Origin of the sequence: Bordetella muralis (assembly GCF_965139205.1) — a bacterium.
Classification (GTDB): domain Bacteria; phylum Pseudomonadota; class Gammaproteobacteria; order Burkholderiales; family Burkholderiaceae_B; genus Bordetella_A; species Bordetella_A muralis.
This window is the reverse complement of the sequence record NZ_CBCSIU010000002.1, coordinates 383,630-478,414: the sequence shown is the minus strand read 5'-3', so window position 1 is coordinate 478,414 and position 94,785 is coordinate 383,630. Positions and strand designations below refer to the sequence as shown.

Below are 94,785 nucleotides of genomic sequence, written 5' to 3'. Positions count from 1 at the left end.
GGGCAAACTCGCTCCGCTACGCTGCGCTCAAACATGCCCAGCCGACTACCCCCCGCCTGACGCGATCTCCTCGGCGGCCTCAGCGGGCCGGCACGCCATTCGGGCACGCGGCAGGCACTTAGAGTAATGGCAATGCGGCAGGTCGCTTCTCTCGAACATGGCCAGGCGACTACCCTGTCTGACGCGATCTCCTCGGCGGCCTCAGCGGGCCGGCACGCCATTCGGGCNCGCGGCAGGCACTTACAGTAATGGCAATACGGCAGGTCGCTTCGCTCAAACTGCCCAGCGACGATCGCGTCTTCGTTTACAGACCTTCGGCTTTTAGCGCGGCTTGTACGCCTTTGTCGGCGTCCATGCGGCTCGAGAATTCTGTCAGGTTGTTCAGACCTGACAGGTCGATGTTTTTGGCTTTGGCCCAGCGCAGGACGACGTATAGGTAGGGGTCGGCGATGGTGGGGGCCTTGCCTGCCAGGTAGGGCTTGTCTGCGAGTTGGGTGTTCAGGATGGTGAACAGGTTACGCAGGATGGCAGCGGCGGAGGTGCTGAGCTCTTTTTGTGCGGCTTCGCTGGCGACGAAGCGCTGCGGGCCGAAGACCAGCGAGAAGGTGCGGTGCAGGTCGGAGTTGATGAATCCGAGCCAGCGGCGGGCTTCTGCGCGGGATTGGGCGGTGCCGTCGCCCAGCAGGTTGAGCTGCGGGGCTTGTTCGGCCAGGTATTCCAGGATGGAGGCATTCTGGGTCAGCGTGTAGCCGCCGTCGGTGAGGACGGGGACGGCGCCCATGGGGTTGATGCTCAGGAATTCGGGTTGTTTCAATGCGTCGCGCGCGATGGCTTGGGTCTCGTAGGGCTTGCCGATCCATTCGAGGACGATGTGGGCAGCCAGCGAGCAGGCGCCGGGCATGTAGTACAGTTTCATGGCGTGCTGTTCTCCTTTAGAACGATAGGGCATATTCAAATTGCCATTCGTGCTTGGTATGGTACGCCAGTCTGACATCCTCCCTCCAGTTGATTCATCGAGAGATCCTATGCCGGATTCGTACTCCCGTTTCGCCCCCAAAACTGCCATGCGTGCTGCTGGGTTGCGGCGCGCAAAGCCCGCTACGCTGGCTGCTGCCTGGTTGGCCGCAATGTCCTGGGCGAGTGTGCCCGCTGTGTCGCAGGCGCAAGCACAGACTCAGGTATCCATCGAAGCCCCAGCTTTTACCGAGAGCAAGGCTCAGGTGACGACTGTGGCCGAGGGCCTGGAGCATCCGTGGGGGCTGGCGTTTTTGCCTGACGGCGGCATGCTGGTGACTGAGCGCGCCGGCCGGTTGCGTGTTGTGACTGCGCAGGGGGAGTTGTCCGAGCCCTTGCAGGGAATTCCCAAGGTGTATGCGTCGGGGCAGGGTGGTCTGCTGGATGTGGTGCTGTCGCCCGATTTTGGCAATGATCGTTTGGTGTATTTGTCCTATGCCGAAGCGGGCGAGGATGGCAAGGCGGGTACGGCTGTCGGGCGTGGCCGTCTGGCCAAGGATGCGCGCGGCCTGGAGGATTTTCAGGTTATTTTCCGGCAACAGCCGAAGCTTTCTACAGGGCAGCATTTCGGCGGCCGCTTGGTGTTTGACCGCGACGGGCTTTTGTTTATCGCTCTGGGCGAGAACAATCAGCGTCCCACGGCGCAAGATCTCGACAAGCTGCAGGGCAAGATCGTGCGGATTGCGGCCGACGGCTCGATTCCCGAGGACAATCCGTTTGTGGGCCGCGCCAATGTGCGCCCCGAGATCTGGACGTATGGAATGCGCAATCCGCAGGGGATGGCGCTGAACCCCTGGACCGGCGAGTTGTGGGAACACGAGCATGGCCCGCGGGGCGGTGATGAGATCAATATCATCAAGCCCGGTCAAAACTACGGCTGGCCCTTGGCGACGTATGGGATTAATTATTCGGGATTCGCGATTCCCGAAGCCAAGGGCAAAACGCTAGACGGCGGACAGGGGCCGCTGTATTGGTGGAAGAAATCACCCGCGATCAGCGGCATGGCGTTCTATACGGCGGATCGTTTCCCCGCGTGGAAGAATTCGCTGTTCATCGGTGCATTGGGGGCGCAGGCACTGATCCGCCTGCAGTTCAAAGACGGAAAAATCGTCAGCGAGGAACGCCTGCTGCAGGATCTGAGCGCTCGCATTCGTGATGTGCGGCAGGGGCCGGATGGCTACCTGTATGTGTTGACGGATGCAGGCGATGGCAAGCTATTGCGGGTGGCGCCGGCGGCCGGTGTCCGGCCCTAGTTGCAGGGCTGACAGTTTCTGCACTAGTTGCGGGAGTGCTGTCTGCACCGTGTCCCACACTACATCGAGGTTGATGTCGAAGTCGCCGGCGGGGGCAATGCCGCCCATTGTTTCAACGGCTACGAACGCCACGCTGCCCACGCTACCAAGGCCCACGCGGCCAGGAAGGCTACGCCGCCTATGGGCGTAATGGGGCCCAGCCAGCGGGCACCGGTGAGCGCCAGCAGATATAGGCTGCCACTGAATAGGACGATGCCGGCGAACATGATGATGCCTGCTGTTGAAAACAGGCTGGAGCCATAATGGGCGCCTAGCAAGGCGACCACGAACAGGCCTAGTGCATGGATCAGGTGATACAGGACTCCGGTCTGCCAGACGGCCAGCAGGTCGGCACTGATCATTTGTTTGAGGCCATGTGCGCCAAATGCACCTGCGCCGACGGCGGCGATCATGTTCAGGGCGGCCAGGATGATGAGTTGGCGTTCGGTCATGGGTATGTCCTTTGGATCAAGCGAAGAAGCAATAGACCTGCATTATCCACGGGGATGCGCCGCTCAAGCTGGTAGTTGCGCCACCATCTTTGCATGGCGGCAGGCTGGCGTTATTTGCGGGGCGACGCGGAGGCATTATCCACGCGAATGTGCTGGGCGCCGGATCAGCGTGGATTTGCCAAACAGGCTCTGTACCAGCTCGGTTGCCAGCATCGCGGTTTTGTTGCGTATGTCCAGCGCGGGGTTGAGCTCGACAATGTCCAGCGATCCCAGGCACCCAGTGTCGGCAATCATCTCCATGCACAGTTGCGCTTCGCGATAGGTGGGTCCGCCGGGAATGCTGGTGGCGACAGCAGGCGCGATTTCGGGATCCAGAAAATCTACGTCGAAGCTGACATGCAAATGGGTGTGGGGCGTGAGGTCGGCCAAGGCGGCTTCCATGACTGACCGCATGCCGATTTCGTCGATGGTGCGCATGTCATAGACTTCGATGCCGGCCTCGGCGATCAGGTTTTTCTCTCCCTCGTCTACGCTGCGTATGCCGATTTGGCGGATCCATTCTGGGTGCAGCGCAGGAGTCTGGCCGGCGAGTGTCGTTAATGGCTCTGGACCTTGGCCGCACAGGCACGCCACGGGCATGCCATGTAGATTGCCCGAGGGAGTCAGCGCTTGGGTGTTGAAGTCGGTATGCGCGTCCAGCCACAACACGCGCAGCGGTTTGCCTGCGTGGTGGCAGTGCCGGGCGACCGCACTGATAGAGCCCATGCCGAGGCAGTGATCGCCGCCTAACGTGATGGGCAATCGACTGCGTTGCAGTTCGGCATATACCGCGTCATGCAGGGTTTGATTCCACGCGATGACTTCAGTCAGGTGGCGGTAGCCATTGTCCGGCGGCAGCATGGGATTTGCAGGGCCAATCAGATTGCCGGCGTCTTCCACGTCGTATCCCAATGCCTGTAAAGCAGGACCAAGCCCCGCGACACGCAGTGCCTCTGGCCCCATGGAGGCGCCGCGTGAGCCTGCGCCGACGTCGGTGGGCACGCCGATCAATGTCAGTGCACGGACGGCAGGGGGCGGATTGGATATCAGCACAGAGCGAGCCTCGTAGTGTGGGGGCAACGAACGACATGATGTTGCGATCTACACCCTATGCAGAATGACGGGATTCCCCTGCAGCATTCGCATAGCGCGTCAGCAGTTGCCACGATTGCGTTGACGTTTATTATCTGCTGAAGTCAAAGCAGGGGAAACCAATCGATCCTCATCACTGGCGCTACACGTCTATAACAAGTAACATCCGTAGCCCGAAGCCGCCTCTACGGCCGCACCACGTTGTTTTCACCGGATTCCATGCACTTCAAAGACCAGATCTTCCTCGCTAGCCAATACGCTGCGCCGCACCATTTGGTGTCGCGTCTGATGGGGTTGGCCTCCGATTGCCGCACGCCTGCGGTCAAAAACTGGATGATCTCGCGTTTCGTGCGTCGCTATGGGGTGGATATGACCGAGGCGCTGATCGAGGATCCGCTGGCCTACGACACGTTCAATCAGTTCTTTACGCGCGCGTTAAAGCCCGACGCCCGCCCGTTGGACGCCGAGCCGCACAGCATTCTGTGTCCGGCCGATGGGGCGATCAGTCAGTTGGGGCGTATTGAGCATGGCCGTATTTTTCAGGCCAAGGGACATTCCTATAGTCTGACCGCGTTACTGGGCGACGATTCGGCCCGCGCGGCGGAATTCATGGGTGGCGATTTCGCGACTGTGTATCTGTCGCCGCGCGATTATCATCGCGTGCATATGCCGTGCGATGGCACCTTGCGCGAGATGGTGCATGTGCCGGGGCGTTTGTTCTCGGTCAATCCATTGACTGCCGGCCATGTGCCGGAGTTGTTTGCTCGCAATGAGCGTGTGGTCTGTTTGTTCGACACGGAATATGGCCCGATGGCCCTGGTGCTGGTGGGCGCGATGATTGTCGCGTCGATCGAAACCGTCTGGGCCGGATTGGTGACGCCCCATAAACGCAAAGTGCGCACAGTGCGCTATGGCGAGTCGGCTCGTGCGCCGATTCAATTGGCGAAAGGGGCGGAGATGGGCCGTTTCCTGCTGGGTTCTACCGTGATCGTGCTGTTCGGCCCCAATCGCGTGCGTTGGACGGATACGCCGTCGGTACGCGGGCCGGTGCGTATGGGCGAACTGTTGGCGCTGCCTGCGTAGCCGGCTGCGCATGCGGCTGCATGGTCCCCTGAGGCCGAGCCCATTGAACTGATCGTTGACGCGACGAGGCGCGCAGAGCCGGGCTGACATGGCTCTGCACGCATCCGTGATTGGCTACCACGGAAAATCAATCAAATCGCCATACAACTGGCGCAGCTTGGCTTTTACCTCGGGCGATTGCTGATAGATCTTGATGAACTGCAGCAGTCGCGGATCTTGGGCATGCTCAGGCGTGGTCACCCAGCGAATGGCATAGCGGCGCACGTTGTCTGCATCAGTATTGTCGAATGCCAAGCCGTCTTTTTCGTCGATACCGGCATGCTTGGCAAACGTGGTGTAGGTGACCGAGGCGGTCACGTCATCAAACGTGCGTGCGGATTGCGAGCCCTCGACTTGAATCAAGTCCAATTGCTTGGGGTTCGCGACGATATCCTGCAACGAGGCTTGGTGATCCGTACCGGGACGCAAGCTGATCAGGCCCATCGATTGCAATAGCAGCAGCGCCCGGCCCGTGTTGACCGGGTCATTCGGGATGGCGATCTTTGCGCCTTGAGGAATAGGGTCGCCGCGCTTTAGTTTCTTTGAAAACAGGCCGATCGTGGTCGAATACCCATAGGCGATCGGCGTCAGTTTTGTGCCGCGGCTCTGGTTGAACAATTGCAGGAACGGCGCGTGCTGAAAGAAATTGGCGTCCAGCGCGCCCTCGGCAACGCCGGTATTCGGCATGACCCAATCGCTGAATTCGACCAATTTGACCTGCAGGCCTTGTCGCGCTGCCTCGGCAATCGCGATCTCTGTTGCCTGGTTTGCGACGCTGGGAATCACACCGATGCGCAGCGGCCTGTCTTGAGCCGCCTGCGCGGCGTTACCCAGCAGCAATACGCTAAAGAGGCTGGCCAACGATAATTTCACAAAGCGATTCATGGCGCTCGATCCATTGAGGACAACAATCGGAAGATCGCCATTGTGCCGCAGGCGAGCCTGTCGTTACCGGATGCCCCTGCCGGCAGTTGGGGTTCCGGCCGGCGCAAGCCGGGTTTTCGCTTGCCGCAACGACAGACCGCCTTGCGAGGCGATCAAGGACGCGGTGGGCAGGCTGCGGCTCTGGTTGATGACCATCTCGTCGTTCAGCCCTTTAAAGATGCCGTAACACACGAACATCATCACAATGGACTAGGGCAGGGCCGCGATGATGGCCGCGGATTGCAGATCGTTTTGCGGTTTACGGCTTATCCTCCGCAAGCAGCGCCACCAGATGAGGCAGCGTGGTCTGCGGCGGCGTGTTTTGTGCACCCTGTTTGAATAGCTGCTCGATCGCGTCGGCGGCGCCATGGGCAGCGCCGGCTTCGCCGGCCATGGTGGTGTAATAACCCAGGTCCTTGTGTGCGTTGGACAAGGAAAACCGCAGGCCCGAATCGTCGCCGGATTCGATAAACGGGCGCAGGCGTTCCAACGCTACGCCACCGCCGCCGCCTTTGGCGAGGATATCCACCAATACGGGGGCCTCGATGCCGGCGCGTTGGGCGCAGGCAGCCGCCTCGGCGATGACCGCGGCGCACCCGAGCGAGACATAGTTATGGATCAGTTTCATGCGGTGGCCGGATCCGGTCGGGCCGACATAGCTGATGTTCTCGGCATAGCAACGCAGCAGCGGCAGGCAGCGGTCGAACAGGGCTCTGTCACCCCCTACGAGCAGATTCAGGCGGCCCTCGGCTGCCTCTTTGGGCGTGCGCGTCATGGGGGCGTCCAGAAACAGGCCGCCGGCTTCGTTGACTGCCTGAGCAATGCGCACCGTCGAGGAGGGAATGGCCGTCGAGCAATCGATCACGATGGTGCCAGGCCGCAATCCCTGCAGCAGGCCATCGGGACTGAACAAGACGTCTTCGATCTGCGGCGTGCCAGTGACGCACAGGATGACGACATTGGACTGCCGGGCGACCTGCGCCGGGCTGGCGACTTTGGCCGCACCTGCGGCCAGGAGTCCGTCAACCGGCTGGTTGCCGGGGTGATCCAACAGGACCAAGGGGTAGCCATGTTTGACGATATTGCTGGCAATGCCGTGGCCCATGAGGCCGACGCCGATCATGCCTACAGTGTCTTTCCCGGTATTCATCAACGATTTCACTTAACAAAAAGCCCTGATGCTTTTGCCGAGGACGGCCAGACGGCAAAAATGGTGACAGAACGGTAGTGTGTTCCGAACAGGGTAAATGACGGAATACCGATCATACAAGTTACGAAAATTTAAGTTTTTTGTAAGAAATGCGGTCAGGTTATGTTCAGGTTGCTGTAAGAAATGCTAAAACAACGCTTTGACGATTCATACCAACACGGAGATTGCATGCTCGAGTTTTTGCAGACCCTTAGCTGGGCCGCAGTGTTTCAGATCATTCTTATCGACATCCTCCTGGGTGGCGACAATGCCGTGGTTATCGCACTGGCCTGCCGCAACCTGCCGCCGAAACAGCGCATGCAGGGTATTTTGTGGGGCACCGCCGGGGCTATCGGCCTGCGGGTAGTGCTGATCGCGTTTGCGTTGACCCTGTTGACGATTCCTTACCTGAAGATCATCGGCGCGCTGCTGCTGTTGTGGGTGGGTGTCAAACTGTTGATCCCCGAGGAAGACGCCCATGGCAATATCAAGGGTGGCGTCTCGGTGTGGGCCGCAGTCAAGACCATCATCGTGGCTGACTTCGTGATGAGCCTGGACAACGTGATCGCGATTGCAGGCGCGGCCCAAATGGCTGATCCGGCGCATCAGATCGGTCTGGTGATCTTTGGCCTGGTGGTGAGCGTACCCATCATCATCTGGGGCAGCACGCTGGTGCTGAAGCTGATCGACCGTTATCCGCTGGTCGTCACGTTCGGCGCGGCCTTGCTGGGCTGGATCGCGGGTGGCATGCTGGTGACGGACGTGGTTGTGGTCGAGCAGTTCGGCGAAGTCTCCGGCACGGTCAAGGTCGCGGCAGAAGTCATCGGTGCGTTGCTGGTGGTGGGCCTGGGCCGCATGTTCGCGGCTCGTAAAAAAGCCAATAGCGCGGCGCCGCAAGTCAGCAGCCAAGAGAGCTGATCACATCATCTAGTGTGTTAGCCACTGTGGGAGGCCAGCTGCAAAGCTGAGCCTCCCACAGTCATTTAGCGCAGCGCTGCCTCGAGGTCGAGCCGAGCGGCCTGTTCCAGCGACCACAGCTTGCGCAATAGCTCGCTGGCACGTTCCTGTCCGAGGACGGGCGCCACCAATTCATTGAACTTGCCGCTCAGATCCGCATCGCTCAGCGGCAGTTCCGGATCGCCTTTACGGTGAGGCTGCAGATAGGCGTCCTGCGTACCGTTGGTCAGGCGCATATCGACCCGCGCGGCACGCTGGCCCGGAAACAGGCCATCGAGCGTGGGCTCCACATGCAGGCGGATTCGCGACATCAGCTGGCGCAGGGCAGGGTCTTTCAGACGTGCATCGTCAAAGGCCGCCAGCCGCACGCTGCCATACAGCACGGCAGAGGCAACAACAAAGGGAATGCTGAAACGCGCCTCGGCCGCGGTTTGAGGGGCGGGGTTACCGGCTACGTCCAATGCCGGGGCATAGGTGTGCACGTCGATCTGCTCAATGTCATCCGGCGCGGCCCGAAGCCGGTCTTTCAAGACTAACGCGGCGTCGATGGGCGAGAACGTATGGCCGCAACACGCATGATTCTTAAAGGTCATGCGCGTGATATTGAAGGTCTCGCCCAGCGTTGCCAGGAAAGGCTGCCAGTCCGGGCCGTTGCTCATGGCGTGCCCCAGGCCTGCGGCCCCGTCGAGCACGTCCAGCGAGCCAGTGACCCCGGCACGCGCCATCTGAGCGGCAGCCAGGCCGCCTTCGGCAGCACGGCCTGAATGCAGCGGCTTGGACATGGAGTCCATTCGGAACGCCTGTTGCAGTCCGCTGGCAAAGGTGGCGGCGGTGGCCAGCGCGTGGGTGAACTGCCGGGATTCCAGGCCATACAGGCTGCTGGCCGCAGCCGCGGCGCCAAAGGTCCCGACTGTTCCCGTGTTGTGCCAGAACTTGTAGTGAGTCCGTCCCAGTGCTGCGCCAATGCGTGTGGAAACCTCGTAACCCACGACCACGGCACGGAGAAAATCGCGGCCGCTGGCGCCCATCTCCTGCGCCGCGGCCAGCGCGGCGGCAATGGTCGGTGCGCCAGGGTGGTAGATCGCGTCTTTGAAAATGTCGTCGACTTCGGCGGTATGCGCTGCGGTGCCGTTGATGAGCGCCGCGGCGCGAGAGGTGGCGGACTGGCCTAGCGCGAGGCGGGACGGTCCCCGTCCGATGTCTTCTGCGTACGCTTGTTCCAACAGGGTCGCGGGCGGGAGCACCGCACCGGGCAGCAGAGAGGCGTACCAATCCACGACCGCGCGTTTGGCGTGGTGCAAAACATCCTCGGTCAGGTTCTCGTTGCGCAGGCTGGCGCCAAAGGCGGCAAAGATTTCTAGTGCAGTCATTGCTTTCCTGAGTGTGCGGCAGTAGACGATATGGTCTATCCAGCGGCGCGATTTCACCACTGTTTATTTTGCGCGTTGTCATGCGCTTTGATCATATCAACGCCACCTTTGCAATGACTTTTTGTCATGGCAATGGGCGCAATACGAAGTTTTCTCGACGGGCCAGGCCGGCGATGATTCATCCATCGACACATCCACCGCAGGAGTAAGAGATGGATTTTGAATTAAACGAGGAACATCGGGCTTTTGCCGACTCGGTACGGCGTTTTGCCCAGGATCGCCTGGCCGCAGGCGCGCTGGAGCGCGCGCATTCGCCGGAATACCCGTGGGAAACCGCTCAGATGTTGGCAGAGCAGGGGTTGCTGGGCATCGCGTTCCCGGAGGAGGATGGTGGCCAGGGCGGCTCGCTGATGCATGCGGTATTGGCGATCCAGGAGGTCGCGCTGGTCTGCCCCAAGAGCGCCGACATCGTACAGGCCGGCAATTTCGGCCCCATCCGGACCTTTGTTGAATACGCCACCCCCGAGCAGAAAGAACGGTTTCTTCCCGACCTGTTAGGGGGGCGCAAACTGATTTCGCTGGGAATGACCGAGCCGGACGCGGGCTCGGCCGTGACGGAGTTGAAGACTTCCGCGCGTCAGGATGGCGACGATTACCTGATCAACGGCAGCAAGATTTTCTCTACGCACAGTCCGGAAGCCGAATTGTTCCTGGTCTATGTGCGCTTTGGCCCCGGCCTCGATGGCATTGGCTCGGTGCTGGTCGAACGTGGCACGCCGGGTTTTACGGTGGGTAAACCGGCCTCGTTCATGAACGGTGAACAGTGGTCGCAGCTGTACTTTGAGGACGCGCGTATCCCGGCCAGGAACGTGCTCCTGGGGCCTGGCGGGTTCAAGAAACAGATCTCGGGTTTCAACGTGGAACGCTTGGGTAACGCTTCTCGATCTCTGGCGCTAGGCCGTCACGCGTTCAATATCGCGCGCGAGCACGCGCTCACACGCAAACAGTTTGGCCGCGAACTGTGTGAATTCCAGGGATTGCAATGGAAATTCGCGGACATGTGGATGCGTTTGGAACAGGCGCAATTGCTCTTGTATCGCGCGGCCTTGGAGGGCGAGCACGGGTTGCCGTCTGCACAAAGCACTGCCATGGCCAAACTGGCCTGCAACGAAGCGGGCTGGTTCGCGGCCAACGAGGCATTGCAGGTCATGGGCGGGATGGGCTTTAGCCAGGAGGCCTTGGTCGAGTACTGCGTACGCCGCATTCGCGGCTGGATGATCGCAGGGGGCTCTATCGAGATGCTCAAAAACCGCATCGCGGAAGGCGTGTTCGGGAAATCGTTCTCCCAGCGTCCGCCCAAGCCCAAAGCCTGAACATCAAAAGAGTGGAAGGAGACAGTATGCGTAGTTTGATTTGCGCCACCTTGGCGACTGTAGGCATGATGAGCTGGGCTGGCACCGTACGTGCCGAAGACGATGTCTATCCCAATCGAGCGGTGAAAATCGTGGTTGGATTCCAACCTGGCGGCCCGACCGACGTGGTGGCTCGCTTGGTGGCAAAGGCCTTGCAGGATGAACTCAAGGGCGCTTTTGTCGTAGAGAACAGACCCGGCGCCACGAGCAATATTGCATCGGAGTCGGTAGCCTCGGCCAAGCCGGATGGTTATACATTACTGTTCGCGGCCTCACCCCTGGTCATGAACAAGTTCACCTACCCGATGCAAAAATTCGATCCCGTCGAGAGTTTCGAACCCATTTCAAAGATATCCTCCGCGCCGGGTGTGCTGGCCGCGACCAACAAGCTGTCGGTCAAGGACTACAAAGCGTTCGAAGCACTGGCAAAGCAAGAGCCAGGCAAGCTCAACTACGGTTCGACGGGCGCCGGTGGCACGCAGCACATGGCGATGCTGAAATTGCAGGCATTGACCGGGATCGAGATGGCCCATATTCCATACGGTGGCGGCGCTGGCGCCATGAACGACTTGATCGCGGGGAACATCGACGTCGCGTTCATGACGGCCACGGGCGCAATGCCGGCACTGGTGGCTGGCACTGTGCATCCGTTGGCAATCGCCGGCCCGAAGCGTCTGCCGGAATTGCCTGATGTGCCGACCTTCGCCGAACTCGGTATTCCTGAAATGAAATCTGATTCTTGGAATGCACTATTGGCGCCTGCCGGGACACCCAAACCCATCGTGAACAAGCTTGCCGCCGTCCTCGAAAAAGCGGTAAAGACCAAGGCGTTCTCTGACGTCTTGGGGCCGCAAGGTGCGATGCTGATTGGCAATAGCCCTGAGGAGTTCAAGGCCGAATTGATCGCCGAGGACGCATACTGGAACGAACAATTCAAAAACGTAAAGCTGGACAAGTAAAGGCTATGTCATCGATCAATACCCCTGCATCCTCCGTCTGTCAGGCATTGCTGTATCCCAAGAGCATTGCACTCGTTGGTGCTTCCGACGACGTCAAAAAGACGGGCGGGCGTCCGCTGCAGTTTCTGCGCCGATCCGGCTTTCAAGGCAATATCTATCCGATCAATCCAAAGCGTGCCGAGGTGCAGGGGGAAAAAGCGTGGCCTAGCCTGGCTGCGCTGCCAGAGGTGCCCGAGCATGTCTTTATTTTGTCTCCCACCGATACGGTAGTACCGGCCGTGCAGGAGTGCGCGGACCTGGGCGTCAAGCTCGTTACTATCCTGGCGGCTGGATTTTCAGAGTCGGGGCCCGACGGTGTCGAGCGTGAGGCCGCGCTGCGCGAGATCAGCCAAAAGAGCGGCTTGCGCATTCTGGGGCCCAGCAGCCTGGGTGTCGTCAATCCCGGTAACGGCCTGGTCCTGACGGCGAACGCAGCGTTTGCCGAACCCGACGTGCCGCGTGGCAATGTCTTTGTGGCATCGCATAGCGGCAGCATGATCGGCGCTCTGGTGTCTCGCGGAAAGGCGCGTGGCGTGGGCTTTGCGGGCTTGGTATCGGTAGGCAGCGAGGTCGATCTCAGCGTCGGTGAAATCTGCATGGCGACGTTGGACGATCCCGCCATCCAGGGGTATGTGCTGTTTCTGGAAAGCTTGCGTCATGGCCATGCCATCCAGGCGTTTACTCGCGAGGCGGCAAAACGCGGCAAGCCCGTGGTCGCGTACAAGCTCGGCCGGTCGAGCGCTGCGGCGGAAATGGCGGCGACGCATACCGGCGCTCTGGCCGGCGAAGACGATATCGCGGATGCCTTCCTGAAGGACCTGGGCGTGGTTCGCGTGGAAATGCTGGAGACGCTGTTCGAGGTGTTTCCCTTGGCCCGGAAATTACCTTTGGTGGGCAAGCAGGCCAAGCGCGTCGGGGTAGTGACGACAACCGGCGGCGGCGCCGCCATGGTGGTCGATCAGCTCGGTGTGCGCAACGTGATCGTAGAGCCTGCGTCCGCAGCGACGGTCGCGCAGCTGCAGGCTGCCGGCATGCCCGGCAGCGCGGGGCGAGTCGTGGATCTCACCTTGGCCGGGACCAAATACGAGGTCATGAAAAAGGCCTTGGACATCATGCTGGAGGCGCCGGAGTTTGACATGGTGGTCGCCGTCGTGGGGTCGTCGGCGCGTTTTCAGCCCGACCTGGCCGTCAAGCCTATCATCGATAGCGCGGACCATGAGAAACCTTTGCTCGCCATGCTGGTGCCCGATGCGCCCAACGCATTGGCGCAGCTCACGACGGCCCGGATTCCGTGTTTTCGCTCGCCCGAGGCCTGCGCCGATGCCATTGCTTCGGTGCTTGCACGCCGTTCGCCAGGACCGTTCGCGACGGTCAAACTCGATCACGAGCAGCCCGCCTCGGCGATCAGCGAGGCCGATGCCTATGAGTTGCTGGATAAACTGAATGTGCCGCATGCGCCGGCAGCGACTTATCCTTTGGGCAACCCGCCCGACCGTTTGCCATTTGATTATCCTGTCGTAGCCAAGGTCTGCTCCGCGCACATCCCGCATAAAACCGAAGTGGGCGGCGTGGTGCTGGGCATCAAGAATGCCGAGGAACTGGCGAGCGCCTTTGCCACCTTGCAGCAGAATCTGCGCGAGAAGGCTCCCGGCGTCGACTGCCGGGACGTGCTGGTGCAGCCGATGCGCAAGGGACTGACCGAAGTGCTCGTCGGTTATCGCGTGGACGTGGATGCCGGCCCCATCATCATGCTGGCCGCTGGCGGTATCTGGGCAGAGGTCATGCGCGATCGCAGCATTCGTCTGGCCCCGGTCTCCGTGCAAACGGCCAAGGAAATGATCGAAGAGGTCAAGATGTTGAAAACGGTCTCTGGCCTGCGCGGCAAGGAAAAGGGGGATTTGGACGCGTTGGCCGTCGCGATTTCGAACCTGTCCAAACTCGCGGTCACGCCCGATCTGCCTGTGCGCGAGGCGGAGGTCAATCCGCTGATGGTGATGCCCGAAGGCAAAGGCGTGATGGCCGTGGATGCGTTGATTATGCGCGCGTGATGGAGGCCGTTGCCCGGCGCGCAGCGTTACTGTGCGCGCCTTTTTCGATCCCGAAAGGGGCGAGTTGCCTAGACAAACGATGAACCGAGGTCAACAAGATCGGTAATGCAGGAATTTTCTTCAGCTGATATCGCAGCGGCCGACGCTGCGTTGGATCGTCTGGACGCCAGCGCCATCCGTCATGCGTTCGATGTGCAGGGGTGTCGAATGGTGTGGCGGGAATGGGGCAGGGGGCCTGCCTTGGTCCTGATTCATGGCGGACACGGCTCGTGGATGCATTGGGCCAAGAACATCGACGTCTTGGCGCGGCATTTCCGCGTGCTGATCCCGGACATGCCGGGCTTTGGCGATTCCGAGGATTTTGAGATGCCGCCGTACGACCCGGATAGGGTCGAACGCCTGTTGGACACCTTGAAGCAAGGCATGGCCCGATTGGTCGGGACGGCGCCCCTGTACCTGACGGGGTTTTCATTTGGAGGCGCCATCGCGGGCGCGTTGGCGCCTCGTCTGCCGGGCTTGCAGCGCCTGGCTCTATTGGGTAGCGCTGGCCACGGTGGGCCTCGTCGAGACAGGGGCCCCTTGGCAGACTGGAGGGCCGTTACGGGAAAGGAGCGGGAGGAGGCGTATGCGCAAAACCTGCAAGCGTTCATGCTGTCGTCCCGGCATGCCGTGAGCGCCCTGGCGCTGCAGATTCACGCACGCTCTTGCGAAAAGACCCGCTTTCGCAGCAAGTCCATTTCGCGCAGATCGTCGTTGCAGGATGTGCTGGCGGATTTCGACAAACCGATACTCATGGCCTGGGGTGAGGACGATGTCACCGCGGTACCCGCCGACGTCGGCCACATGCTGGCGCAGGGGCATCCATCGAGAGAGTGGCACGTCATCGCCGACTCGGGCCATTGGGTGCAGTTTGAACAGGCCGATGACATCAACGCACTGTTGATACGCTGGTTCACGCCGCCAGCGGCGGTGAGCGGACGTTTATCCTAGGCTTGGGGGGTCTTTCGGGCCGTTGGCCAAGGCTTCGCGCTCGCGTGCAGCGGTCTCGAGCAGCCAATCGCGAAACACGGACACGCGGCGCGAGAAGCGTTGTTCCTGCGGGCGTAGCAGGTAATACGACATCGAGCGCTGCAGCGGCCGGCGAAAAGGTCGCACCAGCAGCCCTTTGTTGAATTCTGTCTGCAACAAGGCACTTTGGCCTATCGCGATGCCCAAACCATCCAGCGCAGCCTGCCAGGTCAGGATCGATGTGCTGAACCCCATCCGCTCTGAGTTCGCGGCCGCTGCAGACAGCCCGTTGGCTTGCAGCCAGTCGGTCCAGTCGGTCTTGCGGTATTTGGAGACCAGAAGGCGTCCCTTGACCAAGTCTTCCAGCTTTCCATGCCGGGACATATTCTTTTCCAAGTACTCGGGCGAGCATACCGGCTCTATTTCATCGGTAAAGAGAACGTCTTCCTTGACCCTGGGCCAGCCTCCGAGGCCGAACTGGATCGCCACGTCCGCGGCGTCACGATCGAAGTCCACCTCGGATACGCCGTTGCTCACGATCACTTCGATGTTGGGATGGCGGGCGTGAAAATCCTCTAACCGCGGGATCAGCCACTTTGCCGTAAATGTCGTGTACGTCCTGACCCGTAGCACCCGATGCGACATGTTTTGCAGCAGGCCATCCGTGGCGGCGGCGATTTCCGCGAAGGCGGGTGCGACACGCTTGGCGTAGGCTGCCCCGGCCCGCGTGAGCGTCACGCCTCGATGCTCGCGGCGGAACAGTTCTACACCGAGATAACTCTCCAGCGTCGCCAGTTGCCGGCTGACCGCCGATTGCGAGACGTGCAGCTCTTGCGCCGCCAGGGTGAGGTTTTGCAACCGGGCAACGACTTCGAAAACCCGTAGCGGGTTCAGAGGAGGAATACGCAATGACACAGCGGGAATTCGTGAGAGCAATCGGGCCGGGAAAAATGACGTTCAAGTATACCTTTGCGCCTTGTGCTCGGCCCGGATCGGGGCGGGCAGCCTGTATGGACAACGCATAACGACATATCGACTAAGTATTTTCCAGATTGACATGACGAGGCCAGAATGACCGCATTCCTGGTTATATACAGACGGAGCGGTAGTCCCCATCATGACGATTCTGACGTTGGCCGGCAGTCCCTCACAGAACTCGCGTTCATCGGCCTTGTTACGTTACGCCGCAGAGCGATTGGCAGCGCGCGGTTTGGCCAGCGATGAGCTAGGGCTGCGCGATCTGCCTGCCGTTGATTTGATCGAGGGCAACTACAGCGGATCGGCCGCCAGTGCTTTGCGCAAACGCGTCAATGCCGCGCAAGCATTATTGATCTCCACACCGGTCTATAAGGCCTCGTTTGCCGGCGGACTGAAAGCGATCCTGGATCTGCTGGATGAAAAGGCGCTGGCAGACAAAATCGTGCTGCCGATAGCCACCGGAGGCAGCACCGCGCATCTGCTGGCGTTGGAATACAGCTTGAAACCCGTGCTGTCGGCCTTGGGTGCACGCCATATTCTGGCTGGCGTTTATGCGACAGACCGGCAGGTGACGGTGCAACAGGGATACGTCGCGATCGATGATGACGTGCGCGAACGGCTGGATACCGCAGTCGATCGCTTGGCCAAGCACGTATCGACGGCGCCGTTATCGCAGGGTTATGACCTCGGTTATCTGGCATTGAACGCCAGGTTCAGTGTTTGAGAGAGGGCGGGGGCTTGTGATGCAGCCAGCGCCCGAATGCCTCACGCAATAACGATCTGCACAACGACTGATACATAGGAGCATCTCCATGCGCAGGATGCATTTGCCTTTCCTGAGTTGGTTTCGTTTCTCCCGGCTTGCCGTCGCGAGTGTGATGGCATTGAGCGCCGCCATGCTGGCCTGCGCGACGGCATCGGCGCAGGATGCAAAGACCTTGCGTATTGGTTTTCAGAAATATGGCACCCTGACCATTCTGAAGGCGCTGGGCTCGCTCGATAAAAAGCTGGGTGAACAGGGCATAGCCGTGAAATGGGTGGAGTTTCCCGCAGGGCCGCAATTGCTCGAGGGCCTGAATGTCGGCTCCATTGATTTTGGCACTGTGGGCGAGGCGCCTCCGATTTTTGCGCAGGCGGCGCAAGCACCGTTGATCTACGTCGGCAACGAGCCGGCGGCTCCGACGAGCGAGGCCATTCTCGTGCAGAAGGACTCGCCGATCCGATCGGTGGCTGATCTCAAAGGCAAGAAAGTCGCCTTGAACAAGGGTTCCAATGTGCACTATCTGCTCGTCAAGCAATTGGAAAAAGCCGGAGTGCCATACCAGGACGTCAACGTCACGTACCTGACGCCGGCCGATGCCCGGGCCGCGTTCGAGCGCGGTGCGGTCGATGCCTGGGTCATCTGGGATCCATTCCAGGCCGCAGCGGAGAAACAGTTGGGCGCACGTGTATTGGCCGATGGAACTGGCGTAGTCAACAACTATCAATTCTTTCTCGCGTCCCGCGATTACTTGGATAAGCATCCCGACGTGGTTAAAACCGTGCTGGAGGAAATCCGCAAAGGCGATTTGTGGGCCAAGGATCACCCCAAGGAATCAGTCGATCTCTTGCAGCCGGTATTGGGCCTGGAACGGCCGGTGGTAGAGCTCGCGGCGCAACGCCTGGCCTACGGTGTAACGCCAGTGACGCGCGAGGTTTTGCAGCATCAACAGCAGATCGCCGACGCGTTCTACGCGCTGAAGCTGATTCCTCGCAAGCTGGACGTGCAGCAGGCCGCGCCAGCCGAGCTACGTTAACTCATAGATCTATGAAGGCCATTTGCTGATGAACGTTTTCTGGTTTATCCCTACCCATGGCGATTCTCGTTACTTGGGCACTACGCAAGGCGCACGCGCGGCGAGTCATGACTATTTCCGCCAGATCGCCGTAGCGGCCGATACGCTGGGCTATGACGGGGTCTTGTTGCCGACAGGCAGGTCTTGCGAAGATGCATGGGTGGTGGCGTCGAGCTTGATCGATGCAACGCGCCGGCTGAAATTCCTGGTGGCGATACGGCCTGGTGTCAGTTCACCGCAGTTTGCCGCACGCATGGCGACAACTTTTGATCGCATGTCGGGTGGCCGTCTGTTGGTCAATGTGGTTACTGGCGGCGACCCCTCGGAACTGGAGGGCGATGGTGTGTTCGTCAGTCATGACGAGCGTTATGCCGTGACGTCGGATTTTCTGAAAATTTGGCGCGGCATTCTTGAGGCCAGTCATCACGGTCAGGCGTATGACTACACTGGCGATCATTTGGTCTCAAAGGGCGGCAAAGTCATTTACCCGCCTGTGCAACAGCCATATCCGCCGCTGTATTTCGGCGGCTCGTCAGAGGCCGCACACGAGTTGGCGGCCGAGCAGCTCGATGTCTATCTGACCTGGGGAGAGCCGCCCCAGGCGGTGGCTGCCAAGATCGAAGACATGCGCCGTCGCGCTGCCCGGCATGGCCGCACGCTGAAGTTCGGCATTCGTCTGCATGTGATCGTGCGTGAAACGGATGAAGAGGCGTGGGCCGCTGCAGATGCCTTGATCCAGCATTTGGACCAGGACACGGTAGCTGCCGCGCAGGCCGCGTTTCAACGCATGGATTCCGAAGGGCAGCGCCGCATGGCGGCACTGCATGGCGGGCAATTGCACGACGAAAAAGGCGGCCGCTCGCATCTTGAAATCTCGCCCAATCTCTGGGCAGGCGTGGGACTGGTGCGCGGCGGTGCGGGAACCGCATTGGTAGGCAGTCCGGAAACGGTAGCCGCCCGCATGCGCGAATATGCCGAACTGGGCATCGAGACCTTTATCCTGTCCGGCTATCCCCACCTGGAGGAATCGTATCGGTTTGCGGAGCTGGTGTTTCCCCTGTTGCCAAGTAAGGCAGTGGCACAACCCTCACGCGGGCTGCTGAGCGGGCCGTTTGGCGAAGTGATGGCGACAGAGATTGTGCCGGGGCGCGGCAACAAACAGACGGTGCCTGCATGAGTTCGTCGTCGTTCCTGTCCTCGTCAGCATGGCGTCGCCGTGCGCTGCCATGGCTGGTGCCACTGTTGATTCTGATTGTGTGGCAGGGGTCTGCACAATTGGGGTGGCTGTCCTCACGGGTATTGCCCGCGCCATGGTCGGTGGCTAAAGCAGGATGGGAATTGGCCGTCTCGGGCGAGTTGTGGGAACACCTGCGCATCAGCGCGCTGCGCGCGCTGTGGGGGTTGTTGCTCGGGGGCGGACTGGGATTGGCCTTGGGACTGTTGAACGGCGCCTCGCGTGTAGCCGAGACCTTGCTGGATACAACGCTGCAGATGATCCGCAATATACCGGTGCTGGCCTTGATTCCACTGGTGATTCTGTGGTTCGGTATCGATGAGGCGGCGAAGCTCTCCCTGCTGTCACTGGGCGTGTTCTTTCCCGTGTACCTGAATACCTTTCATGGCATCCGTTCGGTGGATCCGGCGTTGATCGAGATGGGACGTTCTTATGGGCTGTCCGGATGGGCACTGTATCGCGACGTAATACTGCCGGGGGCTTTACCGTCCATCCTGGTAGGACTGCGTTTCGCTTTGGGGCTGGTGTGGGTAATCCTGATCGTGACGGAAACAATCTCTGCGCAGTCGGGGATCGGCTATATGACGATGAATGCGCGAGAGTTCCTGCAGACTGACGTCGTGCTGCTGGGTATCTTGCTGTATGCGCTGTTGGGCAAGGTGGCGGACTGGTGTGCGCGGGGCCTGGAAACGCGATTGTTGCGTTGGAACCCGGCTTATCGGCCGACCTGAGATCACACGTATTTTTCGGAGCCGAGCATGCACTTGAGTCCGTATGACTGGGAATTGAATGAGTTCGCGGTGCAGCCGTTCGTGCGCGAGACTTATGACACTGAGCCGCCAGCGGCCCAGCCACCCGTGCATGTCACGCTGCGCGGGCTGAACAAGTATTACGGCGAGCGTCACGTCCTGAAGGGGCTGAATATCGAATTCGCGCCGGGCGAGTTCGCCGCCATCGTGGGACGCAGCGGTTGCGGCAAAAGCACGCTGCTGCGGTTGCTGGCCGGTCTGGAGACCGCTACGCCCGCCACAGGGCAGCGAGGCGGCAGCACTGCGATTCGCTTTGACGGCGAGGTGCAAGACGGGGCCGATGACCGCGTGCGGATGATGTTCCAAGATCCTCGGCTGTTGCCGTGGAAATCGATTCTGGACAACGTCGCCATCGGTACGCCCATCCGTCAACGTGGCGAGGCGGCGTCTGTGCTGAGACAAGTCGGGTTGGGCGAACGGGGTGGCGAATGGCCAGCCGCCTTGTCCGGAGGCCAAAAGCAACGTGTGGCGCTTGCGCGGGCACTGCTGCATCGGCCGGGCCTGTTGTTATTGGACGAGCCACTCGGTGCATTGGACGCGTTGACGCGTCTGGAAATGCAGCAGTTGATCGAGGATCTCTGGCTGCGCGATGGTTTTACGGCTGTACTGGTGACGCACGATGTGAACGAAGCGATCGCCTTGGCTGACCGGGTCATCGTGATTGATGAGGGCAATGTGATCCTCGACCAGCGTGTGGCGTTGCCGCGGCCCCGGCTACGCACGAGTCCTGCATTTGCCGCGCTGGAGGCACGTGTGCTCGACGCAGTATTGAACAAAAAAGATCCCACCCCGGTAGATACCCGTCCGCTGGCTCAAGTCATTTCCATTGGCCATTTGCGGTTGGCAGTCTAGAGCCGGATATTTTTATACAGGAGCAGTCTCATGAGCATTCAATCCATCAACGCCCGTAATCAATTTCGCGGCCGTATCAAGGAAATCATTCTCGGTCCGGTGCTGTCCGAGGTTGACGTCGATACCCCCTCGGGTATCGTCACGTCGGTGATCACGACACGTTCGGTCAAGGAACTGGATCTGCAGGTCGGTACCGAAGTGCTGGCGTTCGTCAAGGCTACCGAAGTGTCGGTGGCGAAACTGTAAGGCAGAAGGAAAATAGGGCGGCACGTTCGATTAAGGCGCGGCGGATTTCAGCGACGATTTACTATCGCGGTCCCCACGGACCTTGACCGCGGCGGTTGTCGGACCGCCTGGATGGCCTATATCATGATGGCGGCGCCCCTGAAATGGGGCGTTGCGTTGTCGCGGCCTGCGCTTGAGTGGCTGCACACCGTCTCGTCAAGGAGGCCGTCACGTGGCTTTGCAGACCCGCACCGCCCATTCCCTCGGTATGAATGTCAATCCGGCGCTGTCGCGCGCGCGGTGGGCCATACCATGGGTAGTGCAAATATGCTGCGTCATGGCGGTGTTATGTGCGCTGTTCCTCAGTCAAGGGGCGCAGGCAGCCGTTGCAATTCCCGGCTTGTCGTCCGCTGCCGACAAGCCCGCCGCCGAAGCGGCGCCGGCTGAGGCGTTGACGCCTGCCAAATTGGCGGACTTGCTCGATGATCCTGCCACGCGCGATAAGCTGATCGAACAGCTGAGGGCGCAGGCGGCAGCGCCGTCGCAGCCTGCGTCTGGCACGGATCCAGCTGCGGCGCCGCCTTCGCTGCCGACGCGTATTGCGACTGGCGCGCAGGATTTCCTGGCGACGATGGGCACGAATGCACAGACGGCCGTAGATGAATTGACGGCGGTGGTGCAAAACCAGGGGATGGCCCCGGAGCGGCGTGAGCGGTTGATCTCGACGCTGGTGAGGCTTGCCATTGTCGCGGCGGCAACGTTGATCGTGTTTGGCGTATTGCGAGCGATTGCGGCCTTTGCCTACGCCCGGATAGACAAATGGGCCGCGCATCCGTTCTTGTCGGCCACAGGGCCGCTGAGATCGGCAGCCAGGGCAATGTTTGCCCGGCGGACAGGGGCGATTGTCGGTGCTTTACTTATCGATCTGGCTATTGTGTTGCTGGCCGGGATGGCAGGCTATGCCACGGCAATGTATGCAGAGAAGCCTTACGGATCCGTGACCACGGCACAATCATTGTTCGTGAATGCTTTTGTGGCGGTCGGCATCACGCGAGCAGTGATCCGCGGGATATTCGCAACGCGCTATCCCACACTGCGCCTTTTCACGATGGCTGACGAGACGGCCCAGTATTGGAATGTCCGCTTGGGACATATCGCCGCGGTCGTGGGCTACGGTCTGCTGCTGGTCGAGCCATTGGCGCAGTCTCTGTTGTCGCCCGCATTGGGCGAACTGCTGGGCCTGGTCATCATGGTGATGGCCTATATCTATGCGGTACGTATCATTTGGCGTAACCGCGCCTTGTTGCGCGACCATCTGAAGCAGCGTGCCGAACGCGCATCGATCCGTTCATTTGGTACGGCGCTGCGCCTCTTGGCGCGCAGCTGGCATTTCCTGGCGATCGGGTATTTCACGGTGTTGCTGGTGGTCAGCCAGGTTGACACGCAAGAGGCCTTGCCATTCATGATGCACGCGACGGTGCAGTCTGTCGTGGCGCTGGTGGTGGGGTCGCTGGTGATCATGTTGCTGGCTACCATGCTGGCGCAGCGCATCCGTCTGCCCGAAGATGTGCGGCGCAAGCTGCCCATGCTGGAAGCGCGCGTGAACGCCTATGTGCCTGCGGGGTTGCGTGGCGTTGGTGTGTTGGTACGCATTGTGGTGGCCTTGTTTGTGTTGGACGCCTGGAGAGTATTTGACTTGTCCAGGTGGATTTCGTCGGCTGCGGGAGCGAAGGCCATTGGCGTTGTCGTCCATGTGGCTATTGTGTTGCTGGTCGCGGCCGTCGTCTGGACCCTGATCGCCAGCATCATCGAACACCGGCTCAGCACGCATGAGGGCCGCAGCCTGCCCACCGCGCGCGAGCGCACCTTGTTGTCGTTGTTTCGCAATGCCACGCTGATTGTGATTATCACCATGACGGTGATGGTGGTGCTCTCGCAGATCGGCGTCGATATTGGTCCGTTGATTGCGGGTGCAGGGGTGGTCGGTCTGGCGATCGGCTTTGGCTCGCAAAAGCTCGTACAAGACATCATCACGGGGATTTTTATCCAGCTTGAAAACGGCATGAACCAGAACGACGTGGTTCAGGTCGCGGGGATTTTCGGAACGGTGGAAAAGATCACGATCCGCTCGGTGGGCATTCGTACACTGGACGGCGGCTACCATTTGATTCCGTTTTCGTCCGTGGATGTGGTGTCCAACCATATGCGCGATTTCTCGTATCACTTGGGCGAATACACGATTTCGCATCGGGAAAGCGTGGACGACGCGATACAGCATCTGCGCCAGGCGTTTGATGAACTGATGCAGGACGAGCTGCTGGCCCCCGAGGTGCTGGAAGACGTCAGTATCCCGGGTGTGACGGCGCTGAACGAAAAGGGCGCGACCATCCGCGTGCTGATCAAGACCACGCCGGGCATGCAGTGGGCGGTGCAGCGCGGCTACAACCGCCTGGTCAAGAAACACTTCAATGCCGCCGGTATCGAGCTGCCGTACCCGCACACCGTGCTGTACTTTGGCCAGGACAAGAATGGCTACGCCCCGCCGGCCAATGTATTCATGCAGACCGAGCGGGCTGTGAATACGCACAATGCGCGCGCAGCAGGGCACACGCGCCGCCAGTTATCCAAGGAGCAGGGCGAGGCGTCGGAAGACGTGTTGGGTAATGAGTTGGAGCGTACGACTGAGGCGGACGACGAGGTCGCTGGGGATGCTGCGGCGTCTAAAGTGGTCGATGCCGGCCAGGCACCAGAGGTCTCTGAGAGCAAGAAGCCGACGTGATGTGAGCGTTGTTGGGATTGAGGGCCGGTAAACGTGGAGAGCAGAGCGTTCATGCTCTCGCGTTAATCGGCCGGCTTTCCCGGATAGCAGCGCTATCCGGGAAATGTCATTTCGGCGTATTGCCTGAGCCCAGGTCCCAATACAGTCCCGTCATCAACGTCAATGCTTCGCGTAACAACTCCGGCGGCAAATGCTCGTTGGGTGCATGCTGCGAGCATCCCGGATACGAATGCGGGACCCACACCGTCTTCAAGCCGAGCACGTCGGTAAAAATATCGTTAGGCAGCGACCCGCCCAAGTTCGGCAGGATGGCGGTTTTTTTGCCGCTGGTTTTTTCGAGCGAAGACACGGCCCAGTGGACCCAGGGATCCTCTGGGTCGATGCGTGTCGCCTTGAACATGGTTTCGCGCGTGGTTTGTATCTTCACCATCGGAAAGCCCTGGCGATCCAAATGGCGGCGTAAAGCAGGCAATAAATTATCGGGATCGACACCGACGACGAAACGTAATTGGCATCGCGCCCAGGCGCGTGGCGGGATCGCGTTGACGGGGGTTTCCGGATTGCCGGTCTTGTATGCCAGGACTTCGAACGAGCACCAGCCGAATACGCGTTCGGCGGGCGAGAGGCCGGGCTCTCCCCATTCAGGCTCGATGACAGGGCCATCCGATCCGCCGTCAACCTCGCAATCCGCCAGCGCGCGCCGTACGGAGGCCGGCAATTCCGCAGGCACCCATTCGGGGATACGAATCTGCCCCGTGGGAGATGAAATGCTGGCAATGGCGTGTGCAAGCTGGATCCCCGGGTTCGATATCAATCCACCCCAGTTGCCTGAGTGATGGCCGCCTGCGCGTGCCTCGATGCTCAGATCGATATTCAGGCTGCCGCGCGCGCCGAGAAATACGGTGGGGCGCTGCGGACTCAGGCGTGGACCATCCGATGCGATGAGCAGATCGGCGTTGAAACGATCCTTGTGCTGCTCGCATAGCTCGCGCAGCCCCGGAGACCCGGTTTCCTCGCCCATCTCTATCAGGTATTTGACGTTAAAGCCCAGCTTGCCTCGCGTTTCCAGTACGAGACGCAGCGCCTCCATGTTGATGCTGTGCTGGCCCTTGTTGTCGGCGATGCCTCGTCCATACCAGCGCCCGTCTCGCTCGGTCAATGCCCAGGGCGAAAGGCCGTCGTGCCATTCGGGCTCGAGCCCGCGGATCACATCACCGTGGCCGTAGCCCAATACGGTGGGCAAGGCAGGGTCTTCGATACGCTCCGCATATAAAAATGGGGCGCGGGCCTTGGCATGAGTCAAGGTCTCGCAGCGAAAGCCCATTGCCTCAAAGGCGGGTTGCATCTCGGTGGAGAGATAGCTTGCCAATGCCTCGGCGCGATCAGGGTTCTGGCTCTCCGTGGGAATGCTCACACGACGGCTCAGAACGGCACGAAAGGCGCCTGAATCAAAACACTGTTCAGCGTTGGCGATGGCTTGTTCACGGCTCACGATGATTTTCCTTGAAAGAGGTTGCAGCGCCGCGCATTGAGTCCTCAAGCAGCGGCAGTTTCTTGTCGCGAATACGACGGATAAAGGTGACAAGCAACGACCGACTGACCTTGTGTTTGCAGCGCGGGCCGTTGCTGCTTGCACTGTGGCATCGCATGCTTGCAGCGCGGATGAAACGGACAGCCGGCGGGCGGATTGATCGGATCGGGGAAAGACAGTCCGAGCCCCATATCCGGTATGCCCAGCCCCGGTTCGGGCGTGAGCACCGAGGCGAGCAGGGCTTGCGTATAAGGATGGCGCGGTTCATGAAACAGCTCGGCGGCAGGGGCGGATTCGACCACGCGGCCCAGATACATGACGGCGACGTGCGTGGCAATGTGTTCGACGACGGCCAGGTTATGGCTGATGAACACATAGGTCAGGTTGAATTCCTGACGCAGCGTCATCAGCAGGTTCATGATCTGTGCCTGTACCGACACGTCCAACGCCGAGGTCGGCTCGTCACAGATGACGATTTCAGGATTCATCACTAGGGCGCGCGCAATCGCTACGCGCTGGCGTTGGCCGCCAGAAAGCTGCCCGGGCGTATTGTTAGCCAGCCGGGCGGGCAGGCCTACGCGTTCCAGCATCTCGATGGCTTTGTGTTGACGCGGGTTGGCGATGCCGTGCACCTCCAGTGGCAGCGACACGATGGACGCGATGCTGCGGCGCGGGTTCAGCGACGAATAGGGGTCTTGAAACACGGGTTGAACGCGCCGTGCGAGATCGCGCCGCGACATGCTGCGTATGTCCCGCCCTTCGATGCTGACGCTGCCGCTGGTTGTCGGAATGAGACCGAGCATCAGCCGCGCCAGGGTGGATTTGCCGCAACCAGATTCGCCGACGATGCCCAGCACGCCGCCGCGCTCTACCTGTAAATCCACGCCATTGACCGCATGCAGCGTGCGGCGGGGTTGGAACATGCCGCTTTTTACGGTAAAGCTGCGGCTGACGTTTTGCGCTTGGATCAGTGGGCTCATGCGTGCGCCTCCGTGCGAATGCAGCGCCACTGCCGGCCTGGGGCTTCGTGAACGGGAACGGTCTGCTGGCAAACGGGCTGCGCATAGCGGCATCGATCATGAAACGCACAGCCGTGCAGATCACCGACCAAGGCCGGCACGACGCCGGGAATCGTGCCCAACGGCGTGCCGGGCGGGGTGCGTCCCGGCACCGGAATACAGGCCAATAGTCCCTCGGTATACGGATGGCGCGGTGCCTGAAACAGCTCGGATACGGGGCCTTGCTCGACGATCTGGCCCGCGTACATCACGGCCACCTGGCGCGCGATGCGGGCCACCACACCGAGATCATGCGTGATGAGCACCATGGCGATGCCCAGTTCCGCCTGCAAATCGGCGAGTAGACGCAGGATCTGCGCCTGGATGGTCACGTCCAGCGCCGTGCTGGGCTCGTCGGCGATCAAGAGTTCAGGCCCGCACATCAATGCCATGGCGATCATGACGCGCTGACGCAAGCCCCCAGACAACTGGTGCGGATACTGTCCCAACCGTTGCGCGGCCGAGGCGATGCCGACCTTTTCCAACAACTCGACAGCACGGTCTCGCGCCTGGTCCGCGCTGGCGTGCCGATGGTGGCGATAGTGTTCGGTGAGTTGGTCGCCGATGGTATAGGCCGGATTCAAGGCGGTCATGGGCTCCTGGAAAATCATGGCCATCTTGTTGCCGCGCAAGGCATTGACGCGCCGGCGGCTGGCGCGAGACAGGTCTTCTCCCAGGACCGCCAGGCGCGACGTGCTGCGTTTCGCGGCCCTGGGCAACAGGCCCATGACGGCCAGCGAGGTCATGGATTTACCGCAGCCTGATTCGCCCACCAGGCACAACGTCTCGCCACGCCGCACCTGGAATGAAATGTCGCGCACTGCATGCAGCTGGCCGCGTGGCGTATCGATGTCCACGCGCAGGTTCTGTACGTCTAATACGATATCGGAGTCGGTCATTGCGTCAGGCCTTGTCCTCTGGCGTGAGCCACTGGTGCAGGCCGTCGCCTGCCAGGTTGATGGCGAAAATCAGCAGCGCCAGCGCACTGCCGGGTATGGCGATCAGCCAGAACGAAAAGAACATATAGGCCTTGGCCTCGGAAATCATCAGGCCCCATGAGGGCAGCGGCGGTTGCACGCCCAGTCCCAGGAATGACAGGGCCGCCTCCAGCAGAATGGCGCTGGCGGCCTCCAGCGTGGCGATCACGATCAGATGCGGCACCACGTTCGGCAGCACCTCGCCACGAACGATGCGCCAGGTCGAGGCGCCAGCAGATTGGGCAGCAGCGACGTATTCGAGCGAGCGTACCTGTTGTGTGGCGCTGCGCATCACGACGGCAAAGCGATCCCATTTCAAAAAACCCAGCACCAGAATCACGACCCAGAGCGAGCCGCCCACGATGGCGACGGTGGCCAGGGCTACCAGAATGACAGGCATCGACAGGCGCGTCGTCACGAGAAACGACACAAACATATCCACGCGGCCGCCAAAATATCCCGCGGCCATGCCTAACGCAGTGCCGATCAACCCGGAGATAAGCGCAACGCTGATTCCGATCAATAACGAAATCCTCGCTCCGTAAAAAAGGCGCGACAAATAATCTCGGCCCAATTGGTCTGTGCCCAGCGGATGCAGCCAAGTGCCTTTCTCATACCAGACAGGTGGCGCGGTGCGATAGGCCAGGTCCTGAAAATAGGGGTCATGCGGCGCTATCCAGGGCGCGAAGATCGCGATCAAGACGATCAACAGCAAGATGCCGCCGCCTACCAACAGCGCCTTGTTCTGCCGCAAACGCCGCCAGGTCAGACTGCCCGCAGGTGCAGTCACGTTCGGTACGGGCGCGTTGGCCGTAATCGGAGAGGTCGGTACAGTCATGGTCTACGACACCCGGATGCGCGGGTCCAGCCACGCGTTGGCAATATCCGCTGCCAATGTCAGCAGCACATACAGTACGGATAGCAACAGCACGATCAATTGCATGACGGGATAGTCCTTGAACGTGATGCTTTGATAGGCCAGATAGCCCAGGCCATCCAGAGCGAAAACCGTTTCGATCACTACCGAACCACCTAGCAGGTAGCCGAGCTGCACGGCCGCCAGCGCCACCACGGGCACGATGGCGTTACGCAAGGCGTGTTTAAAAATGACCTTGCCGGCGGGCAAGCCCTTGGCCCGGGCGGTGCGGATGTAGTCGGCAGCCAGGACTTCGATCATGCCCGCACGTATCAGCCGCATGAACGCGGGTGCGACGTAATAGCCCAGCGCGATGGCGGGCATCACGAAGTGCTGCCAGGTTCCGCTGCCCGATACCGGCAGTATGCGCAGCGATATCGAAAACAGCATGATGAGCAGCAGCGCGAAAAAGAAATTCGGCAACGCCTGGCCCAGCACCGCCACGGCCAGGCAGATGCGATCGGCAATGCCACCCTTGTAGAGCGCTGCAATCACGCCCAGCGGAATGGAAATCAGCAAGGCCACCGCCAACGCGCTCAGGCCCAGCATCAGGGTTGTTTGCAGCTTGGACAGGATCAGCGGTCCGGCAGCCGTCTTGAAATACACCGAGGTGCCGAACTGGCCCTGCAGAATGTGCCATAGCCAATCGGCGTACTGCACGACGACGGGACGATCCAGCCCGTAGGCTTTACGTACCATGTCGATGTCCGCCTGGCGCGCACCTTCGCCTGCGAGCGCGACGGCGGGGTCTCCCGACAGATGCAGCAGCATGAATGCCAGGACGGAGACGGTCAGGGCGACCATCACCGCCAGACCCAGCCGCCGGATGATGAATGCAAGCATTGAAAGGCTCCGCGCACCGCCACGTCCCCGTGGCGGTTGTCAGGGTTATTTCCAGCTCATGTCCCAGAAACGGACCAGCTCGTCAGGATAGGCTTTGAACTCCACGTCCTGGCTGGCGACGTAGTACACCGGCAGCGACCAGAGCGGCACGGCGTAGGCGTGTTCCGCAATCATGGTGAGGGCTTCTTTATAGGCCGCATTACGGGCAGCGCTGTCGATCGTCACATCGCCTTTGTCCAGTAATTCGCGAACCTTGGGGTCACGCGTCACGTCGTCATTGCCGAACGCAAAGTACACCGGCGTCGAGGCCGACACGTCGTTGACCAGGTTCGAGCCCCAGGTCTGATGCGTCAGCGAGGCTTTGCCTGCGCGGATCATGTCGCGCATCGCGGCGTATTGCAGGAAATTCAGTTTGGCGCGGATACCGACAGCTTGCAGATAGTTGATGATGGCTTCGGTCTGATTGCGTTCGCGATAGGCGACGATATCAATGTCAAAGCCATTGGGATACCCGGCCTCGGCCAGCAGTTTTTTGGCCAGTGCCGGGTCATATTTGTAGACGGGTGCGCCTTCGTCGGTGCAGCCGACTTGCGAGGGCGTGCAGATGGTGTTGAGCAGCTCCGAGCCCTCGCCGACGATGTTCTTGATGATGGCTTCGCGATCAATGGCGTGCAAGATGGCTTTGCGCACGCGCTCGTCTTTGAGTTGCGGGGCGGGCGTTTCGTCGCGGATGTTCATTTGCATGAATGCGATCCGCATGGTGTTGCCGCTTTTCACTTGCAGTTGCGGCATGGATTTCAGTTGTTCGGCCTGGTCCTTGGGCACGTGCATGATGAAATCTTCGCCGCCGGAAATCACCTCTGCCATCTGCGTCTGGCGATCCGGTATGAATCGGATGACGACCTTGCCAATCTTGGGCTGGGCCTTGGGTGAGTCTTTGAAATAGTCCTTGTTGGCCTCCAGCGTGATGGATTTGCCTGGTATGTATTCGACGACCTTGTACGGGCCGGTGCCCACGGGCTTGGCGTTCATCCCTTGCGGGCCGACTTCAGCATAGTATTTCGCGGGGTGGATGGCGACGGTGGTCGACAGATATTCTTTGGCGCCGGGGAACGGTTCTTTGGTCGTGAGGCGCACCTTGTATTTATCGATCTTTTCTACTTTGTCGATCCAGCGCACGTTTTGCTGCGTCGTCGCCTTGTTTTTCGGATCCGCGACGAAATTGAGCGTGTAGACGACTGAATCGGCGTCGAATTCCTCGCCGTTGTGAAACTTGATTCCCTCGCGCAGTTCGAATTCCAGTGTTTTGTCGTCGATCTGTTTCCAGCTTTTCGCCAGTTGCCCCTTGTATTCGTTGGTCAGCGGATCGCGGTAGAGCAGGGTGTCCCAGACGTTGGCCGCGATGATGACGCCGATACGGACGTTGTTGTAATAGGGATCAACGCTTTCCGGGGCTTGGTCATAGGCCATGCGCAGCGTGTCGTTCTGCTTGTTGGCCAGCGCAGGCGACATGCTCAGCGCGGTGCCGGCAAAGAGCAGCGCCGCGGCCAGCGCCTTGAGGCGCGGCAGCGCCTGATGGCGGTGTTCAGGGCGATCCAAATGCAGCGGTGCAGCCAATCTAACGCGATGTTCCATGATGGGCTCCTGTCGAGCGTAATCGGTTAAGCGGAATACTGCGGGTGATTCGGTGGCCCCTGGCTGGGCGTACGTTGTGCCAGATACTTCAGCGCGGCCTCGTATTTGCACCGCAAGTGCATGCGCATGATCTCGGTCAGCCGTGGGGTATCGCGGGCGGCCAGCGCCTCGGCGAGGTCGATATGCTGGCGCATGGAACGGTCCCAGTTCTCGTGGTTTTCGTTACACACGAACCGCAGGTTCTGGATGCGGATGTTTTGGGTCTCGTACAAGCGCGTCAGCAGCGTGTTGTGCGCAGCCTGGTGAATGCGCGCATGGATTTCGCGATTGCAGCGGTAGTACGTGGGCAAATCGCGGCGAGCATGGCTGGCCATCATTTCAAAAGTCAGCGCGCGGATTTCGGCGATCTCCTGGTCGGTTGCGCGTTCACAAGCATAGTGACAGGCGAGGGTCTCGATCCCGCTGATGACCTCAAACGTCTCGCGCACATCGGTTTCCGACAGCTCGACGACTTGTGCGCCCCGATTAGGCTCGATGCGTACCAATCCGTCAAAGGCCAGAAGCCGCAGCGCCTCTCGTAACGGTGTGCGTGATACGCCGAGCAACTCGCCCAACGTGCGTTCGTTCAAGCGGGATCCTGGGGGAAATTCCCCCTCGATGATGCGTTCGCGCAAGCGTTCCGCGACGCTGGCGGGCAGCGTGCCACCATTGCCCGGGGCCCGTGGCGGACGCCTGGCGGACGGGGCATGGGACACTGCGCTATCCGAAAGCGTAGGGGGGTCGCTGCTCACTTGTATACCAAATGGATTTGATCCTTCATTCACTATAAAGCACGTAATCCACGCCTCATTATGGGGGATTACCCTGCAATATCACGGTAAAACAAGGGCGTACGGGTAATCGATGATAGGGTGCATCCGGATGGCCGTTGCGGCGTGCGGAGGCGTTGCGTATGATTTGAAACAGGTAATTTGCTGGTGGTATACCATTTTGGCGGGCTTGGGCCCGTATGCGCTTCGCTCAAAAGCGATCAGGCAGCGCGGTCACTGGCTATTCGTTAACGACAATTGGGGGGCTCCATGCAAGACGCATTGATGCAGCAGGCGATTCAGTTTGCGCAAGACCACGAAACCACTTGGGACCGCTCGGTCGATGGTGTCTTTGGCGTGCATCAGCAGGATCCTCCGCCTTGGAACCGCTTGCTCGGGCCGGTGCATGATCGTGGCCCCGTGACAGGGCTGGTCGTGGTCGATGGCAAGACCGTGGCATCCTGGGGCGAGCCGCACCGTGCCGACCTGACGTTCAGCGTGGCCAAGATGTATCTGGCGCTGGTGGCGGGTGTGGCGCACGACCGCGGGCTGTTGCCGGATGTCGACGAGCCGGTGCGCGCCCGGGTGCCGGGGATCGGATTCGACGAGGGCAATAACGCGCTGATCACCTGGCGTCATTTGCTGCAGCAGACCAGCGAATGGGAAGGCGAACGTTTTGGTGTGTCGGATCAGGCAGATCGTTATCGCGCCGTGACGTTTGGTGCGCCGCCCAATGGCAAGAAAGGCGACCCGCGTCCGTTGCAAACGCCGGGCACGTATTGGGAATATAACGACGTCCGTATCAATCAATTGTCGTACGCATTGCTGCATCTGTTCCGCAAGCCGCTGCCGGAAGTATTCCGCGAGGCGGTGATGCGTCCCATCGGAGCGAGCGAGACCTGGAATTGGGTGTGCTATGACAATGCCTGGGTGAACATCGATGGCGTGTTGATGCCGTCGGTGCCCGGTGGATCGCATTGGGGCGGCGGGATGTCGATCAGCAGCGAGGATCAGGCCTTGATCGGTCAGATGCTCTTGAATGACGGCCGCGCCTGGGATGGAAAGCAGGTGATTTCGCAGGAATGGCTGCGCGCCATGCGCACACCCAGCGAATTGGCGCCGTATTACGGCTATCTGATCTGGTTGAACGATGGGCAAAAGATGTTCCCCAGCGTGCCGGCATCGAGCTTCTTTGGCGTCGGAGCAGGCAGCTCGTTCACCTGGGTAGAACCGGAGCGCCGCATGGTCGTGATTGTGCGCTGGCTGAATTCGGCGTACGCGGATGGCCTGTTCGGCAGGATACTGGCGGCGGTTGATGGTTGAGATTGTTGGCTGCCGCTCGTACGGCTTTATTCGATAGCGCTCCGGCACGCTTCGGCCATTCATAGCGAGTGGGAAGTGGCCTATGGATGCTGGCAGGATCGGTCCGATTTGCATTGATTGCTGTGTATTTAGCCAGTAATTTGATTTGGACCGAATAGTATCTCGGGCATGCAACCTCAACGTGCCTACCGTATCCGATTCCATCTAGCACCAGAGCGGGCGATAACGCCCGTTCTGACGGCGCAGTCGACCGATGCCTCAGCATCGTCCGCGGGGCTGTGCTGCCATCGGGCAGTCGTCACGGATACTAATTCGTATTTTGTTAGATTTTTCACTAAAATATCTAACAAAAATTCTGACTAGCAATCATGAGTACTTCTCGAGCCATCCGTGAACGCATCGCCTCGCATCTCAGGGGGGAGCCCTTTACGCCCGCCTTGTTTGCGGGCCTAGGGTCGCGCGCCGCCATTGATCAGACGCTGATGCGGCTGACGAAGACGGGTAGTATCGAACGCATAGGCCATGGTTTGTACGTCGTACCCAAGACTGGACAGTTCGGTATCAAATCCATGCCCGCTCCAGAGCAGGTGGCGCGAACGGTTGCTCAGGCCGAAGGGGCAACGATCCAGATACACGGGGCAGAAGCCGCACGGCGCTTGGGGCTGTCTACACAGATGCCAGCACAGGCCGTTTTTCACACCACGGGCTCTTCGCACCAGATTCGGCTGGGCAAGCTGATTGTCAGGCTGCAACATGTGGCTCCGCGCAAGCTCGCATTGGCTGGCCGGCCAGCAGGACAGGCGCTGTCGGCCCTTTGGTATCTGGGACGAGACCAAGTCACACCAAACACCTTCAGGCAGATCGCAAATAAGCTGCCCGCTGACGAGTTCGAAGCCTTGAGCCAGGCCAAGGCCTTGATGCCCGGCTGGATGGTGCAAGCCCTCATCAGCTACGAGCGCGGCGAGCCTGCTCGTGTCTGAGTCTGTTGCTCACTACTTCGATTTATCGTCGGTCGAGCAGGCTGAACTGCTGCATGGTGTAGCACCGTTGCTGGGTCGACGCGCCGAGATTCTGGAGAAGGACATCTGGCTGTGCCAAGTGCTGAGGATATTGTTCGCGCTGCCGAATCGCAAGCCCATGGCGTTCAAGGGCGGAACGTCTCTGTCCAAGGTCTATCAAGCTATCGAGCGCTTGTCGCGACATTGGTACGACCTGGCGCGTTTGGCCGACCATGAGGTGGGTCAGAAGGCTTTGGCTGATACTAAATTGCTAGCCGACGTGCTGAATATCAAGGAAACCTTCTATCGCAGTGGATTCAGCCACTATGGCCTGTGTCAGGCTGGCGGTTTGCGACTGATTCCCGATGGCGTGTTGATGAGGGCGCTGGAACGAGACTACCAGACTATGCTGGATGCGCAGATGTTCTATGGCGAGAGCCTGGATTTTCGGCGAATCATGGAGCGCCTGTCTGCATTGGAACGGGATATCAATCGCGTTGCATCTATGCAAAGAACGTAGAACAGTTCTGCAAATTTCTGGAGTAATTATCGATGACGATCAACCGTATCGTTGGCGTCTCAAAATTTGGATTGCTCATGACGCGCCCGATGTCATAGCCTGCTCTGAGGGCCAGTGTTGCATTGGCTCTCGAACTGTGGCGTTAGCCTCAGTAAGCAACCTGCATGCGCCCAAGGGAACGCCGCGTGAAATCATCGACAAGCTCGCCGCAGCAACCATCAAGATGGTCAGGATGGTGGAGTTACGCAGACGTTGATGAGCCACATCCCGCGTCCCGGGCGCACCTGATCCGGAGCGGGGCCACCTGCCGCGTGGGTCGGTGGCCCTGAACGTACCTGCCATAGGCACGAACCTCGCTGGGCAGGGGACGGGGCAGGGTGGCTTCAGGCGTGAGTCAGACTGGCTATAATCATCGATTCGGCCTTTGCTTGGCCCTGTCCAATTTTATTGCTTAGCGCTTTTTAGGCGCCTGACTCCACCATGAAAAAACTGACCGCTGCTCTCCTGGTCTGCGCTACGTCGTTGCTCGCGGCCTGCGGCCAAAAAGACGAACCGGCACCCCAAGCGGCCGCCCCGGCTGCTGCGAAAAAGGTCATCGTCGGCCTGGACGACAATTTCCCGCCCATGGGTTTCCGTGACGACAAGAACGAATTGGTGGGTTTTGACATCGATATGGCTCGCGAGGCAGCCAAGCGCATGGGCATCGAGGTCGAGTTCAAGCCCATCGACTGGAGCGCCAAGGAAGCCGAACTCAACGGCAAACGGGTCGATGCGTTGTGGAATGGCCTGACCATCACCGAAGAGCGCAAAAAGAACATCGCTTTCACCGCCCCGTACATGGCTAACCACCAGATCATCCTGGTCGCGCAAGCCTCGCCCATCCAGACCAAGGCCGATCTGGCCGGCCACGTCGTCGGTGCACAAGACGGCAGCAGCGCCGTGGACGCCATCAAGAAAGACGTCCCCGTGGCCTCCAGCCTGAAACAAGTGAAGCTGTTCGGCGATAACGTCACCGCGTTGATGGACCTGTCGGCAGGCCGTCTGGATGCCGTGGTGGTGGACGAGGTCGTAGGCCGTTATCTGGCCAGCAAGCGCGAAGGGCAGTATCGCGTCCTCGAGGAAAACTTCGGTACCGAAGACTACGGCGTCGGCCTGCGCAAGGAAGACACCGAGCTGCTCGCCAAGCTCGATGAAACCCTGACCGCCATGAAAAAAGACGGCTCCGCTGCCCGCATTGCCCAGCAATGGTTCGGCGCCGACATCATCAAATAAGCCCGCCGCAAGTGGCAGGCTGACGAGAGCACCGCATGGATTACATCATTTCCCTGCTGGGGCCGATGGCGCAGGGCGCAAAAACGACCCTGACCTTGTTTTTCGTGACGTTCGCGCTGGCAGTGCCCTTGGGGCTGCTGCTGGCGCTGGCGCGCATCTCGCACTGGCGGGTATTGAGCCAGTTGGTGAACGCCTATATCTGGCTGATGCGGGGTACGCCGCTGATGCTGCAGATGTTGTTCATCTATTTTGCATTACCTTTCGTGCCGGTCATCGGCGTGCGGCTGCCTGATTTTCCGGCGGCGATCGTCGCTTTTGCACTGAACTACGCCGCGTATTTTGCCGAGATCTTCCGTGCCGGTATCCAGTCCGTGGATCGTGGCCAGTACGAGGGCAGCAAAGTCCTGGGCATGACGTATTTGCAGACGCTGCGCCGCATCGTGCTGCCGCAGATGGTGCAGCGCGTGTTGCCGCCCATGAGCAACGAGACCATCACGCTGGTCAAGGACACCTCGCTGATTTATGTGCTGGCGCTTAACGACATTCTGCGCACGGCGCGCGGTATCGTGCAGCGCGATTTCACGACGACGCCGTTTCTGGTGGCGGCCGCGTTTTATTTGATCATGACGCTGTTGTTGACCTGGTTGTTCCAGTACATGGAAAAACGCTATGCCAAGTACGATCAATAATGCAGCAACCGCGAGTGAAACTTTGGCCACTGATATGACGTTCAACGGCAGCGCTGATCCGCGCCCCGTCATGATTGCCGCCCATCAAGTGGGCAAATCATTTAGTGGTGTGCGCGTGCTGGATCAGGTATCGCTGACATTGCGCAAGGGCGAGGTGGTCGCCGTGATCGGCCCGTCGGGCTCGGGCAAGAGCACCTTCTTGCGTTGCCTGATTCACCTGGAGACCATCGATCAGGGCAGCATCGAAATCGAAGGTGAGACGCTTGCCGCTGCCTCTGCCGACGGCGCGAGTCACTATGTGCGCGACGCGGAGGTTCGCCGCATCTGCCGCAAAATGGGGATGGTGTTTCAATCGTTCAATCTGTTCCCCCATAAGACGGTGCTGGAAAATATCATCGAAGCCCCGATCACCGTACAGCGTGTCCCTCGGGACCAGGCCATTGCCAAGGCCGAAGACCTGTTGCGCAAAGTGGGGCTCTTGAACAAGCGCGATAACTATCCGGCCCGCCTGTCCGGCGGGCAGAAACAGCGGGTGGCGATTGCACGGGCTTTGGCGATGGAGCCGGACATCATGCTGTTCGACGAACCGACCTCTGCACTGGATCCCGAACTCACCGGTGAAGTCTTGCGCACGATGAAGCAATTGGCCGACGAGCACATGACCATGCTGGTCGTGACGCATGAAATGGGCTTTGCGCGCGAGGCCGCACATCGCGTGATCTTCATGGACAACGGTCGCATCGTCGAAGAAGCCCCGGCCGAGGAATTTTTCCGCGCGCCCAAGCAAGAGCGGGCTCGGGCGTTTTTAGGCCAGATGCTGTAACGCCCACGAGGCCGGCCGCGAATTTGTCTATTGCGGCCGTGCTAGTGTCAATCCTGCCTGAAGGGCTCGCGCACGCAGGATCGTCCCAGTCGTGGATTCCGTGCAATACAAGGTCTGGCGATCAGGTCCGCCAAACGCGATATTCGTGGTCGACGTGCCGTTATCGCTGCGCCAGACTTTGATGGGCTCGGCCCGATCGTTCAACAGCCAGACATAACCCAGCCCAGGGTTCGCCACGACCAGGTTGCCCGACTGATCGACCGCCAATCCGTCCGGGCCGCTGGGACCGTACGACGTAAAGAACTGGCTGACTTTGGACACGCTGCCATCGGGCAAAAGCGGTACCCGCCAGACGCAATTGCCGCGTGTCACCGCCAGGTAAAGGACTTTTTCATCCGGCGAAAGCGCTACTCCATTCGGACTGGGCACGTTAGCCAACATCAGATCCAGCTGGCCATTCGGCCGCAAGCGATACAGCCGTCCGTTGGGATCGTGTAAACCGCTTTGGCCTTGGTCGGTGAAATACAGATTGCCCGCGCTGTCGAAAATCAGATCGTTGACGCCGCGAAACCGCTCGCTATTGCGCCGCTCCAGAAACGGGCTGACGTTGCCGGTATTGATATCCAGCTGCATCAGGCCATTTTTGTAGTCCGTGATCAGCAGCGTCGTGGCGTTCAACCACTTCATGCCATTGGGTTCACCGTCGTACTCGGCGATCAAGGTCCATTGTCCCGCCGGATCAATACGAAAAACCCGACCCCATGGAATGTCGGTAATGTATAGATTGCCCGCATCGTCGAACACCGGGCCTTCTAAAAATGAATCCGACACGGCACCCCCACGATTGGCGTCCGCCCACGCGCTGCGTTCGGGCTTTCGCAGCGCTGGCGGCATGGTGCTGAATACATCGAAGCTGATTACGTCAGGCGGGGAAAGCAGAAACATCGTGGGCTCCGGGAAGATCTGGTTTTTCAGGGAAGGGGAACGCGGCCGTATTACTCGGATTTCAATCCCAGTTCGCGCGCCATGTCGGTGTAGTTATCGACCTCTTGACTCAGCTGCGTGCCGAACTTTTCCTCACAAGTATTGTGCGCCTGCATGCCTAGCGATTGCAATTTTCCTGCAGAATCAGAGGATTTGGAAAATTCAGTGGCGACTTTTTCGAGCGTCGCCAAGACCTCTGCGGGCGTACCCGCTGGGGCGAGCAATCCATACCACGCATCGGCGCTGTAGTTCTTGACACCTGCCTCCGCGAACGTAGGCACGTCTGGCAAGAATGACGAGCGGGTTGGCGAGGCGACCGCGATGGCATGCAGTTTTCCGGCCTGCAATTGCGGCAATACCGATCCCAGTGTGGCGAACGAGCTATCGACTTGCCCGCCCAGCAGGTCGGTGACTGCCTGTGCCGCACCCTTGTATGGGATGTGGTTCATCGAGGTGCCGGTCAGCTTCAGGAACTGCGCGCTGGCGAAATGTCCGGAGCTGCCTGTACCCGGCGTGGCATAGGTGCGCATGCCGGGTTCGGCTTTGAGCTGCTGCAGGAATTCTCCTAACGTCTTGACGGGCATGGACGGCCCGACTACCAATATGGTGGGGCTGATGGCCAACGTGCAGACAGGCGCAAAGGATTTCAGCGCGTCGAAACCGATTTTTTCGCTGTACAGCGCGGGGATCATGGTGTGATTCGTGGCGCCCAACAGCAGGGTATAGCCATCGGGTTTGGCGCTGGCGACGGCTTTGGCGGCCAATGTGGTGTTGGCGCCTGGTTTGTTTTCGACGATGAAGGTCTGGCCCAGCGTACGCGTGGCTTGGTCGGCAAAGGCACGGGCTACCACGTCGGTGGGGCCTCCGGCCGAGAATCCGACAACGAGCCGAACGGGATGGTCTGGATACGCGCCATAGGCGGTACTGAAGGCGAGCGCAAGTGCGGTGCCGTACGCGAGCGTCGGGTGTTTCATGGTTTGTCTCCTGTCGATTGCCGCCGCCTCGCGGTGACTGTGTGATGGTTCAACGCAGTCGCCGCGATAGCAGGCTGGCGGGATTTTTCAACGTTTTTCAGACATCGTTGTGTCTTCGTCTATTGTGTCGATACGCTTGTCTGTGCCAACACGGCCAGCAGATTTTTCGCCGCTGCCACGCCCATGTTGACGTATGCCGCACTGGTGACACCGCCGATGTGGGGACTCAGAAGGATGTTCTTCTCGCCCTGAAAGGGATGATCGGCCACCATGGGTTCCACGGCAAAGCTATCCAACGCCGCCATTTGTACATGGCCGCTACGCACGGCGTCCAGCAAGGCCGCCTCATCGATCAGGCCGCCGCGTGCCGTATTGACGATGATCACACCGCGTTTGCATTGGGCTAGCGTTTGCGCATTGATCAGTCCGCGATTGTCGGCGGTGAGCGGGCAGTGCAGCGAGATCACATCGGATTCGCGCCACAGGGTATCCAGGTCGACGGATTGAATGTAATCGGGCAGCGCTTTGGCATAGGGGTCAAAACCGATGACACGCATGTCCAGTGCGGCAGCCATCTTGGCAGTACGCAAGCCGATGGCGCCCAAACCGACCAGGCCCAATGTTTTACCGCCGAGCTCCAGGCTTTTATGTGTCGCCTTGTCCCAATGACCCGCGTGCATGCGGGCATTGAGTTCGACGACGGATTTGGCGCAGGCCAGCAGCAGGGCCAATGCTTGTTCGGCGACGGCAGTGGCATTGGCCCCAACGGCGGCAACGACCTCGATGTCGCGCGCTTGAGCAGCGGCTTTGTCGATCGTGTCGGTGCCACTGCCATGTTTGGAGATCACGCGCAGCGCGGGAGCCGCGTCCATCGCGGGCGCACCGACTTTTCCATATCGCACGATGATGGCGACAGGGTTGTGATCACGGCACAGGTTCACAATGTCTTGTTCGCTGGGGGTCTTGCCAGCGTAGACGACGCGGTAGCCAGTCAGCAATGCTAATGCTTCGTCCGCCAGGTCTGCGCCAGTGATCAGGATTGCAGGTTGGGAGGGTGGGGCCGAAGCGAGACCGTCCTGCGGGGAATCGAGCGTAGCAGCATTCACAGCGTTTCCCCTTCTTTCAGCACGCCGGCATTGCGCAGTGCCGAGCTCAGCCATTTCGCGGCGGTGTCGCCCGTTTTAATGGCGGCGACGCGGGCCGCCTCGTCTTGCACTTTCTTTTCAGCGGCAGGCAAGAGGCCTTCGATCTTGTCGCGTTCGACGACGACCACGCCATCGTTGTCGCCAATAATGAAATCGCCAGGATGCACCGTCACGCCGCCGACGCTGACGGGATGGCCGATGCGGCCGCCGACGTTCTTGGTGGGACCGTTGGGATTGGTGCCGGCGGCAAAGACCGGGTAGTCCATTTCAATGATTTCCAGGCTGTCGCGCGCCGCGCCGTCTATCACCACACCCGCCAGGCCGAGCTGTTTGCAAGCGGTCATCATGATGGTGCCCATCAGGGCCGAGCTCAGGTCGCCTTTGCCATCGATGACCAGCACGTCACCCGGTTTGGCCAGAGACATGGCGGCGTGGATCATCAGGTTGTCGCCTGGGCGGACTTCCACCGTGAACGCGGTTCCCGCAAATTTCATGCTCGAATGCAGTGGACGGATACGGCCATGCAAGGCGCCACGGCGGCCGGCGACGTCGGCCAGAATGGCGGGTTGCAGTTCAGCGGCGCGGCGGACGATGTCGGCGCCAACGCGGGGAAAATCTTTGATGATGTCGGGGTTGCTCATGATGGTGTCCTGTGGGTTCGATCAGAAGAAATAGCGAGATGAAATACGGTGGGGTCAGGCGGTGATGCTGGCATCGCGGATGACTTGACCCCACTTGACGTAGTCGGCGCGACGCATTTTGTCGAGCGCGTCGGGGCTGCCGCCCACCAGCGTGATGCCGAGTTTGTCGGCCAGTTCCGTTAACGCGGGCGTCTGCAATGCGCTGGCGATGGCCGTGTTCAGTTGCTGGATGACTGGCGCTGGGGTTTCGGCCGGCGCAAACACGGCCTGCCATTGCTCGACGACAAAATCATCGAAGCCGGATTCGCTCATGGTCGGGATATCGGTCAGCGTTTTCAGCCGCTGTGCAGACGTGACTGCGAGGGCGCGCAGGTTGCCGCTTTGTATATGGGGCAGGGCAGCCGCGATAGGAGCGAACATGAATTGAACTTGTTCGCCCAAGGTGTCCTGTAGTGCTGGCGTGTCGCCTTTGTAGGGCACATGAATAAAGCGGGTGCCTGTTTTCTGCTGCAGCAATTCGCCTTGGACGTGCAGCACGGTCCCGGTGCCACCCGAGGCGTAGGCAATGCTGTCAGGTTTGGCGCGGGCGGCGTCGATCAGAGCTCGTACCGAGGTATAGGGTTGATGCTTGCCGACCACCAGCACGTGCGGAATGGTGCCGACGGTGATAACGGCAGCAAAATCCTCGACCGGGTCGTAAGTCAGCTTGCCCATCATGTGAGGGGCAACGGCTTGCGGGCCGATCGACGTGCCCAATACGGTCAAGCCGTCGGGCTCGGCGCGGGCCACGCGGGCGGCACCGATCGTGCCGGTGGCGCCGGGGCGGTTGTCGACGATAACGGTGGTCTTGAGCAGCGTGTTCAGTTGTTGGGCAATGGCGCGTCCCAATACATCGGTGCTGCCGCCCGCGGGGTACGGCACGACCCAGTTGATCGCTTTGCCATCAGGCCATGCCGCCGCGCGGCTGGTCTGCGCAGCGCCTGCGGCGAGCAAGGTGGCACCGGCGAGGAATCGGCGGCGGCTGAACTGAATAGGTGTAAGGTCCATGTTCACGATGTCTCCTGTAGATTGGCAAGTGATGGGAGGGGGGTGTGGCTCGTGAAGCCATAAAGCTGTTCTGGATTGCGCACGAGGATTTGTTCGAATACCTCGTTGTCCTGCGCCCAATGGGCCACGCGATCTATCTGCTGTGCGTCATCCGGCATCGGATGCAGTCCTGCGGAGGCAGTGGCATGCGGCCAATCACTGCCCCACAGCACGCGATCCGGCGCAGTCTGGATATAGCTACGCGCCAGAGCGTCGATGGCAGGGTCATCGGTGCGTCCGCTGTTGCTGACGATATAGCCGCCGGACAGCTTTACCCATGCGCGGCCTTCGCGCAGCAACCGCAGCACCAGGGCATGAGCGGGATGATTAAAGGCCTGGCCAGGTTGCAGCCTGGCCATGTGATCAAAGACGATCTGAACCGGCAGTCGCGTCAGGTTTTCTGCCTGTTGGGTCAGTTGATCGGGAGGCATCAACAGCTGCAGATGCCATCCCCATTGCGCAATGCGCCAGGCAATCGGCGCAATCTGATCGACATGGCCCACGACACCTCGCGAGAGATTCAAGCGAATGCCCCGAACGCCCGCTTGATGCAATGCCTGCAAAGCGGTATCGCTTTCATTACCGTCGATCACCGCGACGCCGCGTGCCTGATCTCCCATCGCTGCCAGGCCGGCCAGCATGCTGCGATTGTCCGTGCCGTAAGTAGACGGCGTGACGAGGACGGCGCGCGATGTTCCCAAACGAGCCTGCAGCGCCCGATACTGCACAACCGATGCATCGGGCGGCAACAAAGTCGCCCCAGGCACAGCCGGAAACTGCGCGTCATAGACATGGATATGGCAATCACAGGCGTGCAGGGGGACTGGGGATACGGGGTGAGCCGTTCCCGATGTATAGGCGAGGGCAGCCATCGTTCAGGAAATATCAGGTCGTTGGAAACTCGACGATGTCATGAGCGTCTGTCTTGATCCGCTTCGGTCCTTATTCCACCCGCGCGCCGGAAGCCTTGACGATATCGGCCCAACGCAGGCGATCGTCATGGATCAATTTGCCGAATTCCGCCGGCGTGCTGGTCAGTACGTCTGCACCTTGTTCCCGGTATTTCTTCTGCAGATCGTCGGTCTTGAGCGCCGCATTGAATGCGGTATTGAGTTTGTTGACGATGTCTTGCGGGATGCCAGCCGGGCCTGCGATACCGAACCAGGTGATGGCCTCGAAATCCTTGAAGCCGGATTCGGCGACGCTGGGTACATCCGGCAGATCTGGCGTACGCTGCAAAGACGTCACCACCAGACCGCGCATTTTGCCGTTGCGGATGTGGCCGATCAGGGTCGGCACAGACGACATGTACATCTCGATTTGGCCGCCGATCAGGTCATTGATTCCTTGTGCCGCCCCTTTATAGGGAATGTGCGTGAATGTCGCGCCAGTGGCCTGTTGCAGTTTGACCGTGGCCAGGTGGCTGACGGTGCCGTTGCCGGACGAGCCGTAGTTGAGCGCTGACGGTTTCGCTTTAGCGGCTTTCACGACGTCGGCCAGCGTTTTGTAGGGCGATTGCGCGGGAATGGCCAGCACCAGCGGCGCGCTGGCGATCAGCCCGATCGGCGCCAAATCCTTTTCAGGATCGTAGGGCAGTTTGGCATACAGCGTCGGGTTGATCGTCAGATTGCTGGTCTGCCCCAGGACCAGGGTATAGCCATCCGGGGCAGACTTGGCCACGGCATCTACGCCGATATTGCCGCCGGAGCCGGGGCGGTTTTCCGTGACAATGGTCCAGCCCGTATCCTTGGCGACCTTATTAGCGACTTCGCGCGCCAGGGTGTCGGTGCCGCCGCCCGGGGGGAACGGCACAATCAGGCGGATGGGTTTGGTCGGGAAGTCCTGAGCGATGGCTGGGGCCAGGGCGCAGGCGAGAGCGATGCCGGCGAGTACACGAGGTAGGACTTTCATTCTGTCTCCGGTATGGATCTGGTTTTTGGTGAGTGCATTGTGCTGATGTGTTTCGCACATTACAATGACGTCTTGTCTGGTGAGACACGTTCTATCAAATGAAATACTCCAAACCCGATTCGGAAGATAATTCCGACGCTGGCGACGGCGTCGTCGCAGTCCGGCGCGCGATGCGCATCCTGGGCGCTTTCGGCGTCGACGATTCCCATTTGTCTTTGGCTGAGCTCAGCCGCCGTACGGGCTATCACCGTTCGACGGTGTTGCGATTGGCCCGGACGCTGGCGATGGACGACTATCTGGCGCAACGCGTGGATGGCACGTGGCGATTGGCGCGCGCCGCGGGGTGGCTGGGCGCCTGCTATCAGGCCACGTTCAATGTGCACGACGTCGTCGAGCCTGTGCTGCGCGAGTTATCCAGCGCCACCGGCGAGAGCGCCACGTTTTATGTGCGCGAGGGTAACCAGCGTATCTGTGTAGTGCGGGTCGAGGGGCCACGATCTATCCGCCACCACGTGCGGGTAGGGGCAGCGTTGCCCTTGAATCTGGGTAGTCCCGGCCGCGTGATTCTGGCCTTTTCGGGCGAGGCGGGCGAGCCGTACGAGTCGATACGGCGTGCCGGCTATATGATGTCGCTGGGCGAGCGCGACGCGGAGGTATCCAGCATCTCGGCGCCGGTTTATACGTCCAATTGGACCTTGCTGGGGGCGATCTGCATATCAGGACCGCTATCCCGCCTGACCGAAGAAGCCATGAACGGCCACAAGGAAACCGTGCTGGCCGCAGCCAGCCGCCTGTCGCGCGCGATGATGGGCGTGCATCAGGGCACGTCGGTGTCCGGCCAGCGTATGACGCATTTCTGATCCATACGGCGCTTACCGTATCGCACTGTATCTATCCTCCGTGCCGACACATGACCACGTGCGGCACAACGATCCTGACACGCGCGGGATACGTCAAGGTTGTCTAGTAGCACTGAGCCCGATGGGGCTACCTAAAGACAACTTTCATTGACGAATCGCGGAGTAAGGAAACATGGACGGATTGAGCAAAGGGCTGGCTGGGTCGTTGTTGGCGATGGCTGCTGTGATGGGCGGCGGTGCAGCACAGGCAGCGGGTACACCGACGGCCATTCTTGTGCATGGCGCATTTGCAGATGGTTCGAGTTGGAATCAGGTGATCAGCCGCTTGAACAAGGCGGGTATTCCGGTCATTGCGGTGCAGAACCCGCTGAGTTCCTTGGCCGATGATGTGGCAGCGACCCAGCGTGCGATTGATCGTGTCGACGGTGATGTTGTGCTGGTCGGACATTCCTGGGCAGGGACGGTCATTACCCAGGCTGGCGTAGATCCAAAAGTAAAGGGCCTGGTGTATGTGGCGGCATTCGCGCCAGAGCCAGGGCAGAGCACGGCCGCATTGGGCAAGAACTACCCCGTTCCTCCAGGCATCGGCAAGCTCGCAGCGACCAAGGACGGCTATCTCTATCTGCCGGCCGCCGTTGTGAAGTCAGATTTTGCACAGGATGTACCCGCAGCCGAAGCACAACTGATTGCGGCGACTCAGGGCCTGATCCGTGGGGCGGCGTTCGACGAGCCGGTGACGCAGGCAGCGTGGCAGACGCGGCCGAGCTGGTTTGTCGTGAGCACACAGGACCACATGATCGATCCAGGCCAGCAATTGGATATGGCCAAGCGCATCGGTGCGCATGTGACCAAGCTGCAGTCCAGTCATGTGTCGATGGTCTCGCATCCCGATGCCGTTGCCCAGGCAATCGGCGATGCCGTAAAGGCGGTTCAGAAGCCATAAGTTTGACGGATGGCGGGATGACCTTGTGAACCGCAAACAGACTACTTCGTCACCGTCTTGTGATTGCCGGCAAAGGCGGCCGCGATGCCGAGTCCGATCAGCATCGCGCCGCCCAGGTAGCGATCCAGTTTCAGATAGGTGCGGCTGGTGCGCAGCCATTGGCCTGCCGCACCGGCGGCGATGGCATAGCAGGCGTCGCTGATAAAACCGATGATGATGAATACGGCGCCCAGAAAGAGAATCTGCGAGGCGACGTGTCCGCGGCTGACTTCGACGAATTGCGGCAAGAATGCCAGAAAGAACAGCGCAGTTTTTGGGTTGAGCAGATTGATAATGAAACCATCGCGATAGAGCTTGCGATAGTGCCGCTTCACGACCGGGACATCGGCACTGGCCACCGCGGGGCGCGTACAGATTTTCTTCAGTCCCAGCCAGATCAGGTAGGCCGCGCCAGCGTATTTGACGATATCGAACGCCAACGCAGACGAGGCCAGCAACGCGGACAGGCCGAGCGCCGCAGCGATGACGTGCACCAGCGTGGCGGTGTGGATCCCTAGATCCGAGACCAGGCCAGCCTTTTTGCCTTGCTCGATCGATTGCGCAATGATGTACAGCACGGCCGGGCCGGGGATAAGCAGGAGTACTATCGCTGCGCTGATAAACAACGTGAGATTGGTGCTGCTGGGGATGACGAATTCCATAGTCTGCCTTGAGGTGTTAGCTATTTGATGGCTGGATCCGGTGCCAGGGGCGAGGACGGTTGCAGGTATCGCATGGCACGTTGTGGACTTGGAGAAAACCCTAGACAATGAAGTGTACTCTTCGTTAAGGCTTGTCCGGTTTTATCAGGACAAATACACGTGTTCTCCCGGTCTGCCATCCTTCACGTACCATGGGCTGCGTGAGGCCTGGTTTCAAGCGCTTTTTAAATAAGGAATGTTGATGTCTGATAGCACGTCCGCTGTTCAAGCACTGGCCGCACAACTGACTCAGGCGTGGCCTGGCAACCGCACTCAGGTGACGCTGGATGCGTCGATGACGCCGGGCGAGGAGTCGCAATCCTATGCGGTACAGGATCGGATCATTGCGTCGCTGGGGTCTCCGATTGCGGCATGGAAGGTCGGATCGAAATCGGTGGATGGCCCCATGCAGGCAGCGCCATTGCCCCAGGCGGGAGTGCAGCAGGCACCCGCCGCGATTCAACGCAACGCCTATGGCGTTCTGGTGCTGGAACTCGAGTTGGCATTCCGTTTTAATCGTGACTTTGCCGCCGGTGAACAGGTCTATGGCGATGCCGAGGTACTAGGGGCCATCAGCCACACCGTGACGACGATCGAGATCGTCTCCAGCCGCTACGCCGGCTGGCCGGTCGACAAACTGGCCATGCTGGCAGACTTGCAAAGCCACGGCGGCCTGGTCGTGGGCGAGGCCGTGCCTTACGACGCCAGCTATCCTTTCGAGAAACCTTCGTTGACCTGGACGCACGATGGCCGCAATGTCGCGCCAGAGACAACCGGCAACCCGGCTGGCGACCCGCGCCGATTATTGCCCTGGCTGGTGAATCACGCGGCACGCCGTGGGGTGGGGGTGCCTGCCGGGACGTTGATCACATGTGGCACCTATACCGGAATGTATGCACCCAAAACCCCCGGTACGATTGTTGGCCAATTTCAGGGCCTGCCTGAAATCCGCCTGGCGATTGCCTGATGGATCGACACGTACATGACACTCGCGATTTTTGTCGTGATCATGGTGTTGGCGATAGGCTGCGCGGCGTTGTCATGGCGCCGCGCCAGCCGGACGTTCTACGCTGTTGCAGCGATGGGTTTTCTGGCTGTGGGTTGCGGGCCGATGTCGGCCTGGTTGCTAGGCAAACTGCAGTCGGATTATGAAACCTCGCCGCCCGTGGCCTGGGGCGCGCGTAACGCCATTGTGCTGCTGGGCGCCGGCACCGAGCGTGTAGCAGGCCGGGTCGAGCCGGGCGTGTTTTCTTATCCACGTATCGTTGTCGCCGCAGAACGCTACCGCGACTGCAAAAAGTCTGCTGTCTATTGCAAAATCGTCGTCAGCGGCGGGGATGCAGCCCGGACCGGGACGTCCGAGGCAGCCGCCTATCGCGACGTCTTTGTACATCTCGGCATAGATCAGGCTGACGTGCTGCTTGAACCCGAAAGCATGAATACCTGGCAGAACGCGCAGTTCTCCAGCGCGTTGCTGCAGCGCGAACAGGTCGATCGCGTCGTGCTGGTGTCGTCGGCGATTCACATGCGGCGCAGCGAACTGTATTTCGCGCATTTCGGCGTCTCGGCAACGCCGGTACGCGCGGACTATCTGCATGCGATTACGTCCGCGCTGCCACTGTCTTACAACTTCACCTTGGCAGATGTCGCGTTGCACGAATACCTGGGCATTGCCCGTTATCACTTGTACAACCGGCTCGGCTGGAATCCCGCCCGCCATCATCCCGGCCAGGCGTAACAGATTGCTTGTAAACTCGACGCTTCTGCGTCAGTTCTGGAGGCCTGGATGGCCGGAAGCAGCTTTTTTGCCTTGTTCGATGACATCGCCACGATCCTGGACGACGTCTCTGTCATGACCAAGGTCGCCGCCAAGAAAACGGCGGGTGTACTGGGCGATGATCTGGCGCTCAACGCGCAGCAGGTCACCGGCGTGTCGGTCAATCGCGAGTTGCCCGTCGTCTGGGCCGTGTTCAAGGGATCGCTGCGCAATAAATGCATTCTGGTGCCGGCGGCGTTGCTCATCAGCGCTTTTGCGCCGTGGGCGGTGACGCCATTGCTGATGGTGGGCGGGGCGTTTCTCTGCTTCGAAGGCGCCGAAAAGCTGATTCATCGGTTTTTGCCGCATGACAGCACACCCGCAGGCAATCACGAAGCCCGCGCCCACGCCTTGCAGGACGAGCGTGTCGATATGGTGGCGTTCGAGCGTGAAAAAATCAAAGGCGCGGTCCGCACTGACTTTATTCTGTCGGCCGAAATCATCGCGATTACCTTGGGTGCCGTGGCTGGGGCGGATTTTGTGCGTCAGGCGATCGTGGTGACGACGATCGCGCTGGCAATGACGGTGGGCGTCTATGGGCTGGTCGCGGGGATCGTCCGCCTGGATGACCTGGGCTTGCACCTGCGCAGCAAATCGTCCGCGCTGGCACGAGGCACAGGTAATGTGATTGTGCGCGCTGCGCCGTATTTGATGAAAACGCTATCCGTGGTCGGTACCGCCGCCATGTTCATGGTGGGCGGCGCGATCCTGACGCACGGCATTGCGCCAGTGCATCACGCGATCGAACAGCTAAGTCACCTGGCCTCTTCGACCGCTTGGGTGCAAGCCACAGTGTCCACCGTGTTGAATGCCGTGTTCGGCGTGGTGGCCGGTGCGGTGATCGTCGGGGTAGTTTCAGGGATCAAGCGTTTGTTGCGGCGTTGAAGACGCCGCGCTGCGGCGTGTTGGTCGATTGGCAGGCGCGGGAGGATGCGTCATCGGCACAATGCAGGTCGACGGCGTGGCGGTTCGATGCCATTGACCTTGACTCTATGGATGGCATGCCTGCCTGTAAGCCTCGACAAAAGCCTGCGCATCCCGCGCGATATCGGAGACGGGTTTGCCGGGCTTGTACAGCGCTGATCCCAAACCGAAACCGCTCGCGCCAGCCTGAACAAAAGGTGTCATATTCTGCGTCGTGATACCGCCGACCGGCACGAGCCGGATACTGGCAGGCATGACCGCCCGCCATGCTTTGAGTACGTTCACTCCCAGTTGCTCGGCGGGAAACATCTTCAGTACGTCTGCGCCCGCTGCCAGGGCAGCAAAGGCCTCGGTGGGCGTGGCCNCGCCCGGGCAGCAGGCCATGTCCGCAGCCTTGGCGGCTCGGATGACTTCGGGATCGCTGTGTGGCATCACGATGACCTGGCCGCCTGCATAGGCGACGTCGATGCAGGACTGGGGGGACATCACGGTGCCTGCTCCTACGACGCAATCGTCTGGCAAACCATCGCGCAGGGCACGGATGCTATCGAGCGGGGCGGGGGAATTCAGCGGGACCTCGATCAATCTGAACCCCGCCTCATAGAGCACCTGGCCCGCAGCGAGCGCCTCGGCCGGTTGGATGCCGCGCAGGATGGCAATCAATGGACATTGGGACAAGGCGTTGTCGAACACGGAGAGAGACATGGATAGCTTTCCTGGGAGATTGGAATGTCAGTTGGCCACGGCAGGAACCAAACCCGCAGCCTGAGCCAGATGCCACAGGCCGCGCTCGGTGGCGTGAGGCGCCAATTCGGGCTCGTCGGCGCCATACAGGCGCAACGCCTGAACGTATCGTTGACAGAGATCATCCTGCCCGCACAATACAATATGAGGCAAGGCCCCCTGGGCACGATGCGACACCAGGACGCTCGCTACCTCGTAGCCGATCAACAGGCCGGACAGATAGTCGGCTTGCGCATTGCCATCGAGCTGGCCTGTCAGTCCCAATGCACGCGTGCTGAATAATGTCGATAGCAGGCCCGCGCGGCCCTCGGGGCGGTTGGCTACTGCCAGGCCGCGGGCAAAGCCCTGCGCATCCGCGGGGGCATCGCTGTTCATAGTACGGCCCAGAATAGTGTGATCGCGCAACGCAGCATAGACCTCGCCGGTCATGTAGGTATCAAAATGGCTCACCTGTCCATCGCGCACGCGCACCCATTTGGAGTGCGTGCCGGGCAGGCCGATCAATAGATCGGCGTCATCGGAAGGACGCGTAGCCAGGATACCCGCAATCTGAGTTTCCTCGCCGCGCATGACGTTGGGCAACTCGCCGCGTTGGATCAGGCCGGGCACGATATGAATCGTTGGCTGACCGGCGCGTTCGATTTTCGTCATCAGTTGTGCAACGCCCGATAGCTCCACTGGCACGTCGAGATAGGTGGCCTCGCGCCAGCCTTGCGCACTGCCCACCATGCCGCACGCGATCACAGGCAGGCCGGGCTGCTCGCGCAGCCAGTCGCCGCAGGCTTCGTCGAAAGCGATCTCGAAACCTGCAGAGGACGCCTGGCCGGGCTGGGCCTGGGGCAAGCGCATGATGCCCCAGGGCAGCGGACGTACGCATAGCGTGCGGCCAGCGTGGTCAAGCAGATAGGCACGTAGCGAAGATGTGCCCCAATCCAGTGCGATCAGCGCGGCAGGCGTAGCGGTATTGAGAGTCATTGAAAGATCGGTTTATTGGCACGTCCTTGAGTCTTTGTGGACAGGCTCGTTGACGGCAGATGGGAGAGCGTCGGGCCGTACGGGCAGCCGGCAGGTTCGGGGGAATTCTAGATCAGCGCTGAAATTATCTCAAAGCGCCTGATGCGCTGCGTGATTGGGGTAACGCATGCGCGAACGGATAGGGCAGGCCGCAAGCGGAGAACCTCCAATGGTGTCTCAGGCACGAGATTTGCGGCATGTATTTGAAAATGACTGGGCGGGCGATATCAGCTCGCACCGCTCGCCATCCGATCCGCAAACAGGAGGTTGCCATGCCCGATCGAACCGCGAAAAAACAGGCCGAGGCCGACCGCAAGGCCGGAAAATCCCCCTCAACTCAGGCAGGTCATTTCGTCGAAGCGGAGATCGAAGCCAAGCGCAAGCACAAAGGGCCAGCGAAATCGAACAAACAGGCCGTTGCTATCGGTTTGTCCAAGGCACGCAAAGCAGGAGTCAAGGTGCCGGCCAAACCGAAGTCGCATTGAAACTTGCTTTGTGGCGGGAAACGCAGTAGCGTGATGCGAGATGCTAAGTAACAAGAATCGAGTGCGCAATCCCTGGACAGACACGCTCGCCCGCCTGGAGGACGAACGCGTGATGTTGCAGCGTATCGCCGCCGGGGTGCCCCTGGCGGATGTGTTGTTGTATGTACTGCATGCTGTCGAGGCGCAATCCAGTGTGGCGCTGCGTACCGCCATCGCGTTCGTTGATGAGTCGGGTAAACATCTGGTCCATGGGGCCGCTCCCAGTTTTTCCGAGAGTTACCGGCAGGCCGTCAATGGCGTGCCGATCGGCCCGCATATGGCGTCATGGGGCGCGGCCGCCTATTTCGGGACGGCGGTCTATGCCAACGATGTGATGACCGACCCCAACTGGTCCGACTGGCGCGAGTTTGCCGTGCAGCAAGGGATACGCGCCTGCTGGTCCACGCCCATCAAAGGGACGGACGGTCAGTTGTTAGGGGTGTTCTCGAATTATTACGCCACGACACGTCTGCCGTCGCCGCAGGATATCGATGCGATCGCCTTGGTGACGCGCACGGCAGCACTGGCTATCGAACGATCGCAGTACGACAGAGAGCTGGAAAAGCGGGTGGAGTTGGCCATTGCCGAACGGGATCGGATCTGGCGTTTGTCTCCTGAGCTGTTGGCGGTCGTCAACGAGGAAGGACGCTATATCAGCGTCAACCCTGCCGTGCGGGACATTTTGGGCTGGACACCCGAGCAGTTTTTGACCATGCCCCTGGCTGATTTAGTACACCCGGACGATTACGCAGCGACGGCGCAAGTCCTCATGCCGACCGCAAACGGCGCGCGCGAGGCCCGACATCTGGAAAATCGGATGAAGCACAGTTCCGGCAGCTACAGCTGGATCACGTGGACGATTTCCCGATCAGAGGGCGACCTCTATATGGCGGGGCGGGACGATACCGATCTGCGCGTCCAGGCCGAGGCCTTGCGTCATGCCGAAGACGCGTTGCGGCAGTCGCAAAAAATGGAGGCCGTCGGACAGTTGACGGGTGGCATCGCCCATGACTTCAACAACATGCTGCAAAGCATCTCCGGCGCGCTCTATCTGATACGCCGCAAGTTGGCTGCCGGCAATCTCGAAGCGGCGGAGCGCTTTATCGATACGGCGAGCGAGTCGACGGAGCGTGCCGCGCGGTTGACACAGCGGCTGTTGGCGTTCGCCCGCCGGCAGCCTATAGCGCCCGTTCCGCTATGTCCTGTACGCGTGCTGCAATCGATGGAGGATTTGTTTCGACGCTATATCGGCGAACGCGTGCAGTTGATCCTGCATACGGATCCCGTCTCGTGGCCAGTGTGCTGCGACGCCAATCAGCTCGAGAACGCGCTGCTCAACATGGTGATCAACGCGCGCGACTCGATGCCCGAGGGCGGGCGGTTGGCGTTACAGGCGACCAACAGGGTGTTGGATAAGGCGTCGTTATTGCAGAACGCCGAATTGGCGCCAGGCGATTTCGTCGAAATTTGCGTGTCGGATACGGGCTGTGGCATGTCCGACGACATCAAGAATCGTGCCTTTGAGCCTTTCTTTACGACCAAAGCGCTGGGCGAGGGCAGTGGGTTGGGCCTGTCCATGATCTATGGTTTTGCGCAGCAGGCGGGAGGCTTTGTGGCGCTGGACAGCAGCGTGGGGCAAGGCACGAGCGTGCGGCTGTATCTGCCCCGCTATACGGGGGCGATGCCGCCGGTCGAGGCCGAGACGGGTACTGTCCCTGTTCCTGTCGATGACAGTGTGCCACCGGCGGTGGTGGCCCTGGTAGAGGACGATGCCGCTGTCCGTCAAATGGTCTCTGAAGCGTTGGCGCAGTTGCGCCTGGAGGTATTGGTCGCATCGGACGGTCTCGAGGGCCGTGACCTGATGGGCCAAACGAAGCACATCGATTTACTGCTGACCGATGTGGGGCTGCCGGGGTTGAATGGCCGGGAGTTGGCTGACGCGGCGCGTCAGGTACACCCGGATATCAAGGTGCTGTTCATGACGGGCTATGCGCAAAATGCCGCTGCCGCTCAGGGATTCCTGGATACGGGGATGGAGCTGATTGTGAAACCCTTCAGGCTCGAGGCGCTGCTCGAGCGCGTGCGCCGCATCTTGATGCTCTAGTACCGACGCCGTAATTCCGCGGCGGGCAGCTTCAGTTGGGCACGGTATTTGGACACGGTGCGCCGCGCGACAACGATGCCGTCCTCGGCCAGTCGCTGCGTCAGGGTGACGTCGGACAGCGGGTCGCTCGAGTCCTCGTTTGCAATCCATTCACGAATCAACGCCTGTACCGCTGCCGCCGAGCAAGAGCCGCCGGTGGCGGTTGCCAGCTCGCGTGAGAAGAAGTGCCGGAACTCGTACAGGCCGCGTGGCGTGACCATGTATTTATTGGCCGTAGCGCGCGAGACCGTGGATTCATGGATCTCGAGCACGTCCGCGATTTCCCGCAGCAGCAGCGGCCGAAGTGCCACTTCGCCATATTCGAAAAAACGCTGCTGGCGTCGAACGATGGCTTCGGCCACGCGCTGAATGGTGGTGTAGCGCTGCTCGACGTTGCGCACGAGCCAGCGCGCTTCTTGCAGTTCCTGGGCCAAGGGACCACGCTCGTCATGGCGTACGCGGCGAAACAAATCTGCGTAAACACGATCCAGCCGTGCGCGCGGCATGGCGTCCCGATTGGGATATACGTGCCATTGCCCTTGTTGTTTACGCACGATGACATCCGGGACGACATAAACCGGGGCTTCCTGGTCAAAACGCCGTCCGGGTTTAGGGTCCAGCGCTCGGATGCGCTCGCAGGCCTGGCGCAATTGTGCTGGCGAGCTGCCGGTTTTATGCAGCAAGGCGTTCCAGTCATTGCGGGCCAGGGTATCGAGGTGAGTACGGACGATAGTCAAGGCCAGTGCCGTCAATTCATCGTCCTGGTTCGGCTCGGCCTGCAGCTGCAATGACAGGCATTCGCTCAAGTCGCGCGCCGCCAGGCCGGGGGCCTGCAACTGCTGTACCAGATGCAGCGCGGCTGCCCATTCGGCGGGATCGGGGACAGGTTCGAAGTCTCCTTGTGCGGCCAAGGATTCCAGCGGGGAGCGCAGATAGCCGTCGCCGTCCAGGGCGTCGATGATGTATTCGGCCAGCAACCGGTCACGCTCGGACAATGGATGAGCACATAGTGCTTCGCGCATTCGGCTTTGCAATGACGGCGGCGCGGCAACCCAATGTGAAAGGTCGTGATCAGCGCTATCGGATAGAGACTTTCGTTTGGTCGGATAGTCGCCTGAATATGCGGACGGAGCGGTGAATGCCTCTTCCTTGTCGTGATACGGTTCTTCTGACGGCACGTGCTCGTTGGTGGCAGGGAGCGGGTCGGAGTCCATGGGCGATGGCGGGGCGCCAGTGCTCTGCAGATCCTCTTCCTCGAGAAAAGGATTGGTATTCAGGGCGTTCTGAATCGCGACGCTGAATTCCAGCGCGGACAACTGAAGTAGTTGCACGGATTGCTGCATCCTGGGGGCCAAGGTAGTCTGCTGGCGTAGACGCAGTTCTGACGCGACGTAAGGCACTGGAACTCTCCTCATAAGGGTGTGACTTGTGGGGGCAAGCAGTGCTGCCTTATCTCCACACTCATGCAATTTCCGTGCCAACCAGCCGGTGACCGTACTGATATAGAGCGCACAGGGGCACCGGCTGGGCGAATCTTCTGGTCGTGTTTACACGTACCGGTAAATATTACGCAGGCCACGAGCGTTCCCATGACCCGGCAGTCGCCGTAAACCCTGGAGCCGTTCGCACTTTTTCACGACCATAGCGAGTAGTAACAAGAGAAATTTTGAAATCTTTATTGAATCGTATCTGATGTTTACGTTTGTCGGATGTTGGAAGCGTTATGCTGCAAAATCAAGCTCATGAAACCTTATCCCTGGAATAGGTATGCCTCATCTCTTAATCGTTGATGACGATGATGCTGTGCGCGACACGTTGGCTGAAATCGGCAAGGACAGCGGTTATACGGTTTCACAAGCCAGCACGATCAAGCGCGCCGTAATCGAATGGGAACGACATGTTCCCGATTTATTGCTGTTGGACGTACGGCTGTCTGAAGGCAGCGGTATGGATCTCTTTGAACGGGTTCCCATTGGCCACGTAGAGGTCGTGGTGATCAGCGGTCACGGCACGATGGATTCCGCCATCGAGGCCTTGCGCCTGGGAGCAACCGATTATCTGGTCAAGCCCATCGAAATGGATCGCCTGTTGCGTATCCTGAATCGTGTGGCCAACGGTTTTGGCAACGCGGAAAATTCGAGCCAGCCCGTTAAAGCCCCGGGCCGTCTGGGCAAGATGCTAGGAAACTCCGAGCCGATGACGCGGCTCTTTGACCAGATATCCCGCGCTGCACCCAGCGAGGTGACCACGCTGCTGGTCGGCGAGAGCGGCACGGGCAAGGAGCTGGCCGCGCATGCGCTGCATCAGTTGAGCCCACGCAGCCAAAAGCCGTTTGTGGTGGTGAACTGCGGTGCTATTGCGCCGAATCTCATTGAAAGCGAATTATTCGGCCATGAGCGCGGCAGCTTCACCGGCGCTGACCGCATGCACAAGGGCTATTTCGAACAAGCCGATGGCGGGACCTTGTTCTTGGACGAGGTCACGGAAATGCCCCTGGAAATGCAAGTCAAATTGCTGCGTGTGCTCGAATCGGGATCTTTCGTGCGGGTGGGATCGCACCAGCAAATATCATGCGATGTACGGGTGATTGCGGCGACCAACCGCAATCCCGAACAGGCTGTGCAGGATGGAAAATTCCGCGAGGACCTGTATTTCCGGTTGAACGTCTTTCCCGTGGATCTGCCCGCATTGCGCGAACGCGGTGACGATGTTCTGATGCTGGCCGATCAGTTTCTCGCGGCGTTGAATGCCGAACACGGTACGAACAGGACCTTTAGCGCGCAGGCACGCCAAGCCATTCAGAGCCACACTTGGCCTGGCAACGTGCGCGAGCTGAGGAATTTCGTACGCCGGGCTTTTATCCTCGCCGACGGCGACGAAGTGACTGGTGACACCTTGATACGGCAGACTGGCCCCCTGGGCGCTGCCAAACTTCAGGGATTGATGCGAGTGCCTGTAGGGGCGACATTGGCCGAGGCCGATCGTCAATTGATTCTGGCGACTCTGGAACGTTGCCAGGGGGTCAGGAAACAAACGGCGGCCGTGCTTGGCATCAGTCCCAAGACTCTCTACAACAAGCTCGAAGAGTACGCTCAGGCGGGCCACGTGATACCGGGTGGCAACCCCGCGCAAGAGGACTATGGAAAATCTGGCCACTAGTGTCATGCTGCAGGCATGATGCTTGCGCACCCATTGTCAAAATGGGAGCAAGGTCATGTCAAATCAGCATCGACGCAGCGAGCCGTCTGACAACCAAGCCGAAGCGGATCGCGGGCGGCAAAAGCACACGCGAGAGTCCGGTCGATGGGGCGCCGAGGAGCCCGACTACGGCCGGCCTCGTGGCGAGCGTCCCGAGCCCGAGCCTCATAAAGGCCCCAATCGTCATGGGCCGCAATACGAAGAAGGGGGCCGCTATCCAGGCACACGGCAGGGCAGCGAACGGCAGCCGCGGCGCAAGGAGAATGCCTCATGTCATTGATTGTCGCAGCGCGATATCAAACGTTTGACCAGGCAGGCGTCGCCGCCGAACACCTGGAACGGCACGGGTTCGCAGGGGATCAGGTCCACACGTTCTACGTGAACTCGGCGGGCTCGCATGATCGCTTTCCTGTCGGCGGGGACCGCCGCGAGGATCCTGACGCGACAGGCGGGGTGATCGGGGTGCTGTTTGGGGCTTCCATATTGGGCTTGCTCGGTGCGGTGCTGACGATGCTGGCGGTGCGCAATTTTGAGTACTCCAGTCTGATTGTCATTGCGGCCGGCGGGGTGGGTGCCTATGTGGGCGCCTTGATCGGCGCGATGGTGGCGATCGGCCGCGTACGCAAGCGCCGGATACGGCGAAATGGCGGGGTGTCTGTCGTCGAGGAACATCCGCCAGTGCGTGCCGCAGGCGTCCTGCTGGCAGTGACCGTGTCCTCTGACAAGGAAACCGAAGTCGCGCGTCTGTTGCGCGAGTCGGGCGGTCAGGATGTTGAGCGTGCAAATGGCCGTTGGGAAAACGGTAAATGGCAGGATTTCGATCCGCTGGTTCCGCCGGAACCAGAGCCTGCGGCTCGCTGATCAGAGGCCCAATCGATCCAGCATACGTTGCGTCAGTACCGTGCGGCGAGCGGCATAGTCATGCCAAGGATCTTCATGGGTTTGCACATGGTCCAGCGCATTGCGTACGTTGAACGCCGCAGCTCGCAAGTCGTTGTGAAAGTCCAATGCCGCCCAAGGCAGGGGCATCGAGACCGGCGCCTCAGGCCGGGCCCGCACGGAGTAAGCGCAGATGGCGGTTGCTCCGTTGCCATTTCGCAGGTAGTCGACAAATATCCGGCCGTGCCGCTGGTCTTTGGCCATGTTGGCGGTGAAGCGGTCGGGCATGGCATTCGCCAGTCGCTGTGCGAGATGGTGGGCGAGGATTCTGACGGTCTCCCAGGAACGGGTGGCGCGGATGGGGGCGACGAGGTGTAGTCCTCGGCCGCCTGTAGTCTTTAAAAAGGGAGCAAGACCGACTTCGGTCATGAGCCCGTGGGCCAGTTGCGTGGCTTCGACCAGGCCACGCCAGGATATGTCCGGCCCTGGGTCCAGATCGATCGTGACGCGGTCAGGGTTGTCATGCTGGGGGGCATGGGCGCCCCAGGTGTGAAACTCGATGACGCCCAACTGCACCAGAGCCAGCAGGCCCTCCGTGGACTGTATCTGCAGGTGCCCTGCATCCCGCGTGAGGCCGGAGGGCAGGTCGCCTGTCAAGTGCTTCTGAAAAAAACAATCTTCGTCAGCGCCATCTGGACACCGCAGCATGGCGATGCGGCGGCCTTTCAGGTGCTCGAGCATGTGAGGGGCGATAGCTTCGTAGTAATGAGCCAGGTCGGATTTGGTGGTCTTGGGTGGGCGCAGCACGACGCGGTCCGGATGGGTAAGCGTGACGTGGCCGATACGCTCTGGCGTGTTGCTTTGCATAGAGAGGCTGGTCATGACATGGTCCAGAGAGTCAGAGATGGGACGTAGGGTTTGCTCAGGTTCGCTTGATTACGCTGATGTTGCCGTCGGCTTCGATATAGGCGCGGTGTACCTCGTTGACATCGTCGACGCCTTGCTGGCGCAGCTCGCTCAGTAGTTCGTCTTTGGTGATGAATTCTTTGCGCAGATTGCGCGTGCGGATCTGGCCGTCCTGGACGAGGCAGACACGATCCGCGGTGAGGAGCCGCCCAATGGGTTTGACGTAGTAGGCAAGGCGGTCAATGGCGACGGTCCAACCGATGATGGTGGCGACCAGGATCATGCCATCGGTAATGGACTCGTATTGGCCCGCCATGCCGTTCTGCGCAGCATCGGCGATCAAGACCAATACCAGCATGTCTGCGATTCCCACCGAGCCTACGTCTCGTCTACCCGCCATTCTGAGCAGTAGAAAGATGAACCAGTACATCATGCTGCCGCGGATGATGATCTCCAGCGGCGACATCGAGAGCGAAAACATGGTCGTCCAGTCGGGCTGCATATTCTTCTCTTTCCGTATGTAGGTATATGCAGAGAGCAAGTTTCGGGCCTGAACAAAAATCGCGTTGCAACGGCGCGTTCAGGCGGTGAGCAGGGGCAGGGCGATGGCCTGGCATGCGGCTTGCGTACGCCGGTCGGGCGTCTTTGCTTTTCAGGAGAATGCAGTGAATCTGAGCATGCACGTTCCGCAGCCCCCGCACCCGAATCCCGGCCGGCCGACGATCCCGCCAGAAATCCCGCCGGACAACCCACCAGAAATCCCGCCTGATGGCCCTCCTGATACGCCGCCCGGGGAACCGCCGATCACGCCGCCGCATGAGCCACCTACGGATCCGCCCCGCGAGCCGCCCACTCAGCCGCCACAGAATCCTGAAACAGACGAGCCGGACGTGGATCTCCCGCCTGCGGAGTCGCCGATCCGGCATCAAGTGTCGCAGCACGGCATATCGACCGCATTACGCGTTAACGGCGTGAGCCATGCGTTGACGCTGGACCCTCGCGCGACGTTGCTGGACACCTTGCGCGAATCCCTTCACCTGACTGGCACCAAGAAAGGCTGCGACCATGGCCAATGTGGCGCCTGTACGGTGCATGTCGACGGCAGACGGGTCAACGCCTGTCTGGTGTTGGCGGTGACCCTGCACGGCAAGGACGTCACCACCATTGAGGGCCTGGGCAGCGCCGAGTCGCTGCATCCCTTGCAGGCCGCATTCGTCGAGCATGACGGCTATCAGTGCGGCTACTGTACTGCCGGGCAAATCATGTCGGCAGCCGCGTTGTTGCATGAACCATGCGGAGACAGCGACAGCGAGGTACGAGAACTGATGAGCGGCAACATTTGCCGCTGCGGGGCGTATGCCAACATCGTTGCAGCGATTCAAGACGTACGCGGGAAAGGGTAGACGCATGCACCAGTTCCAATACACGCGCGCCACCGATATCGATGCCGCGCTGCGCCTGTTCAGCACGCAAGGGGCCGGCCCGCCGCCCCGGTTTCTGGCAGGCGGCACGACCCTGGTGGACTTGATGAAACTCGATGTCGAGACCCCGGCGCATATCATCGACATCAACGGTTTGGGTCTGAACGACATCGAGGTATTGCCCGACGGACGCACCCGCATTGGTGCGCTGGTGCGCAATGCCGACCTGGCGCGCGACGAGCGCATCGCGACCCATTATCCCGTTCTGTCGCAGGCACTGCTCTCGGGTGCGTCGGCGCAGTTGCGCAACATGGCTACCACCAGCGGAAACCTGCTGCAGCGTACGCGCTGCGTTTATTTTCGTGATCGAGCGGCCCGGTGCAACAAGCGCGATCCGGGTAGCGGCTGCGATGCCATCGGCGGGCATAATCGCAATCTGGCGATTCTGGGTACCAGCGAACATTGCATTGCCAGCAATCCATCGGACATGAATGTGGCGTTGATGGCGCTGGACGCCACGGTGCATGTGCAGGGCCCGGATGGCAGGCGTGATATCGCACTGCGCGATTTCTACCTGCTGCCCGGCGACACGCCGCAACATGAGACGGTACTGGACCCCAATGAGCTGATCACGCATGTGACTCTGCCCGCCAGCGCGGCAAGCGAGCGTTCGTGCTATGTGAAACTGCGCGACCGCGCGTCGTATGAGTTTGCGCTGGTGTCGGCTGCCGTGGTGCTGCAGGTGCGCGATGCACACATCCTGGCTGCGAGTATTGCGTTGGGTGGTGTAGGCACGAGGCCATGGCGCTGCCCATCGGCTGAGACGGAACTCGCGGGCCGTGCTCCCAGTGCCGCACTGTATGAAAAAGCCGCCCAGTCGGCCTTGCAGGGTGCGGTCGCGCAAAGTGAGAACGGGTTCAAGATCGAGCTCGCGCGCCGTTGCCTGATCCACGCTCTGTCCACGGCTCTGCCGCTGCAATAAGGACGCACCTGATGGTTCAATCAATGCTTGCTCATCCTGATGTCATCGGACAGCCCAGCGTCCGCATCGATGGTCCGTTCAAAGTCAGCGGCGCAGCGCGCTACGCCGCCGATTTCATGCTGCCGGATATGCTGCACGCCGTGCCGGTGTGCGCCACCATCGCGCATGGCCGCATTACCGGATTGGATACGGGGGCGGCAGAGGCGATGCCGGGGGTGCACATAGTCATTCACCATGGCAACCGGCCGCCGCTCTATCGCGCCGCCAGTGGCAACATCGACGAGGCTCGTCCTCCGCTGGACGACCAGATCGTTCGCTACTATGGCCAATATGTGGCGCTGGTTGTGGCCGACACCCCGGAGCAGGCGCAGGCCGCTGCCAATGTGGTTGATGTGGCTTATGAGGCCAGCACACCGCACGTCTCACCGCCCCGAGACATCCCTGAAACGCGGGATGAGCAGTCTCGCGCAGACCGGGAGGCCTCTCTCACCGTTGAAAGCGAACGAGGCGATGCGGCGGCCGCCTATGCGAGCGCGGACGTGCAGATCGAGACGATATACAGCACACCGGTCGAGACCCACAATTCGATGGAGCTGCATGCCTGCGTTGCTGCGTTCGATGGGCAGGCCTATACGTTGTACGAGTCTACGCAGGGCGTCGTGAACCATCGTGAGGTGGTGGCTCAGATGCTGGGTACTGGAAAAGAAAACGTACGGGTGATCTCGCATTACCTCGGCTCGGGATTTGGTGGCAAGCTGTGGCCGTGGCCGCACTCCGTGTTGGCCGCCGCCGCCGCACGTTTACTGGGCCGCCCCGTCAAGGTGGTCATCAGCCGCGCCATGACGTTCCACAGCGCGGGGCATCGTCCCTACACGCACCAGCACATGAGGCTGGGCGCGACACCAGACGGCAGATTGGTGTCGCTGCAGCATCACTATCTGAGTCAGGCATCCATGCTGGATGATTACCGGGAACAGTGTGGCCAGGCAACACCACGTATGTACAGCACGCCCAATCTGAAAGTGTGCTGGGGGCTGGCGCGACGGCACGTGGGCGCGCCAACGTCGATGCGAGGGCCTGGGGCGGTGCCCGGGATGTATGCGCTGGAGTCGGCCATGGATGAATTGGCCGTGGCGTTGCAGATGGACCCGGTAGCGTTAAGGCTGCGCAACGAACCGCAGCATGACGAAGGCACGGGTATGCCGTTTTCGTCGAGACACCTGCGCGAATGCCTGGAGCAGGGCGCCGAGCGCTTCGGCTGGCAACACCGCCAACCTGCGGTAGGTGCCATGCGCCGCGGCGACGAGGTATTGGGCTGGGGCGTGGCCGCGTGCTCATGGCCCGGTTTGCGCATGCCGACCGATGCCCGCGTCAGTTTGCACGCCGACGGCTCGGCCCGGTTGGTCTGCGCGACACAGGACATCGGCACAGGCACATACACGATTCTGGCGCAATTGGTGAGCGCAGAAACGGGCTTGGCGCTGGATCGTATCCAGATTGGTCTGGGCGATACGCGATTTCCGCCGGGACCCGTATCAGGCGGGTCGGCCGCGACGGCGTCGATTGTGCCAGCTGCACTCGAGGCCTCGCGCAAAGCGGTGAGGGCAGCCTGTCGTCTGGCGGTAGGCAAGGATGGCCCTTATGCCGGGCAATCGGAGCAGAGCCTCGCGATGCGGGATGGCCGTATCTGCGTTGCCGATGACAAGGCCGACGCTGGCGTGCCGCTGGCTCAGGTGTTGACGAAGGCTGGCGTGGCCAGCGTGACGGGCGACGGTCATGGCGGCAGCGGCAAATCATTGAAGAAACAGTACTCGATCAATTCATACGGGGCGCATTTTGTAGAGGTCGCCTGGCATCCTGCTACGGCGCGCCTGCGCGTGGTGCGTGTCGTGACGGTCATCGATGGCGGCCGCGTACTGAACCCCCGCACCGGCCGCAACCAGATCGAAGGCGCCATCGTGATGGGCATAGGGATGGCCATGTTCGAGCAGACGCATTACGACACGCGTTCGGGTGCGCCCATCAACAGCAATCTCGCCGACTACATCATGGCAACGCACGCCGATGCGCCGCAACTAGACGTGAGTTTTCTGGATTATCCCGATCTCATCTGGAACGAGGTGGGCGCTCGCGGCATAGGCGAAATAGGCTTGGCAGGGACGGCTGCCGCCATCACGAATGCGGTCTACCATGCCACGGGCGTGCGGGTGCGCGATCTGCCGGTGCGTATCGAAGATCTGTTGTGATCGGACGCAGGTACGCAACATGCGGGTAAGACGATTCCTATACAACAGGAGGTCATCATGAAGCTGAGAATGTTTGCCTTGCCCATCATTGCCGCCGGTCTGGTACTGGGGGGCTGCAGCCATCGTCATCACGACGGTGACAGCACCTACGACCGTCCGGGTTATCAGAACTCTGCGCCACCCCCGGCGCCTGCCACGATGCCGGACAACAACACCAACACCCCGAGCCCGGCCTATCCCTCCTCGGGTGGCTCACGCTGAGCCTCTATGCGTCACGGTCGCCCGCCGCGAGCGGGCGGCTCGCGCACACCCCATTTCCGCCCAGGTCAGGAATTTGCCCTGTAGCCTAGCAAATGACTGATGGCCTGGGCTTCCCGGCGTACCGCTTGACCTACTACGCCTTCCGGCGAAGGGTCGAATCCGCCGGATGCGCCTAGCGCCGTCAATACCGCTCGAGGGCGGCCCGTATAGTCGTAGAGCGGCGCGGCGACCGCGCTGATGCCCGGCAGATTGGTATCGCGTACGGAAGCGCAGCCGGCATCCCGCACGGATTGGCACAGCACCTCGATAGGCTCATGGGCGTCCAGCAGCGCACGCTGCGCGGGTGTGGCGGCCCGTAATTCCGACCGAGCCATTGCAGATACTTCGCGCTCATTCAACGCAGCCAGCAACGCGCGGCCGGTGGCCGACCAGAGTATGGGCAGCACCGAGCCTACCCGCACATTGACGGTCACGGGCAGGCCGGGCTCTTCAAATCGAACGATGGTGGGTCCTTTGTTGCCCATCACTGCGACAAAGCAGGTGACCTCGAGCTCCTCGCGCAACCGTATCAGCGAGGACTCCGCCATGCGGATAGGGTCCGCCTGCCGCATCGCCGCCAATCCCAACAACAATGTTTCCAGGCCCAGGAAATATTGCTGGGTAGAAGTGTCCTGGTTTACTAGACCGCCTTCCACGAGGCTCACGAGATAACGATGCACTTTGGCAGGGCTTTCGTCGATATGCGAGGCGATCAATGTCAGGCTCGCGCGTCCGCCCAGGCTACCTAACGCTTTGAGAATGGCGGTACCGGTCTCGGCAGCCTGGACTCGCTGGCGGCGTTCGCGAGGGCGGGTAGAGGCGGGGGTAGCGGATGGAGGGTTCATAGTGGGCATTAGGGGGGAGATGACCCGATGATAGGTTATCCCGTATTGACGATTTACGCATAGCGTATAGAATTTACGCAAAATAAGCTACGCTTTGCAGCCACAACACCACGGAGACAATCATGCCCTTTGGCCGCTTTACTCGCGCGTTCGCCTGCTCCCTCCTCACGATGACGGCGGCAGCCCCCGCGCTAGCCGACGACTATCCGTCCAAGCCGATTCGCTGGATCGTGCCGTATGCCGCCGGCGGTGGCTCGGATTTCCTGGCGCGTACGATCAGCCAGGGCCTGTCGCCGCGGCTGGGGCAAACCATTGTGGTGGACAACAAGCCCGGCGGGAATACGGCGATCGGCGCTTCGGAAACGGCGCGTTCGGCGCCGGATGGCTACACCATGTTGTCGGCCGACAATGGCACGCTGGTTTTCAATCCGGCGTTGTACGCAAAGCTGTCCTATGACCCTGAGAAAGACCTGGCGCCCGTGACGCTGCTAGGGAAATTCCCGATGATTCTGGTCGCCGGCCCCGCGCTGAAGGCCACGGACGTAAAGGGTTTCATCGCGGAGGTCAAAGCCAGTGCCAAGGGCATGGATTACGGGTCGGCCGGCGCCGGCAGTCCGCATCATTTGGCGATGGAATTGCTCAAGGTGGAAACCGGAGTGAATCTCGTACACGTACCGTATCGGGGTGCCGCGCCCTCGCTGGCGGATGTTGCGGGCGGGCAAGTGCCCGTCATGATGGTCGATCTGGCTGCCGGGGCCGGGTTCATCAAGGGCGGCAAGGTCCGCGCGCTCGCCGTGGCGAACCCCACACGTTTGCCTCAGCTGCCTGATGTGCCGACGTTTGCCGAGCTGGGCTACAAGAATGTCGAGGCGGCCGCTCAGGTAGGCATCGTCGTCCCGGCTGCAACGCCGAAGCCCATCATCGACAAGCTGAATCATGATCTGGTGGAGACGATCAAGGATCCCACGATTCGCCAGAAGCTCGTGGACTTCGGCATCGAGCCGGTGGGTGACACCCCCGCGGAATATGCCGCGCTGCTGAAAGACGAGCGCGTTCGCTGGCACAAGCTGATTCGCGATCTGAATATCAAACTGGATTAATCGCCTCTCGCGCGTTACCGCATTACAGGAACGACGTTATGTCATCACGTTTTAGTCAAGGACAAACCCAGGTCGACGGACAGCGATCCGGGCCCGTTGAGGTGTTGGGTGCGACGCACGCTCAGAACCCGAGCCCGGCAGCTGGCGCAGGCTGTCCAGTGCATCAGATGACTAACGCCGCTCCTTCCGGCTGTCCCGTACACGTGAGCCCTCGCGCCGCGGAGTTCGATCCGTTCGGTGACGCTTATCAGCAGGACCCGCCGGACTATGTCCGCTGGGCGCGCGAGCAGGAACCGGTGTTTTATAGCCCAAAGCTCGGCTATTGGGTCGTAACGCGCTACGAAGATATCAAGGCGATCTTTCGTGACAACATGACGTTCAGTCCATCGATTGCGCTTGAGAAAATCACGCCGACAGGGCCCGAGGCGAATGCGGTGCTGGAATCCTACGGCTACGCCATGAACCGTACCTTGGTCAACGAGGACGAGCCGGCGCACATGCCGCGGCGTCGCGCGTTGATGGAGCCTTTCACGCCAGAGGCGCTCAAGCATCACGAGCCGATGGTGCGCCGTCTGACGCGCGAGTATGTGGACCGATTCATCAATGACGGTCGCGCGGATCTCGTCGATCAGATGCTGTGGGAAGTCCCCTTGACGGTGGCGCTGCATTTCCTCGGCGTGCCCGAGGAGGACATGGATCTGCTGCGTCAGTATTCCATTGCGCACACGGTCAATACGTGGGGCCGGCCCAAACCAGAGGAGCAAGTTGCGGTCGCCCACGCCGTGGGAAATTTCTGGCAGTTGGCCGGAAAAATCCTGGACAAGATGCGTCAAGACCCTAACCAGCCGGGCTGGATGCAATACGGGATACGCAAACAAAAAGACTATCCCGATGTGGTGACGGACTCTTATCTGCATTCCATGATGATGGCTGGCATCGTTGCTGCACATGAGACGACGGCCAATGCGTCGGCTAACGCCATCAAATTGCTGTTGCAGCATCCGGACGCCTGGCGTGATATCTGCGAAGATCCCTCGCTGATTCCCAACGCGGTAGAGGAATGCCTGCGTCATAACGGTTCGGTGGCGGCATGGCGACGGTTGGTCACGCGCGATACGAATATCGCGGGAACGCCAATCCCGGCAGGATCGAAATTATTGATTGTCAGTTCGTCAGCGAATCATGACGAGCGCCATTTTGCCGATGCGGATCTGTTTGATATCCGGCGTGAGAATGCCAGCGATCAATTGACCTTTGGCTATGGTTCGCATCAATGCATGGGCAAGAATCTGGCCCGCATGGAGATGCAGATTTTCCTCGAGGAATTCACGCGCCGTCTGCCTCACATGCGTTTGGCCGATCAGGCATTTACGTATGTGCCGAATACGTCGTTCCGTGGGCCGGAGCATGTGTGGGTGGAATGGGATCCTCGTCAGAATCCAGAGCGTGCGCAACCCGAGATTCTGTCGCGTCGTCAGGCGGTGCGTATTGGTGAGCCGTCTACGCATGCGGTGACGCGGCCGGTGATGGTAGAGCGTGCCGATGCGGTCGCTGAAAATATCGTGATGCTGACCTTGGCCTCGCCTGATGGAAAGGCGTTGCCGCGTTGGACTCCTGGTGCGCACATTGATGTGGAATGCGGCGATACGGGGATGTCGCGTCAATATTCACTGTGCAGCGACCCCGCGGAAACTGGGCGGCTGCAGATCGCGGTATTGCGAGAAACAGAGAGCCGCGGTGGATCCGCCTGGGTGCATGAGTATGCGAGACCGGGCACGCGGTTGCGTATCCGTGGTCCGCGCAGTCATTTCCGATTGGATGAAACGACGCCTCGGGCGGTCTTTATCGCGGGTGGCATAGGCATTACACCGATCAGCGCGATGGCCCGCCGTGCGCGCGATCTGGGCATCGACTACGAACTGCATTACAGCGGGCGCTCGCGTGACGGAATGGCGTTGTTGGCGCAGCTGCAGCAATTGCATGGTGAGCGTTTGCGTGTGTATGTCTCGGAGGAGGGCACGCGGAATGATTTCACGGCATTGCTGGCGCAGCCTGCGGCGGGGACGCAGGTGTATGCGTGCGGTCCGGAGCGCATGTTGGAGGCTTTGACATCGGCTTGTGCGCATTGGCCGGAGGATACGCTGCGGGTGGAGCATTTTCATTCCACGCTGGGGTCGTTGGATCCGTCGAAAGAGCAGACGTTCGAGGCGGAGCTCAAAGACTCTGGCTTGGTGGTCACTGTACCGGCGGATCAGACGCTGTTGACTGCGTTGCGGGCGGCCAATATCGATGTACAAAGCGATTGCGAAGAAGGACTATGCGGGTCGTGTGAAGTGCGGGTGTTGGCCGGGGATATTGATCATCGGGATGTCGTGCTGACTCGGGCTGAGCGCGAAGGGAACGGCAAGATGATGAGCTGTTGCTCTCGGGCTCGGAATGGCGGGCGCATTGTGTTGGAGTTGTAGATGTTGGTTTGAGGCGTGGCGAGGATCAGAAGAACGCCCCGGTAGGCGGCAGGACGCCGTTGAGCAGGTGATCACCGAGAAAACGCTCTTTGTACAGGCGCGGGTTGTGGGACGAAATGACTTTGATGTTGCGCCAGTGCCGGTCCAGCGCGCCCTCAGTGGTGACGACCGAACCTGAACCCAGGTCTATCAGCCAGCCTGCCAGTTGCGGCGCGATGTCGTCGGCGACGATCTTGGCTTCGGTCGCCTTGAGCGTCGCAGCCAGGGCCAGTGCATCGGCCTGCGCGCTGCCGTAGGCGTCGAAAGCGGCTGCAAGCGCCAGTATCGCGCGTTCTATGACAGCTTCCAGTGCGCCGGCGTGTGCAGCGATGCGGCCAAGCTGCGCCTGAAGCACGGCTTCGTCACGCGGCATGTCGGCCTGGCCATGATAGAAGTTGCGCCGCCGTTCGTGGATGAGCTGGACACTGTCGCGCGCGATGCGGCGGGCGATGCCGGCGATGGCGTTGGTCAGGTACACCTGGTGGAAGGTATAGCGCCAGGTGCCGTTGTGCGCTGCCCGGGCGGGTGTGGGATAGATATCGCCGGCCTGGATGTGTACCTCGGCGAATCGCGTGTTGCCCGAGCCCGTGAGCTTCTGGCCAAACCCGGGCCAGTCGTCGTCCAAGTCCACGCCCGGAGCGCTGGTCGAGGCGAGGTACTGCACCAGTTCCTCCTCGCGGCTTTCGCGGGCAGGGCCGAGGAGCCAGTCGGCATAGAGGTTGCCGGTGGAATAGGGTTTGATGCCGCTACCCACATAAAAGCCCTGCGCGGCACGCCATTCCAGGCGTCCGGTAACGTCTGACGGTGCTTCGCCAGCGCGTTTGGGCGGGGCATTGCCGAAGCCTAGACCGAATGTGCGGCCTTCGGCGGCTTCGCGCAGCAGCCGCGCGTACAAGGGCTCGCAGGGCGCGCGCAGGGCTTCTTCTACCGCGAAGAAGTGATTGCGGAAAGCGTGCGCGATATTGGAGTCGGCATAGGACAGGTCGCGTGCGAGCTGGAAAAGATCAGGCAGCGCCAGTCCAGCGCCGCCTTGTTCGCGCGACAGGCGCAGCCTGCCTAAGCCAGCGGCCTTGAGTTCGGCGACGCGATCCCGGGGAAGCCGCCGCTCGACGTCGCGCTGCGGCGCTTCGTTGGCAATCGATTCGAACAACGNCTCGAATCCCAGCGCGTGCGTGATGGCGCTCCAAGCGTAGCCTGACGTCTCTATGGCGAATTCATGCTGCATGGTATGGCTCCCGTCAGGCACTGAGGCGCTCGACGGCGCCGGGACGAAAGGGCTCCAGACCCAGATGGCCGCGCAGCGTGCGGGTCTCGTACTCGTGGCGATAGCGCCCCGCGCGCTGCAGGACGGGAATCACATGGTCCGCGATCAGATCCAGGCCGGCGGGCTGCACGTCAATGTTGAGATTGAATCCGTCGGCGCCCCGTCCATCCACCCATTCGATGATGTTGCGTGCAAAGCCGTCGGGCGTGCCCGTGTAGACGCGATGCCCGCCCGTGATGTTGGAGAACATCAGTTCGCGGATGTTCCAGCCGTTGGTGCGGGCTTCCTTGAGCATCTCGTTGCGGTGCCAGCGCGAGGCGATGGGTACGATGGATTCATTCGCATCTATCTTGGCGTGCGGCAACGGCGCGTCAAGATCGGCGAGGTCTGCAGGCTCCAATGCCAGGTGGCGGGCCAATTCGGCGCGTAGCGCCTCGGTGTTCAGCAAGTCGTCCAGCGCCCGCTTGTGGCGCAGCGCCTCATCGTCGGTGGAGCCCAGGATGGGAAACAGGCCCGGCATGATGAGCAACTGGCCGGGATCGCGGCCGAAAGAAGCCGCCAGGCGCTTGGTCTCGGCATAGAACGCTTGCGCGCTGGCCAGCACCCGCTGGCCCGTAAACAGCGCGTCGGCGTAGCGCGCGCCAAAGGCCTTGGAGTCGGCAGATTGGCCGGCCTGAAAGATCACCGGACGGCCTTGCGGGCTTTCCGGCACCGACAACACGCCGCGTGACGCGAAATGACGGCCGCGGAAATCGATGGGGCGCAGTCTGGCCGGGTTCAGGTAGACGTGTGAGGCCGCGTCGGCCTCGATGGCCTGTATCGGCAAACTGCTCCACAGGCTTGTGACGATCTCGACGAATTCGCGGGCGCGCTCGTAGCGTTCGGCCTGATCCCAGCCTTTGTCGACGCCGAAGGCGCCGAGCGACGGCGGGTTTTGCGAGGTGATGATGTTCCACGCTGCGCGGCCCCGGCTGATGTGATCGATGGACGCGATCTGCCGGGCGATGGTATGAGGATGGCCGAACAGCGAGGTTGTGGTGGCGACCAGGCCTACATACTGCGTATGCTGTGAGAGTGCCGCGACGAGGATGGACGGGTCCAAGGCACGCCAGGGGCGGGTGTGGCTTTCCGTCACCAGGCCGCCCGGGCCGTCGGCCAGGAAGATAGCGTCTATCAGAGCCCGTTCGGCGGACTTGGCGATGGCCGTGAAGTGGTCGATGTCGGTGGACAGGGCCGCAGCGTCGGGCAGGGTCTTCCAGGCGGCGTCGTGGCGGCCAGAGGCCAGTACGTTGACGCCCAGCCGTATCGGATTTGCAGACATGGTGGATTCAAACCTTGATACTGTGGTCAGCGACCTTGATGTTGGACTTGATGATGCCGTGCGAGGCCAGCCAATCGGCGGCCCGCTGGAACTCGGTGATGAAGTCATCGTCATCCGGCTCGTAGAACTTGTTTTTGCGGGCGTAGCTGACCAGCTTGTCGCGCACGGCGTCGTTGTACTTGCCTTCGCGTTGGGCAATGATCTCGGCTTCGACAGGATGCTCGGAGATCCACTGGCCCTCGATGTAATAGGCGTCCTGCACGGCGCGCACCAAGGCGGCATTGCGCGTGGCGAAGTCGCGAGTCACGACCAGCGAGCTGTAATCGATCAGAAAGTCCAGGTCGGTCCCCTCGAAGAAAATGTCCTTGGCGCCGTTCTGTTCCCGCGAGATGTCCACGCCGGGCGACCACATGGACCAGGCGTCGACCTTGCCCTGGGCGAACGCGGGGCCCGCGTCGGGCGGATTCAGGTAGACGAACTGCACCTTCTCGCGCGGCACGTTGAATTTCTCCAGCGCGGCGACGACCAGGAACTCGCCGAGCCCAGCCCTGTTGACCGCCACGCGCTTGCCGGCCAGGTCACGCACGTGGTTGATGCCGCTGTCTGTCTTGACGATGATGGCGGTCGAGCGGGGCGAGTACACATTGAAGGAGGTGAACACCAGGGGCGAGCCGGCCAATATGGCCGCCAACGCGGGCGTGGTGGAACCCCAGAAGCCGAAATCGGCGCTGCCGCCCACGACTGCCTGCAGCGAGGGAGCGTGGTTGGCGAACGGACCTATCCATTCGACTTTGATATCTCGTTCCTTCAGGCGTTTTTCCAATTCGCCGCGTTCGCGCGCGACCAGCGGGATTCCGCCGCGGCCATAGCCCAGGCGCACAGTATCCGTATCGCGGGTACCCTGGGCGGCCAGGCCTCGCGTAGGGACAATCAATCCTGAGGCCAGCGTTGCGGCGCCCATTTTCAGCAGGCCGCGGCGGGTCAGAGGGGTATTAAGAACGGGCATGAAATGCAGCTCCTGTTTTTTGGGGTCGAAGGCTACCGGCGGATCAGATCGTCGGCCACACCCAGCTTGGTGAGCAGGCCGTGGCGCAACTGTGTGAAATCGTTTTGGCTGCTGGTGACGTGCTCGCTGGCAATGCGGCCGTCGCGCATGACCAGGATGCGGTCGGCGATGGCAATAGCCTCGTCGACATCGTGAGTCACGATAAGGACGCCGGGGCGATGGCGCGCCACGAGTTCTCTTACCAGTACGTGCATCTTGATGCGGGTCAGCGCATCGAGCGCGGCGAAAGGCTCGTCCAGGAGCAGCAGGCCGGGCTCTCGGACCAAGGCTCGGGCCAGCGCCACTCGCTGCGCCTGGCCGCCCGACAGGTTGCGCGGCCAGTCGTCCTCGCGGCCAGCCAGGCCGACCTCGGCCAGGGCGGCGCGCGCCTGAGGCACGGAATCGGACGGCCGTCCGAGCATGACGTTATCGAGCACGCTGGCCCAGGGCAGCAAGCGGTGCTCCTGGAAGACCACGGCGGCTGAGCCGCGGGCGTGGATGGTGCCGGCATCGGGCGCATCCAGGTCGGCCAGCGCGCGCAACAGCGTGGTCTTGCCGCAGCCGCTTTCGCCGAGCAGGGCAACAAACTCGCCTTTGCGTATGGTGAGGCTGAGGTCTTCGATGACGGTGCGTTCGCCGTAGTTGCGCCGCAGGCCATGCACTTCGACAGCGAGTTCGGAAGCGGGAATGAGGGTATCCATGGTTCACCCCTTGTCCGTGAAGTTGGGATGCCAGGACAACAAGCGGCGTTCCAGCATCCGAGCCAGACCGTCGGCGACGACGCCGATGAGGGCGTAGATGATGATGGTCAACACGATGACGTTGGTCTGCAGAAATTCCCTGGCATCCATCGCCAGAAAGCCTATCCCCGAAGTGGTGGCCAGTGTTTCGGCGATGACCAGCGCCAGCCAGGCCGTGGCCAGCGAGTAGCGCACGCCGGTCAGCACTGAGGGCATCGCACCGGGCAGGATGATGCGGCGCACAGTGTCCAGCCGCGACAGGCCCGTGACCTGGGACACTTCCAGCAGCTTGGGGTCAATCTGGCGGATGCCGAGGACGGTATTTACGTAGAGAGGAAAAAATACGGCCAGCGAGACCAGGAAGATCTTGCCTGTCTCGTCCACTCCGAACCACACGATGACCAGCGGCAGCAGGGCCAGGAAGGGAATGGCGCGGATCATCTGGATGGGGCGGTCCAGCAGCGCATGCGCCACGCGGGAGAAACCTGTCAGCACGCCGAATCCGAATCCGGCCGTGCCGCCGATGAGAAAGCCTGCGAGGGCCCGCAACAGGGAGGCCCCCAGGTGCCGGAACAATTCCCCGGAACGCAGCAGGTCCCATGCGGTGATCAGTATCGAGCTGGGAGGCGGGAGGACCTGAGAGCGGATGAGGCCCGCTTGGGTAGCTGTTTCCCAGACTATGACGAGCAACACCGGAACTAGCCAGGAGAGCAGAAAGTAGTTGGCCGGATTGATGATGCCGGCGCGCGCCGTCTTGTTGAGAGGACGGGTTCGCGCGGCGCTGCGTACCGAGGTGTCAGCGTGTACAGAGGGCGGCGAGGTGGCAGTACCGAGGGACATGAATCGTGCCTGGAAACGATGGGTGAGCCGCAGATTCTAGGTAAACACCTCTACGGGGCAAACGATCAATTCGTCATTTTTTAATCAGGCATATTCAAATTACGGCGCTGTTGTTTGACATGCTTTCGGTGTTCTCTACATGCCGTCGTGGCGTGGGCAGGTGTCCTGGTTGCGTCAACCACTCGTGAGCCCGAGCAGAGGCGGGCGCAATATATTCAATCGCGCTATATACTGCGCACCAACCAGGAAAAGGGAGGAGCCTCGTATGGGTTTCGGTTCATTTATCCGCAAACAATTTATCGACATCCTGCAATGGAATGAGGACACCGATGGCGTACTCGCCTGGCGTCATCCCATGCAGGATTTTGAAATCCAATATGGGGCCAGCCTGACCGTACGCGAATCGCAGATGGCGGTGTTCGTCAACGAAGGCCAGATCGCGGACGTGTTCGGCCCCGGTATGTACAAGCTGACCACGCAGACGCTGCCGGTGCTGACGTACCTGAAAAATTGGGACAAGCTCTTTGAGTCGCCGTTCAAGTCGGATGTGATTTTCTTCAGCACCCGGTTGCAACTGGGACGGCGCTGGGGCACTACGCAACCCGTGACGATACGCGACAGCGAATTCGGCATGGTGCGGCTGCGCGCCTTTGGGGTGTATTCGTATCTGATCTCCGATCCGGCCAAGTTCTATCGCGAGATCAGCGGTACGCGCGATGTCTTTACCGTTGACGATCTGGAACAGCAACTGCGCAATATGGTGGTGGCGGCCATGACGACGGCGCTGGGCGGATCGAACGTCGCCTTTTTGGATATTGCGGCCAACCAGGGCCTGATGTCGCAAAAAATCGCCGAGGCGCTCGGCCCGGTGTTCGATCGGTATGGCATCAAGCTCGATAACTTCACCGTCGAAAACGTGTCTTTGCCCGAGGAACTGCAAAAGGCCTTGGATACGCGGATTTCGATCGGGATAACGGGCGATCTGGGCAAGTACACCCAATACCAGACCGCCAGTTCCATTCCGATGGCCGCGCAGAACGAAGGTGGAATCGCCGGTATCGGTGCTGGCCTGGCCGCTGGCGCGGCATTGGGGCAGACCATGGCGCAAGGGCTCGTGCCCGGCGCTGGCGCAGCAGCCGCTGCGGCGGCTGGGTCTGCCGGCGCGGACCCTGTCCAACGCCTGCAGCAACTGAAAGATCTGCTGGACAAAGGACTGATCACCATTGCGGACTACGACTCGGCCAAAGCCGAGGTGCTCAAGAAACTCACCAGCTAGAACACGATGCAGCAGGTTCTGTGTCCGCAGTGCGATGCACCCGGTCAAACTTACACGTTACGTGTGTGGAGCGAACTTCAGAGCCTGCTGAGCCGCGGTGGCGATGCTGGTATCCCGACGCCAAGCGACGCATGAGGACGCCCGTCGGCGGCGACTACTGCGCCTCGGCATCATAGACGACCGCGACGCGTGCAAAATTGGCGCCGTGCTGTTTGACGTCGAATTGAAACGGCACGCTTTCGCCGGGCTTGAGCGTCGGCACGCGCAGTTGCTCATAGCGCGCGCCCGTCAGATGATCTTTGGCATCGTACAGGCTGACCCATACGCGGATTTCGTCGACGTTGCTTGACGACTCATTGAGCACACGGCCGAACACCGTCACATACTTGTACTGATAACGGTACGTGAAATTCAAGGTGCCGCCGCCAATGCCCGCGTCGGTTTTCTCGATGGTGACTTTCAGCTTGGGGCGCGGACCGGGCAGGGCGGCGGGTTTGGCCGGCTGCCAGTCTGCCTTGATTTCCGTGATCTTGTTAAAGCGCTCGCCCGTGAACATCATGGGCACACGTTCGCCAGGATAGATCGTGCCGGGCATCGTCCACTCGTGACGCAACCCGATCGCGGTCGATCCCTCAAAGAACGCCATTGTCACGTTGGGATCGACCATGATGGTGTCTTTGCTCGTGTTCACGAACTCCAGATAAAGCTGCGAACGCCCGATTTCGCTGGGCAGCCGATGCGGATCGACGACGGCCATGACTGAGCTGTCGAAAAACTTGAAGTTCTCGTCCAGCAACTCTTCGGTACTGAGGCGCAAATGATCGATGACCCGGACATTGGCGGGATCGACGTGAATGATGCGGGACGGACTGGGTGTCGGCGGGACTTCTGTCGCTTGTGCAAACACCAATGAGGGAATCATGCCGGCCAGCAGCACGGCGGTGTAGCGGCTAGCCTTCACTTTGCACCATATAGTCATAAGACGCGACTTTCTCGTCGCTGAACATATCGCAACGTACATCGAACGGTGTGGCGGCGTTTGGCCCCAGCTCATTGGCCACGCCATAACCTGAACCCACGCCAATGATGCGGCCGTCTTTGCCATACAGCGTGACGACAATTCTGGCGCTGCGCGCCGTGCCCATCTCGATGTTGCGCGCCAGCCCCACCAGACGATAGGTGCCGTCGTTGAGGACGAGTTGCACCTTTTCGGCGACCACGGCACGGCTGATACGGTCGGTCGGAGACACGCGCTGGACTTTCAACTCGTAGCGAGTGAAGGGTTCATCGGGCATCGATAGGCGCACAGGCGCATACTCGCCCGGCAACAGCGTATTGGCGACCGGTGAGCCCGAGGTGCTGCTCAGCGTCAATGCATCCCGGTAAAAGGTCGCCGATACGGTCGGCGCGTTGATGTCGCGGCCCGTGTCATTGTGCATCAGCATGACGAGTTCGCGGCCACGGCCGGTCTTGATATTCTGCACATCGGTGAGCTTGATCAGAGCAGGATCGATGGGCTTTTCGGGCTCGTAACGAGGGACGGGCGTACTCGAATCGTGCAGCAGCGTCATCACGAGCGGCACCAGAAAGACTGCCGCCACCGCGGCAATAATGATCGCAATCGCAGCCGGCTTGATTTGCACCGGCGCGGGCTGCGGCTGCTGCATGCCCCGCAGGATTTTTTCCAGCCGCTGGGCAACATCGTCCTCGACCAATGTGACGGCCTGGCAATGATTGCAGCGATACTCGTTGGTCGCGAGCTTGGTGAACTGGCTGCTGCCACAGGCGGAGCAGGTCAGTGTGATGGTGTTGATGGTGGTACGTTTGGTGGGCATGCGCGCGGCCCCGCTTGGCGCGGGCAGGGTGATCATCCTGGGGCGCAAGGATAACCCGGCGCGCAAAACGCCGCGGGGCCTGCTCGCATCAAAATATTACGAAATACGAATAAAAGCAGTGCGCCGCTTCGGACGGCGCACCTTGGCAGGCGCGCCATGCGACGGTTATAAGAGCAGTTCAACGCCTCTCGCAGCCCGTCCCAAGGAGTGCCCGCATGTTCACACGCCGCCGCTTTTTATATGGGTTGTCCGCATTGAGCGCCGGGACCCAATTCCCTGGCACGGTGCTGGCGGCTGATCCCGCGATGGACCTACGGCGCATTCCTTCGTCAGGCCAAACTGTGCCAGTCATCGGAATGGGAACGGCGGATAGCTTCAACGTCGGCGACTCTGAACAAGAACGGGCACCGCTGCGCGAGGTGATGCGCCGATTCTTCGCCGCTGGGGCCTCGGTGATTGACACGGCGCCCAGCTATGGGCAATCGGAAACCGTGATCGGTGATTTGCTGGCTGGGCTCGGCCTGCGCGACAAGGCGTTTCTCTGCACCAAGATCGGTGCGTCGGGCCGCGAGGCAGGACAGGCTCAGTTTCAGGAATCATTGCGGCGTCTGAAAACAGACAAGGTCGAGCTGCTGCAGGTGCATAATCTGCGGGATTGGCGCACGCAATTGGCGTTGATCCAAGAGCTCAAGGCCCAAGGCGCCGTCCGCTATTCAGGCCTGACTCACTATTATGAGGGAGCGCACGATGAGTTGGCGGACGCCGTGCAGGCCGCCAAGCCCGATTTTCTGCAGATCAATTATTCGGTAATCGCGACGGGTGCGGAAAAGCGCTTATTTCCCATGGCGCAAGACCTCGGCATCGCCGTATTGATCAATCGTGCCTTTGAGGATGGCCGATTGTTTCGCGAGGTGGCTGGCAAGGCGCTGCCTGGTTGGACGGCAGAGGCGGGCATCACATCATGGGCACAGGCCTTTTTGAGATTTGCGATCAGTCCGCCCGCCGTGACCGCGGTGATCCCGGCAACCAGCCGGCCCGATCGGCAGAGCGATAACCTGAAGGCAGGATATGGGCCGCCATTGACGGCAGAACAACGTCGATCGTTGCAGTCGATGTTCGCCTGATAGCGCGTGACGTGACATCCAGGCCTATGCCCATAAAAGCGAGTCTGATTCGCCTGCTGAACCTGCGCGACGGAGAGGGCGCTGCGGTGGCCGCAGGCGTGGGCATGTTTTTTCTGTTGTTCTGCGCGTATTTCATGCTCAGGCCTGTGCGCGAGACCATGGGCGTGGCTGGCGGTGTCGACAACCTGCAGTGGTTGTTCACCGGAACATTTGTGGTCACGTTGATCGCCATGCCGCTGTTCGGTTGGGTAGCTTCGCGTGCGCCACGGCGGCATATTCTGTCCTGGGTATATGGGTTTTTTGTCGTGAACCTGCTGGCGTTTGCCGTAGTGTGGTGGCTGCAGGCCGACATCGTATGGACCGGGCGCGTGTTCTATATCTGGTTGTCGGTGTTCAACCTGATGGCGATTTCACTCGCCTGGAGCGTGCTGGCCGACGTGTTTGCCGGCGAACAGGCACGCCGCTTGTTCGCGTTGATGGCGGGCGGCGCGAGTCTGGGCGGACTCGCAGGGCCATTGCTGGGCGCGTTGCTGGTCGAGCCCTTGAGTCATAGCGGTTTGCTGGTATTGGCGTCCGCGCTTCTGACCGCCAGCGCAGGCTGCGCGGCGTGGCTGCATCGTTGGCGTGACCGGTATCCCGACGTGGCAGAGGATGCCGATGATCGGATCGAGCGTCATCGCCCGCTAGGCGGCAACCCCTTTGCCGGCGTGACGGAGGTATTGTGCTCGCGCTATTTGCTGGGCATTGCCTTGTTTGTGACGCTCTTGGCCAGCGTCAACACCTTTATGTATTTCGAACAAGCGCGCATGGTGGCCGAACATTTTCCGGACCGCACACGCCAGACGCAGGTCTTTGGATTGATTGACGCGGTGGTGCAGGGCCTGGCCATCCTGACGCAGGTATTTTTCACGGGCCGGATTGCGCAGCGGCTAGGTGTGCAAGTGTTGCTGACGGGCGTGCCGCTGTTGTTGGTAGCGGGCTTTTTGTGGTTGGCGTGGTCGCCGGTGTTTGCCGTGTTTGTCGTGGTGATGGTGGTGCGCCGTGCCGGTGAGTACGCCCTGGTGCGCCCAGGCCGCGAGATGCTTTATACGGTGCTGCCTTCGGAACAGAAATACAAGGCCAAAAATTTCAACGACACAGTGGTGTATCGCGGCGGCGATGCAGTGAGTGGCTGGGTGAAACGCGGGGTGGACTTGATAGCGGACCAGCCGTCTTTGGCGCTGCTTTTGGGCGCGATGATTGCATTGGCTTGGGCCTTCACGGGGGCGTGGCTGGCGCGCCAGTATCGGCGACGGGAGCCAGGCGCAGGCAACCATGAAGAGCCGGGCTGATATCATCAGCCCGGCGGATGCTCGGGTGGCGGCGGCTGGGTCACTGAGTAACACGTATTCCCGCTGGTGTTAACTTGCCGTCTCCAGAACACATATCTTCTGCGACGCCTAATCGCCCGCGGTCCCTGTTATGGGCAGCACGATCCCCGTGATATAGCTCGAGCAGCACGGCGCTGCCAGAAAGACGTACGCGGGCGACAGCTCCTCCGGCTGAGCGGCACGGCCCATTTGTGTCTGTTCGCCGAATTTTCGAACATCCTGCGCTGCCCGGTCGGCAGGGTTCAACGGCGTCCAGACGGGCCCAGGCGCGACCGCATTGACGCGAATACCACGGCTGACCAGATTGGCTGCGAGCGCGCGGGTGAATGAATGGATCGCGCCCTTGGTCGCCGAATAGTCCAACAATTGGGGACTACCGCGCAGGCCGGTAACCGATCCGGTATTGATGATGCAACCGCCTTCGGGCAGATGAGGCAACGCAGCTCGGGCCATATAGAAATAGCCGTAGATATTGGTGCGCAGGGTTTCGTCCAGGCGCTCGTCCGAAATATCCTCCAGCGATTCGGCGTGTTCCTGAAAGGCTGCGTTGTTGACGAGAATGTCCAGATGCCCAAAGGCGCGGACGGTTTTATTGACGGCTTGTTGGCAGAACTCCGGATCGCGCACATCGCCACTGATGGTGATGCATCGGCCGCCTTCGGCCTCGACGGCTTTTTTGGTCTGGGCGGCGTCATCGTCTTCGTTCAGATAGGCTACGGCAATGTCTGCCCCTTCGCGAGCATACAGGACGGCAACAGCGCGCCCGATACCGGAGTCTGCACCGGTAATCAGCGCGACTTTACCCTCGAGCTTTTCGCTGCCTCGATATCCCGGTGCGGAATACCGGGGTGCGGGATCCAGATCGGATTCCCGGCCCGGTTTCTGCTGATGCTGGGCGGGCTGAGGCGGCTCGGGCTGACGGCGTTCGCCGGTCTGGGCCGGGCTGCTCGACTTGGATGACTTGGACGACTTGGCATCGCGTTGATCTTGGTCGCGTTGCAGTTCGCGTTGGCGGCGGGCAGTGGCGTCGGCGTCTTGATCGCGAGAACGGTTCGGCATCTGTTTCTCCTTGGCTATCGGGCGCCCAGGCGGGGCGCGGCAGAAGCTCAAAGCCTCGCAATTTGTATTCCCGGCTACGGGCGGGTACGCAAATTGCTGTACGAAACCGTACGGGCCCAAGGGGGGCTCCTGACGCAAATTCGGAGGAGGACTGCCGTCATGTCGACCATTCTGCTGATTGTGCTGATTCTTTTGTTGGTGGGCGCCTTTCCTGCGTGGCCCCATAGCCGCAGTTGGGGATACTTTCCCAGCGGCATCTTGGGCATTCTATTGATCGTCCTTATCGTCATGCTGTTGACGGGCCGGCTGTAGCAGGCCCGGCTAGTCCGTGCTGGCGCAGAGCGCAACAGGCCAGTCCTGAAATAGCGTATCCAGGGCGATTTCGCCTGTTGTGCTCAAAGGAAGTTCACGCTGGCTCAGCATGTCTTTCCAAACGAGGCCCGCCAACGAGGGCACGCGTAATGTCGTACCTTGCCAGAATTGTCTGGCGGCCTCGGCTTCATCTCTCGCATAACCCGCAATACGACGCGCGCACAATCGCGGTACGGCGACCAATGCCGTTCGCCGGCCCGTGCCGCGCAGAAACGCCACGACATGGGCGGCGCGAGGGCCGTTTGCACATAACGGCCGATAGGACCCTGCGAACAGAGTCGGCTGCTGCGCTCGTAGTTGCAGGGCTGCATAGATCAACGACTGCTTGACCGCCCCATTGCGCCAGTGTTTTGACTCAGGCCGCGCGATGATTCCGGAGGACAGCAGAAAACGGCGACGCGCGTAATCGACGGGCCGGCGGTTATCCGGATCGACCAGGCTGTAATCCCACAGCTCGGTGCCCTGGTACAGGTCTGGCACACCGGGGCACGTATTGCGTAGCAAGGCTTGAGCCAGGCTATTGATATGCCCCGGTTCGATCAGCGATTGCGCCAAGGCTGCCAGCTTGCGCAGTGGCTGGCGATCATGGCCGCTTGGGTCCAGGATATCGATGCAAGCCTGCGCGGCAGCTTCATAATGCTCGTCGGGATCTGACCATGAACTGTGCAGCCCCGCCTCGCACAGTGCTTTGCGCTGCCATGCGCCGATGCGCGCCAGCCATTCGCGTATGAGCAATGGGTCCAGCGTATCGATGTCGGCGGGCCAGTCCGCAGGCCATGAGCCGAGCAATGCTTGCAGCAGGATGTAGCGGTCGGGGTCGCTGAATGAGCTGGCCGGAAGCAAGGCCAGCCACTCTGCCGCCATTTCCGCCCATTCCGACGGCATCTCCGTCAACGTGGCCAGGCGCGCCCGAGTGTCTTCGCCACGTTTATGATCATGGGTCGCCGTAGCCAGCAGAGAATGCGGTACATGCCGGCAGCGCCACTGATTGCGGGCATGAAAGCCCTGTGGCCCCAGCGCAAATCGCTGCGGCCAGGCGCCTACCTCGTTACGGGATAGCAAAGTGCCTTGACGGTAATGGAGAGTGTCTTCCAGCGATTTCGCCGCTAACGGCGGGGTGACTTGCTGCAGCCGTTTCAGCGCACTGAGGCCCTCAGGCCCTGAGGGCGCATAGAGGTTACGCAGTAATTCATCCAGGCGCGCGCTGTCCGAGTCGGCCAGCATGGTGCGCGCAGAACGGGTGGCTTCGTCCCAATGGGTCCGATCCGCAGCGGATGGACCGCCATCCTCGGCATAACTGCGATAGACCGGGAATGCCGTCATCCACGCACCGAGCACACGATCCCAGGATGCCTGGTCCTCGGCTTTATGCGACGTGAGTTGTGACCATGCCTTCAGTAATCCGTGCCGTTCATGCGCCAGACGCCGGTCCAGCAGTTGCGCACGGATGTTGTGCAGCTGGTGTTTCAATCCCGTCGAATCGCCACCCTGCCCATACCAGCAGGCCAATAGTGGGCGGCGCGCGGACGGGGCATGCAACAACGCGCTCACATCATCCATGAAATCATAGCCAGTGGTGCCGTCGACAGGCCAACGCCGGTCGAGCGCCTCTTGCGGAGCCAGAATTTTTTCGACCACGATATATGGCGTACGTGCCGGATCGGCCTCCCGCATAGCCGTGCGCAGCCGGCGCAAATAGGCGCCGGGTTCCGCCAATCCGTCTACATGATCAATGCGCAGTCCGTCTATCCAGCCCTTGCGATACAACGCCAGAGGCAGCATGTGCGCCGCCTCGAACACTGAAGGGTCTTCGACCCGCAGGCCCACCAGATCGTTGATATCAAAAAAGCGGCGCCAATTCAGTTGGTTCGTTGCCGAGCGCCACCACGCCAGGCAATAACATTGTTGTTCCAGCAGCGCATGCAGGGCGGCTTTGCGTTCCGCATGATCCGGTGCGTCGGTGTAACTGGCCAGTGCAGCCAAGACCGACGGGCCCGATATGGGCAGGGCCTGACCGCCGGCCAACACCACCGGTTCGCCGTGTTGTTTGCCCAATTGGATATCCCCCTTGCACAAGGCAGAACCATAGGGCTGACCGAGAATGGGCAGCAGGATTTTTCCTGCGTGCATCTCCCAATCGATATCGAAGTAATCCGCATAGGCACTGGCGCGGCCATGCCGCAGGACATCGCGCCACCATGGGTTGCGCGCATCGGCGGCCATGTGATTCGGCACGATATCCAGCAGCAATCCCATTCCGCGTGCCTTGACGGCAGCGACCAGCCGTTCGAGCGCCTGTTCTCCACCCAGGTCGGCGCTGACGCGGGTGGGATCCAGAACGTCGTAGCCATGCATTGAGCCGGGACGAGCCTGCGTGATGGGCGACAAGTAGAGGTGGCTGACGCCCAGATCGGCGTAATAATCCAGTTGTGCGCGTGCTGCATCAAACGGAAAATCGGCATGCAATTGCAGACGCGCAGTGGCGCGTAATGTCATTGGCGGCTCCATACTGATCTACGGCTGATATCGCCTCTCCTTTACGGCGCACCTGTCAGGGAAGGGGTGGTGCCGGTGCGTGCGCCCATGACCATTTCCGTGATCCAGTTCACCAGCACCGATGTGTACGCCCGCTGCGCAGTTTTCTGCGTCAACGCATGATCGGCGCCGTCGATGATCCGATGAGTCATGGAATGTGCGCGCCGAAACGCCGAGCGATAACTCATGATGGTGGAGTGCGGGATGTAGTCATCCTGTTCCGATTCCACGATCAGCACATCGCCCGGAAATGTGGTGCATGCCGACAGCGCACGATTGCTCTCGGGCGCAACGTAATCACTACGATAGGCACGTAATACTTCCCGATTCAGTTGGTGCTTGGGCTTGAACCATTCATCGTCGAGATACAACGCGGGCACGTGCAAGGCCAGCCAACGGACTTTGCGCAATTCGGTCAGAATCGATGCCAGGTAGGCGCCGTAACTGCTGCCCACCACGGCGATTTCACCGGTTTCCACGGCAGGATGCGCAACCAGACGATCATAGGCCGCCATGACGTCGTGCAGGTTATCGTCGCGGGACACGTGTTCGCGTTGGGTTTCATTCGCGGCATGGCCTCGCAGATCAAAGGTCAGGCAGACGCAACCCAGGCCGGCTATTCCCGCTGCCCGTTTCAGGTCGAAGGCTTGATCGCCGCCCCAGCCGTGTATGAAAAGAATTCCAGGAATTTTGCTCTTGGGCGTCAGCAGCGTGCCCGCCAGGACATCATCTGCGACGTTGATGTCTATCGCGTCGCTATGAGCCACCATCATTTTCCCTCACTATGCCACCTGTCTTTGTCAACCATCCCACTTGGCTGTCTTGCCCGTGGAACACGAGATCGCCGGGGTCGGGCTGCTCGGATGCGGGTCCGTAACGCTCTTGCGTATAGGCACTGATTTCGCGGCAATCAGGGTGATGCGCCAAATGGAGTAGGGCGGATGCCTCGGCGATGCTCGCGCCTCCTGCTCGCCACGATTGTTCCAATACTCCGGCCCGCCATGTCCCGGTCATGGACTGTCCGAGCGCAATGTCGTAATTGCGGCGGGACGCGATCAGGGATGGGTACGCCTGGCTCACTGCAGCGTCATAGCGCATCGCCAGATTGACGGCGTGACGTTCGTTCTGCGTCATGTCCAGCGATGTGAGGGCAGCCGGCTCATCGAGGATGCAGCGCAGGATCGATCCGCCATAAACGTCCTGGCCGTTATTGTCCTGGGTCAGTCCTTGGGTGCCCACATACGACAACGTATAGCCGCCGACGCGACACCATCCTACGCTGTAGGTCTCGACTTCAGCCAGGTTCTCTTCCAGTACGACGCCTCGCGTGATTTCCTTCATTTCGGCGATGGCGCTTTCCAGTTCATCAACGTCCTGGACCACGCGCTGGCCCCGTCCGGCGTTGGCGTATACGGGCTTGATACGTATCGGTCCGTGGCGCAGTAACGCGGTGCCGGCTTGTCTTGCGTCCTCGGCAGAAAACGCGGTGTAGCCACTGAGTACGGCGTCCCCCAGGCGCTCTGCCAGGAAGTGGGACCAGCCCTCTGGGGCCGCGCTACGCTGGCGCCATAGACCGTGCGTAATCGCTTTACTGGCTACGAAATCGTACGGCACCATGCCTCCGAAAAACCGCGTTTCGTCGCTGATGCCCAGTTTCTGCGCGTGCACCGGGGTGATCAGCGTTTGATCAGGAACGTAATAAGGCGCCGCCCCAGGCCGGGCGCTATCGCCCTGGTACGGCTCCAGCACCTGGCATTGCAGCAATTCGGCGAGTTTGCGCGTCAGGCATAACTGCGTGGCGAGTTCATGCTGCGATGCATTGCTGTCGCGGGGATAGGCCATCACGCCGGCCGGAGAGAATCGGGAAGAGTGTGTCATGGCGCACCTGCAGCAAGCGCCATGCCTGGCCTCATTGCGGTGTCGGCCGGGATTCGCGGCGCCGGATGGACCATTTGGCCTCGACGACACCGAACGCCAGCAATGCCAACGCCAGAGGCAAGAGGAAATAGACGGCCCGATAAATTAATACCGCGCCCAGGATATCCACGGGAGGGAGATACTTCCCCAGTGCAGCGACGGTAATGGCCTCAGTGGTGCCCAGTCCGCCCGGTACCCGCACCACCAATGCCGCGACGCTGGCATACAACAGCACCCCTAATGCCGCTGCATAGGGCACGCGTCCCTGCAGCACAACATAAAGCACCAGGCCCATCAGGCCCCAGGACAGTATGGCGCTGAGGCTCTGCGCGAGCGCCATCCGTGCACCGGGCAACACGATACGCCACCTGCGCACCATCCACGTCCGTCCCGGGTATTTCAGACAAGCCAGAACATATGCACCTGAAAGCGCCAGCAGCGCGACGCCGACCACTCTCAATCCATCCTCTCCCCAGGCGATGGTCTGTGGCAGAGGGACGGCGCCGCTGACGAAGAAGGCGCCGGCCACCCAGCCAAATCCGATCCAGTTCGATAGGGCGGAGAACAGCGCCACGCGCGTCGGCACCGACTTGCGGCAGCCCATGCGCAGATAAAGCCGCAAGCGCGTTGCGAAGCCGCCGAGCAGCATGCCCAGGTTCAGGTTGAGGGCATAACTGAGCATGGCGATCCCTGCGACGCTGAACAACGGCAGTTTGTGACCGATGTAGCGGCGGCCCAGGACGTCCATGAGCGAATACGCGATATAGCCGCTTAGTGCGACGGCGATCGCCAACGCGATTGTGGGCCGGGGAAGGGCGCGCACGGCCTTCCACACACCGGGCCAGTCCACGTCGCGAGCCAGGTAATACAGCATGCCCGCCACGACCGCCAGGACCAGCACGGCCAGCCACCTGCCCAGAGAACGTCGAGCCCGGGGACTGATCCGAGTCCAGCGCCGCCTTGTCGTACGTATTCGGAATGTGTCCATGGAGATCCTCATTCTCCCGCCGGCTGCTGGCAGTCAGCAGGTTCTGCCGCTATGCGCTGCAGGCGAGGCTTATGGGCGGGCAGGCTCCCCACCCAGTTAGGAAAACGCCGTAATACGTGGAACACCACCACCCCGGCCCACAGCCGCCGCAGACGGCGTGTGCCGATCGACGAGCGGGGTATGCGCTCGCAGTCCTCTTGCAGCAGGCGTTCCAGACGCTCGCGCAATGCGCGGTTCAAGGCACGGTCCCGCATGAGCACGTTGGCCTCCAGGTTCAGGGCCAGGCTGAACGGATCCAGATTGCTCGAGCCCACGGTGCTCCAGTCCTGGTCGAAGCACGCGACTTTGCCATGCAGAGGGCGGCGGCAATACTCGTAGATCTCCACGCCGGCATCGATGAGATAGTCATACAGCATCGTGGCGGNGNGCCGGGCGATACGCATATCCGGCTCGCCCTGCAATATCAGGCGTACGCGCACGCCGCGCCGCGCAGCGCCTGCCAGGTCGTGCAGCAAGCGGTATCCGGGAAAGAAGTACGCATTGGCGATCAATACGTCCTCGCGGGCCGAGCGCAGGCTGGCGCGATACAGGCGCTCGATGTCCTGCTGATGCCGCGCATTGTCGCGTACCACCAGCTTGCCCGTTCCGTCTTCGTCGGGCACCGGGGCAGGGTCTGACACCGGCAATCTACCGGGCGCAGCCTGCACTGCCGCACGCATATAGGCAGCAATGTCGCCGCACAGCGGACCGCGCACGCTGACTGCGTAGTCCTGTTTGGCCTGGTCGCCATATTCGGTCAGGTGGTCTTCCGAAAAATTAATGCCGCCGACGAATGCCAACTCGTTATCCACGACGATGAGCTTGCGATGCAGGCGCCGGAACATATGGAACCGCATCCCGAACAGGCGCGGCTTGGGATCGAATATATGCACACGCACCCCGGCAGTGGCCAACTCGGCAAGAAAGGCGGGCTCCAGCGGATCAGAACCATAGCCGTCCAGCGTCAGTACGACCGCGACACCGCGTTGTGCAGCCTGGATAAGCGCCTGCTGCAATGACCTTCCCACCGGGTCGTCAAACAGAATGAATGTCTCCAGCAGGACCTCTTTGCCCGCTCGCGCGATGGCTGCCTCGACGGCAGGGAAAAAGGCATTGCCGTTCTCGAGCAGTTCAAAATGATTCCCTGTATGCCAGCCCGTGCTCATAGCGAGATCTCTGCGGTCAACGGCACATGGTCGGATAGGCCTGCCCACACGCGCGAGGTTTGTGGTTCGGGGCGCGAAGTGTGTACGCCCCGTACATAGATCCTGTCCAGGCGCAGGATCGGGCATACCGCGGGATACGAGCGCGCAGGCCTGCCGTAGTGCCGCGTAAATACCTCTTGGGCATCGCAGCCGGCCATGATCCGGTCGGCGCGCAATCGCCAATCATTGAAGTCGCCCGCAATCAGCAGCGGCTCATCCGTGGGAATCTGGCGTTGGGCCAGCTCGCACAGCAAACGCAGTTGGCGCTGCCGGTGACGCTCGCGCAGGCCCAGATGCACACACACCGCATGTAGCGGTTGCGCCAGCTCCGGCGGACGCAACACGCAGTGCAGCAACCCGCGCGGCTCAGGGCCGGAAATGCTGACATCGTGGTTGGTATAGGTAGCGATGGGATAGCGCGACAAGATCGCATTGCCATGATGGCCGTCCGGGTAGACGGCATTGCGTCCATAGGCATAATCGGACCATAGCGTGTCGGCCAGGTATTCGTACTGCGACAGTACCGGCCAATCGGGAAACCGCTCGGCATGCCCCTGATGCGCCCCGACGACTTCTTGCAGAAAGACAATGTCGGGTGCCGCGGAACGCAACGCCTCACGCAGATCGTGCAGCATGAAACGGCGATTGAAACTGGTAAACCCCTTGTGCGTATTGACGGTCAGCAACCTGAGGGCGAAGCGACTGCCACTGTCGCGCTGTGATTGCATGCTGCCTCCCTAGCCTGGTAGATGTGGCCATACTGCAAGCGGCATGCCCAGGGAGTCAGGTTGATGTGGTCGATCGAACGTTTATTTCTTTTTTTGGATGCGTTTGTGTCGACTTCATACTATTGTAAGTACGCCGCGAGGGCGCCGGCATACTCAGCGAAGTCCTTCCGTTAGCGGGACGGCGCGCTGATCGGGTCCCGGTTAAATATCAGCCATCCGGCAATGCCCAACATGGCAGAGCCCAACAGGCCATCCTGCAGGCGCATAAACCACGCATTGCGGGTCAACCAGCCCCGGATCCGTGAGGCGCCATAGGCGTAAATGGCGCCCGTCACCAGCCCCAGCATTTTGGAAAACACGCCCAGGACCAGCATCTGTACCCATACCGGGCCGCGCGCCGGATCGGTAAACTGCGGCAAAAAGGCGATCATGAAGATGAACACCTTTGGATTGAGCAAGTTGGTCATGAACCCCTGCCAATAGGCGTCCCGGGCGCTGCCGGGCTGGGCGGTAAGGCTGGTGGCAGTGGCTCGAGCACAGCGGCGCAACGCACGAATGCCTAGATAGATCAGATAAATCGCGCCCAGAATCTTGACCGCGGCAAACAGGGTCTGAGATTCCTGAAAAATCGCCGCCAAGCCCAGCACGACGAGCGGCACCTGCACAAAGCCTGCCGACCAGGTTCCCAGCACACTGATCCATGCCGTGCGAAACCCTTGTGTCATCCCTCGAGTGAGCGTCAGCGCCATGTCCGGGCCCGGAGTGAGTTTGAGCGCCAGATCGGCGGCCAGATACAGCAGGAACACGTGCAGGGTGGGCATGACGGCGGGGCTACGGCGCTGGATGGGGACCAGCTATTATGCGCCATCGTGCAATGGCTTGGTCGGTTCATGGCAATGCCGCACCGGCATCGTGGCGCGCCCGCGACGGCCGGACGTTCTCCGGGGCGATATGTCGGCGACCCTTTATGAGAAATGCACGGAAATGCTGCCCAAAGGGCCGTAATCGGCATGCAGCGTATCACCGCGTGCGACCGCGACGGTACGCGTGAATGAACCGGCGAGCACAATGTGACCAGCTTGTAGGCCGGTGTCGTGTTGCGCCAATTTGTTGGCGAGCCAGGCGACGGCCAGGCCGGGATGGCCCAGTACGGCAGCGGACACGCCGGACTCTTCGATGACGCCGTTTTTGAACAGCAGCCCCGCTACCCAACGCAGATCGACATCGAGGGGTTTGACAGGGCTGCCCCCCAGCACAATCCCGGCGCAGGCTGCGTTATCGGCGATGTTGTCGACAATGCGGCGGGGATACTGGCTGCGGCCGTCAATGAGTTCCAAGGCGGGCACGACATAGTCCGTGGCGTCCAGTACGTCAAACAAGCTGACATTCGGGCCGGTCAAGGGCTTGCCCAGCACAAAGGCCAGTTCCATTTCGACGCGGGGGACGATTAGCGTATCGGTCGGAATGGTTTCACCGTCTTGATAGAACATGGTGTCGAGCAAATGACCATAGTCCGGCTCGTTGATGCCTACCGTACTTTGCATGGCTTTGGATGTCAGGCCGATTTTATGTCCCCGCAGGACTGCGCCACGGCTGAGCTTGTCATCGATGATTCTTTTCTGGATTGCGTAGGAATCCGCGATGTCGATATCGGGAAAAAGGCGATCTAGCTGCTGGCAGGGGACGCCGCTGCGTTCAGCCTCTATCAGCAGTGTGGCGGCGCGCTCGCGATCGGTTGCGTTGAGCATGAGGATTCCTTAAGGATGAGAGATCAATTCGTCGGCTACCGGATTCGACAGCACGCCTATGCCTGAGACTTCAACCTCTACCACGTCGCCGGGCTTCAGGAATCGCGGGGGAGTAAACCTCACGCCCGCACCGATAGGCGTCCCGGTAGAGATGACGTCGCCTGGTTTCAGGGTGGTCCAGATCGAGATATAACGAATCAACTCGGCAAAGGGGAACATCAGATTGTCGGTGCGGTCTTGCTGGCGCAGTTCGCCATTGACGCGCGTACGGACTTCGAGGGGCGCGTGCGGATCGAATTCATCGGCTGTCACCATCCAGGGACCCATTGACCCGCTGGCGTCGAAGTTCTTGCCCTGGGTGACGTTGAATTTGCCGTGTTTCAGCCAGTCGCGTACGGTGCCTTCGTTCAGGCAGGTCAAGGCGGCAACGTGATCCCAGGCATTGTCGGCCGATATGCGACGGCCTGCTTTGCCTATGATCAGCGCGATTTCTCCTTCGTAATCGAGCTGCTCGGACTCTGGCGGGCGCAGCAACGGTTGGCCATGTCCGACAAAGGACCCCGGGAATCGCGGAAATACGCTGGGATAGGCGGGTGGCGCGCTGCCGTCTTTATATTCTTCGTTGCGATTGCCGTAGTTGACGCCGACACAGATGATTTTCTCTGGCGCGACGATGGGCGGCAATATTCGGACCTGATTCAGGCGCAAGCTCGCGGTTCGCTCAGCGGCCAGCCGTTGCAGTATGGGCAAGGCTCGAGCACTCAATACGTCTTTCAGGCTGTCATAGCCCAGGTCATCCAGCGCCACGATGTGCTCGCCGTCACGCAATGCGCCAAAGCCGATACGTCCTTGATGTTCGTACGAAAGCAGTTTCATTGATTGAATCCAAATAAGCGGGCAGGATTATCGACCAGGATTTTTTGCAGCATGGCGGCATCGCCGGCATAGCGGGCGAGTTGATCCACCAACTGCCCCTCGTCAGGAGTGGCCTTGACCGAAACGGGGTGAGGCCAGTCGCTGCCCCATACGATGCGGTCAGAATTGGTGGCGATGAGCGCGTGAGCCAGCGGCAGCACGTCATCCCAGGGATAGCCCGTTCTGGACAGTTTTTCGGTGAGTGACAGCATGACCCAGAAATTGCCGCGCGACAGCAGTTCCTGCAGCTTGCGCAACGTCGGGTCGTTGGCGCCGGCAGTCGGATCGGCGCGTCCCATGTGGTCCAGCAGTACGGGGATATCCAGGTTTTCGAACTGCTGGACTTGCGCCATCATGCCATCAGGTTCAGGCTGGAACTTGGCGTACCAGCCCAGTTCGCGGATGCGCGCAATAGCACGGTCGAATGCCGCAGGCGCCATGCTGATGCCCAGGCCCTGACGGCTGAAACGTGCACCTCGTACGCCGGCATCGTGCAGTTGGGCAATATAAGCATCATCGCGTTCTGCCAGAACAGCAGCGTTGGCGCAGCCTCGATAATTCGGGCCGGCAGCAGCCAGGCCATCGAGTACGACCTGATGATCGGCACCATACGTGGTGGCTTGAACGATGACGCCGCGTTCAATGCCCAGCAATTTATGCAAACGTAGTGCCACGTCGATCGTGGCGCTGGGCATCTCGTAGGCGGCGCCAGCGCGTACGGGATAGCGCTCGGCCGGGCCGAATACATGGAATTGACTATCGCACGCGCCGCGTGGCAGCGAGGTCTTCGGCGCAGTGGGAGACGGATGAAAGACCTGGTATGTTGAGCTCAACGTGTAGCCTCTTTGTCAGTCAGCACCGCAATGAAGTCGCATTCGATCAGCTTGTCGCCGTCCAGGTTGGCCTGCATCGTGTGACGGGCGGGCCGGTTTTGTGGATCAGGAAAATCACGCAGCCACACTGCGTTCAATGCCGCACGTTGGCTGCGGTCCCGCATCCAGACGGTCATCTTGATAATGTCGGCGAGCGAGCCGCCACCGGCTTGGACGATGCGGCGCACATGGTCGAACATCAATTCGCATTGGCGCTCGATCGTGTCGCCATAGTCGCCGGTGGCCGGATCGGTGCCCTGGATGCTGCCTGAATAGAGCATATTGCTGATGCGGCTGGCAGCAGGAATGGGATTCTTATGGCTAAAACCGTCGGCGTAGATACTGCGTCGTGTCATGGAGGGATCCAGAAATCGATGTGAGGATTAGTTCGCGGTGATACCCGCGCGTTCGATGATCGGGGTCCAGCGCGCATCTTCGGCGGCCAGGTATTTTGTGAACGCCTCTGGCGTGCTCGCGCCCGCTTGCGCGCCGAGATCGTCAAAGCGTTGAATGATGGCGGGATCGGCCAGAACCTTGGTCAACGCAGCGCTGAGACGATTCAGAATGTCGGATGGCGTGCCTTTCGGGGCCAGCAATCCCGTGAATGTCGCCGCCTCCATACCGGAAATCCCGGCTTCGGCAAAGGTGGGCACGTCCGGCATCGACGGCACGCGCTCAGCCGTCGTGACAGCCAAGGCGCGCAGACGGCCTTCTTTGACGTATGGCAAGGCGACCGAAATCTGATCAAAATTGAAATCCACTTGGCCGCCTATCAGATCGGTCGTGGCGGGCGCATTGCCTTTGTAGTGGGCCGTCGTCCAATGCGCGCCGGTGAGCGACTGCAGCAGTTCGCTCACCAGATGATTTGTCGTGCCAGCGCCGGGTGAGGCCATGGTGAGTTTGTTGGGATCCTGCTTTGCCATCGCGATCAGATCGCCCACCGTCTTCACCGGCAATTTCGGATTCACTTGCAATACCAGCGGCGTGTACGAGATCGAACTGATAGGTTCGAAATCACGGTCCCATTTGTAAGCCTGGCGCTTGAAAATCAACGGACTGAACAGCAGGGGACCGTTCGCCGCCATGAACAAGGTGTAGCCATCCGGATCGGCGCGAGCAACTTGCTCGCCGGCGATCATGCCGCCCGCACCGGGCTTGTTGTCGACGATGAACGGCTGGCCCAACTCGGCTTGCAATCCCGGCGCGATGAGGCGCGCGGCAACGTCTACATTTCCGCCCGGCGGATACGGGACCACGATCTTGATAGGCTTGTCAGGCCATGCCGCGATGCCGAGCGAAGCGTAGGCGCTGAGCGCGATCGCTGCGCAAGCACGCAGGACGGAAGGGAAATGCATGTCGGTCTCCTGGTTTGTTTCTGCTGTGTTTTTGTTGTGTTGAAACTCTAAAAACTTGAGCCAGAACCGACAATGGAGAAATTCATAAAAAGTCCGAATATTGGACTTAATCAGAAATCTGCTGGAGCCGCATTACGAACACGATCTTCAAACCAGGGAGAATATCGGGAATTTATAGTTCAACATACGGACTGAAAAAGAGGCGTCTTATGCGCATTTCCGCCACGGATCTCAACCCCGAACAGATTTATCGGCTCATGAGCGGCATCGTGGTTCCGCGACCGATCGCGTGGATCAGCAGCCTGAATGCCTATGGGCACGTCAATCTGGCGCCTTTCAGTTGCTATACCTTCGTGTCCAACACGCCGCCCATGATAGGCGTGAACATCGGGCGCAAGGCCGGCGCACGAAAGGACACCGCCAACAACATCGTTGCCCATGGCCATTTTGTGGTGAATATCGGCGACGAGACGCTGCTTGACGCCATTCATATGAGCGCCGAGGAACATCCGCCAGAGGTGAGCGAGGCGGCGCTGCTAGGCTTGTCGGTCCTGCCTGGCGAGGCCATTGCGACACCGCGTATTGCCGAGGCGCCTGTCAGCCTGGAGTGCCGATTCCATAGCGCAACACCCTATGGCGACACCGGAGCCGAGTTCTACGTAGGTGAAGTGTTGGTGTTCCATATCCGCGATGGGTTGCTGCAGGACGGCAAGATCGACACCACGCAATTGCGGCCGATCTGCCGTATCGGTGGGCCGAACTATGCGTCGCTGGGCCCCATCGTGACTAAACGTGCGATACGCCAGACAGCCAAGACGGTGATTGAGAGAAATGCCACATGAGTACAACCTTGACGGAAGACTCAACAGGCGGTGCGCAGACAGTGCGCCGCGCATTAAGCATCTTGCGTCTGGTCGCGTGTGGCCAGGAACGTGGCGTCAGGTTGATTGACCTGGTGCGCATGTCCGGATTGAACCGGCCAACGGTGCATCGCTTGCTCAAGACGCTGATCCAGGAAGGCGCTGTTGAGCAGGACTCTGATACGCGGCGTTATCTGATTGGACCGGAAATCGGTTTGCTGGGATTGGCACGGACGCGGCGGTTCCCGTTGTTGACGGTGGCGGATCCCTATCTGCGGGAGCTCGCTGATGAAGTGGGCGATACCGTGTTCCTGAGCATCCGGCATGGGCACGATTCGATCTGTATTGGACGCCATACAGGACATCACCCTATTCAGGTGCTGTCCATCGAGGTAGGCGCGCGGCGTCCTTTGGGACTGGGAGTTTCCGGGGTGGCGCTGCTGGCTTGCCTGGCGCCCGAGGAAAGCGTGTCTTTGGTGCAGCAGAATGCGACGCGTCTGGAGCTGCAGGGCGAACGCGTCCATGACGTTCTCGCCAGTGTCGAACAGGCGCGTGCGCTGGGCGGCCTGGCGCATAAACCAGCCGGGTTGATGCCGGGCACAAGCGCGGTAGCCGTTCCCATCGCCGGCACAGACGGCCAGGCCTTGGGTGCCGTCACCGTGACGGCGATGGCTGAACGGCTGGCTGAACAGCGCTTTCCTCTGGTGGTGGAGCGCATGCGCCAAGCAGCGGCGGCTATTGCTGCGCGCCAAGCACGCGTTTCCGATAGGCACCTCGAGGGACAGCGATCACGCTCAGTCTGATCCCGCATCGAGTTCGCCCCTGACCGCCACGCCAGGCATGTAACTTGCGCCGCCCAGGCTATTTCGCATTCACGCGTTATTGGGGGCAAGCATGGCAAAGACAGTAGCGGATTTTGTGCTGGCGCGATTGGCAGAGTGGGGCATCGAGCGCGTGTTCGGTTACCCGGGCGATGGCATCAATGGTCTGATCGGCGCATTTGGGCGCGAGGGACAGACCATGCGTTTCATCCAGTCGCGCCACGAGGAAGAGGCCGCCTTCATGGCGTGCGCCCATGCCAAATTCACCGGGCAGATCGGCGTATGCCTGGCAACATCGGGCCCAGGGGCTATTCATTTGCTTAATGGCTTATATGACGCCAAACTGGATCACCAGCCCGTTGTCGCCATTGTGGGCCAGCAGGCGCGATCGAGTCTGGGCGGGGACTTTCAGCAGGAAGTCGATCTGGCGGCCTTGTTCAAAGACGTGGCGCGCGATTTCATACAAGTGATGAGCACAGCCGAACAGGCGCGTCATCTGGTCGATCGCGCCATGCGGATCGCGTTGGAGCGGCGTGCGGTCACCTGCATCGTGATTCCGAATGATGTGCAGGATCTGCCGGCGGTACCGAATCCCCCGCAACAGCACGGCATGATGCATACGGGTATCGGGGCGGTGTCGCATTCGCACGTGCCAGGCGAGGACGCCTTGCACAATGCCGCGTCCGTATTGAACCGCGGACGC

The 94,785-nt window shown here is 60.6% G+C and carries 91 protein-coding genes and 2 pseudogenes (1 of these 93 running past the window's edge); 43 read left to right on the top strand and 50 right to left on the bottom strand.

Annotated features, from left to right (window positions below; genetic code table 11):
* Positions 1 to 304 precede the first annotated feature (304 nt).
* A complete protein-coding gene (locus ACNA0I_RS06620) occupies positions 305 to 916 on the bottom strand; it encodes a glutathione S-transferase family protein (protein WP_415805266.1) in 612 nt (203 codons plus the stop codon).
* A gap of 211 nt (positions 917 to 1,127) precedes the next feature.
* Between ACNA0I_RS06620 and ACNA0I_RS06615 the strand changes: the two genes are divergently transcribed.
* Entirely contained in the window at positions 1,128 to 2,267 is a 1,140-nt protein-coding gene (locus tag ACNA0I_RS06615) for a PQQ-dependent sugar dehydrogenase (protein WP_415805286.1), read from the top strand.
* A 119-nt stretch (positions 2,268 to 2,386) separates the two neighbouring features.
* Here the strand turns inward: ACNA0I_RS06615 and ACNA0I_RS06610 are convergent, their stop codons facing one another.
* Both ACNA0I_RS06610 and rocF read right to left on the bottom strand, forming a co-directional pair.
* On the bottom strand, positions 2,387 to 2,758 hold the full coding sequence (locus ACNA0I_RS06610) for a DUF423 domain-containing protein (protein ID WP_415805265.1): 372 nt from the start codon (positions 2,756 to 2,758) through the stop codon (positions 2,387 to 2,389).
* Positions 2,759 to 2,893: 135 nt separating this feature from the next.
* The gene (rocF, locus tag ACNA0I_RS06605; protein ID WP_415805285.1) at positions 2,894 to 3,844 is read right to left on the bottom strand and encodes an arginase; all 951 of its coding nucleotides are present in this window, start codon (positions 3,842 to 3,844) and stop codon (positions 2,894 to 2,896) included.
* Positions 3,845 to 4,108: 264 nt separating this feature from the next.
* On the opposite strand from rocF, the gene asd reads away from it, so the two are divergent.
* Entirely contained in the window at positions 4,109 to 4,972 is an 864-nt protein-coding gene (asd, locus tag ACNA0I_RS06600; RefSeq protein WP_415805264.1) for an archaetidylserine decarboxylase, read from the top strand.
* A gap of 114 nt (positions 4,973 to 5,086) precedes the next feature.
* Here asd and ACNA0I_RS06595 read toward each other — a convergent pair whose 3' ends face one another.
* Both ACNA0I_RS06595 and ACNA0I_RS06590 read right to left on the bottom strand, forming a co-directional pair.
* Positions 5,087 to 5,896 carry a MetQ/NlpA family ABC transporter substrate-binding protein gene (locus tag ACNA0I_RS06595; protein ID WP_415805263.1) on the bottom strand — a complete coding sequence of 270 codons (810 nt, stop codon included), beginning with the start codon at positions 5,894 to 5,896 and terminating at the stop codon, positions 5,087 to 5,089.
* 298 nt (positions 5,897 to 6,194) lie between these two features.
* A complete protein-coding gene (locus ACNA0I_RS06590; protein ID WP_415805262.1) occupies positions 6,195 to 7,085 on the bottom strand; it encodes an NAD(P)-dependent oxidoreductase in 891 nt (296 codons plus the stop codon).
* 228 nt (positions 7,086 to 7,313) lie between these two features.
* Here ACNA0I_RS06590 and ACNA0I_RS06585 point away from each other — a divergent pair, with 228 nt between their 5' ends.
* On the top strand, positions 7,314 to 8,042 hold the full coding sequence (locus ACNA0I_RS06585) for a TerC family protein (protein WP_415805261.1): 729 nt from the start codon (positions 7,314 to 7,316) through the stop codon (positions 8,040 to 8,042).
* A gap of 65 nt (positions 8,043 to 8,107) precedes the next feature.
* On the opposite strand, the gene ACNA0I_RS06580 is transcribed toward ACNA0I_RS06585, so the two are convergent.
* Positions 8,108 to 9,451, bottom strand: a complete 1,344-nt coding sequence (locus ACNA0I_RS06580; protein ID WP_415805260.1) for an MmgE/PrpD family protein — start codon at positions 9,449 to 9,451, stop codon at positions 8,108 to 8,110.
* Positions 9,452 to 9,663: 212 nt separating this feature from the next.
* Here ACNA0I_RS06580 and ACNA0I_RS06575 point away from each other — a divergent pair, with 212 nt between their 5' ends.
* The 4 genes from ACNA0I_RS06575 to ACNA0I_RS06560 all read left to right on the top strand — a co-directional run bounded on the left by ACNA0I_RS06575 (position 9,664) and on the right by ACNA0I_RS06560 (position 14,899).
* A complete protein-coding gene (locus tag ACNA0I_RS06575) occupies positions 9,664 to 10,824 on the top strand; it encodes an acyl-CoA dehydrogenase family protein (protein ID WP_415805259.1) in 1,161 nt (386 codons plus the stop codon).
* Positions 10,825 to 10,850: 26 nt separating this feature from the next.
* A complete protein-coding gene (locus ACNA0I_RS06570) occupies positions 10,851 to 11,822 on the top strand; it encodes a Bug family tripartite tricarboxylate transporter substrate binding protein (protein ID WP_415805258.1) in 972 nt (323 codons plus the stop codon).
* A 5-nt stretch (positions 11,823 to 11,827) separates the two neighbouring features.
* Complete coding sequence (locus ACNA0I_RS06565; protein WP_415805257.1) at positions 11,828 to 13,909, top strand: acetate--CoA ligase family protein; 2,082 nt, start codon at positions 11,828 to 11,830, stop codon at positions 13,907 to 13,909.
* Positions 13,910 to 14,014: 105 nt separating this feature from the next.
* Positions 14,015 to 14,899: an alpha/beta fold hydrolase gene (locus ACNA0I_RS06560; protein ID WP_415805256.1), complete on the top strand. Its 885-nt coding sequence runs from the start codon at positions 14,015 to 14,017 to the stop codon at positions 14,897 to 14,899.
* Here the strand turns inward: ACNA0I_RS06560 and gcvA are convergent.
* Positions 14,891 to 15,832: a transcriptional regulator GcvA gene (gene gcvA / locus ACNA0I_RS06555; protein WP_415805255.1), complete on the bottom strand. Its 942-nt coding sequence runs from the start codon at positions 15,830 to 15,832 to the stop codon at positions 14,891 to 14,893. The genes ACNA0I_RS06560 and gcvA overlap by 9 nt on opposite strands.
* 202 nt (positions 15,833 to 16,034) lie before the next feature.
* Between gcvA and ssuE the strand changes: the two genes are divergently transcribed.
* The 7 genes from ssuE (at position 16,035) to ACNA0I_RS06520 (ending at position 23,629) form a co-directional block, all read left to right on the top strand.
* Positions 16,035 to 16,619 (top strand): NADPH-dependent FMN reductase, encoded by a 585-nt coding sequence (gene ssuE / locus ACNA0I_RS06550; RefSeq protein ID WP_415805254.1) that lies wholly within the window; start codon positions 16,035 to 16,037, stop codon positions 16,617 to 16,619.
* A 154-nt stretch (positions 16,620 to 16,773) separates the two neighbouring features.
* Positions 16,774 to 17,691, top strand: a complete 918-nt coding sequence (locus ACNA0I_RS06545; RefSeq protein ID WP_415805284.1) for a sulfonate ABC transporter substrate-binding protein — start codon at positions 16,774 to 16,776, stop codon at positions 17,689 to 17,691.
* A 28-nt stretch (positions 17,692 to 17,719) separates the two neighbouring features.
* A complete protein-coding gene (gene ssuD / locus ACNA0I_RS06540) occupies positions 17,720 to 18,907 on the top strand; it encodes an FMNH2-dependent alkanesulfonate monooxygenase (protein ID WP_415805253.1) in 1,188 nt (395 codons plus the stop codon).
* Positions 18,904 to 19,695, top strand: a complete 792-nt coding sequence (gene ssuC / locus ACNA0I_RS06535) for an aliphatic sulfonate ABC transporter permease SsuC (protein ID WP_415805252.1) — start codon at positions 18,904 to 18,906, stop codon at positions 19,693 to 19,695. The genes ssuD and ssuC overlap by 4 nt, the downstream gene beginning before the upstream one ends.
* Positions 19,696 to 19,722: 27 nt before the next feature.
* Positions 19,723 to 20,625 (top strand): ATP-binding cassette domain-containing protein, encoded by a 903-nt coding sequence (locus ACNA0I_RS06530; RefSeq protein WP_415805251.1) that lies wholly within the window; start codon positions 19,723 to 19,725, stop codon positions 20,623 to 20,625.
* 30 nt (positions 20,626 to 20,655) lie between these two features.
* A complete protein-coding gene (locus ACNA0I_RS06525; protein WP_094821002.1) occupies positions 20,656 to 20,871 on the top strand; it encodes a TOBE domain-containing protein in 216 nt (71 codons plus the stop codon).
* Between the two features lie 316 nt (positions 20,872 to 21,187).
* The gene (locus tag ACNA0I_RS06520) at positions 21,188 to 23,629 is read left to right on the top strand and encodes a mechanosensitive ion channel domain-containing protein (RefSeq protein WP_460478248.1); all 2,442 of its coding nucleotides are present in this window, start codon (positions 21,188 to 21,190) and stop codon (positions 23,627 to 23,629) included.
* A gap of 106 nt (positions 23,630 to 23,735) precedes the next feature.
* On the opposite strand, the gene ACNA0I_RS06515 is transcribed toward ACNA0I_RS06520, so the two are convergent.
* From ACNA0I_RS06515 to ACNA0I_RS06485, 7 genes are read right to left on the bottom strand one after another with little or no spacing between them, the layout of a single operon-like run.
* Positions 23,736 to 25,121 carry a M20 family metallopeptidase gene (locus ACNA0I_RS06515; RefSeq protein ID WP_415805249.1) on the bottom strand — a complete coding sequence of 462 codons (1,386 nt, stop codon included), beginning with the start codon at positions 25,119 to 25,121 and terminating at the stop codon, positions 23,736 to 23,738.
* A gap of 44 nt (positions 25,122 to 25,165) precedes the next feature.
* Positions 25,166 to 26,140 carry an ABC transporter ATP-binding protein gene (locus ACNA0I_RS06510; RefSeq protein ID WP_415805248.1) on the bottom strand — a complete coding sequence of 325 codons (975 nt, stop codon included), beginning with the start codon at positions 26,138 to 26,140 and terminating at the stop codon, positions 25,166 to 25,168.
* Positions 26,137 to 27,117: an ABC transporter ATP-binding protein gene (locus ACNA0I_RS06505; protein ID WP_415805247.1), complete on the bottom strand. Its 981-nt coding sequence runs from the start codon at positions 27,115 to 27,117 to the stop codon at positions 26,137 to 26,139. The genes ACNA0I_RS06510 and ACNA0I_RS06505 overlap by 4 nt, the downstream gene beginning before the upstream one ends.
* 4 nt (positions 27,118 to 27,121) lie before the next feature.
* Positions 27,122 to 28,033: an ABC transporter permease gene (locus ACNA0I_RS06500; protein WP_415805246.1), complete on the bottom strand. Its 912-nt coding sequence runs from the start codon at positions 28,031 to 28,033 to the stop codon at positions 27,122 to 27,124.
* Positions 28,034 to 28,036: 3 nt separating this feature from the next.
* A complete protein-coding gene (locus ACNA0I_RS06495; RefSeq protein WP_415805245.1) occupies positions 28,037 to 28,954 on the bottom strand; it encodes an ABC transporter permease in 918 nt (305 codons plus the stop codon).
* Positions 28,955 to 28,999: 45 nt separating this feature from the next.
* Positions 29,000 to 30,589, bottom strand: coding sequence for an ABC transporter substrate-binding protein (locus ACNA0I_RS06490; RefSeq protein ID WP_415805244.1), 1,590 nt, complete (start codon positions 30,587 to 30,589; stop codon positions 29,000 to 29,002).
* A gap of 26 nt (positions 30,590 to 30,615) precedes the next feature.
* Positions 30,616 to 31,344, bottom strand: a complete 729-nt coding sequence (locus ACNA0I_RS06485; RefSeq protein ID WP_415805243.1) for a GntR family transcriptional regulator — start codon at positions 31,342 to 31,344, stop codon at positions 30,616 to 30,618.
* Between the two features lie 324 nt (positions 31,345 to 31,668).
* Here ACNA0I_RS06485 and ACNA0I_RS06480 point away from each other — a divergent pair, with 324 nt between their 5' ends.
* The 6 genes from ACNA0I_RS06480 (at position 31,669) to ACNA0I_RS06455 (ending at position 37,023) form a co-directional block, all read left to right on the top strand.
* Entirely contained in the window at positions 31,669 to 32,721 is a 1,053-nt protein-coding gene (locus ACNA0I_RS06480; RefSeq protein WP_415805242.1) for a serine hydrolase domain-containing protein, read from the top strand.
* Between the two features lie 368 nt (positions 32,722 to 33,089).
* The gene (locus ACNA0I_RS06475) at positions 33,090 to 33,701 is read left to right on the top strand and encodes a DUF6088 family protein (protein ID WP_415805241.1); all 612 of its coding nucleotides are present in this window, start codon (positions 33,090 to 33,092) and stop codon (positions 33,699 to 33,701) included.
* Positions 33,694 to 34,239 (top strand): nucleotidyl transferase AbiEii/AbiGii toxin family protein, encoded by a 546-nt coding sequence (locus ACNA0I_RS06470; RefSeq protein ID WP_415805240.1) that lies wholly within the window; start codon positions 33,694 to 33,696, stop codon positions 34,237 to 34,239. Before ACNA0I_RS06475 ends, ACNA0I_RS06470 begins: the two co-directional genes overlap by 8 nt.
* A 480-nt stretch (positions 34,240 to 34,719) precedes the next feature.
* Positions 34,720 to 35,511, top strand: a complete 792-nt coding sequence (locus ACNA0I_RS06465; RefSeq protein WP_415805239.1) for an amino acid ABC transporter substrate-binding protein — start codon at positions 34,720 to 34,722, stop codon at positions 35,509 to 35,511.
* A 35-nt stretch (positions 35,512 to 35,546) separates the two neighbouring features.
* Positions 35,547 to 36,200, top strand: a complete 654-nt coding sequence (locus ACNA0I_RS06460; protein WP_094821016.1) for an amino acid ABC transporter permease — start codon at positions 35,547 to 35,549, stop codon at positions 36,198 to 36,200.
* 70 nt (positions 36,201 to 36,270) lie between these two features.
* Entirely contained in the window at positions 36,271 to 37,023 is a 753-nt protein-coding gene (locus tag ACNA0I_RS06455) for an amino acid ABC transporter ATP-binding protein (RefSeq protein ID WP_415805283.1), read from the top strand.
* 27 nt (positions 37,024 to 37,050) lie between these two features.
* Here ACNA0I_RS06455 and ACNA0I_RS06450 read toward each other — a convergent pair whose 3' ends face one another.
* The 7 genes from ACNA0I_RS06450 to ACNA0I_RS06420 form a co-directional block, all read right to left on the bottom strand.
* Positions 37,051 to 37,968: an SMP-30/gluconolactonase/LRE family protein gene (locus ACNA0I_RS06450; RefSeq protein ID WP_415805238.1), complete on the bottom strand. Its 918-nt coding sequence runs from the start codon at positions 37,966 to 37,968 to the stop codon at positions 37,051 to 37,053.
* A gap of 50 nt (positions 37,969 to 38,018) precedes the next feature.
* Positions 38,019 to 38,981: a Bug family tripartite tricarboxylate transporter substrate binding protein gene (locus tag ACNA0I_RS06445; protein WP_415805237.1), complete on the bottom strand. Its 963-nt coding sequence runs from the start codon at positions 38,979 to 38,981 to the stop codon at positions 38,019 to 38,021.
* A 119-nt stretch (positions 38,982 to 39,100) separates the two neighbouring features.
* Complete coding sequence (locus ACNA0I_RS06440; protein WP_415805282.1) at positions 39,101 to 40,021, bottom strand: hydroxyacid dehydrogenase; 921 nt, start codon at positions 40,019 to 40,021, stop codon at positions 39,101 to 39,103.
* 62 nt (positions 40,022 to 40,083) lie between these two features.
* Positions 40,084 to 40,767 (bottom strand): RraA family protein, encoded by a 684-nt coding sequence (locus ACNA0I_RS06435; protein ID WP_415805236.1) that lies wholly within the window; start codon positions 40,765 to 40,767, stop codon positions 40,084 to 40,086.
* A 54-nt stretch (positions 40,768 to 40,821) separates the two neighbouring features.
* Entirely contained in the window at positions 40,822 to 41,814 is a 993-nt protein-coding gene (locus ACNA0I_RS06430; protein WP_415805235.1) for a Bug family tripartite tricarboxylate transporter substrate binding protein, read from the bottom strand.
* Positions 41,815 to 41,816: 2 nt separating this feature from the next.
* Positions 41,817 to 42,725 (bottom strand): amidohydrolase family protein, encoded by a 909-nt coding sequence (locus ACNA0I_RS06425; RefSeq protein WP_415805234.1) that lies wholly within the window; start codon positions 42,723 to 42,725, stop codon positions 41,817 to 41,819.
* Between the two features lie 70 nt (positions 42,726 to 42,795).
* Positions 42,796 to 43,764, bottom strand: coding sequence for a Bug family tripartite tricarboxylate transporter substrate binding protein (locus ACNA0I_RS06420; protein WP_415805233.1), 969 nt, complete (start codon positions 43,762 to 43,764; stop codon positions 42,796 to 42,798).
* A 98-nt stretch (positions 43,765 to 43,862) separates the two neighbouring features.
* Between ACNA0I_RS06420 and ACNA0I_RS06415 the strand changes: the two genes are divergently transcribed.
* On the top strand, positions 43,863 to 44,624 hold the full coding sequence (locus tag ACNA0I_RS06415) for an IclR family transcriptional regulator (RefSeq protein WP_415805232.1): 762 nt from the start codon (positions 43,863 to 43,865) through the stop codon (positions 44,622 to 44,624).
* 172 nt (positions 44,625 to 44,796) lie between these two features.
* Entirely contained in the window at positions 44,797 to 45,567 is a 771-nt protein-coding gene (locus ACNA0I_RS06410) for an alpha/beta fold hydrolase (protein WP_415805231.1), read from the top strand.
* Between the two features lie 41 nt (positions 45,568 to 45,608).
* Here ACNA0I_RS06410 and ACNA0I_RS06405 read toward each other — a convergent pair whose 3' ends face one another.
* Positions 45,609 to 46,268, bottom strand: a complete 660-nt coding sequence (locus tag ACNA0I_RS06405; protein WP_415805230.1) for a LysE family translocator — start codon at positions 46,266 to 46,268, stop codon at positions 45,609 to 45,611.
* Positions 46,269 to 46,509: 241 nt separating this feature from the next.
* Here ACNA0I_RS06405 and ACNA0I_RS06400 point away from each other — a divergent pair, with 241 nt between their 5' ends.
* The 3 genes from ACNA0I_RS06400 to ACNA0I_RS06390 are packed head-to-tail and all read left to right on the top strand — an operon-like array spanning position 46,510 to position 49,008.
* On the top strand, positions 46,510 to 47,274 hold the full coding sequence (locus tag ACNA0I_RS06400; protein ID WP_415805229.1) for a 2-keto-4-pentenoate hydratase: 765 nt from the start codon (positions 46,510 to 46,512) through the stop codon (positions 47,272 to 47,274).
* 15 nt (positions 47,275 to 47,289) lie between these two features.
* Positions 47,290 to 48,045: a YdcF family protein gene (locus ACNA0I_RS06395; protein WP_415805228.1), complete on the top strand. Its 756-nt coding sequence runs from the start codon at positions 47,290 to 47,292 to the stop codon at positions 48,043 to 48,045.
* A 48-nt stretch (positions 48,046 to 48,093) separates the two neighbouring features.
* Positions 48,094 to 49,008, top strand: a complete 915-nt coding sequence (locus tag ACNA0I_RS06390; RefSeq protein WP_415805227.1) for a DUF808 domain-containing protein — start codon at positions 48,094 to 48,096, stop codon at positions 49,006 to 49,008.
* A 105-nt stretch (positions 49,009 to 49,113) separates the two neighbouring features.
* Here the strand turns inward: ACNA0I_RS06390 and ACNA0I_RS06385 are convergent.
* From ACNA0I_RS06385 to ACNA0I_RS06375, 3 genes and pseudogenes are all read right to left on the bottom strand, one after another.
* A pseudogene (locus ACNA0I_RS06385) lies at positions 49,114 to 49,411 on the bottom strand (beta/alpha barrel domain-containing protein); the annotation flags it as partial.
* Position 49,412: 1 nt separating this feature from the next.
* Positions 49,413 to 49,752 (bottom strand): beta/alpha barrel domain-containing protein (locus ACNA0I_RS06380; protein ID WP_462935936.1); only part of this gene is annotated, 340 nt, incomplete at its 3' end.
* Positions 49,753 to 49,779: 27 nt separating this feature from the next.
* Entirely contained in the window at positions 49,780 to 50,766 is a 987-nt protein-coding gene (locus tag ACNA0I_RS06375) for a 2-dehydro-3-deoxygalactonokinase (protein ID WP_415805226.1), read from the bottom strand.
* Positions 50,767 to 51,077: 311 nt separating this feature from the next.
* On the opposite strand from ACNA0I_RS06375, the gene ACNA0I_RS06370 reads away from it, so the two are divergent.
* Both ACNA0I_RS06370 and ACNA0I_RS06365 read left to right on the top strand, forming a co-directional pair.
* Positions 51,078 to 51,290, top strand: coding sequence for a DUF6496 domain-containing protein (locus ACNA0I_RS06370; protein WP_415805225.1), 213 nt, complete (start codon positions 51,078 to 51,080; stop codon positions 51,288 to 51,290).
* 112 nt (positions 51,291 to 51,402) lie between these two features.
* A complete protein-coding gene (locus ACNA0I_RS06365; RefSeq protein WP_415805281.1) occupies positions 51,403 to 53,433 on the top strand; it encodes a response regulator in 2,031 nt (676 codons plus the stop codon).
* Here the strand turns inward: ACNA0I_RS06365 and ACNA0I_RS06360 are convergent.
* Positions 53,430 to 54,872 carry an RNA polymerase factor sigma-54 gene (locus tag ACNA0I_RS06360; RefSeq protein WP_460478213.1) on the bottom strand — a complete coding sequence of 481 codons (1,443 nt, stop codon included), beginning with the start codon at positions 54,870 to 54,872 and terminating at the stop codon, positions 53,430 to 53,432. The two genes, ACNA0I_RS06365 and ACNA0I_RS06360, sit on opposite strands and share 4 nt — an antisense overlap.
* A gap of 367 nt (positions 54,873 to 55,239) precedes the next feature.
* Between ACNA0I_RS06360 and ACNA0I_RS06355 the strand changes: the two genes are divergently transcribed.
* The 3 genes from ACNA0I_RS06355 to ACNA0I_RS06345 are packed head-to-tail and all read left to right on the top strand — an operon-like array spanning position 55,240 to position 57,531.
* Entirely contained in the window at positions 55,240 to 56,631 is a 1,392-nt protein-coding gene (locus tag ACNA0I_RS06355) for a sigma-54-dependent transcriptional regulator (RefSeq protein ID WP_415805223.1), read from the top strand.
* Between the two features lie 55 nt (positions 56,632 to 56,686).
* Positions 56,687 to 56,950: a hypothetical protein gene (locus ACNA0I_RS06350; RefSeq protein ID WP_415805222.1), complete on the top strand. Its 264-nt coding sequence runs from the start codon at positions 56,687 to 56,689 to the stop codon at positions 56,948 to 56,950.
* A complete protein-coding gene (locus tag ACNA0I_RS06345; RefSeq protein WP_415805221.1) occupies positions 56,941 to 57,531 on the top strand; it encodes a hypothetical protein in 591 nt (196 codons plus the stop codon). The genes ACNA0I_RS06350 and ACNA0I_RS06345 overlap by 10 nt, the downstream gene beginning before the upstream one ends.
* Here ACNA0I_RS06345 and ligD read toward each other — a convergent pair whose 3' ends face one another.
* Positions 57,532 to 58,431 (bottom strand): non-homologous end-joining DNA ligase, encoded by a 900-nt coding sequence (ligD, locus tag ACNA0I_RS06340; protein ID WP_415805220.1) that lies wholly within the window; start codon positions 58,429 to 58,431, stop codon positions 57,532 to 57,534. It abuts the gene before it with no gap.
* Between the two features lie 40 nt (positions 58,432 to 58,471).
* Complete coding sequence (locus ACNA0I_RS06335; protein ID WP_415805219.1) at positions 58,472 to 58,957, bottom strand: DUF421 domain-containing protein; 486 nt, start codon at positions 58,955 to 58,957, stop codon at positions 58,472 to 58,474.
* 388 nt (positions 58,958 to 59,345) lie between these two features.
* Between ACNA0I_RS06335 and ACNA0I_RS06330 the strand changes: the two genes are divergently transcribed.
* Genes ACNA0I_RS06330 through ACNA0I_RS06315 form a run of 4 tightly spaced genes read left to right on the top strand, consistent with a single transcriptional unit; the run spans position 59,346 to position 63,365 of the window.
* Positions 59,346 to 59,858, top strand: a complete 513-nt coding sequence (locus ACNA0I_RS06330; RefSeq protein WP_415805280.1) for a (2Fe-2S)-binding protein — start codon at positions 59,346 to 59,348, stop codon at positions 59,856 to 59,858.
* Between the two features lie 4 nt (positions 59,859 to 59,862).
* Positions 59,863 to 60,858, top strand: a complete 996-nt coding sequence (locus tag ACNA0I_RS06325) for an FAD binding domain-containing protein (RefSeq protein ID WP_415805218.1) — start codon at positions 59,863 to 59,865, stop codon at positions 60,856 to 60,858.
* Positions 60,859 to 60,869: 11 nt separating this feature from the next.
* A complete protein-coding gene (locus ACNA0I_RS06320) occupies positions 60,870 to 63,104 on the top strand; it encodes a xanthine dehydrogenase family protein molybdopterin-binding subunit (RefSeq protein WP_415805217.1) in 2,235 nt (744 codons plus the stop codon).
* A 57-nt stretch (positions 63,105 to 63,161) separates the two neighbouring features.
* Positions 63,162 to 63,365 (top strand): hypothetical protein, encoded by a 204-nt coding sequence (locus ACNA0I_RS06315; protein ID WP_415805216.1) that lies wholly within the window; start codon positions 63,162 to 63,164, stop codon positions 63,363 to 63,365.
* 65 nt (positions 63,366 to 63,430) lie between these two features.
* Here ACNA0I_RS06315 and ACNA0I_RS06310 read toward each other — a convergent pair whose 3' ends face one another.
* The gene (locus ACNA0I_RS06310; protein WP_415805215.1) at positions 63,431 to 64,258 is read right to left on the bottom strand and encodes an IclR family transcriptional regulator; all 828 of its coding nucleotides are present in this window, start codon (positions 64,256 to 64,258) and stop codon (positions 63,431 to 63,433) included.
* A gap of 113 nt (positions 64,259 to 64,371) precedes the next feature.
* On the opposite strand from ACNA0I_RS06310, the gene ACNA0I_RS06305 reads away from it, so the two are divergent.
* Both ACNA0I_RS06305 and ACNA0I_RS06300 read left to right on the top strand, forming a co-directional pair.
* Positions 64,372 to 65,349, top strand: coding sequence for a Bug family tripartite tricarboxylate transporter substrate binding protein (locus ACNA0I_RS06305; RefSeq protein WP_415805214.1), 978 nt, complete (start codon positions 64,372 to 64,374; stop codon positions 65,347 to 65,349).
* A 167-nt stretch (positions 65,350 to 65,516) separates the two neighbouring features.
* Positions 65,517 to 67,814, top strand: a complete 2,298-nt coding sequence (locus tag ACNA0I_RS06300; protein WP_415805279.1) for a cytochrome P450/oxidoreductase — start codon at positions 65,517 to 65,519, stop codon at positions 67,812 to 67,814.
* A gap of 25 nt (positions 67,815 to 67,839) precedes the next feature.
* Here the strand turns inward: ACNA0I_RS06300 and ACNA0I_RS06295 are convergent, their stop codons facing one another.
* The 5 genes from ACNA0I_RS06295 to ACNA0I_RS06275 form a co-directional block, all read right to left on the bottom strand.
* Positions 67,840 to 69,003 carry an acyl-CoA dehydrogenase family protein gene (locus ACNA0I_RS06295; RefSeq protein WP_415805213.1) on the bottom strand — a complete coding sequence of 388 codons (1,164 nt, stop codon included), beginning with the start codon at positions 69,001 to 69,003 and terminating at the stop codon, positions 67,840 to 67,842.
* Between the two features lie 88 nt (positions 69,004 to 69,091).
* Entirely contained in the window at positions 69,092 to 70,438 is a 1,347-nt protein-coding gene (locus ACNA0I_RS06290) for an NtaA/DmoA family FMN-dependent monooxygenase (protein ID WP_415805212.1), read from the bottom strand.
* A 7-nt stretch (positions 70,439 to 70,445) separates the two neighbouring features.
* Positions 70,446 to 71,444: an ABC transporter substrate-binding protein gene (locus tag ACNA0I_RS06285; protein WP_415805211.1), complete on the bottom strand. Its 999-nt coding sequence runs from the start codon at positions 71,442 to 71,444 to the stop codon at positions 70,446 to 70,448.
* Positions 71,445 to 71,476: 32 nt separating this feature from the next.
* Positions 71,477 to 72,184 carry an ABC transporter ATP-binding protein gene (locus tag ACNA0I_RS06280; protein ID WP_415805209.1) on the bottom strand — a complete coding sequence of 236 codons (708 nt, stop codon included), beginning with the start codon at positions 72,182 to 72,184 and terminating at the stop codon, positions 71,477 to 71,479.
* Positions 72,185 to 72,187: 3 nt separating this feature from the next.
* Entirely contained in the window at positions 72,188 to 73,063 is an 876-nt protein-coding gene (locus ACNA0I_RS06275; protein WP_415805208.1) for an ABC transporter permease subunit, read from the bottom strand.
* Positions 73,064 to 73,328: 265 nt separating this feature from the next.
* Here ACNA0I_RS06275 and ACNA0I_RS06270 point away from each other — a divergent pair, with 265 nt between their 5' ends.
* Entirely contained in the window at positions 73,329 to 74,339 is a 1,011-nt protein-coding gene (locus ACNA0I_RS06270) for an SPFH domain-containing protein (RefSeq protein WP_415805207.1), read from the top strand.
* 154 nt (positions 74,340 to 74,493) lie between these two features.
* On the opposite strand, the gene ACNA0I_RS06265 is transcribed toward ACNA0I_RS06270, so the two are convergent.
* Both ACNA0I_RS06265 and ACNA0I_RS06260 read right to left on the bottom strand, forming a co-directional pair.
* Entirely contained in the window at positions 74,494 to 75,300 is an 807-nt protein-coding gene (locus tag ACNA0I_RS06265) for an FxLYD domain-containing protein (protein WP_415805206.1), read from the bottom strand.
* Positions 75,290 to 76,174, bottom strand: coding sequence for a hypothetical protein (locus tag ACNA0I_RS06260; RefSeq protein WP_415805205.1), 885 nt, complete (start codon positions 76,172 to 76,174; stop codon positions 75,290 to 75,292). Before ACNA0I_RS06260 ends, ACNA0I_RS06265 begins: the two co-directional genes overlap by 11 nt.
* Before the next feature lie 215 nt (positions 76,175 to 76,389).
* Here ACNA0I_RS06260 and ACNA0I_RS06255 point away from each other — a divergent pair, with 215 nt between their 5' ends.
* Entirely contained in the window at positions 76,390 to 77,298 is a 909-nt protein-coding gene (locus ACNA0I_RS06255; protein ID WP_415805204.1) for an aldo/keto reductase, read from the top strand.
* 26 nt (positions 77,299 to 77,324) lie between these two features.
* Positions 77,325 to 78,629, top strand: coding sequence for an NTP/NDP exchange transporter (locus ACNA0I_RS06250; RefSeq protein WP_415805203.1), 1,305 nt, complete (start codon positions 77,325 to 77,327; stop codon positions 78,627 to 78,629).
* A gap of 108 nt (positions 78,630 to 78,737) precedes the next feature.
* Here the strand turns inward: ACNA0I_RS06250 and ACNA0I_RS06245 are convergent, their stop codons facing one another.
* The gene (locus tag ACNA0I_RS06245; protein WP_415805202.1) at positions 78,738 to 79,727 is read right to left on the bottom strand and encodes an SDR family oxidoreductase; all 990 of its coding nucleotides are present in this window, start codon (positions 79,725 to 79,727) and stop codon (positions 78,738 to 78,740) included.
* A 159-nt stretch (positions 79,728 to 79,886) separates the two neighbouring features.
* Between ACNA0I_RS06245 and ACNA0I_RS06240 the strand changes: the two genes are divergently transcribed.
* On the top strand, positions 79,887 to 80,039 hold the full coding sequence (locus ACNA0I_RS06240; RefSeq protein ID WP_094837876.1) for a DUF3309 family protein: 153 nt from the start codon (positions 79,887 to 79,889) through the stop codon (positions 80,037 to 80,039).
* A gap of 9 nt (positions 80,040 to 80,048) precedes the next feature.
* On the opposite strand, the gene treY is transcribed toward ACNA0I_RS06240, so the two are convergent.
* From treY to ACNA0I_RS06175, 13 genes and pseudogenes are all read right to left on the bottom strand, one after another.
* Positions 80,049 to 82,595, bottom strand: a complete 2,547-nt coding sequence (treY, locus tag ACNA0I_RS06235) for a malto-oligosyltrehalose synthase (protein ID WP_415805201.1) — start codon at positions 82,593 to 82,595, stop codon at positions 80,049 to 80,051.
* Positions 82,596 to 82,636: 41 nt separating this feature from the next.
* Positions 82,637 to 83,404, bottom strand: a complete 768-nt coding sequence (locus ACNA0I_RS06230) for an alpha/beta hydrolase family protein (protein WP_415805278.1) — start codon at positions 83,402 to 83,404, stop codon at positions 82,637 to 82,639.
* A complete protein-coding gene (locus ACNA0I_RS06225) occupies positions 83,391 to 84,512 on the bottom strand; it encodes a DUF3182 family protein (protein WP_415805200.1) in 1,122 nt (373 codons plus the stop codon). Before ACNA0I_RS06225 ends, ACNA0I_RS06230 begins: the two co-directional genes overlap by 14 nt.
* A gap of 31 nt (positions 84,513 to 84,543) precedes the next feature.
* A complete protein-coding gene (locus tag ACNA0I_RS06220; RefSeq protein ID WP_415805199.1) occupies positions 84,544 to 85,539 on the bottom strand; it encodes a lysylphosphatidylglycerol synthase domain-containing protein in 996 nt (331 codons plus the stop codon).
* Positions 85,540 to 85,547: 8 nt separating this feature from the next.
* Positions 85,548 to 85,963, bottom strand: a pseudogene (locus ACNA0I_RS06215) (phospholipase D-like domain-containing protein); the annotation flags it as partial.
* A 1-nt stretch (position 85,964) separates the two neighbouring features.
* A partial coding sequence (gene clsB / locus ACNA0I_RS06210) for a cardiolipin synthase ClsB (RefSeq protein WP_415805198.1) occupies positions 85,965 to 86,744 on the bottom strand: 780 nt, incomplete at its 3' end.
* Positions 86,741 to 87,511 (bottom strand): endonuclease/exonuclease/phosphatase family protein, encoded by a 771-nt coding sequence (locus tag ACNA0I_RS06205; protein WP_415805197.1) that lies wholly within the window; start codon positions 87,509 to 87,511, stop codon positions 86,741 to 86,743. The genes ACNA0I_RS06205 and clsB, both read right to left, overlap by 4 nt.
* Positions 87,512 to 87,681: 170 nt before the next feature.
* A complete protein-coding gene (locus ACNA0I_RS06200) occupies positions 87,682 to 88,332 on the bottom strand; it encodes a LysE family translocator (RefSeq protein ID WP_415805196.1) in 651 nt (216 codons plus the stop codon).
* 144 nt (positions 88,333 to 88,476) lie between these two features.
* Positions 88,477 to 89,259, bottom strand: coding sequence for a 2-oxo-hept-4-ene-1,7-dioate hydratase (hpaH, locus tag ACNA0I_RS06195; protein ID WP_415805195.1), 783 nt, complete (start codon positions 89,257 to 89,259; stop codon positions 88,477 to 88,479).
* Positions 89,260 to 89,268: 9 nt separating this feature from the next.
* Complete coding sequence (locus tag ACNA0I_RS06190; RefSeq protein WP_415805194.1) at positions 89,269 to 90,135, bottom strand: fumarylacetoacetate hydrolase family protein; 867 nt, start codon at positions 90,133 to 90,135, stop codon at positions 89,269 to 89,271.
* The gene (locus ACNA0I_RS06185; RefSeq protein ID WP_415805193.1) at positions 90,132 to 91,007 is read right to left on the bottom strand and encodes an amidohydrolase family protein; all 876 of its coding nucleotides are present in this window, start codon (positions 91,005 to 91,007) and stop codon (positions 90,132 to 90,134) included. Before ACNA0I_RS06185 ends, ACNA0I_RS06190 begins: the two co-directional genes overlap by 4 nt.
* On the bottom strand, positions 91,004 to 91,402 hold the full coding sequence (locus ACNA0I_RS06180) for a RidA family protein (protein WP_415805192.1): 399 nt from the start codon (positions 91,400 to 91,402) through the stop codon (positions 91,004 to 91,006). The genes ACNA0I_RS06185 and ACNA0I_RS06180 overlap by 4 nt, the downstream gene beginning before the upstream one ends.
* A 27-nt stretch (positions 91,403 to 91,429) precedes the next feature.
* On the bottom strand, positions 91,430 to 92,401 hold the full coding sequence (locus ACNA0I_RS06175; protein WP_415805191.1) for a Bug family tripartite tricarboxylate transporter substrate binding protein: 972 nt from the start codon (positions 92,399 to 92,401) through the stop codon (positions 91,430 to 91,432).
* A gap of 209 nt (positions 92,402 to 92,610) precedes the next feature.
* Between ACNA0I_RS06175 and ACNA0I_RS06170 the strand changes: the two genes are divergently transcribed.
* From ACNA0I_RS06170 to ACNA0I_RS06160, 3 genes are all read left to right on the top strand, one after another.
* Positions 92,611 to 93,243: a flavin reductase family protein gene (locus tag ACNA0I_RS06170; protein WP_415805190.1), complete on the top strand. Its 633-nt coding sequence runs from the start codon at positions 92,611 to 92,613 to the stop codon at positions 93,241 to 93,243.
* A complete protein-coding gene (locus ACNA0I_RS06165; protein ID WP_415805189.1) occupies positions 93,240 to 94,064 on the top strand; it encodes an IclR family transcriptional regulator in 825 nt (274 codons plus the stop codon). Before ACNA0I_RS06170 ends, ACNA0I_RS06165 begins: the two co-directional genes overlap by 4 nt.
* A gap of 91 nt (positions 94,065 to 94,155) precedes the next feature.
* Positions 94,156 to 94,785 carry the 5' portion of a thiamine pyrophosphate-requiring protein gene (locus ACNA0I_RS06160; RefSeq protein WP_415805188.1) on the top strand. 1,140 nt of this gene lie beyond the right edge of the window, so only the first 630 of its 1,770 coding nucleotides appear in the window; its start codon is at positions 94,156 to 94,158; its stop codon lies off the right edge, out of view.

Coding starts and splice junctions, on each gene's coding strand:
- ACNA0I_RS06170 (WP_415805190.1), top strand. CDS start 92,611: ATGCGCATTTCCGCCACGGATCTCAACCCCGAACAGATTTATCGGCTC.
- ACNA0I_RS06510 (WP_415805248.1), bottom strand. CDS start 26,140: ATGAGCCCACTGATCCAAGCGCAAAACGTCAGCCGCAGCTTTACCGTA.
- ACNA0I_RS06305 (WP_415805214.1), top strand. CDS start 64,372: ATGCCCTTTGGCCGCTTTACTCGCGCGTTCGCCTGCTCCCTCCTCACG.
- ACNA0I_RS06335 (WP_415805219.1), bottom strand. CDS start 58,957: ATGCAGCCCGACTGGACGACCATGTTTTCGCTCTCGATGTCGCCGCTG.
- ACNA0I_RS06255 (WP_415805204.1), top strand. CDS start 76,390: ATGTTCACACGCCGCCGCTTTTTATATGGGTTGTCCGCATTGAGCGCC.
- ACNA0I_RS06245 (WP_415805202.1), bottom strand. CDS start 79,727: ATGCCGAACCGTTCTCGCGATCAAGACGCCGACGCCACTGCCCGCCGC.
- ACNA0I_RS06260 (WP_415805205.1), bottom strand. CDS start 76,174: ATGCCCACCAAACGTACCACCATCAACACCATCACACTGACCTGCTCC.
- ACNA0I_RS06610 (WP_415805265.1), bottom strand. CDS start 2,758: ATGACCGAACGCCAACTCATCATCCTGGCCGCCCTGAACATGATCGCC.
- ACNA0I_RS06175 (WP_415805191.1), bottom strand. CDS start 92,401: ATGCATTTCCCTTCCGTCCTGCGTGCTTGCGCAGCGATCGCGCTCAGC.
- ACNA0I_RS06390 (WP_415805227.1), top strand. CDS start 48,094: ATGGCCGGAAGCAGCTTTTTTGCCTTGTTCGATGACATCGCCACGATC.
- ACNA0I_RS06350 (WP_415805222.1), top strand. CDS start 56,687: ATGTCAAATCAGCATCGACGCAGCGAGCCGTCTGACAACCAAGCCGAA.
- ACNA0I_RS06345 (WP_415805221.1), top strand. CDS start 56,941: ATGTCATTGATTGTCGCAGCGCGATATCAAACGTTTGACCAGGCAGGC.
- ACNA0I_RS06585 (WP_415805261.1), top strand. CDS start 7,314: ATGCTCGAGTTTTTGCAGACCCTTAGCTGGGCCGCAGTGTTTCAGATC.
- ACNA0I_RS06280 (WP_415805209.1), bottom strand. CDS start 72,184: ATGGATACCCTCATTCCCGCTTCCGAACTCGCTGTCGAAGTGCATGGC.
- ACNA0I_RS06410 (WP_415805231.1), top strand. CDS start 44,797: ATGGACGGATTGAGCAAAGGGCTGGCTGGGTCGTTGTTGGCGATGGCT.
- ACNA0I_RS06595 (WP_415805263.1), bottom strand. CDS start 5,896: ATGAATCGCTTTGTGAAATTATCGTTGGCCAGCCTCTTTAGCGTATTG.
- ACNA0I_RS06310 (WP_415805215.1), bottom strand. CDS start 64,258: ATGCCCACTATGAACCCTCCATCCGCTACCCCCGCCTCTACCCGCCCT.
- ACNA0I_RS06460 (WP_094821016.1), top strand. CDS start 35,547: ATGGATTACATCATTTCCCTGCTGGGGCCGATGGCGCAGGGCGCAAAA.
- ACNA0I_RS06475 (WP_415805241.1), top strand. CDS start 33,090: ATGAGTACTTCTCGAGCCATCCGTGAACGCATCGCCTCGCATCTCAGG.
- ACNA0I_RS06580 (WP_415805260.1), bottom strand. CDS start 9,451: ATGACTGCACTAGAAATCTTTGCCGCCTTTGGCGCCAGCCTGCGCAAC.
- ACNA0I_RS06405 (WP_415805230.1), bottom strand. CDS start 46,268: ATGGAATTCGTCATCCCCAGCAGCACCAATCTCACGTTGTTTATCAGC.
- ACNA0I_RS06220 (WP_415805199.1), bottom strand. CDS start 85,539: ATGGACACATTCCGAATACGTACGACAAGGCGGCGCTGGACTCGGATC.
- ACNA0I_RS06430 (WP_415805235.1), bottom strand. CDS start 41,814: ATGGACCTTACACCTATTCAGTTCAGCCGCCGCCGATTCCTCGCCGGT.
- ACNA0I_RS06230 (WP_415805278.1), bottom strand. CDS start 83,404: ATGGTGGCTCATAGCGACGCGATAGACATCAACGTCGCAGATGATGTC.
- ACNA0I_RS06165 (WP_415805189.1), top strand. CDS start 93,240: ATGAGTACAACCTTGACGGAAGACTCAACAGGCGGTGCGCAGACAGTG.
- ACNA0I_RS06620 (WP_415805266.1), bottom strand. CDS start 916: ATGAAACTGTACTACATGCCCGGCGCCTGCTCGCTGGCTGCCCACATC.
- ACNA0I_RS06320 (WP_415805217.1), top strand. CDS start 60,870: ATGGTTCAATCAATGCTTGCTCATCCTGATGTCATCGGACAGCCCAGC.
- ssuC (WP_415805252.1), top strand. CDS start 18,904: ATGAGTTCGTCGTCGTTCCTGTCCTCGTCAGCATGGCGTCGCCGTGCG.
- ACNA0I_RS06420 (WP_415805233.1), bottom strand. CDS start 43,764: ATGAAAGTCCTACCTCGTGTACTCGCCGGCATCGCTCTCGCCTGCGCC.
- ACNA0I_RS06315 (WP_415805216.1), top strand. CDS start 63,162: ATGAAGCTGAGAATGTTTGCCTTGCCCATCATTGCCGCCGGTCTGGTA.
- ACNA0I_RS06455 (WP_415805283.1), top strand. CDS start 36,271: ATGATTGCCGCCCATCAAGTGGGCAAATCATTTAGTGGTGTGCGCGTG.
- ACNA0I_RS06490 (WP_415805244.1), bottom strand. CDS start 30,589: ATGGAACATCGCGTTAGATTGGCTGCACCGCTGCATTTGGATCGCCCT.
- ACNA0I_RS06275 (WP_415805208.1), bottom strand. CDS start 73,063: ATGTCCCTCGGTACTGCCACCTCGCCGCCCTCTGTACACGCTGACACC.
- ACNA0I_RS06415 (WP_415805232.1), top strand. CDS start 43,863: ATGAAATACTCCAAACCCGATTCGGAAGATAATTCCGACGCTGGCGAC.
- ACNA0I_RS06450 (WP_415805238.1), bottom strand. CDS start 37,968: ATGTTTCTGCTTTCCCCGCCTGACGTAATCAGCTTCGATGTATTCAGC.
- ACNA0I_RS06190 (WP_415805194.1), bottom strand. CDS start 90,135: ATGAAACTGCTTTCGTACGAACATCAAGGACGTATCGGCTTTGGCGCA.
- ACNA0I_RS06525 (WP_094821002.1), top strand. CDS start 20,656: ATGAGCATTCAATCCATCAACGCCCGTAATCAATTTCGCGGCCGTATC.
- ACNA0I_RS06375 (WP_415805226.1), bottom strand. CDS start 50,766: ATGACTCTCAATACCGCTACGCCTGCCGCGCTGATCGCACTGGATTGG.
- ACNA0I_RS06495 (WP_415805245.1), bottom strand. CDS start 28,954: ATGCTTGCATTCATCATCCGGCGGCTGGGTCTGGCGGTGATGGTCGCC.
- ACNA0I_RS06370 (WP_415805225.1), top strand. CDS start 51,078: ATGCCCGATCGAACCGCGAAAAAACAGGCCGAGGCCGACCGCAAGGCC.
- ACNA0I_RS06480 (WP_415805242.1), top strand. CDS start 31,669: ATGCAAGACGCATTGATGCAGCAGGCGATTCAGTTTGCGCAAGACCAC.
- ACNA0I_RS06560 (WP_415805256.1), top strand. CDS start 14,015: ATGCAGGAATTTTCTTCAGCTGATATCGCAGCGGCCGACGCTGCGTTG.
- hpaH (WP_415805195.1), bottom strand. CDS start 89,259: ATGCTCAACGCAACCGATCGCGAGCGCGCCGCCACACTGCTGATAGAG.
- ACNA0I_RS06290 (WP_415805212.1), bottom strand. CDS start 70,438: ATGTCTGCAAATCCGATACGGCTGGGCGTCAACGTACTGGCCTCTGGC.
- ACNA0I_RS06205 (WP_415805197.1), bottom strand. CDS start 87,511: ATGCAATCACAGCGCGACAGTGGCAGTCGCTTCGCCCTCAGGTTGCTG.
- ACNA0I_RS06575 (WP_415805259.1), top strand. CDS start 9,664: ATGGATTTTGAATTAAACGAGGAACATCGGGCTTTTGCCGACTCGGTA.
- ACNA0I_RS06395 (WP_415805228.1), top strand. CDS start 47,290: ATGACACTCGCGATTTTTGTCGTGATCATGGTGTTGGCGATAGGCTGC.
- ACNA0I_RS06180 (WP_415805192.1), bottom strand. CDS start 91,402: ATGACACGACGCAGTATCTACGCCGACGGTTTTAGCCATAAGAATCCC.
- ACNA0I_RS06400 (WP_415805229.1), top strand. CDS start 46,510: ATGTCTGATAGCACGTCCGCTGTTCAAGCACTGGCCGCACAACTGACT.
- ACNA0I_RS06365 (WP_415805281.1), top strand. CDS start 51,403: ATGTTGCAGCGTATCGCCGCCGGGGTGCCCCTGGCGGATGTGTTGTTG.
- ACNA0I_RS06355 (WP_415805223.1), top strand. CDS start 55,240: ATGCCTCATCTCTTAATCGTTGATGACGATGATGCTGTGCGCGACACG.
- ACNA0I_RS06325 (WP_415805218.1), top strand. CDS start 59,863: ATGCACCAGTTCCAATACACGCGCGCCACCGATATCGATGCCGCGCTG.
- ACNA0I_RS06435 (WP_415805236.1), bottom strand. CDS start 40,767: ATGAGCAACCCCGACATCATCAAAGATTTTCCCCGCGTTGGCGCCGAC.
- ACNA0I_RS06285 (WP_415805211.1), bottom strand. CDS start 71,444: ATGCCCGTTCTTAATACCCCTCTGACCCGCCGCGGCCTGCTGAAAATG.
- ACNA0I_RS06590 (WP_415805262.1), bottom strand. CDS start 7,085: ATGAATACCGGGAAAGACACTGTAGGCATGATCGGCGTCGGCCTCATG.
- ACNA0I_RS06505 (WP_415805247.1), bottom strand. CDS start 27,117: ATGACCGACTCCGATATCGTATTAGACGTACAGAACCTGCGCGTGGAC.
- asd (WP_415805264.1), top strand. CDS start 4,109: ATGCACTTCAAAGACCAGATCTTCCTCGCTAGCCAATACGCTGCGCCG.
- ACNA0I_RS06250 (WP_415805203.1), top strand. CDS start 77,325: ATGCCCATAAAAGCGAGTCTGATTCGCCTGCTGAACCTGCGCGACGGA.
- ACNA0I_RS06565 (WP_415805257.1), top strand. CDS start 11,828: ATGTCATCGATCAATACCCCTGCATCCTCCGTCTGTCAGGCATTGCTG.
- ACNA0I_RS06520 (WP_460478248.1), top strand. CDS start 21,188: ATGGCGGTGTTATGTGCGCTGTTCCTCAGTCAAGGGGCGCAGGCAGCC.
- ACNA0I_RS06240 (WP_094837876.1), top strand. CDS start 79,887: ATGTCGACCATTCTGCTGATTGTGCTGATTCTTTTGTTGGTGGGCGCC.
- ssuE (WP_415805254.1), top strand. CDS start 16,035: ATGACGATTCTGACGTTGGCCGGCAGTCCCTCACAGAACTCGCGTTCA.
- ACNA0I_RS06570 (WP_415805258.1), top strand. CDS start 10,851: ATGCGTAGTTTGATTTGCGCCACCTTGGCGACTGTAGGCATGATGAGC.
- ACNA0I_RS06445 (WP_415805237.1), bottom strand. CDS start 38,981: ATGAAACACCCGACGCTCGCGTACGGCACCGCACTTGCGCTCGCCTTC.
- ligD (WP_415805220.1), bottom strand. CDS start 58,431: ATGACCAGCCTCTCTATGCAAAGCAACACGCCAGAGCGTATCGGCCAC.
- ACNA0I_RS06425 (WP_415805234.1), bottom strand. CDS start 42,725: ATGGCTGCCCTCGCCTATACATCGGGAACGGCTCACCCCGTATCCCCA.
- ACNA0I_RS06500 (WP_415805246.1), bottom strand. CDS start 28,033: ATGACTGTACCGACCTCTCCGATTACGGCCAACGCGCCCGTACCGAAC.
- ssuD (WP_415805253.1), top strand. CDS start 17,720: ATGAACGTTTTCTGGTTTATCCCTACCCATGGCGATTCTCGTTACTTG.
- ACNA0I_RS06300 (WP_415805279.1), top strand. CDS start 65,517: ATGACTAACGCCGCTCCTTCCGGCTGTCCCGTACACGTGAGCCCTCGC.
- ACNA0I_RS06615 (WP_415805286.1), top strand. CDS start 1,128: ATGTCCTGGGCGAGTGTGCCCGCTGTGTCGCAGGCGCAAGCACAGACT.
- ACNA0I_RS06530 (WP_415805251.1), top strand. CDS start 19,723: ATGCACTTGAGTCCGTATGACTGGGAATTGAATGAGTTCGCGGTGCAG.
- ACNA0I_RS06225 (WP_415805200.1), bottom strand. CDS start 84,512: ATGACACACTCTTCCCGATTCTCTCCGGCCGGCGTGATGGCCTATCCC.
- ACNA0I_RS06465 (WP_415805239.1), top strand. CDS start 34,720: ATGAAAAAACTGACCGCTGCTCTCCTGGTCTGCGCTACGTCGTTGCTC.
- treY (WP_415805201.1), bottom strand. CDS start 82,595: ATGACATTACGCGCCACTGCGCGTCTGCAATTGCATGCCGATTTTCCG.
- ACNA0I_RS06270 (WP_415805207.1), top strand. CDS start 73,329: ATGGGTTTCGGTTCATTTATCCGCAAACAATTTATCGACATCCTGCAA.
- ACNA0I_RS06200 (WP_415805196.1), bottom strand. CDS start 88,332: ATGCCCACCCTGCACGTGTTCCTGCTGTATCTGGCCGCCGATCTGGCG.
- ACNA0I_RS06545 (WP_415805284.1), top strand. CDS start 16,774: ATGGCATTGAGCGCCGCCATGCTGGCCTGCGCGACGGCATCGGCGCAG.